This window comes from Burkholderia sp. BCC1977 (genome assembly GCF_905339595.1).
Taxonomy (GTDB): Bacteria; Pseudomonadota; Gammaproteobacteria; order Burkholderiales; family Burkholderiaceae; genus Burkholderia.
Window position 1 is genome coordinate 57,672 of sequence record NZ_CAJPGQ010000015.1, and the last position, 105,429, is coordinate 163,100.

General features: G+C 68.4%; 90 protein-coding genes and 1 other RNA gene (1 of these 91 cut by a window edge). 56 read left to right on the forward strand and 35 right to left on the reverse strand.

From position 1 onward, the window contains the following. Both mutL and miaA read left to right on the forward strand, forming a co-directional pair. Positions 1 to 1,575: the 3' portion of a DNA mismatch repair endonuclease MutL gene (gene mutL / locus U5771_RS14970; protein ID WP_322024698.1), read on the forward strand. Its footprint begins 420 nt before the window's first position; 1,575 of the gene's 1,995 nt are visible here — the last part of the coding sequence; the start codon falls outside the window, past its left edge; it ends in the stop codon at positions 1,573 to 1,575. Beyond that, positions 1,572 to 2,549, forward strand: a complete 978-nt coding sequence (gene miaA, locus U5771_RS14975; RefSeq protein ID WP_322024699.1) for a tRNA (adenosine(37)-N6)-dimethylallyltransferase MiaA — start codon at positions 1,572 to 1,574, stop codon at positions 2,547 to 2,549. Before mutL ends, miaA begins: the two co-directional genes overlap by 4 nt. A gap of 54 nt (positions 2,550 to 2,603) precedes the next feature. Here miaA and U5771_RS14980 read toward each other — a convergent pair whose 3' ends face one another. Together U5771_RS14980 and purM are read right to left on the reverse strand one after the other, a co-directional pair. After that, positions 2,604 to 2,999, reverse strand: a complete 396-nt coding sequence (locus U5771_RS14980; protein ID WP_322024700.1) for an SgcJ/EcaC family oxidoreductase — start codon at positions 2,997 to 2,999, stop codon at positions 2,604 to 2,606. A gap of 107 nt (positions 3,000 to 3,106) precedes the next feature. Further along, positions 3,107 to 4,162 (reverse strand): phosphoribosylformylglycinamidine cyclo-ligase, encoded by a 1,056-nt coding sequence (gene purM / locus U5771_RS14985; RefSeq protein ID WP_322024701.1) that lies wholly within the window; start codon positions 4,160 to 4,162, stop codon positions 3,107 to 3,109. Between the two features lie 247 nt (positions 4,163 to 4,409). Here purM and hda point away from each other — a divergent pair, with 247 nt between their 5' ends. Genes hda through panB form a run of 6 tightly spaced genes read left to right on the forward strand, consistent with a single transcriptional unit; the run spans position 4,410 to position 9,495 of the window. Beyond that, complete coding sequence (gene hda, locus U5771_RS14990) at positions 4,410 to 5,144, forward strand: DnaA regulatory inactivator Hda (RefSeq protein WP_006760485.1); 735 nt, start codon at positions 4,410 to 4,412, stop codon at positions 5,142 to 5,144. Positions 5,145 to 5,155: 11 nt separating this feature from the next. Continuing rightward, positions 5,156 to 5,833, forward strand: coding sequence for an HAD family hydrolase (locus tag U5771_RS14995; RefSeq protein WP_044844056.1), 678 nt, complete (start codon positions 5,156 to 5,158; stop codon positions 5,831 to 5,833). Positions 5,834 to 5,838: 5 nt separating this feature from the next. Further along, positions 5,839 to 7,374 (forward strand): polynucleotide adenylyltransferase PcnB, encoded by a 1,536-nt coding sequence (gene pcnB, locus U5771_RS15000; RefSeq protein ID WP_322024702.1) that lies wholly within the window; start codon positions 5,839 to 5,841, stop codon positions 7,372 to 7,374. Positions 7,375 to 7,409: 35 nt separating this feature from the next. Continuing rightward, complete coding sequence (folK, locus tag U5771_RS15005; RefSeq protein WP_322024703.1) at positions 7,410 to 7,952, forward strand: 2-amino-4-hydroxy-6-hydroxymethyldihydropteridine diphosphokinase; 543 nt, start codon at positions 7,410 to 7,412, stop codon at positions 7,950 to 7,952. Next, complete coding sequence (locus tag U5771_RS15010) at positions 7,949 to 8,635, forward strand: deoxynucleoside kinase (RefSeq protein WP_322024704.1); 687 nt, start codon at positions 7,949 to 7,951, stop codon at positions 8,633 to 8,635. The genes folK and U5771_RS15010 overlap by 4 nt, the downstream gene beginning before the upstream one ends. A 44-nt stretch (positions 8,636 to 8,679) precedes the next feature. Next, entirely contained in the window at positions 8,680 to 9,495 is an 816-nt protein-coding gene (gene panB, locus U5771_RS15015) for a 3-methyl-2-oxobutanoate hydroxymethyltransferase (RefSeq protein WP_322024705.1), read from the forward strand. Between the two features lie 134 nt (positions 9,496 to 9,629). On the opposite strand, the gene U5771_RS15020 is transcribed toward panB, so the two are convergent. From U5771_RS15020 to grpE, 5 genes are all read right to left on the reverse strand, one after another. Further along, positions 9,630 to 11,558, reverse strand: coding sequence for a bifunctional anthranilate synthase component I family protein/class IV aminotransferase (locus U5771_RS15020; protein ID WP_322024706.1), 1,929 nt, complete (start codon positions 11,556 to 11,558; stop codon positions 9,630 to 9,632). A 4-nt stretch (positions 11,559 to 11,562) separates the two neighbouring features. Beyond that, the gene (dnaJ, locus tag U5771_RS15025; protein ID WP_098549687.1) at positions 11,563 to 12,699 is read right to left on the reverse strand and encodes a molecular chaperone DnaJ; all 1,137 of its coding nucleotides are present in this window, start codon (positions 12,697 to 12,699) and stop codon (positions 11,563 to 11,565) included. 260 nt (positions 12,700 to 12,959) lie between these two features. After that, on the reverse strand, positions 12,960 to 14,903 hold the full coding sequence (gene dnaK, locus U5771_RS15030) for a molecular chaperone DnaK (protein ID WP_322024707.1): 1,944 nt from the start codon (positions 14,901 to 14,903) through the stop codon (positions 12,960 to 12,962). Between the two features lie 148 nt (positions 14,904 to 15,051). After that, the gene (locus U5771_RS15035) at positions 15,052 to 15,492 is read right to left on the reverse strand and encodes a thioredoxin family protein (RefSeq protein ID WP_322024708.1); all 441 of its coding nucleotides are present in this window, start codon (positions 15,490 to 15,492) and stop codon (positions 15,052 to 15,054) included. A 10-nt stretch (positions 15,493 to 15,502) separates the two neighbouring features. Beyond that, a complete protein-coding gene (grpE, locus tag U5771_RS15040) occupies positions 15,503 to 16,048 on the reverse strand; it encodes a nucleotide exchange factor GrpE (protein WP_322024709.1) in 546 nt (181 codons plus the stop codon). A gap of 351 nt (positions 16,049 to 16,399) precedes the next feature. On the opposite strand from grpE, the gene U5771_RS15045 reads away from it, so the two are divergent. After that, positions 16,400 to 16,561: a hypothetical protein gene (locus U5771_RS15045; protein WP_006476841.1), complete on the forward strand. Its 162-nt coding sequence runs from the start codon at positions 16,400 to 16,402 to the stop codon at positions 16,559 to 16,561. Here the strand turns inward: U5771_RS15045 and U5771_RS15050 are convergent. The 3 genes from U5771_RS15050 to hrcA all read right to left on the reverse strand — a co-directional run bounded on the left by U5771_RS15050 (position 16,533) and on the right by hrcA (position 19,241). Further along, positions 16,533 to 16,940 carry an RNA-binding S4 domain-containing protein gene (locus tag U5771_RS15050; protein WP_322024710.1) on the reverse strand — a complete coding sequence of 136 codons (408 nt, stop codon included), beginning with the start codon at positions 16,938 to 16,940 and terminating at the stop codon, positions 16,533 to 16,535. The two genes, U5771_RS15045 and U5771_RS15050, sit on opposite strands and share 29 nt — an antisense overlap. Positions 16,941 to 17,018: 78 nt before the next feature. After that, complete coding sequence (hemH, locus tag U5771_RS15055; protein WP_322024711.1) at positions 17,019 to 18,083, reverse strand: ferrochelatase; 1,065 nt, start codon at positions 18,081 to 18,083, stop codon at positions 17,019 to 17,021. Positions 18,084 to 18,218: 135 nt separating this feature from the next. Further along, positions 18,219 to 19,241, reverse strand: coding sequence for a heat-inducible transcriptional repressor HrcA (gene hrcA, locus U5771_RS15060; RefSeq protein ID WP_011544637.1), 1,023 nt, complete (start codon positions 19,239 to 19,241; stop codon positions 18,219 to 18,221). Positions 19,242 to 19,371: 130 nt separating this feature from the next. Here hrcA and U5771_RS15065 point away from each other — a divergent pair, with 130 nt between their 5' ends. Further along, a complete protein-coding gene (locus U5771_RS15065; RefSeq protein ID WP_322024712.1) occupies positions 19,372 to 20,274 on the forward strand; it encodes an NAD kinase in 903 nt (300 codons plus the stop codon). Between the two features lie 19 nt (positions 20,275 to 20,293). Next, positions 20,294 to 21,943: a DNA repair protein RecN gene (gene recN, locus U5771_RS15070; protein ID WP_322024713.1), complete on the forward strand. Its 1,650-nt coding sequence runs from the start codon at positions 20,294 to 20,296 to the stop codon at positions 21,941 to 21,943. 147 nt (positions 21,944 to 22,090) lie between these two features. Here the strand turns inward: recN and glnE are convergent, their stop codons facing one another. Then, complete coding sequence (gene glnE / locus U5771_RS15075) at positions 22,091 to 24,892, reverse strand: bifunctional [glutamate--ammonia ligase]-adenylyl-L-tyrosine phosphorylase/[glutamate--ammonia-ligase] adenylyltransferase (RefSeq protein ID WP_322024714.1); 2,802 nt, start codon at positions 24,890 to 24,892, stop codon at positions 22,091 to 22,093. Between the two features lie 228 nt (positions 24,893 to 25,120). On the opposite strand from glnE, the gene U5771_RS15080 reads away from it, so the two are divergent. From U5771_RS15080 to tldD, 3 genes are all read left to right on the forward strand, one after another. Beyond that, positions 25,121 to 29,317, forward strand: coding sequence for a YhdP family protein (locus U5771_RS15080; protein ID WP_322024715.1), 4,197 nt, complete (start codon positions 25,121 to 25,123; stop codon positions 29,315 to 29,317). Between the two features lie 51 nt (positions 29,318 to 29,368). After that, positions 29,369 to 30,196, forward strand: coding sequence for a carbon-nitrogen hydrolase family protein (locus U5771_RS15085; RefSeq protein WP_322024716.1), 828 nt, complete (start codon positions 29,369 to 29,371; stop codon positions 30,194 to 30,196). A gap of 93 nt (positions 30,197 to 30,289) precedes the next feature. Next, the gene (gene tldD / locus U5771_RS15090; RefSeq protein ID WP_057926717.1) at positions 30,290 to 31,756 is read left to right on the forward strand and encodes a metalloprotease TldD; all 1,467 of its coding nucleotides are present in this window, start codon (positions 30,290 to 30,292) and stop codon (positions 31,754 to 31,756) included. Positions 31,757 to 31,866: 110 nt separating this feature from the next. Here the strand turns inward: tldD and U5771_RS15095 are convergent, their stop codons facing one another. Then, positions 31,867 to 32,154, reverse strand: coding sequence for a hypothetical protein (locus U5771_RS15095; protein WP_322024717.1), 288 nt, complete (start codon positions 32,152 to 32,154; stop codon positions 31,867 to 31,869). On the opposite strand from U5771_RS15095, the gene aroG reads away from it, so the two are divergent. From aroG to U5771_RS15110, 3 genes are all read left to right on the forward strand, one after another. Then, complete coding sequence (gene aroG, locus U5771_RS15100) at positions 32,153 to 33,226, forward strand: 3-deoxy-7-phosphoheptulonate synthase AroG (protein WP_322024718.1); 1,074 nt, start codon at positions 32,153 to 32,155, stop codon at positions 33,224 to 33,226. The genes U5771_RS15095 and aroG overlap by 2 nt on opposite strands. Before the next feature lie 123 nt (positions 33,227 to 33,349). Continuing rightward, complete coding sequence (locus tag U5771_RS15105; RefSeq protein WP_059574295.1) at positions 33,350 to 33,619, forward strand: type II toxin-antitoxin system Phd/YefM family antitoxin; 270 nt, start codon at positions 33,350 to 33,352, stop codon at positions 33,617 to 33,619. Next, on the forward strand, positions 33,616 to 34,005 hold the full coding sequence (locus U5771_RS15110) for a type II toxin-antitoxin system VapC family toxin (protein ID WP_060965601.1): 390 nt from the start codon (positions 33,616 to 33,618) through the stop codon (positions 34,003 to 34,005). The genes U5771_RS15105 and U5771_RS15110 overlap by 4 nt, the downstream gene beginning before the upstream one ends. 93 nt (positions 34,006 to 34,098) lie before the next feature. On the opposite strand, the gene hmpA is transcribed toward U5771_RS15110, so the two are convergent. Together hmpA and U5771_RS15120 are read right to left on the reverse strand one after the other, a co-directional pair. Next, a complete protein-coding gene (gene hmpA, locus U5771_RS15115; protein ID WP_322024719.1) occupies positions 34,099 to 35,307 on the reverse strand; it encodes an NO-inducible flavohemoprotein in 1,209 nt (402 codons plus the stop codon). A gap of 94 nt (positions 35,308 to 35,401) precedes the next feature. After that, entirely contained in the window at positions 35,402 to 35,953 is a 552-nt protein-coding gene (locus tag U5771_RS15120) for a cob(I)yrinic acid a,c-diamide adenosyltransferase (RefSeq protein ID WP_322024720.1), read from the reverse strand. 140 nt (positions 35,954 to 36,093) lie between these two features. Here U5771_RS15120 and U5771_RS15125 point away from each other — a divergent pair, with 140 nt between their 5' ends. The 6 genes from U5771_RS15125 to proC all read left to right on the forward strand — a co-directional run bounded on the left by U5771_RS15125 (position 36,094) and on the right by proC (position 43,310). Further along, positions 36,094 to 37,503, forward strand: a complete 1,410-nt coding sequence (locus U5771_RS15125) for an FAD-binding oxidoreductase (protein ID WP_322024721.1) — start codon at positions 36,094 to 36,096, stop codon at positions 37,501 to 37,503. 37 nt (positions 37,504 to 37,540) lie between these two features. Then, positions 37,541 to 39,034: an FAD-linked oxidase C-terminal domain-containing protein gene (locus U5771_RS15130; RefSeq protein ID WP_322024722.1), complete on the forward strand. Its 1,494-nt coding sequence runs from the start codon at positions 37,541 to 37,543 to the stop codon at positions 39,032 to 39,034. A 253-nt stretch (positions 39,035 to 39,287) separates the two neighbouring features. Continuing rightward, positions 39,288 to 40,376, forward strand: a complete 1,089-nt coding sequence (gene glcE / locus U5771_RS15135) for a glycolate oxidase subunit GlcE (RefSeq protein WP_322024723.1) — start codon at positions 39,288 to 39,290, stop codon at positions 40,374 to 40,376. A 7-nt stretch (positions 40,377 to 40,383) separates the two neighbouring features. Beyond that, on the forward strand, positions 40,384 to 41,610 hold the full coding sequence (glcF, locus tag U5771_RS15140) for a glycolate oxidase subunit GlcF (RefSeq protein WP_322024724.1): 1,227 nt from the start codon (positions 40,384 to 40,386) through the stop codon (positions 41,608 to 41,610). Positions 41,611 to 41,748: 138 nt separating this feature from the next. Next, entirely contained in the window at positions 41,749 to 42,447 is a 699-nt protein-coding gene (locus U5771_RS15145; RefSeq protein WP_322024725.1) for a YggS family pyridoxal phosphate-dependent enzyme, read from the forward strand. 50 nt (positions 42,448 to 42,497) lie between these two features. Beyond that, positions 42,498 to 43,310: a pyrroline-5-carboxylate reductase gene (gene proC, locus U5771_RS15150; RefSeq protein WP_322024726.1), complete on the forward strand. Its 813-nt coding sequence runs from the start codon at positions 42,498 to 42,500 to the stop codon at positions 43,308 to 43,310. A gap of 102 nt (positions 43,311 to 43,412) precedes the next feature. Here the strand turns inward: proC and ubiA are convergent, their stop codons facing one another. The 6 genes from ubiA to recG all read right to left on the reverse strand — a co-directional run bounded on the left by ubiA (position 43,413) and on the right by recG (position 51,031). Continuing rightward, the gene (gene ubiA, locus U5771_RS15155; protein ID WP_322024727.1) at positions 43,413 to 44,285 is read right to left on the reverse strand and encodes a 4-hydroxybenzoate octaprenyltransferase; all 873 of its coding nucleotides are present in this window, start codon (positions 44,283 to 44,285) and stop codon (positions 43,413 to 43,415) included. A 220-nt stretch (positions 44,286 to 44,505) separates the two neighbouring features. Beyond that, positions 44,506 to 44,652 carry a hypothetical protein gene (locus U5771_RS15160; RefSeq protein WP_322024728.1) on the reverse strand — a complete coding sequence of 49 codons (147 nt, stop codon included), beginning with the start codon at positions 44,650 to 44,652 and terminating at the stop codon, positions 44,506 to 44,508. 104 nt (positions 44,653 to 44,756) lie between these two features. Next, the gene (gene katG / locus U5771_RS15165; protein ID WP_322024729.1) at positions 44,757 to 46,943 is read right to left on the reverse strand and encodes a catalase/peroxidase HPI; all 2,187 of its coding nucleotides are present in this window, start codon (positions 46,941 to 46,943) and stop codon (positions 44,757 to 44,759) included. 315 nt (positions 46,944 to 47,258) lie between these two features. After that, positions 47,259 to 47,396 (reverse strand): hypothetical protein, encoded by a 138-nt coding sequence (locus U5771_RS15170; RefSeq protein ID WP_322024730.1) that lies wholly within the window; start codon positions 47,394 to 47,396, stop codon positions 47,259 to 47,261. A gap of 189 nt (positions 47,397 to 47,585) precedes the next feature. Further along, the gene (locus U5771_RS15175; protein WP_059535381.1) at positions 47,586 to 48,545 is read right to left on the reverse strand and encodes a hydrogen peroxide-inducible genes activator; all 960 of its coding nucleotides are present in this window, start codon (positions 48,543 to 48,545) and stop codon (positions 47,586 to 47,588) included. Between the two features lie 137 nt (positions 48,546 to 48,682). Then, positions 48,683 to 51,031, reverse strand: a complete 2,349-nt coding sequence (gene recG, locus U5771_RS15180; RefSeq protein WP_322024731.1) for an ATP-dependent DNA helicase RecG — start codon at positions 51,029 to 51,031, stop codon at positions 48,683 to 48,685. A gap of 167 nt (positions 51,032 to 51,198) precedes the next feature. Here recG and queA point away from each other — a divergent pair, with 167 nt between their 5' ends. From queA to U5771_RS15210, 6 genes are all read left to right on the forward strand, one after another. Next, complete coding sequence (queA, locus tag U5771_RS15185; RefSeq protein WP_322024732.1) at positions 51,199 to 52,266, forward strand: tRNA preQ1(34) S-adenosylmethionine ribosyltransferase-isomerase QueA; 1,068 nt, start codon at positions 51,199 to 51,201, stop codon at positions 52,264 to 52,266. A 262-nt stretch (positions 52,267 to 52,528) separates the two neighbouring features. Continuing rightward, entirely contained in the window at positions 52,529 to 53,716 is a 1,188-nt protein-coding gene (gene tgt / locus U5771_RS15190; RefSeq protein WP_322024733.1) for a tRNA guanosine(34) transglycosylase Tgt, read from the forward strand. Between the two features lie 257 nt (positions 53,717 to 53,973). Beyond that, positions 53,974 to 54,297: a preprotein translocase subunit YajC gene (yajC, locus tag U5771_RS15195; protein WP_006476868.1), complete on the forward strand. Its 324-nt coding sequence runs from the start codon at positions 53,974 to 53,976 to the stop codon at positions 54,295 to 54,297. A gap of 106 nt (positions 54,298 to 54,403) precedes the next feature. Next, complete coding sequence (gene secD / locus U5771_RS15200) at positions 54,404 to 56,425, forward strand: protein translocase subunit SecD (RefSeq protein ID WP_322024734.1); 2,022 nt, start codon at positions 54,404 to 54,406, stop codon at positions 56,423 to 56,425. Positions 56,426 to 56,443: 18 nt separating this feature from the next. After that, positions 56,444 to 57,394, forward strand: a complete 951-nt coding sequence (secF, locus tag U5771_RS15205) for a protein translocase subunit SecF (RefSeq protein WP_322024735.1) — start codon at positions 56,444 to 56,446, stop codon at positions 57,392 to 57,394. Positions 57,395 to 57,555: 161 nt separating this feature from the next. Then, positions 57,556 to 59,121 carry a S41 family peptidase gene (locus U5771_RS15210; RefSeq protein ID WP_322024736.1) on the forward strand — a complete coding sequence of 522 codons (1,566 nt, stop codon included), beginning with the start codon at positions 57,556 to 57,558 and terminating at the stop codon, positions 59,119 to 59,121. Between the two features lie 22 nt (positions 59,122 to 59,143). Here U5771_RS15210 and U5771_RS15215 read toward each other — a convergent pair whose 3' ends face one another. The 4 genes from U5771_RS15215 to U5771_RS15230 all read right to left on the reverse strand — a co-directional run bounded on the left by U5771_RS15215 (position 59,144) and on the right by U5771_RS15230 (position 62,373). Next, positions 59,144 to 60,421, reverse strand: coding sequence for an MFS transporter (locus U5771_RS15215; protein WP_322024737.1), 1,278 nt, complete (start codon positions 60,419 to 60,421; stop codon positions 59,144 to 59,146). A 175-nt stretch (positions 60,422 to 60,596) separates the two neighbouring features. Then, the gene (locus tag U5771_RS15220; RefSeq protein ID WP_322024738.1) at positions 60,597 to 61,178 is read right to left on the reverse strand and encodes a YceI family protein; all 582 of its coding nucleotides are present in this window, start codon (positions 61,176 to 61,178) and stop codon (positions 60,597 to 60,599) included. Between the two features lie 65 nt (positions 61,179 to 61,243). Continuing rightward, positions 61,244 to 61,804, reverse strand: coding sequence for a YceI family protein (locus U5771_RS15225; protein WP_322024739.1), 561 nt, complete (start codon positions 61,802 to 61,804; stop codon positions 61,244 to 61,246). 8 nt (positions 61,805 to 61,812) lie between these two features. After that, entirely contained in the window at positions 61,813 to 62,373 is a 561-nt protein-coding gene (locus tag U5771_RS15230) for a cytochrome b (protein ID WP_322024740.1), read from the reverse strand. A gap of 258 nt (positions 62,374 to 62,631) precedes the next feature. Between U5771_RS15230 and U5771_RS15235 the strand changes: the two genes are divergently transcribed. From U5771_RS15235 to U5771_RS15270, 8 genes are all read left to right on the forward strand, one after another. Next, positions 62,632 to 63,297, forward strand: coding sequence for a paraquat-inducible protein A (locus tag U5771_RS15235; protein WP_322024741.1), 666 nt, complete (start codon positions 62,632 to 62,634; stop codon positions 63,295 to 63,297). Next, positions 63,294 to 63,923 carry a paraquat-inducible protein A gene (locus U5771_RS15240; RefSeq protein ID WP_322024742.1) on the forward strand — a complete coding sequence of 210 codons (630 nt, stop codon included), beginning with the start codon at positions 63,294 to 63,296 and terminating at the stop codon, positions 63,921 to 63,923. The genes U5771_RS15235 and U5771_RS15240 overlap by 4 nt, the downstream gene beginning before the upstream one ends. Next, the gene (locus tag U5771_RS15245) at positions 63,916 to 65,535 is read left to right on the forward strand and encodes an intermembrane transport protein PqiB (RefSeq protein ID WP_322024743.1); all 1,620 of its coding nucleotides are present in this window, start codon (positions 63,916 to 63,918) and stop codon (positions 65,533 to 65,535) included. The genes U5771_RS15240 and U5771_RS15245 overlap by 8 nt, the downstream gene beginning before the upstream one ends. Continuing rightward, complete coding sequence (locus U5771_RS15250) at positions 65,532 to 66,266, forward strand: PqiC family protein (protein ID WP_322024744.1); 735 nt, start codon at positions 65,532 to 65,534, stop codon at positions 66,264 to 66,266. The genes U5771_RS15245 and U5771_RS15250 overlap by 4 nt, the downstream gene beginning before the upstream one ends. Before the next feature lie 539 nt (positions 66,267 to 66,805). After that, positions 66,806 to 68,944 carry a site-specific recombinase gene (locus U5771_RS15255; RefSeq protein WP_322024745.1) on the forward strand — a complete coding sequence of 713 codons (2,139 nt, stop codon included), beginning with the start codon at positions 66,806 to 66,808 and terminating at the stop codon, positions 68,942 to 68,944. Positions 68,945 to 69,110: 166 nt separating this feature from the next. Then, positions 69,111 to 70,409, forward strand: coding sequence for a class I SAM-dependent RNA methyltransferase (locus tag U5771_RS15260; RefSeq protein ID WP_322024746.1), 1,299 nt, complete (start codon positions 69,111 to 69,113; stop codon positions 70,407 to 70,409). A 281-nt stretch (positions 70,410 to 70,690) separates the two neighbouring features. Next, complete coding sequence (locus U5771_RS15265) at positions 70,691 to 71,101, forward strand: VOC family protein (RefSeq protein WP_321849246.1); 411 nt, start codon at positions 70,691 to 70,693, stop codon at positions 71,099 to 71,101. A 73-nt stretch (positions 71,102 to 71,174) separates the two neighbouring features. Beyond that, positions 71,175 to 71,861, forward strand: coding sequence for a YafY family protein (locus U5771_RS15270; RefSeq protein ID WP_322024747.1), 687 nt, complete (start codon positions 71,175 to 71,177; stop codon positions 71,859 to 71,861). 136 nt (positions 71,862 to 71,997) lie between these two features. Here the strand turns inward: U5771_RS15270 and U5771_RS15275 are convergent, their stop codons facing one another. Further along, a complete protein-coding gene (locus U5771_RS15275; RefSeq protein WP_322024748.1) occupies positions 71,998 to 72,921 on the reverse strand; it encodes a carbon-nitrogen hydrolase family protein in 924 nt (307 codons plus the stop codon). 80 nt (positions 72,922 to 73,001) lie between these two features. On the opposite strand from U5771_RS15275, the gene U5771_RS15280 reads away from it, so the two are divergent. From U5771_RS15280 to U5771_RS15295, 4 genes are all read left to right on the forward strand, one after another. Then, positions 73,002 to 73,922: a LysR family transcriptional regulator gene (locus U5771_RS15280; protein WP_322024749.1), complete on the forward strand. Its 921-nt coding sequence runs from the start codon at positions 73,002 to 73,004 to the stop codon at positions 73,920 to 73,922. Positions 73,923 to 74,114: 192 nt separating this feature from the next. Then, on the forward strand, positions 74,115 to 74,624 hold the full coding sequence (locus tag U5771_RS15285; RefSeq protein WP_322024750.1) for an NUDIX hydrolase: 510 nt from the start codon (positions 74,115 to 74,117) through the stop codon (positions 74,622 to 74,624). Next, positions 74,621 to 75,790 carry a tRNA 2-thiouridine(34) synthase MnmA gene (gene mnmA, locus U5771_RS15290; RefSeq protein ID WP_322024751.1) on the forward strand — a complete coding sequence of 390 codons (1,170 nt, stop codon included), beginning with the start codon at positions 74,621 to 74,623 and terminating at the stop codon, positions 75,788 to 75,790. The genes U5771_RS15285 and mnmA overlap by 4 nt, the downstream gene beginning before the upstream one ends. A gap of 118 nt (positions 75,791 to 75,908) precedes the next feature. After that, positions 75,909 to 77,528, forward strand: a complete 1,620-nt coding sequence (locus U5771_RS15295; protein ID WP_322024752.1) for an FMN-binding glutamate synthase family protein — start codon at positions 75,909 to 75,911, stop codon at positions 77,526 to 77,528. A 95-nt stretch (positions 77,529 to 77,623) separates the two neighbouring features. Here U5771_RS15295 and U5771_RS15300 read toward each other — a convergent pair whose 3' ends face one another. After that, entirely contained in the window at positions 77,624 to 78,235 is a 612-nt protein-coding gene (locus U5771_RS15300) for a glutathione S-transferase family protein (RefSeq protein ID WP_322024772.1), read from the reverse strand. Between the two features lie 187 nt (positions 78,236 to 78,422). Here U5771_RS15300 and U5771_RS15305 point away from each other — a divergent pair, with 187 nt between their 5' ends. The 10 genes from U5771_RS15305 (at position 78,423) to U5771_RS15350 (ending at position 89,068) form a co-directional block, all read left to right on the forward strand. After that, positions 78,423 to 79,820, forward strand: a complete 1,398-nt coding sequence (locus tag U5771_RS15305; RefSeq protein WP_322024753.1) for an aminopeptidase P N-terminal domain-containing protein — start codon at positions 78,423 to 78,425, stop codon at positions 79,818 to 79,820. A gap of 101 nt (positions 79,821 to 79,921) precedes the next feature. Next, complete coding sequence (locus U5771_RS15310) at positions 79,922 to 81,109, forward strand: UbiH/UbiF/VisC/COQ6 family ubiquinone biosynthesis hydroxylase (RefSeq protein WP_322024754.1); 1,188 nt, start codon at positions 79,922 to 79,924, stop codon at positions 81,107 to 81,109. Positions 81,110 to 81,252: 143 nt separating this feature from the next. Next, complete coding sequence (gene dusB, locus U5771_RS15315) at positions 81,253 to 82,320, forward strand: tRNA dihydrouridine synthase DusB (RefSeq protein WP_322024755.1); 1,068 nt, start codon at positions 81,253 to 81,255, stop codon at positions 82,318 to 82,320. Beyond that, on the forward strand, positions 82,317 to 82,550 hold the full coding sequence (locus tag U5771_RS15320) for a Fis family transcriptional regulator (protein WP_006476892.1): 234 nt from the start codon (positions 82,317 to 82,319) through the stop codon (positions 82,548 to 82,550). Before dusB ends, U5771_RS15320 begins: the two co-directional genes overlap by 4 nt. Positions 82,551 to 82,594: 44 nt before the next feature. Continuing rightward, positions 82,595 to 84,160 carry a bifunctional phosphoribosylaminoimidazolecarboxamide formyltransferase/IMP cyclohydrolase gene (purH, locus tag U5771_RS15325; RefSeq protein WP_322024756.1) on the forward strand — a complete coding sequence of 522 codons (1,566 nt, stop codon included), beginning with the start codon at positions 82,595 to 82,597 and terminating at the stop codon, positions 84,158 to 84,160. 151 nt (positions 84,161 to 84,311) lie between these two features. Beyond that, positions 84,312 to 84,854, forward strand: a complete 543-nt coding sequence (ruvC, locus tag U5771_RS15330; protein ID WP_124610553.1) for a crossover junction endodeoxyribonuclease RuvC — start codon at positions 84,312 to 84,314, stop codon at positions 84,852 to 84,854. Between the two features lie 198 nt (positions 84,855 to 85,052). Next, complete coding sequence (ruvA, locus tag U5771_RS15335; protein WP_014898064.1) at positions 85,053 to 85,634, forward strand: Holliday junction branch migration protein RuvA; 582 nt, start codon at positions 85,053 to 85,055, stop codon at positions 85,632 to 85,634. Between the two features lie 108 nt (positions 85,635 to 85,742). Next, entirely contained in the window at positions 85,743 to 86,810 is a 1,068-nt protein-coding gene (ruvB, locus tag U5771_RS15340) for a Holliday junction branch migration DNA helicase RuvB (protein ID WP_322024757.1), read from the forward strand. 24 nt (positions 86,811 to 86,834) lie between these two features. Then, entirely contained in the window at positions 86,835 to 87,788 is a 954-nt protein-coding gene (locus U5771_RS15345; protein WP_322024758.1) for an oxygenase MpaB family protein, read from the forward strand. A gap of 152 nt (positions 87,789 to 87,940) precedes the next feature. Beyond that, a complete protein-coding gene (locus tag U5771_RS15350; RefSeq protein ID WP_322024759.1) occupies positions 87,941 to 89,068 on the forward strand; it encodes a ParB/Srx family N-terminal domain-containing protein in 1,128 nt (375 codons plus the stop codon). Between the two features lie 57 nt (positions 89,069 to 89,125). On the opposite strand, the gene U5771_RS15355 is transcribed toward U5771_RS15350, so the two are convergent. Genes U5771_RS15355 through tyrS form a run of 3 tightly spaced genes read right to left on the reverse strand, consistent with a single transcriptional unit; the run spans position 89,126 to position 91,508 of the window. Beyond that, positions 89,126 to 89,788 carry a histidine phosphatase family protein gene (locus U5771_RS15355; protein ID WP_322024760.1) on the reverse strand — a complete coding sequence of 221 codons (663 nt, stop codon included), beginning with the start codon at positions 89,786 to 89,788 and terminating at the stop codon, positions 89,126 to 89,128. A gap of 23 nt (positions 89,789 to 89,811) precedes the next feature. Beyond that, positions 89,812 to 90,270 (reverse strand): D-aminoacyl-tRNA deacylase, encoded by a 459-nt coding sequence (gene dtd / locus U5771_RS15360; protein ID WP_014898069.1) that lies wholly within the window; start codon positions 90,268 to 90,270, stop codon positions 89,812 to 89,814. Next, the gene (gene tyrS, locus U5771_RS15365) at positions 90,267 to 91,508 is read right to left on the reverse strand and encodes a tyrosine--tRNA ligase (protein WP_322024761.1); all 1,242 of its coding nucleotides are present in this window, start codon (positions 91,506 to 91,508) and stop codon (positions 90,267 to 90,269) included. The genes dtd and tyrS overlap by 4 nt, the downstream gene beginning before the upstream one ends. Before the next feature lie 142 nt (positions 91,509 to 91,650). Here tyrS and U5771_RS15370 point away from each other — a divergent pair, with 142 nt between their 5' ends. Next, the gene (locus tag U5771_RS15370) at positions 91,651 to 92,799 is read left to right on the forward strand and encodes an anhydro-N-acetylmuramic acid kinase (RefSeq protein WP_322024762.1); all 1,149 of its coding nucleotides are present in this window, start codon (positions 91,651 to 91,653) and stop codon (positions 92,797 to 92,799) included. A gap of 123 nt (positions 92,800 to 92,922) precedes the next feature. Here the strand turns inward: U5771_RS15370 and erpA are convergent, their stop codons facing one another. The 3 genes from erpA to rplM form a co-directional block, all read right to left on the reverse strand. Beyond that, positions 92,923 to 93,294: an iron-sulfur cluster insertion protein ErpA gene (gene erpA / locus U5771_RS15375; protein WP_006759918.1), complete on the reverse strand. Its 372-nt coding sequence runs from the start codon at positions 93,292 to 93,294 to the stop codon at positions 92,923 to 92,925. Between the two features lie 207 nt (positions 93,295 to 93,501). Continuing rightward, a complete protein-coding gene (gene rpsI / locus U5771_RS15380) occupies positions 93,502 to 93,894 on the reverse strand; it encodes a 30S ribosomal protein S9 (RefSeq protein WP_011883283.1) in 393 nt (130 codons plus the stop codon). Between the two features lie 11 nt (positions 93,895 to 93,905). Further along, positions 93,906 to 94,334, reverse strand: coding sequence for a 50S ribosomal protein L13 (gene rplM / locus U5771_RS15385; RefSeq protein ID WP_009687896.1), 429 nt, complete (start codon positions 94,332 to 94,334; stop codon positions 93,906 to 93,908). 312 nt (positions 94,335 to 94,646) lie between these two features. On the opposite strand from rplM, the gene U5771_RS15390 reads away from it, so the two are divergent. Beyond that, complete coding sequence (locus U5771_RS15390) at positions 94,647 to 94,952, forward strand: DUF1090 family protein (RefSeq protein WP_322024763.1); 306 nt, start codon at positions 94,647 to 94,649, stop codon at positions 94,950 to 94,952. A gap of 449 nt (positions 94,953 to 95,401) precedes the next feature. Further along, positions 95,402 to 95,866, forward strand: coding sequence for an OsmC family protein (locus tag U5771_RS15395; RefSeq protein WP_081293719.1), 465 nt, complete (start codon positions 95,402 to 95,404; stop codon positions 95,864 to 95,866). Positions 95,867 to 95,936: 70 nt separating this feature from the next. On the opposite strand, the gene rnpB is transcribed toward U5771_RS15395, so the two are convergent. The 3 genes from rnpB to pyrC all read right to left on the reverse strand — a co-directional run bounded on the left by rnpB (position 95,937) and on the right by pyrC (position 98,300). Further along, an RNA gene (rnpB, locus tag U5771_RS15400) (RNase P RNA component class A) lies at positions 95,937 to 96,348 on the reverse strand. Positions 96,349 to 96,360: 12 nt separating this feature from the next. After that, a complete protein-coding gene (locus U5771_RS15405) occupies positions 96,361 to 97,239 on the reverse strand; it encodes a DUF3025 domain-containing protein (RefSeq protein WP_322024764.1) in 879 nt (292 codons plus the stop codon). After that, complete coding sequence (pyrC, locus tag U5771_RS15410) at positions 97,236 to 98,300, reverse strand: dihydroorotase (RefSeq protein WP_322024765.1); 1,065 nt, start codon at positions 98,298 to 98,300, stop codon at positions 97,236 to 97,238. Before pyrC ends, U5771_RS15405 begins: the two co-directional genes overlap by 4 nt. 202 nt (positions 98,301 to 98,502) lie before the next feature. Here pyrC and U5771_RS15415 point away from each other — a divergent pair, with 202 nt between their 5' ends. Next, a complete protein-coding gene (locus tag U5771_RS15415) occupies positions 98,503 to 99,417 on the forward strand; it encodes a class II glutamine amidotransferase (RefSeq protein ID WP_322024766.1) in 915 nt (304 codons plus the stop codon). Positions 99,418 to 100,062: 645 nt separating this feature from the next. Continuing rightward, on the forward strand, positions 100,063 to 105,306 hold the full coding sequence (locus tag U5771_RS15420) for an autotransporter outer membrane beta-barrel domain-containing protein (protein WP_322024767.1): 5,244 nt from the start codon (positions 100,063 to 100,065) through the stop codon (positions 105,304 to 105,306). Positions 105,307 to 105,429 lie beyond the last annotated feature (123 nt).

A 105,429-nucleotide genomic window follows, 5' to 3' on the forward strand; every position in this document is an offset into this window, starting at 1 on the left:
ACGAAGATCGACGCAACCACAGGTGCGCTGTCGCCGGCCGCCGGCGCGGTCGGCACGACGATCGAGGTGCGCGAGCTGTACTTCAACACGCCCGCGCGCCGCAAGTTCCTGAAAAGCGAGCAGACCGAGTTCGGCCACTGCCTCGAAATGATCCGCCGCGCGGCGCTCGCGCGGCCGGAGGTCGCGATCTCGGTGCTGCACAACGGCAAGGCCGTCGAGCACTGGAACGCGACCGAACCCGCGCAGCGCGTCGCGAAGATCCTCGGCGACGGCTTCGCCACCGCGCACCTGCCGCTCGACGAGCAGGCCGGGCCGCTCGCCGTCTACGGCTGCGCGGGCCTGCCGACCGCGAGCCGCGGCCGCGCCGACCAGCAATACTTCTTCGTCAACGGCCGCTTCGTGCGCGACAAGCTGCTCACGCACGCGGTGCGCGCGGCGTACGAGGACGTGCTCCACGGCGACCGCTACCCGTCGTACGTGCTGTTCCTCGACCTGCCGCCCGAAGCGGTCGACGTGAACGTGCACCCGTCGAAGATCGAGGTGCGATTCCGCGATTCGCGCTCGATCCACCAGTACGTCTTCCACGCGGTGCAGCGCGCACTCGCGCGCCATGCCGGCGCGTCGCCGGAAACCACCGCGGGCGGCCATGCCGCGCAACTGTCACCGGCGCCGAGCGGCCCCGCGTCGTTCCTGAATACGCCGCTCGGCCAGGGCGCGGCCTCCGGCACGGGCGGCAGCGGCTTCTCGGCGCCGTCCTCCTCCTCGTCGTCGGGCAACACGTGGATGCGCCAGGCACGCATGACGCAGGGCACGCTGCCGGTCGCGCAACCGCTCGCGCTCTACGACGCGCTGTTCGGCCGCAAGGAAACCGGTGCGGGCACGCCGGACGGCACGACGCTCGCCGCGCGCGATGCGGCGGATTCGGCTGACGCGCCGCTGGCCTCACTGCCGGGCTTCGTCGCGTCGCCGCTCGCCGCCACCGCGCACGACGAGCAGCCGCTCGGCTTCGCGCTCGGCCAGATCCACGGGATCTACGTGCTCGCGCAGAACGCGCACGGCCTCGTGATCGTCGACATGCACGCGGCGCACGAACGGATCCTGTACGAACAGTTCAAGAACGCGCTCGCCGACCGCACGGTCGCCGTGCAGTCGCTGCTGCTGCCGATCTCGATGACGGCGACGCCGGTCGAGATCGGCACGGTCGAGGAAGAACGCGACACGCTCGAATCGCTCGGCTTCGATCTCGCGGTGCTGTCGCCGACGACGCTCGCGATCCGCGCGGTGCCCGCGCTACTGAAGGACGCGGACCTGCAGTCGCTCGCGCGCGCGGTGCTGGCCGACCTGCACGCGTTCGGCGGTTCGCGCGTGCTCACCGAGCGCCAGCACGAGCTGCTCGGCACGCTCGCGTGCCACCACGCGGTGCGCGCGAACCGGCGCCTGACGCTCGACGAGATGAACGCGCTGCTGCGCCAGATGGAAGCGACCGAACGCGCGGACCAGTGCAACCACGGCCGGCCGACGTGGTATCAGCTCACGCTGAACGATCTCGACCGTCTCTTCATGCGCGGGCAATGAGCGCTTCACCGCAGTCCGCTCCGACCACGATCGCCTGCCTGCTCGGCCCCACCGCATCGGGCAAGACGGCCGCCGCGCTGGCGCTCGCCGCGCGCCGTCCGATCGAGATCGTCAGCGTCGATTCGGCGCTCGTCTACCGCGACATGGATATCGGCACCGCGAAACCGACGCGCGACGAACGCGCGAGCGTGCCGCACCACCTGATCGACATCATCGACCCGGCCGACGCGTATTCGGCGGCCGAATTCCGCGCGGACGCGCTGCGCCTGATAGGCGAGATCGCCGCGCGCGGCCGCACGCCGCTGCTCGCGGGCGGCACGATGCTGTACTACAAGGCGCTCACGCAGGGCCTCAACGACCTGCCGACCGCCGATCCGGCCGTGCGCGCGGCGCTCGACGCCGACGCCGCGCGCGACGGCTGGCCTGCGCTCCATGCGCGGCTCGCGCAGGTCGATCCCGCGACGGCCGCACGACTCGCACCGAACGATTCGCAGCGGATCCAGCGCGCGCTCGAAGTGTTCCTGCTGAGCGGGCAACCGATGTCGGTGCTGCTCGCCGCGCCGCGGCGCGCGGACGACGCGGCCGCGGCCTACCGCTTCGTGCCGGTCGCGCTCGAACCGTCGGACCGCGCGGTGCTGCACGCGCGCATCGCGCAACGCTTCGATGCGATGCTCGATGCAGGCTTCATCGACGAGGTCGAACGGCTGCGCCGCCGCGAGGAGCTGCATCTCGGCCTGCCGTCGATGCGCTGCGTCGGCTATCGGCAGGCATGGGAATTCCTCGACGGCGACACCGACTACCGGACCATGCGCGACAAGGGCATCTTCGCGACGCGCCAGCTGTGCAAACGGCAGATCACGTGGTTGCGCGCGATGCCCGAGCGGATCGTCGTCGACTGCGTCGCGCCGGATTCGACGGCACAGGCGCTCGACACGCTCGAACGCGTGCTCGACGGCCGCATCGACAATCAATAACGGGGCAGGATCGTCGCGCATCGATCCTGCTTGCGCGCGATGCCCATGCCCCGCTCAGTGCACGAGCGTCACGAGATTCGCGTCCCGCGCGAGTTGCCAGCGGCCATCCGACTTGCGGAAGATCGTCAGCGTATGACCGGAGCGGCGCACGGTGTCGCCGCCCGGCGGCGTCACGTCGATCTCGAGAAAATTGCGCATGTAGGCCCAGTCGCCCATCACGCGCAGTTCGTCGATCCGGTAACGGCCGTCGACTTTCGGCCCGTTGCCCGCCGCCGCGCTCGCGTCGCGCGACGCGGCCGCGAACGCCGCCTTGTCGAACGGCGGCTTGCCGGCCACCATGAAGATCGCGTCGTCGGCGATCAGGTCGAGCACGGTCGCCAGATCGCCGCGCCGGCTCGACACGAACCAGGTTTCCACCAGATCGCGAATCGCGCGTTCGTCTTCGGTCATCGTCGTTCCTCCTTCGGCGGTGCGCCGATACGCCGGGCCTCGCCAGAAAAAAAGCCGCCCGGATCGACTCCGGGCGGCTTTCCTTGCTGCATCCTGCGTGCGGTGCGTCAGACCACGACCGTCTGCGCCTCGCCTTCGCGGCTCGCACGCACGGTGCCGATCTTCCACACCTGTTCGCCGGCGGCCGTCAGGTCGGCGATCGCCGCGTCGGCATCGGCTGCCGAGACGATCACGGCCATGCCGATCCCGCAGTTGAACACGCGGTGCATTTCCGCGTCGGCGACGCCGCCGTGCTCCTGCAGCCACTTGAACAGCGGCGGCAGCGGCCATGCGTTCTGGTCGAGCTCGGCCGTGAGGCCTTCGCGCAGCACGCGCGGAATGTTCTCGACGAGGCCGCCGCCGGTGATGTGGGCCATGCCCTTCACCGACAGCTTCTGCATCAGCGCGAGCAGCGGCTTCACGTAGATGCGCGTGGGCGCCATCAGCGTGTCCGCCAGCGAGCGGCCGTGGAAATCGGCCGACAGGTCGGGGTTCGCGCGCTCGATGATCTTGCGCACGAGCGAGAAGCCATTCGAGTGGATGCCGCTCGAGGCGAGGCCGAGCACCACGTCGCCCTCGGCGATCGTGCTGCCGTCGATGATCTTGCTCTTTTCGACCGCGCCGACCGCGAAACCGGCCAGGTCGTATTCGCCGTCCGGGTACATGCCCGGCATTTCGGCCGTTTCACCGCCGATCAGCGCGCAACCCGACAGTTCGCAGCCGTGCGCGATACCCTTGACGACCGTGGCGGCCGTGTCGACGTCGAGCTTGCCGCACGCGAAGTAATCGAGGAAGAACAGCGGCTCGGCACCCTGGACCAGGATGTCGTTCACGCTCATCGCCACCAGATCCTGGCCGACTGTGTCGTGTTTGTTCAGATGAAAGGCCAGCTTGAGCTTGGTGCCCACGCCGTCGGTGCCCGACACGAGCACGGGCTCGTTGTACTTCTTCGGCACTTCGAACAGCGCGCCGAACCCGCCGATGCCGCCGAGCACGCCGTCGCGCAGGGTTTTCTTCGCAAAAGGCTTGATCTTGTCGATGAGCGCGTCGCCCGCGTCGATGTCGACGCCTGCGTCGCGGTAGGACAGACCCTGAGCGTCAGGAGCGGATTTCGGAGGATTCATGGGGGAATGCGAGAAGGTCGGTAAAATGCGATTTTACCCGAAGCCGGCCCGTTGGCCGGAATTCCCAGCACCGAATCGTCAGGGATTGCATCTTGGTCGACACGTCCCCGTTTTCATCGCCCCGCGAACCGCGCCGGAAACCGCGCGCCGCTGTGCGTGCGGCCGCGTGTGCAGGCACCGGAGCAGTCCCGCGCGCGTGCCCGGCGTTCGGCACGCGTTTCATCAACCGACCCGCATTGTGACTGTTGTGTCCCGTCAACTGACGCTCGATCTCGGCACGCCGCCGCCCGCCACGTTCGACAACTTCATCATGAATGAGGAGAACGACGAGCTCATCTCGCGGCTCCAGAAGCTCGACCTCGCACTCGCGGCGGGGCCCGTGCCGGACCGGTCGTTCTACATCTGGGGCGAGCCCGGCAGCGGCCGCACCCACCTGCTGCAGGCGCTCGTGAGCGACGCGTCGTACGGCTACGCGCGCTACCTGACGCCGCAGAGCCCGCTCGGCGCGTTCACGTTCGACCCGCGCATCGGCATCTACGCGATCGACGACTGCGACCGGATGAGCGACACGCAGCAGGTCGCGCTGTTCAACCTGTTCAACGAGGTCCGCGCGCACCCGTCGAGCGCGTTCGTCGCGGCGGGCCCCGCGGCGCCGCTCGCGCTCGACGTGCGCGAGGATCTGCGCACGCGCCTCGGCTGGGGGCTCGTGTTCCATCTGTCGCCGCCGTCCGACGCCGGCAAGATCGCCGTGCTGAAGCTCGCGGCGAAGGAGCGCGGGATCGCGCTCACCGACGACATCGCCGCTTACCTCCTGACCCATTTCCGCCGCGACATGCCGAGCCTGATGGCGCTGCTCGACGCGCTCGACCGTTTCTCGCTCGAGCAGAAACGCGCCGTCACGCTGCCGCTGCTGCGCCGGATGCTGGCCCGCCCCGGCGACGACATCGCACCGCCGGGCACAGGCCCGAACCGCTTCGAGTAAAATGCCCTTCCATGACTAATCTGGCACTCTTTGACCTCGATCACACGCTGATCCCGACCGATAGCGACCACGAATGGGGCCGCTTCATGGTGAAGCTCGGCATCGTCGACGCGGAAAGCTTCTCGCGTCAGAACGATCAGTTCTTCGCCGACTACAAGGCCGGCAAGCTCGACATCCATGCGTACCTGTGCGCGATGCTCACGCCGCTCGCGAAGTATTCGCGCGCGCAGCTCGCCGAATGGCACGAGCAGTACATGCACGAGGTGATCCGCCCCGCGATGACGCCCGCCGCGCTCGAACTCGTGCGCAAGCACCTCGACGCCGGCGACCTCTGCTGCGTCGTGACCGCGACCAACGAGTTCATCACGCGTCCGATCGCGACCGCGTTCGGCGTCGATACGCTGATCGCGTGCGAGGTCGAAACGACCGACGGGCACCCCGATTCGCCGTACACCGGCCGGCCCACCGGCACGCCGAGCTATCGCGAAGGCAAGATCGTACGCACCGAAGCGTGGCTCGCGTCGCTCGGCAAGCACTGGGACGACTTCGAACACAGTTACTTCTACAGCGACTCGCACAACGACATCCCGTTGCTCGAGAAAGTCACCGACCCGATCGCGACCAACCCCGACGACACGCTGCGTGCGCATGCAAGCGACCGCGGCTGGCGCATCCTAGATCTCTTCTGAACGTCGTGATCAAAAAATTCATTCGCAAGCTGCTCGGCCAGGACGGCGCCGAACAAACGTCGCCCGCCGAGGCGCCCGCCGCCGACACGGCCCCTGCCCCGCGCCCCGCAAAGGGTAGCCGCGGCGGCGCTGCCAGGAAGCCGCGCAGCAATCACGAGCCGACCGTCGTGCCGGCCAGCGTGCACCAGATCGACCCGTCGCTGATCTCGAGGAACGCCGTGCGCGTGACCGACACGCTGCAGCAGGCGGGCTTCCGCGCGTTCATCGTCGGCGGCGCCGTGCGCGACCTGCTGCTCGGCATCGCGCCGAAGGACTTCGATGTCGCGACCGACGCGACGCCGACCGAGGTGCAGCGCCTGTTCCGCCGTGCGCGCCTGATCGGCCGCCGCTTCCAGATCGTCCACGTGCAGTTCGGCCAGGAACTGATCGAGGTGTCGACGTTCCGCGCACTGGTCGACGCCCCGCCCGAAGCCGCCGCGGCCGAGCCGCCGAAGCGCCTGAAGCGCGACGAACTCGATCGCCGCACGCATGCGGTGGACGCCAGCGGCCGCGTGCTGCGCGACAACGTGTGGGGCGAACAGCACGAAGACGCCGCGCGCCGCGACTTCACGATCAACGCGATGTACTACGACCCGTCGACGCAGACGGTGCTCGACTATCACGACGGGATGGCCGACATGCGCGCCCGTCTGCTGCGGATGATCGGCGACCCGGCCACGCGCTTCCGCGAGGATCCGGTGCGGATGCTGCGCGTCGTGCGTTTCGCGGCGAAGCTCGGCTTCGAGATCGAGCCGCACACGCGCGAGCCGATCAACGCGCTCGCCGACCTGATCAACAACGTGCCGGCCGCGCGCCTGTTCGACGAAATGCTGAAGCTGCTGCTGTCGGGCCACGCGCTCGCATGCCTGAAGCAGCTGCGCAAGGAAGGCCTGCACCACGGGCTGCTGCCGCTCCTCGACGTCGTGCTCGAACAGCCGCAGGGCGAGAAGTTCATCACGCTCGCGCTGAACAACACCGACGCGCGCGTGCGCGCCGGCAAGCCGGTGTCGCCGGGCTTCCTGTTCGCGACGCTGCTGTGGCACGACATGCGCCAGCGCTTCGAGCAATACACGGCGGAGGGCGAAATCCCGGTGCCGGCGCTCCATCGCGCGATGGACGACGTGCTCGACATGCAGACCGAGAAACTCGCGATCCACAAGCGCTACTCGGCCGACATGCGCGAGATCTGGGGCCTGCAGCTGCGCCTCGAGAAACGCTCGGGCCGCAGCGCGATGAGGCTGCTGGAACACCAAAGGTTTAGAGCGGGGTATGATTTCCTCCTGTTACGCTGCGAATCCGGCGAGCTCGAAACGGAAGTCGGACAGTGGTGGACGGATTTCATCGAAGGCGACGCGGCCGCCCGTGAGGCACTCCTCACGCAGGGCGGCTCGAAGGAAAAATCGCCCCGCAAGCGGCGCCGCCGCGGCGGTGCGCGCAACCGCAAGCCGGGCGAAGGCGCCGCCGAGCAGGCGCCGGACACCGCGGGCGGTTCCGACGACTGACGCGCTCGCCGGCGAACGACGTAGGAAGTGATGCCATGACGGTTGCATATATCGGACTGGGGGCGAATCTCGGCGATGCGCGCCAGACCCTGAAGGACGCGGTGGTGTGCCTTGCGCAGCAGCGCACCATCTCGATCCTCGGCAAATCGAGCCTGTATCGCACGGCGCCCTTCGAAGCGGGCGGCGACGATTACTACAACTGCGTCGTCAAGCTCGACACGACGCTGTCGGCCCGTGAGCTGCTCGCGCTCTGCCAGAAGATCGAACATCACTTCGGGCGCGAGCGCCCGTATCGCAACGCGCCGCGTACGCTCGACCTCGACATCCTGCTGTTCGGCTCCGATTCGATCGACGAGCCCGACCTGATCGTCCCGCATCCGCGCCTCACCGATCGCGCATTCGCGCTCGTCCCGCTCGTCGAGATCGAGCCGGCGCTCGACATCCCCGCGCGCGGCCGCGCCGACGCGTTCCTCGCCTCCGTCGCGGATCAGCGCGTCGAGAAGGTGCAGACCTGTCAATGCCTGATGCAGAAGGCCCTTGCCGCCGGCGCTGACGCCGACAAGAACCCCTGCCGATGAACACGACTCCGCTGACCGTCACCGCACCCGACCTGCGCGCCCCGCACCGCTATCTCGTGATCGAAGGCCCGATCGGCGTCGGCAAGACGACGCTCGCGCGCCTGCTCGGCGAGCGCTGGTCGATGCAGACGCTGCTCGAACGCCCGCAGGACAACCCGTTCCTCGAACGCTTCTATCGCGACACCGCGCGCTACGCGCTGCCCGCGCAGCTGTCGTTCGCGCTGCAGCGCGCGCAGCAGGCGCGCGAACTGATCGGCGCGCTCGATACGGGCCGGCCCGTCGTCGCCGATTTCATGCCGCAGAAGAACGACATCTTCGCGCGGCTGAACCTGCCGGAAGACGAATGGCAGTTGTACCGGTCGATCGCGACGCACCTCGACGTCCCGCAGGCGCCCGCGCCCGATCTCGTCGTCTACCTGCAGGCGAGCCCCGAGGTGCTGTTCTCGCGCATCCAGAAGCGCGGGCTGCCGATGGAGCTGCAGATCAGCGACGCGTACCTGCGCTCGCTCGTCGATGCGTACAACGAATTCTTCTATCACTACGACCGCACGCCGGTGCTCACGGTCGCAGCCGAACACCTGAACCCGCTGGATTCCCCCGAAGACCTCGCGCTGCTGATCGAGCGCATCGAGACGATGCGCGGCCGCAAGGAATTCTTCGTCAAGGGCGAGACGACGCGCTGACGCGTCCTCGCCTGTCGTTCCTCCCCCATCGAACCGGATTTCCCATGACCTATCTTCAGGAATCGAGCCGGCCTGCCGTCACGGTGCCCAAGCTGCAGGCAATGCGCGAGGCCGACGAGAAGATCGCGATGCTCACCTGCTACGACGCGAGCTTTGCCGCGCTGCTCGATCGTGCCGGCACCGACGTGCTGCTGATCGGCGACTCGCTCGGCAACGTGCTGCAGGGTCACACGACCACGCTGCCCGTGTCGCTCGAGGACATCGCGTACCACACCGCATGCGTCGCGCGTGCGCAGCCGCGCGCGCTCGTCGTCGCCGATCTGCCGTTCGGCACGTACGGCACGCCGGCAGAGGCGTTCGCGAACGCGGTCACGCTGATGCGCGCCGGCGCGCAGATGGTCAAGCTCGAAGGCGGCGAATGGCTCGCCGACACGATCCGCTTCCTCGTCGAACGCTCGGTGCCGGTGTGCGCGCACCTCGGCCTCACGCCGCAGTCGGTGCATGCGTTCGGCGGTTTCAAGGTGCAGGGCCGCACGGAAGCCGGCGCCGCGCAGTTGCTGCGCGATGCGCGTGCGATCGAGGATGCGGGCGCGCAGCTCGTGGTGCTCGAAGCGGTGCCGACGCTCGTCGCATCCGAAGTCACGCACATGCTGAAGATCCCGACGATCGGCATCGGTGCGGGCCTCGATTGCTCGGGCCAGGTGCTGGTGCTGCACGACATGCTCGGCATCTTCCCCGGCAAGCGGCCGCGTTTCGTGAAGGATTTCATGCAGGGCCAGCCGAACATCCAGGCGGCCGTCGAGGCGTACGTCGGCGCGGTGAAGGACCGCACGTTCCCGGGCCCGGAACACTCGTTCTGACGCGCGGCCGGCGGCTCGTTCGCCGGTGCGCTCTCGATACAAAAAACGCGGCACCCTTTGCGGGGCGCCGCGTTTTTTCTTTGGATGCCGTAGCAGTGGCTCGTCGGGCATGCGGCCCGAACGCCGTCATGGCGTCATTTCAACACCGCATCGAGCGCGCCGCGCAATGCATTGGTCAGCAGCAGCGCCTGCGCGCGCGCCAGATCGTCGCGCGTGACGACCCGCTCCACCGCGCCGAATGCGCGGTCGTCGAGCAGCACGCCGCGCATCACGCCCGGCAGCACGCCGCTCGCCAGCGGCGGCGTCACCCACTGGCCGTCGAGCTTCACGAACAGGTTCGAGCGCCCGCCTTCCGTCACCTCGCCGCGCTCGTTCACGAACAGCATGTCGAAGCCGCCGAGCGCCTCGGCCGCCTGCCACGCCCGGTCGTATTCGGCACGGCGCGTCGTCTTGTGCAGCAGCAGCGCGTCGTCCGTGCGAGTCGGCGCGAAGCCGTGCGCGGACGCGAGCATCACGCCGACCGGCCCCGCGGGCAGCGGCTTCAGTGCCGCGGCCGTGATGTCGACCGTGCCGTCCTTCGCGAGCGCGAGCTTCATCCGGTACGGGCCGGCGCCGTCGAGCGCCGCGCAGCGCGCGCCGATCTCGCGGCGCAACGCCTCGGCGTCGAGGCGGAAGCCGAACGCATCCGCGCTGCGCTGCAGCCGCGCGAGATGGCGCTCGAGATGCCGGATGCCGTCCGCACGGGTCGCGGCGGTGGTTTCGAACAACTGGAAGCCGGGGTCGGCATCGGTCAGGAATCGCGCTTTCAATTCGCACTCCGCATATTCGTCGGCGGCGACGCTGTCGAGCACGATGCCCGCGCCGACACCCATCATGCCGCGCCGCCGGCCGCCGGCGGCCGCTGCCGCGTCACGCGTGTCGATCGTTGCGGCAGCATCCGCACCGGGCGCATCGAGCGCATCGAGCGTCAGCGTCCGGATCGCGACCGACAGGCAGAAATCGCCGCATCCGGCTGCGTCGTCAGGCGCTGCATTGCCCGCCGAAGGGCCTTCCTTCCGCGCATCGAGCCAGCCGATCGCGCCCGTATAGAGCCCGCGCGGCGTCGACTCGATCGCGTCGATCAGTTCCATCGTCTTGTGCTTCGGCGCACCGGTGATCGATCCGCACGGAAACAGCGCGCGCAGCATCTGCGCGAACGTGGTGCCGTCGCGCCAGCCGGCCTCGACCGTCGACGTCATCTGCCACACCGACGCATACGGCTCGACCGAGAACAGCGCCGGCACCCTGACCGTGCCCGTGCGCGCGATCCGCGACACGTCGTTGCGCAGCAGGTCGACGATCATCACGTTTTCCGCGCGGTTCTTCGGATCGTTCGCGAGGAACGCGGCGGCCGCCGCGTCGTCGCGCGGATCGGCCGAACGCGGCGCGGTGCCCTTCATCGGCCGCGCGCGCAGCACGTCGCCGTGTTTCTCGACGAACAGCTCCGGCGAGCACGACACGACCCACGCGCCGTCCGGCAGCGCGATCAGCGCGCCATAACGCACGGGCTGACGCGCGCGCAGCCGCCGGTACAGCGCCAGCGGCGTGCCGAACATGTCGAAATTCAGCCGGTACGTGTAGTTGATCTGATACGAATCGCCCGCGCGCAGCGCGTCGTGCACCGCGGCGATCGCCGCGTCGAACGCGTCGCGCGACACGCTCTTCGCGACATGCGCGACGCCCGCGATCGACGGCGGGCCGCCGCCGTCCCGCTGCGCGAGCCACGCGTCGGCTTCGTCGCGCGACAGGCGCTCGCAGCGCGCATACAGCAAAAAGCGCAGCGGGGCATGGCCCGGCTGCGCTCTTTCCAGATTGCGTCCGAATTCGTAATCGCCGACGACGACCGCATGCAGCCCGTCGCGCAGATCCTGCGCCACCGCCGCATCGAGTTCGTCGAGGCGTGCCGGATCCGTGCACACACGTTCGCGCACGAAACCGGAATACAAACGACTCGACCGCGCGGACGCGGTCGAGTCGCAATCGTCCAAGAGCGCGAACGACGCGCTCTCGTTGCCTTCAGTCATGCCGTTACTCGAAGAAGCTCTTCACCCGGTCGAACCAGCTCTTGCTCTGCGGGCTGTGACGCGCACCGCCCTCGGCCAGCGACTTCTCGAACTGCTTGAGCAGATCGCGCTGCTGGTCGGTCAGCTTCACGGGCGTCTCGACCTGCACGTGGACGTACAGATCGCCCGCGATGCTCGAACGCAGACCCTTGATCCCCTTGCCGCGCAGGCGGAACGTCTTGCCCGACTGCGTGCCTTCCGGCACCGGGAACGATGCACGGCCGGCCAGCGTCGGCACCTCGATCTCGCCGCCGAGTGCGGCGGTCGTGAACGGAATCGGCATCTGGCAGTGGAGATCGTCGCCGTCGCGCTCGAACACCGAGTGCGGCTTGATGTGGATCTCGACGTACAGGTCGCCCGGCGGCCCGCCGTTGATGCCCGGCTCGCCGTTGCCGGCCGAGCGGATCCGCATCCCGTCGTCGATGCCGGCCGGAATCTTCACCTCGAGCGTCTTGGTTTCCTTCACCTTGCCCGACCCGTGGCAGTGCGCGCACGGTTCGGGGATGTAGGTGCCGGTGCCGTGACACTTCGGGCAGGTCTGCTGGATGCTGAAGAAGCCCTGCGACATGCGCACCGTGCCCTGGCCGTGACACGTCGGGCAGGTTTCCGGCTTCGTGCCGGGCTTCGCGCCCGACCCGTGACAGACTTCGCACGACACCCAGCTCGGCACGCGGATCTGCGTGTCGTAGCCGTGCGCGGCCTGCTCGAGCGTGATTTCCATGCTGTAGCGCAGGTCGGCGCCGCGATACACCTGCGGGCCGCCGCGGCCGCCGCGCGCGGCACCGCCCGCGGCCTGGCCGAAGATGTCGCCGAAGATGTCGCCGAACGCATCCGCGAAGCCGCCGAAACCCTGTCCGCCCGCACCGCCCATGTTCGGATCGACGCCCGCGTGGCCGTACTGGTCGTACGCCGCGCGCTTCTGGTCGTCCGACAGCATTTCATAGGCTTCCTTCACTTCCTTGAAATGCTCTTCCGCATCCTTGCTGTCCGGATTGCGGTCAGGGTGATACTTCATCGCAAGCTTGCGATACGCCTTCTTGATTTCGTCGTCGCTCGCATTCTTCGCGACGCCCAGAACCTCGTAGTAATCCCGTTTCGCCATATCGATTCACTGTGCCGTCGCGCGTCACACACGCGCCGGCTCCTTTCGCCCGCAGTAAAGTCTCTCGACTCGTCTGGCGCTGCGCCGTCCGCGGACGGCTCGCGCAGCACCCGCCAAAAAACAAATGTGCCCGGAGGGCCGCGAAGCCCGCCAGGCGTGGAGTCGATCCGGCCATCCGGAAGGAAAGACAGACCGCTGTTCAGCCGCGCCGCGCGCCGCGCGCGAATCGCGCGCGGCGTGCGGTGCCATGGCAACCCGGCTTAGTCCTTCTTCACTTCCTTGAACTCGGCGTCGACGACGTCGTCGGCAGCCTGCTGCGCACCGCCCGCGTGGGCCGCGCCTTCCGCTGCACCCGCCGCGCCGGCCTGCTGCGCCTGCATGTCGGCGTACATCTTTTCGCCGAGCTTCTGCGAAGCCTGACCGAGTTCCTCGACCTTCGCGTCGATCGCCGCCTTGTCGGCCGACGACTCCTTCAGCACGTCCTCGAGCGACTTCAGCGCCGCTTCGATCTTTTCCTTCTCGCCCGCATCCAGCTTGTCGCCGTACTCGGTGAGCGCCTTCTTCGTGCTGTGGACCAGCGCGTCGCCCTGGTTGCGCGAATCGGCCAGCTCGCGCAGCTTGTGGTCTTCCGCTGCGTTCGCTTCGGCGTCCTTGATCATCTGATCGATTTCAGCGTCGGACAGGCCCGAGTTCGCCTTGATCGTGATCTTGTTTTCCTTGCCGGTCGCCTTGTCCTTCGCGCCGACGTGCAGGATGCCGTTCGCGTCGATGTCGAAGGTCACTTCGATCTGCGGCACGCCGCGCGGCGACGGCGGGATGCCTTCGAGGTTGAACTCGCCGAGCAGCTTGTTGCCTGCCGCCATCTCGCGTTCGCCCTGGAACACCTTGATCGTCACGGCCGACTGGTTGTCGTCCGCCGTCGAGTACACCTGTGCGTGCTTCGTCGGGATCGTCGTGTTCTTGTTGATCATCTTCGTCATCACGCCGCCGAGCGTCTCGATGCCGAGCGACAGCGGGGTCACGTCGAGCAGCAGCACGTCCTTGCGGTCGCCCGACAGGACCTGGCCCTGGATCGCCGCGCCGACTGCGACGGCTTCGTCCGGGTTCACGTCACGGCGCGGATCCTTGCCGAAGAACTCCTTCACCTTCTCCTGCACCTTCGGCATGCGGGTCTGGCCGCCGACCAGGATCACGTCGTCGATGTCCGACACCTTGACGCCGGCGTCCTTGATCGCGATGCGGCACGGTTCGATCGTGCGCTCGACGAGGTCCTCGACCAGCGCTTCCAGCTTCGCGCGGGTGATCTTCAGGTTCAAGTGCTTCGGACCCGATGCGTCGGCCGTGATGTACGGCAGGTTGATTTCGGTCTGCTGGCTCGACGACAGTTCGATCTTCGCCTTTTCAGCGGCTTCCTTCAGACGCTGCAGCGCGAGCACGTCCTTCGACAGGTCGACGCCCTGCTCCTTCTTGAACTCGCCGATGATGTAATCGATGATGCGCTGGTCGAAGTCCTCGCCGCCGAGGAACGTGTCGCCGTTGGTCGACAGCACTTCGAACTGCATTTCGCCGTCGACGTCCGCGATCTCGATGATCGACACGTCGAACGTGCCGCCGCCGAGGTCATACACGGCGATCTTGCGGTCGCCCTTCTCGGCCTTGTCGAGGCCGAATGCGAGCGCGGCCGCCGTCGGCTCGTTGATGATCCGCTTGACTTCGAGGCCCGCGATGCGGCCGGCGTCCTTGGTTGCCTGGCGCTGGCTGTCGTTGAAGTACGCCGGCACCGTGATCACGGCTTCCGTGACCGGCTCGCCGAGGTAGTCTTCGGCCGTCTTCTTCATCTTGCGCAGCACTTCAGCCGACACCTGCGGCGGCGCGAGCTTCTCGCCGTGCGCTTCGACCCATGCGTCGCCGTTGTCGGCCTTGATGATCGCGTACGGCATCAGGCCGATGTCCTTCTGGACTTCCTTCTCTTCGAAGCGGCGGCCGATCAGGCGCTTCACCGCGAACAGCGTGTTCCTCGGGTTGGTCACGGACTGACGCTTGGCCGGCGCGCCGACGAGCACTTCGTTATCGTCCATGTAGGCGATGATCGACGGCGTCGTGCGCGTGCCTTCCGAGTTCTCGATGACCTTGACCTGGTTGCCTTCCATGATGGCGACGCACGAGTTCGTGGTGCCGAGGTCAATACCGATGATCTTTCCCATTTTTTCCTAATCTCCAGAAATGCTTGTTTGCTGCGCGAAACCCCGCGTTTTGGGGCGGTTTCGCACGCCAGAATTCAACTCTGTTCCCGAAATGCGTCCGGCCGATCCGTTTTCAAGACCCGCCAGGCGATGCGGATATTAAATTTTTTCAATCGCCGCCGGTAGCCGGATCGTGCGGACCGCCGTCGCGGCCAGACGGCAGGCCGGCCGCCGCGGCGATCTTCGCGCGCGCCGCCGACACCGCCGCCTGGAACTGCGCGAGGCCATGCCAGCCGGTCGCGCGGCCGAGCCGCTTGCCGCGGTGAAAGAAGAACCACGTCGGCACGCCGTGGAGGCCGAAGCGGCGCCCCAGTTCAGGGTGTTCGTACACGTTGCAATGGAACCACTTCAGGTCCAGCGCGCGAATCGCGTCCGGCTGGGCGAGCATCGCCTTCTTGGCGATCTCGCAGTTGAAGCAGTCGACGCCCCAGAAGAACACCACGGCGAGCGCATTGCCGGCGCCGGCGATGCCGGCGTCGAACGTGTCGGGCGCCAGCGCCTGCATGCCGAACGCGTCGAACGCGGCCGGATCGACGCCGGCGGGAACCATCGCGGCAGCCTTACTTCGGCTGGGCGACCGTGACGAGCGCCGGGCGCAACACGCGGTCGGCGATCGTGTAGCCCTTTTGCAGGACGGTCACGACGGTGTTCGGTTCCTGCTCGGCCGGCACCATCGAAATGGCCTGGTGCTGGTGCGGATCGAACTTCTCGCCGACCGGGTTGATCGCGACGACGCGGCCCTTCTCGAGCGCGCTCGTCAGCTGGCGCAGCGTCAGTTCGACGCCTTCGCGCACCTTCGTGATGTCGCCGGACGTATCGCCGACGGCGGCCTCGAGGCTGTCCAGCACGGGCAGCAGGTGCTCCGCGAAGCTCTCGATCGCAAACTTGTGCGCCTTCGAGACGTCGTCCTGCGCGCGGCGGCGGACGTTCTCGGTCTCGGCCTTCGCCCGGAGGAAGCTCTCCTGCAGCTCGGCGACCTTGGCTTGAGCCTCCGCGAGCGCCGCGTCGGCTGCTTCGGCGGCAGGAGCAGCGCCTTGCGCCGCCTGCTTCTCGCTGCCGATGTCTTCGGCCGATTGGGTAGCCGGGTTCTCTTGCGTGTTTTCCATGTCGCTGAAAGTCGATTAGAGGTTGAAGCCAAATCGGCAACCGCCGGACCGTATGCCGGCGGTACCGCACATTGTTGGTGCAAATAAGGGCGAAAACTGCAATTTCAAGAGGGTTATTCGCCGGCATTCGCCAATGCCGCGAAACAACCGCGTCGCGCGCCGCCCGATTGCGCGCATTTGTCGCCAGATCGGACGAAACGGCCGGTAACAACGCTTACCAGGCAAGTACTAGCTGGGCACAGGGGGCTGAACTACACTCCACTCAAGCGTCGAAAAAGCGTGTTTACCCTAGCTTACCGCCGCCTGACATCCACCTGGCGCTGCATTCACCGTCCCATCGAGGCGAGTACCGTGAAACTGACCTTTGCCATATCGGTGGTCGCGCTGGTACTGATCGCCGGCACCACCACCATCTGTTTGTCCGGAGCCGTCACCGACCGCACGACCGAATACGGAAGCGCGCGGGCGACGTTCGACCAGATGTTCAGCTCCCACCAGAAAATCTGTCGATGATGCGCCGGTCGCGCTTGGTCGGCCGGCCGTGCAGTTCCGCCGCCGGCTCGCGATAGGTGCGGCGCCGTTCCAGTTCGGCGAGCCGCGCGGCGCGCCCCGCTTCCGTTTCCTCGTAAAGCGTCTGCGCGATGCTCGCGGGCCCACGCACGTCGCAAATACCCAGCACGGCAATGTGCCAGACGACACCGTCGATCGCAATCTCGACCTCGTCGCCGACGCGCACGTCCTTGGCCGGCTTGACCGCCGCGCCGCCGATCTTCACGTGGCCCTTGTCGACCGCGTCGGACGCGAGCGAGCGCGTCTTGAAGAAGCGCGCGGCCCACAGCCATTTGTCGATGCGCAGCTTCGCGCCGGGTTCCGTCGAAATCCTGTAGTTCATGCCAGCCTCCGCCGGGCCGCCCCACCGCGGCCGGCCGCACCGTCACGGCGCAGCGAACGCAGGGGTCGCGTCTTCATTTCAGTTCACCGTTTCGGGCTGCGGGGCCTTCACCGGCCAGCCCTGCAGATTCTCGGCGACGATCTCGCCCACCGCCCCGATCCACGCGGGCGCGCCGTTCAGGCACGGAATCCGGTGGAACGCCTGGCCGCCGCCCGCGATGAACTCGTCGCGTACCTCCATCCCGATCTCCTCGATCGTCTCCAGGCAATCGGCCGTAAAACCGGGACAGAACACGTCGGCCCGCCGCACGCCTGCCTCGCCGAGCTCGCGCAGCGTCGGCGCCGTGTACGGCTGCAGCCACTCGGCCTTGCCGAAGCGTGACTGGAACGTCACGCGGCATTCGAGCGTCGACAGCCCGAGCGCGGCCATCAGCAGCGCGCCCGTCTGCCGACACTGGTCGTGATAGGGGTCGCCCAGGTCGAGCGTGCGTTTCGGCACGCCGTGAAAACTCAGCACGAGCTTGTCGCCGGCCGCGAAGTCGGGCCGGCCGTGCTGCGCCCAGTACTGGCGCACCTGCTCGGCGAGCGCGTGGATGTAGGCCGGATGGTCGGCGTACTGCCGCACCGTGCGCACTTCCGGCTGGTTGCGCATCCGCGCGAGCGCGGCGAACGCGGCATCGAATGCCGTCGCGGTGGTGGACGCCGAGTATTGCGGATACATCGGCATCAGCAGCACGCGCTCGACGCCCGCGCGCTTGAACTGCCCAAGCGCCTGCGCGATGCCCGGGCTGCCGTAGCGCATCGCGTAGTCGACCGTCACCTGATAGCCGTTCGATGCGAGCAGGTGGCGCACGCCGTCGGCCTGGCGCTCGGTATGCACGCGCAGCGGCGAGCCTTCGGGCATCCAGACGGCCGCGTATTTCTTCGCGGACGCGCGGCCGCGCAGCGGCAGGATCAGTGTGCGCAGCAGCACCTGCCAGACGACCTGCGGGATTTCGACGACGCGGGGGTCCGACAGGAATTCGGCCAGATAGCGCCGCACCGCGCGCGGCGTCGGGGCGTCGGGCGTGCCGAGATTGATCAGCAGCACGCCGATGCGATGGGCAGCCGCGACGCTCGAAGGCGGCTCAAGATCGAAACGCATGGGCAGGAACGTGCTCGGGGCACGCAGTCGGACGGCCCTCAATTATAGCGGGCCGCCTCGCTCGGGTCGGCCGGCCGTTCGGCCGACTGGCGACGCGCGCGCCGCCGCGGCACGATGGCGGAACGGTGGCGCCGGTTACTGCTGGCTCAGCGTGAGCGACAGCAGGCGCGCGGTGATGTCGACGATCGGGATCACGCGGTTGTAGGCCATGCGGGTCGGGCCGATCACGCCGAGCGTGCCGACGATCTGGCCGTTCACCTCGTAGGGCGCGGTGACGACGCTCATTTCCTCGATCGGCACGAGCGTCGATTCGCCGCCGATGAAGATCTGCACGCCCTGGGCGTGGCTCGACACGTCGAGCAATTGCAGGAGGCCCGTCTTTTGGTCGAACACGTCGAACAGCTTGCGCAGCCGCGCCATGTCGGACGACAGATCCGCCACCTCGAGCAGGTTGCGCTCGCCGGAAATGAGCACGGTGTCCTCGGTGTCGGGCACCTCGGTGCTGGCCGTCACGGCCGCATGCATCAGCGTGGTCATGTCGCCGCGCAGCTGGTCGATCTCGTCACGCAGGCGGCGGCGCACCTCGTCGAACGACAGCCCGGCGAAATGCGCGTTGATGTAGTTGGATGCCTCGGTGAGCTGCGACGGCGAATAGTCGCGCGGCGTCGCGAGCATCCGGTTCTGCACGTCGCCTTCGGGCGTGACGATGATCAGCAGGATGCGCTTGTCCGACAGCCGCATGAACTCGATCTGCTTGAACACGTGGCTGCGGCGCGGCGTCAGCACGACGCCCGCGAACTGCGACAGGTTCGACAGCACGCTCGCCGCGGCCGCCACGACCCGCTGCTGCGGTTCGCCGGCCTGCAGCGTGTTCTGCACCTGGCGCGCGACGGCCTCGGCGTCGATCGGCGCCTCGACCGTCAGCATCGTGTCGACGAACAGGCGATAGCCGCGCGGCGTCGGCACGCGGCCGGCCGACGTGTGCGGGCTCGACACGAGGCCGAGCTCCTCCAGGTCGGACATCACGTTGCGGATCGTTGCCGGGCTCAGCTCGAGCCCGGAGTAACGGGACAACGTGCGCGAGCCGACCGGCTGACCGTCGGCGATGTACCGTTCGATCAGGGTTTTCAGGAGGGTTCGTGCGCGAGGATCTAGCATGGTGGAAAATTTTAGCGCAACCGCGCGACCGCGGCGAGTGGCCGCGGCCACTGTCGCGCAGGCCGACCGATCCGGCCCCGTCTGCGCACAGCCGGTTCTTTTCGTCAACGAGCTATGGTGTAATGCCGGCATGAAAACCGGTAATCAGTTCAACACCGTCGCGCTCGTCGGCCGAAGCAACACGCCCGGCATCGCCGAGCCGCTCGCCACGCTGGCTGGCTGCATCGCGAAGCTCGGCTTCGAGGTCGTGTTCGAAGCCGAAACCGCGCGCGAAATCGGCATCTCCGGCTATCCGGCGCTCACCCCGGCGGAAATCGGGGCGCGCGCGGACGTGGCGGTCGTGCTCGGCGGCGACGGCACGATGCTCGGCATCGGCCGGCAGCTCGCGCCGTACAAGACGCCGCTGATCGGGATCAACCACGGGCGGCTCGGCTTCATCACGGACATCGCGGCGGCCGACATGCAGGCGCGCGTCCCGGTGATCCTGTCGGGCAAGTTCGAGCGCGAGGAGCGCTCGCTGCTCGAGGCCCGGATCGTGCGCGACGGCGAACCGATCTACCACGCGCTTGCCTTCAACGACGTCGTCGTGAACCGCAGCGGCTTTTCCGGGATGGTCGAGCTGCGCGCGTCGGTTGACGGCCGGTTCATGTACAACCAGCGTTCGGACGGCCTGATCGTCGCCACGCCGACCGGCTCGACCGCGTACGCGCTGTCGTCGGCCGGCCCGATCCTGCATCCGCAGCTCCAGGGCATCGTGCTCGTGCCGATCGCGCCGCATGCGCTGTCGAACCGGCCGATCGTGCTGCCCGACGATTCGAAGATCGCGATCCAGATCGTCGGCGGCCGCGACGTCAACGTGAACTTCGACATGCAGTCGTTCACCGCGCTCGAACTGAACGACACGATCGAGGTGCGCCGCTCGAAGCACACGGTGCCGTTCCTGCACCCGGTCGGCTACAGCTACTACGCGACGCTGCGCAAGAAGCTGCACTGGAACGAACACGCATCGAACGAAGACGACAAGGCGTCCTGACGCACCAACGCCCGACACCATGCTCCGCCACCTCTCGATTCGCGACTTCGTCATCGTCGCCGCGCTCGATCTCGAATTCGACAGCGGCTTTACCGTCTTTTCCGGCGAAACCGGCGCCGGCAAATCGATCCTGATCGACGCGCTGGCCCTCGCGCTCGGCGAACGCGCCGACGCAAGCGTCGTGCGCGCCGGCTGCGGCCGCGCCGACATCACCGCCGAATTCACCCCGCACGACCGCGTCGCGCGCTGGCTCGACGAACACGCGTTCGACGCCGAGGACACCGTGATGCTGCGCCGCGTGATCGACGCGAATGGCCGCTCGCGCGCGTTCATCAACGGCACCAGCGCGACGCTCGCGCAGCTGCGCGAGCTCGGCGAGATGCTGGTCGACATCCACGGCCAGCACGCGCACCAGTTGCTGATGCGGCCCGACGCGCAGCGCGAGCTGTTCGACACGCATGCGGGGCTCGTCGCCGATGCCGCGACCGTCGCACGCGCGTGGCGCGTCTGGCGCGACGCGACGCAGGCGATCGACGCCGCGAAGGCGCACGAGCGCGAGCTGCAGCTCGAACGCGAGAAGCTCGCATGGCAGCTCGCCGAGCTCGACAAACTCGCGCCGCAACCGGGCGAATGGGACGAAGTCGGCGGCGAGCACAAGCGCCTGTCGCATTCGGCGAACCTGATCGCCGGTGTGCAGGGCGCCCTCAACGCGCTGTCCGAGGCCGACGACGCGATGCTCCCGCAGCTCGGCGCGATCGTGTCGAAACTGCGCAGCCTGGCCGACTACGACACAGGGCTCGGCGATGCGCTCGCCTCGCTCGAACCCGCCGAGATCCAGCTGCAGGAAGCCGTCTATTCGCTGTCGCACTACGCGCAGCGCCTCGATCTCGACCCGGCCCGGCTCGCGCAGGTCGAAACGCGCCTCGACGCGCTGCACTCGACCGCCCGCAAGTTCCGGCTGCCGCCCGACACGCTGCACGAGGAACATGCGGCACGCCGCGCGCAGCTCGCCGCGCTCGACGCGGCCGTGGATCTCGGTGCGCTCGAAGCCGCGCAGGCGAAGGCATGGGAAGCCTATCTCGCCGACGCGAAACACCTGTCGAAGGCCCGCGCGCAGGCCGCGAAGGCGCTCGGTACGGCCGTCACGGCCGGCATGCAGGAACTGTCGATGGCGGGCGGCAGCTTCGACGTCACGCTCGTGCCGCTCGCCGACGGCGGCCCGCACGGGCTCGAGCAGGTCGAATTCCGGGTCGCCGGGCACCCCGGCGTGCCGCTGCGGCCGCTCGCGAAAGTCGCGTCGGGCGGAGAACTCGCGCGAATCAGCCTGGCGCTCGCGGTGATCGCGAGCGCCGCCAGCCCGACGCCGACGCTGATTTTCGACGAAGTCGACACGGGGATCGGCGGCGGCGTCGCCGAGGTGGTCGGCCGCCTGCTGCACCAGCTCGGGCGCGATCGCCAGGTGCTGTGCGTGACGCACCTGCCGCAGGTCGCCGCGCGCGGCGACCATCACTTCCAGGTCGCGAAGGGCGCCGACGACCGCGGCGGCACCGTCTCGTCGGTCGTCTCGCTCGACAAGGCGAGCCGGGTCGAGGAAGTCGCGCGGATGCTCGGCGGGCTCGAGATCACCGCGACGACGCGCAAGCACGCGAAGGAAATGCTGGCAGCCTGACGCGGGCATCCGTTGGCCGAATGCAACAAGACCGGCGCATGCGCCGGTCTTGTTGTGACGGACAACCACGGCCGCGCCCTCGCGCCCACCCCGCCCTGCCCCGATGAGTCGAACGTTCGATTCGAACGCCCGACTCAAACGCCAGACTCAAACGTCCGTTTCGACCGCGCCGAACACGCGTGTCCACAGCGCCGCCACGGCCGCCCGCTCGTCGGCCACCAGCGCCGGATCGACCCGCGCCTTCTCCATCCCGTCGAGCCGCAGCTTGTGCTGCAGTTTCCGGTACTTGCGGTACGCGGCGCCGACGCGCTCGGCCTCGTCCTCGCCCATCAGCCCGAACCGCGCGACCTCGCGCAGCAGCGCGATGTTGCCGGTGTTGCGGATCAGCTCGGCGTCGCTCGACGCATGCAGCAGCACCCAGTACTGGACGATGAACTCGATGTCGACCATCCCGCCGCGATCGTGCTTCAGGTCGAACAGCTCGGTCTGGTTCGGGTGGCCGGCGAACACCTTGCCGCGCATGTCGACGATTTCCTTCGCGAGCACCGCCCCGTCGCGCGGCGTCGTCAGCACCTGCTGGCGGATCGCCTCGAAATCCGTGCCGATCTGCGTGTCGCCCGCGCTGTAGCGGGCACGCGTCAGCGCCTGGTGTTCCCACACCCACGCGGTGTTCGCCGCGTCGCCCTCGCGCAGCTGGTAGCGGCGGAACGCGTCGAGATCGGTCACGAGCAGCCCGGCCTCGCCGTTCGGCCGCAGCCGCAGGTCAATGTCGAACAGCGCGCCCGCGCCGGTCGCGGTCGTGAGCCACGTGATCAATCGTCGCGTGAACGTCGTGTAGACGTCCGCCGAGCGCTCGTCGGGGTCGTCGTACAGGAAGATCAGGTCGAGATCCGATGCGTAGCCGAGCTCCTTGCCGCCCAGCTTGCCGTACGCGATCACCGCGAACTTCGGCACGTCGCGATGGCGCTTCGCGAGCTGCGACCAGACCACCTCGATCGTCACGTCGAGCACCGCGTCGGCGAGCTCGGACAGACGATCGCTCACGTGCTCGACCGACAGCTGACCCGCCAGGTCGATCAGCAGGATGCGGAACACCTCCGCGTGCTGCGCATGCCGCAGCAGGTCCATCTGCTGCTCGGGGCCGTCGGCGGCCGCGAGGCGGGCCCGCAATGCGTCCTTGAACGCGGGCCAGTCGAACGGGCTCGCGATCGCTTCGTCGTCGAGCAGTTCGTCGAGCAGCTGAGGATGGCGGATCAGGTAGCCGCCGCCCCAGCGCGTCGCGCCGAGCACCGACAGCACGCGGTCGAGCGCGGCCGGATACTCGGTCAGGAGCGCGAGATAGACGCCGCGCCGGCTGACCGTCTCGAGCAGGTCGAACAGCCGCACGATGGTGTCGTCGCGGCGCGCGGCGTCGATCCGCGGCGCGGCCTCGAGCGCACGCTGCGCGACGCTGTCGAAGCGCTGCCGGCTCTTTTCCGGCAGGCCCGCGTAGCGCGACGACTGCCAGATCGCGCGCAGCCGCGCGAGCACGGCCGCCGGATCGGTGAAGCCCAGGCCGTCGAGGCGCGCAAGCAGCGCGTCGTCCTCGCCGTCGTCGGCGAGCGCCCCGCTCCAGATCCATGTGGCGGCCGTGTCGTCGCGCGCCGCGCAGGGGCCGCCGCTCACCTTGTCGGCAAAGATCTGGTCGAACTGCGCCTCGACGAACGTCCGGTAGCCGTCGAGCACCGTCATCAGCGCCGCGTAGTCGGCAAAGCCGAGCGACGCGGCCAGCGCCGCGCGCTCGTCCGGATCGACCGGCATCGCATGCGTCTGCGCGTCGTCGCGGTACTGCAGCCGGTGCTCGAGCGTACGCAGGAAATTGTAAGCATCGGTCAGACGCTCGCGCACGTCCTCGCCGATCAGCCCGCGCGCCTGCGCATGGCGCAACACCGCGAGCGTCGGCCGCACGCGGAACTCCGCATCCTGGCCGCCGCGGATCAGCTGGAACACCTGCGCGCTGAATTCGATCTCGCGGATCCCGCCGCGCCCGAGCTTGATGTCGTCGGCCTTGTCGGGCCGCATCGACGCGCGGCGCGCCGCTTCCTGGCGAATCTGCTGATGCAGCGAACGGATTGCGCCGATCACGCCGAAGTCGAGATAGCGGCGATACACGAACGGCTTGACGATCGATTCGAGCTGCGCCTCCAGCCGCCGCGCCGCGTCGCTGTCGCCTTCCGACACGAGCCGCCCCTTGATCCACGCGTAGCGCTCCCATTCGCGCCCTTGCACGTAGAAATATTCCTCGAGCATCCCGAGGCTGCAGACGAGCGGCCCCGAATCGCCGTTCGGGCGCAGCCGCATGTCGACGCGAAACACGTAGCCGTCGGCGGTGACCTCGGACAGCACGCCGATCAGGCGCCGGCCGAGCCGCGTGAAGTACTCCTGGGTGGACAGCGGCGAGCGCGTGCCGCCGGCCGTTTCGCCGTCGTCCTCGTAGACGAAGATCAGGTCGATGTCCGACGACACGTTCAACTCGCGGCCGCCGAGCTTGCCCATCCCGACCACGCCCAGCACGACGCGCTGGCCGTCGGCGCCGCGCGGCTCGCCGTACATCGCCTCCAGTTCCGCCGACAGCAGCGCGAGCGAGCGCTGCACGGCCACTTCGGCGAGATCGGTCATCGCGCCCGTCACCTCGGCGACGTCCGCGATGCCGCGCAGGTCGCGCTCCGCGACCGCGCCGAACACCTCGACACGCAACTGCCGCAGCGCGCGCTTCAGTTGCTCGTCGCTCGGCGCGGCCGTGCCGGCCGGCGGTGCGAGCAGTTCGGTCAGGCGCGCATCGAGTTGCGCGCGGGCGAGCGGCGCGGCGGCCCACGCGGCGACCTGGTCGGACAGCGCGGGCCGCGCGGCGGCCGCGCGGGCGATATAGCGGGAGTAGGACGGGCTGATCAGGGCGGAAGCGTCGGTCATCGAAAAGCGGGCCTGGCGGTAAGGCCCGCCGCCGCGGGACAACGCGTGCGCGCCCCGCTGCCGACAGGCCCCTTGGACTCGGCGCGGTGTCGCGACGCGGGTGCGCCGCCGCGAAAACCGCGCGCCGGAAAGCCCGTGCCGCGCTGCCGCAACGGCCGCCGGCACGAACCCGTGTGATACATTTCAACGTCAGTCTGCAAAACTACCATATCGCCGCCCTTCCGCCGCATGTCCGACCGTCAGGAATCCGCCGTAGCTGCGCCCGAAGCGGGACCTCCGAAGCACGATCATCCGGTCCTGCGTCGCGTGTTCAGGGTGACGCTGGCAGTCGGGATCGGCACGTACTTCGTCGCGTCCGGCGTGTTCCTCGGGATGCGCTACGTGCTGCTGCCGCGCATCGACGAATTCCGGCCGCGCATCGAGCGCGCGGTGTCCGACAAGCTCCACGCGCAGCTTTCGATCGGCAAGCTGTCTCCCCACTGGTCCGGCATGCAGCCGGGCGTCGAAGTCGCCAACCTCACCATTCGCGGCCGTGACGGCCGGATCGCGCTGTCGGTCCCGCACGCGACGGCCGCGCTGTCGTGGATGTCGCTGCTGCGGCTGTCGCCCGCGCTGTCGAGCCTGATCGTCGACCATCCCGACCTCGTCGTCGCGCGCGCGGCCGACGGCTCGCTGAGCATCGCGGGCGTCGGCGTCGCAACCACCCATGGCGGCAACGACACGTTCAGCACGTGGCTGCTGAAGCAGGAAGCGATCGTGCTGCGCAACGGCACGCTGCGCTGGCGCGACGCGCAGCACGACGCACCGGAACTCGCGCTGTCCGGCATCCGCCTCGCGGTGCTCAACCACGGCCGCGAGCACAAGGCCGCGCTGCAGGCGCCCGCGAACGGCACGCTGCTGCTCGGCCCGCTCGATTTCCGCGCGCGCTTCCGGCACAAGCCGCTCGCGCCGATCGGCAAGCCCACGAACTGGACCGGCGACGCGTATCTGTCGACCGGCCCGGTCGACCTGCAGACGCTCGGCCGCTATCTCGACATACCGCTCACGATCCACGCGGGCCGGATCGACAACGCGATCTGGGCGACCTTCCAGGACGGCCACCTGCGCTCCGCGGGCGGCGACCTGCAGGGCGCGGACGTCGTGCTGCGGGTGCGGCCGACCCAGCCGCGCCTCGACGTGCCGACGGTCGGGTTCGGCTGGGACATGGCGCTGAACGCCGGCCGCGACTACACGCTGCACCTGACGCGCTTCAACGCGGAGCTCGGCCAGCCGCCGCTGCCGGACGGCACCCCGCTCGCCCGCTCGCTCGCGCTGTCGACGCTGACCGCCCGCTACCGCGTGCCGGCCGCCGATCAAGGGCAACTGCTGAGCGTCGTCGGCGACCGCGTCGATCTCGGCATCCTCAGCGAGTTCATCCGCGGGCTGCCGCTGCCGGCGCGGCTGCGCAACGAGCTGATCAAGCTCGACCCGCGCGGGATGGTGTCGAACTATCACATCGAGGTCGAACGCGCGAAGCCGGCGCGGGCCGAGCTCGCCGACGAAGAGCGGCGCACCGGCGCCGCGCCGATCGTCCGCTACCGCTTCCTCGGCGATCTGCAGGGCATCAGCGTCGCCGCGCAGGAGCCGCCGCCGGGGCTGTCCCCGCGCGGCCACCCGCGCGCCGGCTGGCCGGGCGTCGAGAATTTGTGGGGCCGTATCGACGCGAACGAAACCGGCGGCAGCGCGCACTTCGACACGGTCAACGCGGCGGTCACGGTGCCCGGCGAATTCGACGAGCCGCGCCTGACCTTCGACCGGCTGCGCGGCAACGCGAAATGGGTGATCACGCCGGCGCCGGGCGAGCAGCACGCGCGCGTCGACGTGACGTTGCCCGACCTGTTCGTCGCGAACCCCGATGCGGAAATCGCGGTGTCGGGCTCGTACACGAACCCCGGCCACGGCCGCGGCTCGCTCGACCTGCGCGCGGATTTCGCGCGCGCGTCGGTGGCGCGCATTCCGCGCTACCTGCCGACCGGGATGTCCGAGCACCTGCGCGACTATCTCGGCCATGCGCTGCAGGATGGCCAGGTGACCAAGGGCGCGTCGATCGTCGCCCGCGGGCCGCTCGAGAAATTCCCGTTCGAACACGAGCCGGATGCCGGCGTGTTCCACATCGTCGCGCCGTTCACCGGCGGTCGCTTCGAGCCGACGCCGTACCCGCCGCGCAAGCTCGCGAACGGCACGCCGAGCGTCTGGCCGGCACTCGACGGAATCGACGGTGTGTTCGAGCTCGCGCAGAACAAGCTGCGCTTCGACATCGCGCGCGCGCACTACAAGCGCGTCGCGCTGACGAAGGTCGCCGGCCGGATCGACGATCTCGGCAACCCGTCGAAGTCGCCGCTCGTCATCGACGGCCATGCGCAAGGCCCGCTCGCGGATCTGATCGACTACGCGGACAACAGCTCGCTCGGCACGATGAGCGGGCACATCGGCCAGCGGATCGATGCGCAGGGGCCCGCGGCGCTCGCGCTCAAGATCACGATTCCGCAGCACGTTCCGCATCCGCATACGCACGTCGAAGGCGCACTCGCGTTCGGCGGCAACACGCTGTCGACCGACGGCGTGCCGCCGCTGTCCGCGCTGCGCGGCAGCGTGCGCTTCACCGAGGCCGGCGCGTCGCTGCACGACCTGTCGGGGCGCTTCCTCGGCGGCCCGGTGCACGCGAACGGCAACTTCCAGTCGCACGGCCCCTACGCGGTGGACGTCGACGGCAAGCTCGCGCTCGACGCCGCGCGCGGCCTGAACCTGCGCGGCACGGCCGCGGCGCTGCTCGAGCACGTGGTCGGCGACGCGCCGTACCAGCTCGCCGTGCGCGGCGCGCCGGGCCGCCTGCCGGAGGTCACCGCGCATTCCGACCTGACGGGCGTCGCGCTGAATTTCCCGGCGCCGTTCGCGAAGGCGGCCGGCACGCCGATGCCGTTCCGCTTCACGCTGCAGCCGGCCGCCCAGGCCGGCGGCCAGCGCCTCGAGCATGCCGACCTGACGCTCGGCCCGGTGTCCGCGACCTACCTGCTCGACGCGACGCCCGGCCAGCCGCTGCGCGCGGTGCGCGGCGCGATGGGCATCCACCGGATGCCCGACCTGCCGCAGGACGGCGTGAGCGCCGCCGTCGACGTCGACGAGCTGGACGCCGACGCCTGGCTCGCACTGGCCCGCACGCTGCAGCACGACACGCCGCGCGCACCGGAGCAGGCCACGCCGCGCATCGACGTCGCGAGCTTCACGCCGAAGCGCTTCGCGCTCCACTTCGGCACGCTGAAGCTGCTCAAGCGCAACTGGGAAAACGTGATCGTCGGTGCGTCGCACGTCGACGAGCTGTGGCAGGCCAACATCGCGTCGAACCAGGTATCGGGCTACCTGTCGTGGGCGCCGGGCGGCGGCCACAACGGCGCGGGCGTGCTGAACGCGCGGCTCGCGAAGCTCGTGATTCCGCAGAGCGCGCAGCACGACCTCGTCGGCCGCGCGATGAACCTGCCGACGCCGACCGACCGGCCGATGCCGTCGGTCGACCTGATCGTCGACCAGGTCGTCGCGCACGATCACGACATCGGCCGGCTCGTCGTCAATGCGCGCAACATCGAGGAAGACGGCGCGCCGGTGTGGCAGCTCGACAAGCTCGAGCTGGCGAACCCGGCCGCGAAACTGACGGCGACCGGCAACTGGCGCACGTCGCGCCGCGCGCTGGCCCGCGGCATCGACGAACACGATGCGCCGCGCCGCAGCGTGTTCGACTTCAAGCTCGACGTCGGCAACGCGGGCGCGCTGCTCGACCTCGTCGGCCTGCCGCGCACGCTTTCGGACGGCCACGGCACGGTGACCGGCAAGGTCGGCTGGCGCGGCGGCCCGACCGCGGTCGATCTGCCGTCGCTCGGCGGCCAGGTCGCGCTCGACCTGGAGCACGGCCAGATCCTGAAGGTCGATCCGGGCGCCGCGAAACTGCTCGGCGTGCTGAGCCTGCAGAGTCTCGCGCGCTTCCTGACGCTGAATTTCCGCGACGTGATCGGCAAGGGGCTGCCGTTCGACAAGATCACCGGCACCAGCCGGATCTCGAACGGGATCGCACGCACCGACGACTTCTCGATGACGACGGGCCCGGCGAACGTGACGGTGCGCGGCGCGGTCGACCTCGGCACCGAGACGCAGGACCTGCGCGCGCACGTCGCGCCGAAGATCGGCGCCGGCACGGCGGCGATCGCGGCCGCGATCATCAATCCGCTGCTCGGCGTCGGCGTGCTGGCCGCGAACTACGCGCTGTCGGAGACGCTGTCGCACGCGTTCGCGCTCGACTACGCGATCACGGGTTCGTGGGCGCATCCGCACATCGAGCGGGTGCGGGGCGATCAGGGTAAGATGAATCACGGTCCGGCCGATGCGGCGAGCCATTGACGCGCGCAGGGTGCCGGGCCGCACCCCATTTATGACGCAACCGATCCAGCGATGACCGATCACACCCGTTCCGCCACGCCCTTTCGGGTCGCCGCGCTGCAGATGGTGAGCACGCCGGACGTCGCACGCAATCTCGCCGAAGCCGGCCGCCTGATCGCGGAAGCGGCCGGCGACGGCGCACAGCTCGTGCTGCTGCCCGAGTATTTCTGCTTCATGGGCCATCGCGACACCGACAAGCTCGCGCTCGCCGAACCCTACCGCGACGGTCCGATCCAGCGCTTCCTGTCGGAGGCCGCGCACCGTCACGGCATCTGGGTGATCGGCGGCACCCTGCCGCTGAAGGCGCCGGAACCCGATCGCGTGCTGAACACGACGCTCGTGTTCGACCCGTCCGGCAACGAAGCGGCCCGCTACGACAAGATCCACCTGTTCAACTTCGAGAAAGGCGACGAATCGTTCGACGAGGCGCGCACGATCCGCGCGGGCGACACGGTCGTCGCGTTCGACGCGCCGTTCGGGCGAGTCGGCCTGTCGGTCTGTTACGATCTGCGCTTTCCGGAGCTGTATCGCAGGATGGGCGACTGCGCGCTGATCGTCGTGCCGTCGGCGTTTACGTATACGACGGGCCGCGCGCACTGGGAAATGCTGCTGCGCGCGCGGGCCGTCGAGAACCAGTGCTACGTGCTCGCGGCCGCGCAAGGCGGCAAGCACGAGAACGGCCGGCGCACCTGGGGCCACAGCATGCTGATCGACCCGTGGGGCGAGATCGTCGCGGTCCGCGACGAAGGCGCGAGCGTCGTGACCGGCGCGCTCGATCCGCAGCGCATCGCCGACGTGCGCCAGAGCCTGCCCGCGTGGCGGCATCGCGTGCTGGCCTGACCCGCTGAACCGCCGCGGGGCTTGAAACGCCGCCCGGCCAACCCATCTGCCCAGAACGCACCCGACAACTTTTTGAGAACCCTCGATACCCGCATGAACATCATCGAACCCGGCATCCGCAATCTTGCGCTGGCGAAGGACATCCTCCTCACGCCGTACGGCCTCGACGAGAGCCTGCTCACGCGCACGATCGCCGACATCTTCACGCATCGCGTCGACTACGCGGACCTGTACTTCCAGGCGACCCGCAGCGAAGCGTGGAGCCTCGAGGAAGGCATCGTGAAGTCGGGCAGCTTCAGCATCGACCAGGGCGTCGGCGTGCGCGCGGTCGCCGGCGACCGCACCGCGTTCGCGTATTCGGACGACCTGTCGCCGGAAGCCATCGCCCAGGCGGCCGCGGCCACCAAGGCGATCGCGGCGGCCGGCGGCGGCCGCCAGAAGATCAAGGCGGCGACGTCGCTGAAGGGCATCTCGGGCCGCGACCTGTACCTGCCGTCCGATCCGCTCGCGTCGCTCGACGCGACCGCCAAGGTCAAGTTGCTCGAGCGCATCGAGCAGATGGCGCGCGGCCGCGATCCGCGCGTCACGCAGGTGATGGCGGGCCTCGCCGGCGAATACGACGTCGTGCTGGTCGCGCGCAGCGACGGCGCGCTCGCGGCCGACATCCGCCCGCTGGTGCGCGTGTCGGTCACGGTGATCGCCGAACAGAACGGCCGCCGCGAGATCGGCTCCGGCGGCGGCGGCGGCCGCTTCGACTACGGCTACTTCACCGATGACGTGCTGTCGCGCTACGTCGACGACGCCGTGCACGCGGCGCTCGTGAACCTCGACGCGCGCCCCGCGCCGGCCGGCGCGATGACGGTCGTGCTCGGGCCGGGCTGGCCGGGCGTGCTGCTGCACGAAGCGATCGGCCACGGCCTCGAGGGCGACTTCAACCGCAAGGGTTCGTCGGCGTTCGCCGGCCGGATCGGCGAGCAGGTCGCCGCGAAGGGCGTGACCGTCGTCGACGACGGCACGCTGCCGAATCGCCGCGGCTCGCTGAACATCGACGACGAAGGCAACCCGACGCAGTGCACGACGCTGATCGAGGACGGCATCCTGAAGGGCTACATCCAGGACACGCTGAACGCGCGCCTGATGAAGATGCCCGTCACCGGCAACGCGCGGCGCGAGTCGTACGCGGCGCTGCCGATGCCGCGCATGACCAACACGTACATGCTGAACGGCGACAAGGATCCGCAGGAAATCATCGCGTCGGTGAAGAACGGCCTGTACGCGGTGAACTTCGGCGGCGGCCAGGTCGACATCACGAACGGCAAGTTCGTGTTCTCGGCGTCCGAGGCGTACATGATCGAGAACGGCAAGATCACCTACCCGGTGAAGGGCGCGACGCTGATCGGCAGCGGCCCGGAATCGCTGAAGTACGTGAGCATGATCGGCAACGACATGTCGCTCGACTCGGGCGTCGGCGTATGCGGCAAGGAAGGCCAGAGCGTGCCGGTCGGCGTCGGCCAGCCGACCCTGCGGATCGACAAGATGACGGTCGGCGGTACGGCATAACCGCATCGCGGCGCAGACAATCCGCGCATTTTGACAAAAACGCGCGGATTGTCCGCATTTTCGAGCTTCCCCGGTTGCCAGCGGCCCGGCGACGGGGTATAAATTCCGAATCAACTTTTTTGACGAACCGAATCTCCGTCATGTCCGCCAAGTTTTATTTTTACTTTTTTTGGCATCTCAGACCGCTGGCGGATCGAGAGGGTTGATGGCGCGTAAAGCGCAACCGAAATTCCCGAAAAAACCGCCGGCGAACCCGGCGGTTTTTTTTCGCCCTTCGCCACCCGGTCGCCGCCGCAGCAAGCTCCGCGGCCCCGACCGAAACCAATGAATTGCCCGAATCGATGAATCTGCCGCACGCGCACTGACCGAACGGCGCCCGGAAAAAGGAGAAACAGCATGCCCCCGCACAATACCGACGACGTCCGCATTCGCGAACTCAAGGAACTGACGCCGCCCGCCCACCTGATCCGCGAATTCGCGTGCTCCGAGGCCGCGTCCGAGCTGATCTACAACTCGCGCCAGTCGATGCACCGCATCCTGCACGGGATGGACGACCGGCTGATCGTCGTGATCGGGCCGTGCTCGATCCACGATACGAAGGCGGCGATCGAGTACGCGGGGCGGCTCGTGAAGGAGCGCGAGCGCTTCCAGGGCGAACTGGAAATCGTGATGCGCGTGTACTTCGAGAAGCCGCGCACGACGGTCGGCTGGAAGGGGCTCATCAACGATCCGCATCTGGACAACAGCTTCAAGATCAACGAAGGGCTGCGCACCGCGCGCGAGCTGCTGCTGCAGATCAACGAGATGGGGCTGCCGGCCGCGACCGAATACCTCGACATGATCAGCCCGCAGTACATCGCCGACCTGATCTCGTGGGGCGCGATCGGCGCGCGCACGACCGAATCGCAGGTGCATCGCGAACTGGCGTCGGGGCTGTCGTGCCCGGTCGGCTTCAAGAACGGCACCGACGGCAACGTGAAGATCGCGGTCGACGCGATCAAGGCCGCATCGCAGCCGCACCATTTCCTGTCGGTGACCAAGGGCGGCCACTCGGCGATCGTGTCGACGGCCGGCAACGAGGACTGCCACGTGATCCTGCGCGGCGGCAAGGCGCCGAACTACGACGCGGACAGCGTGAACGCCGCGTGCGCGGACATCGGCAAGGCCGGCCTCGCCGCGCGCCTGATGATCGACGCGAGCCACGCGAACAGCTCGAAGAAGCACGAGAACCAGATCCCCGTGTGCGCGGACATCGGCCGTCAGGTCGCGGCCGGCGACGAGCGCATCGTCGGCGTGATGATCGAGTCGCACCTCGTCGAGGGGCGTCAGGACCTGAAGGAAGGCTGCCCGCTGACCTACGGCCAGAGCATCACCGACGCATGCATCGCGTGGGACGACAGCGTGAAGGTGCTCGAAGGTCTCGCGGAATCGGTGAAGGCACGCCGCGTCGCGCGCGGCAGCGGCAACTGAAGAACGTCAACAGGCTGACCGTATGGCCCCGCCTGGCGGCGAATTGGCCATGCGGCCAGCCTGCGGTCGGCGTGTTGCTCTGTTAGACTAGCTAACATCATCTAGCTAATCAGAGGATCGGCCATGTCGACCGTCAACATGCACGATGCCAAGTCGCGGCTTTCCAGCCTCGTGGAAGCGCTTGAATCGGGGCGCGAAGCCGAAGTCGTGATCGCCCGCAATGGTCATCCGGTCGCCCGGATCGTTCCGTACACCGCGCCGAAGCGGATCGGCGCAGCCCGTCAGTTGCTTGCCGGATTGAACATTCCGACAAGCGTCGAGGCGTTCAATGCCGGCGATGAATCGATCGCCGCCGACTTCGATGCCAGCTCGGACCAAGGGCTTGCACCGTGAAGCTGCTGCTCGATACGCACATCGCGCTCTGGGCGGCTGAAGGCGCGCCGCAACTTTCGGCAACCGCGGCCGCATTGATCGAACATCCCCAAAACACGCTGTACGTCAGCGCCGCGTCGATTTGGGAAATCGCGATCAAATACCGCAAAGGCAATCTGCCCGTCCATCCGAGAGATGCGCGTTCGGCATTTCGGCTTGCAGGTTTTGCGGAGTTGCCGATCAGCAGCGATCACGCCGAGGCAGTCGCCGCGTTGCCGGATTTCCCGGACCATGCCGATCCGTTCGACCGCGTGATGGTCGCGCAGGCACTACATGAAGGCATGCCGCTCGTCAGCGCCGATCCAAAGGTGTGGCGCTACCACGCAACGCTGATGTTGCGCGCCTGAAGTCGCCCCCACGGCGCCGCAAGTAAAAAAGCCCGGCTCGCGCCGGGCTTTGTCATTGCATCGTTGCGTTCGCCGAGACCGGCCGCCGGTACCTCACTCGAGCGCACCCGAACCGAAGATCTCGGTGTTCACGCGTTCCGGCGCGACGCCGAGCGCGACCAGCGCGTCGCGTTGCGCCTTCATGAACGCGATCGGGCCGCAGATGTAGTAGTCGGCGTCCGGCACCAGCGCGTACTGCTGCACGCGCTCCGGCGTGAGGCGCCCTTCGAGATCGTGATCGACACCGACGCGATCGTTCGGGCCGACCAGTTCATACAACACCGTGCGCTTCACGTTCGCGTGTTCGCGCACCGTATCGTTCAGCCAGTCGCGGAACGCATGCACCGCGCCCGACCGGCAGGCGTGGACGAACCGCACCTCACGCTTGCTGCCCTCGCCGACCAGTGTCGATGCCATCGACACCATCGGCGTCAGGCCGACGCCGCCGGAGATCAGCACGACCGGCGTATCGACGCCGCGCTTCAGCGAGAATTCGCCCATCGGCGCGGTCACCTCGACGATCGCGCCCTCTTCCACGCCGTCATGCATCAGCGTCGACACCTTGCCGGCCGGGATCGCTTCCGGCTGGCCGGCCTCGCGCTTCACCGAGATGCGCAGCCACTTGCGGTGCGGCGCGTCGGACAGGCTGTACTGGCGCGGCTGGTCGACGCCGAGGTCGCCGACGAAGCGCTTCACGGTGACGTACTGGCCCGGCTCGAAAGTCGGCGCCTCGCCACCGTCGGCGGGCGTCAGGTAGAACGACGTGATCTCGTCGCTTTCACGCACCTTGCGGGCGACCTTGAACGGACGGAAGCCGCTCCACGCGGCGCCCGCGTACAGGTCGGCCTCGGCGCCGATCAGGATCTGCGCAAGTTGGCCGTATGCGACGCGCCATGCCTCGAGCGTCTGAGCATCGACCGCGTCGCCGAGCACTTCGACGATCGACGCGAGCAGGTTCTCGCCAACGATCGGGTAATGCTCGGGACGGATGTTCAGGCTCGCGTGCTTGTGCGCGATGTGCGACACCGCCCCGCCGAGCGCGCCGAGGTTGTCGATGTTCGCCGCATACGCATAGACCGCCTTCGCGAGCGTTTCCGGCTGGCTGCCGGTCTTCTGGTGCGTCTGGTTGAACAGGTTCTTCAGTTCCGGATGGCGCGCGAACATGCGCTGGTAGAAGTGCTTCGTGATCGTCGCGCCGTGCACGGCGAGGACAGGGGCAGTGGCCTTCACGCGAGCCATCTGGTCAGCGGTGATGTGGGTCATGTTCGTTCTCCGTTAAACATGCACATACGATACATCTTTAAAAATCGACGTCCCTCGGGCAAATTGTCGCAGCGCGGAAAAACGACACCGGGCGTCAGCGGACGCGCCCGCGCTCCCATAACACGTCCGAGCCGCCATCCGCGCGGTTCAGCACGCGCGCCAGCACGAACAGCAGGTCGGACAGCCGGTTCACGTAACGCCGCGGCGCATCATTGAGCGTGTCGGTGCGCCCGAGCGCGACGATCGTGCGCTCCGCGCGCCGGCACACCGTCCGGCATACGTGCGCGAGCGACGCCGCGCGCGAGCCGGCCGGCAAAATGAATTCCTTCAGCGGCGGCAGCGTCGCGTTGTAGTCGGCCAGCCACTTGTCGAGGCGCGCGAGGTGCGTGTCGTCGAGCACCGCATGGCCGGGAATGCACAGCTCGCCGCCGAGATCGAACAGGTCGTGCTGGATCGTCACGAGCGCCGTGCGCACGTCGTCCGGCAGCGGTTCGGCGAGCAGCACGCCGAGGTTCGAGTTCAGTTCGTCGACGTCGCCGATCGCGGCGATCCGCGCGTCGTCCTTGCCGATGCGCCGTCCGTCGCCGAGGCCGGTGGTGCCGTCGTCGCCCGTGCGCGTCGCGATCTTGCTCAAGCGGTTGCCCATACGAATGTCCTCTCGTGCGCGGCCGCGATGCGGCCCGGTTGGGTTGGAATGCGATTATCGCAGCCCGCGGCGGCAGGTGCAGCAGGCGTTCCAGCGTAGAATGGGCCGAAAGTTTGACAAGCAGTCGTCAGGAGACATTCGTGAATCACCCTGCCCCGCCGGCCGCCACGCGCCGCCCGCTGCCCTCCGCCATGCTCGATGCGCTGCGCGCCGCCTTCGGCGAGCGCGTGTCGACCGCCGACGCCGTCCGCGCCCATCACGGCCGCGACGAATCGCCGTTCGATCCGCAACTGCCCGACGCCGTCGTGTTCGCCCACAACGCCGATGAAGTCCGCCAAGTCGTGTCGCTGTGCGCACTCTACAGCGTGCCGCTGATCCCGTACGGCGCCGGCTCGTCGCTCGAAGGCCACCTGCTCGCCGTGCGCGGCGGCGTCTCGCTCGACCTGTCCGAAATGAACCGCGTGCTGTCGATCAACGCCGAAGACCTGACGGTCACGGTCGAACCGGGCATCACGCGCAAGGCGCTCAACGAAGCGCTGCGCGACACCGGCCTGTTCTTCCCGATCGATCCGGGCGCCGACGCCAGCATCGGCGGGATGACCGCGACCCGCGCGTCGGGTACCAACGCCGTGCGCTACGGGACGATGCGCGAGAACGTGCTCGGACTGACCGCCGTGCTCGCCGACGGCCGCGTCGTGAAGACGGGCTCGCGCGCGCGCAAGTCGTCGGCCGGCTACGACCTCACGCGCCTGTTCGTCGGCTCCGAAGGCACGCTCGGCGTGATCACCGAGATCACGCTGCGCCTGCATCCGCTGCCCGAAGCCGTGTCGGCCGCGATCTGCACGTTCCCGTCGATGGGCGACGCGGTGCGCACCGTGATCGAGACGATCCAGATCGGTGTGCCGATCGCGCGCGTCGAATTCGTCGACTCGCTCGCCGTGCGCTCGATCAACCGCCACTCGAACCTGACGCTCGCCGAAGCGCCGACGCTGTTCTTCGAATTCCATGGCACCGAGGCCGGCGTGAAGGAGCAGGCCGAGCTCGTGCAGACGCTGGCGGGCCAGAACAACGGCCAGGGCTTCGAATGGGCGACCCGCCCCGAGGACCGCACGCGGCTCTGGGCGGCGCGCCACAACGCGTACTTCGCGATGCTGCAGCTGAAACCCGGCTGCCGCGCGGTGACGACCGACGTGTGCGTACCGATCTCGCAACTCGCCGCGTGCGTCGAGGAGACCGAAGCCGACCTGCGCGCGTCGTCGCTGCCCTGCCCGATCGTCGGCCACGTCGGCGACGGCAATTTCCACGTCGCGATCCTGATCGACCCGGACAAGCCCGAGGAGCTCGACGAAGCCGAACGCATCAACGACCGGATCGTCGAGCGCGCGCTGCGCCTCGGCGGCACCTGCACCGGCGAACACGGCGTCGGGCTGCACAAGATGCGCTTCCTGCCGAAGGAGCACGGCGACAACGCGATCGACGCGATGCGCGCGATCAAGCTGGCGCTCGATCCCCGCAACCTGATGAATCCCGGCAAGATCTTCACGTGCTGACACGGCGGCGCGCCGCCGCGCCCCGGCTGGAGACCCAATGAACGCATCCGTCGAACTGTCGAGCGCGACCCGCGCGCAGCGCCAGCGCGAAGTCGTGCAGGCGCTGATGGCCGTGCTGCCGACGCACTGCCTGCTGTTCCGCGACGAAGACACCGCGCCGTACGAATGCGACGGCCTGTCGGCATACCGCCGGCTGCCGCTCGCGGTCGCGCTGCCCGAAACCGAATCGCAGGTGCAGCGCATCGTGCAGATCTGCCGCCGCATGGAAGTGCCGATCGTGCCGCGCGGCGCGGGCACGAGCCTGTCCGGCGGCGCGCTGCCGATCACGAACGGCGTCGTGCTGTCGCTCGCGCGCTTCACGCGCATCGTCGAGGTCGATCCGTACGCGCGCACGGCCACCGTGCAGCCCGGCGTGCGCAACCTCGCGATTTCGGAGGCGGCCGCGCCTTACGGGCTGTATTACGCACCCGATCCTTCGTCGCAGATCGCGTGCACGATCGGCGGCAACGTCGCGGAAAATTCCGGCGGCGTCCACTGCCTGAAATACGGGCTGACCGTGCATAACGTGATGCGCGTGCGCGCGGTCACGATCGACGGCGAGATCGTCGAATTCGGCTCGCTCGGCCTCGACGCGCCGGGCCTCGACCTGCTCGCGGTGATGATCGGCAGCGAAGGGATGTTCGCGATCGTCACCGAGGTCACGGTGAAGCTGATCCCGAAACCGCAGACCGCGCAGCTCGTGATGGCGAGCTTCGACGATGTCGTGAAGGGCGGCGCGGCCGTTGCCGCGATCATCGCGTCGGGCATCATCCCGGCCGGGCTCGAGATGATGGACAAGCCGGCCACCCAGGCGGTCGAGGCGTTCACCCACGCCGGCTACGACCTCGACGCGAAGGCGATCCTGCTGTGCGAGTCGGACGGCACGCCGGAAGAAGTCGCGGAGGAAATCGTCCGCATGACGGCCGTGCTGCGCGAGCATGGTGCGACGCGCATCCAGGTGTCGCGCAACGAAAGCGAGCGGCTGCGCTTCTGGTCCGGCCGCAAGAACGCGTTCCCGGCCGCCGGGCGCATTTCCGCCGACTATTACTGCATGGACGGCACCGTGCCGCGCCGCGCGATCGGCCCGCTGCTCGCCCGTATCGAGCAGCTCGAGACGCGCTACGGGCTGCGCTGCATCAACGTGTTCCATGCCGGCGACGGCAACATGCATCCGCTGATCCTCTACAACGCGAACGATCCGGACGAGCTGCACCGCGCCGAACAGTTCGGCGCGGAAATCCTCGAATGCTGCGTGGAATTCGGCGGCAGCGTGACGGGCGAGCACGGCGTCGGCATCGAAAAGCTCAATTCGATGTGCGTACAGTTCTCGCCGCAGGAGCGCGACGCGTTCTTCGCGGTCAAGCGTGCATTCGATCCGGCCGAGCTGCTCAATCCCGACAAGGGCATCCCGACCCGTGCGCGCTGTGCCGAATACGGTCGCCAGCACGTGCGCGGGGGGCTGCTGCCGCACCCCGACCTGCCGCGCTTCTGAGCCCCCCCCAACCTGTCGCTTCGCGCCAGGCCCACCGAGGGGACTGCGTTCGGGGCGGAAAACGTGGGGCGGCCCGGCGTTTTCCCGAGAACGCCGCGCGGTGCGCGGGCCGCGGCGTACCGCCCTGCCCGCGCGGGCCGTGCGCGCGGCGGCGCCTGCATGCCTTCGTGATACGGGGCTTAGGGATAGTCGCGATGTGAATTCGCGCCACCCCGGTACAATCGACCGGACAACAACGAGGCAGCAACAGAACATGGAAGAGGACGACATCGTCGCCGGATGGGCCGAGCGCATCCGTGCCGCCAGTGCCGACGGCCGGCCGCTGCGGATTCGCGGCGGCGGCACCAAGGATTGGTACGGGCAGGCGCTGGACGGCGAAATACTCGACACGCGCGCGTTTCAGGGCATCGTGTCGTACGACCCGGCCGAACTCGTCGTCACGGTCCGCGCGGGCACGCCGCTCGCGCAGCTTGAAACCGTCCTCGCCGAGTGCGGCCAGATGCTGCCGTTCGAGCCGCCCCACTTCGGCCGCGCGGCCACGGTCGGCGGCTGCGTCGCGGCCGGCCTCGCGGGCCCGCGCCGCGCGACCTGCGGCGCGCCGCGCGATTTCGTGCTCGGCGTCACGCTGATGAACGGCCGCGGCGAAGTGCTGCGCTTCGGCGGGCAGGTCGTGAAGAACGTCGCCGGTTACGACGTGTCGCGGCTGATGGCCGGCTCGCTCGGCACGCTCGGGCTGATGCTCGACCTGTCGATCAAGGTGCTGCCGGTGCCGGTCGCCGAAGTCACGCTGAAGTTCGAGATGACCGCGACCGACGCGGTGCGCAAGCTCAACGAATGGGGCGGCCATCCGCTGCCCGTCAGCGCGAGCGCATGGCGCAACGGCACGCTCGTGCTGCGGCTGTCGGGCGCCGAGGCGGCCGTGAAATCGGCAAAGACGCTGCTCGGCGGCGAAGTCGTCGACGCGGTCGAGGCCGAGCGCTTCTGGGCCGGCCTGCGCGAACACACCGACCCGTTCTTCAACGGTATCCCGCCCGGCTATGCGCTGTGGCGGCTCGCGCTGCCGTCGATCACCGAACCGATGCACCTGCCCGGCACCCAGCTGATGGAATGGGGCGGCGCGCAGCGCTGGTGGATCACCGACGCCGACGCGCAAACGGTGCGCATGAGCGCGAAGCAGGCCGGCGGCCATGCGACGCTGTTCCGCGCGGGCGATTCCTACGACCGCAGCGCGGGCGTGTTCACGCCGCTGCCCGCGCCGCTGATGAAAATTCACCGCGGGCTGAAGGCTGCATTCGATCCCGCGCGTATCTTCAACCGCGGCCGGCTCTACCCTGATCTCTGAGGGATCGATGCAAACGAACCTCGCCGATTTCATCCGCAATACGCCCGACGGCGACGAGGCCGACGCGATCCTGCGCAAGTGCGTGCATTGCGGCTTCTGCACCGCGACGTGCCCGACCTACCAGCTGCTCGGCGACGAACTCGACGGCCCGCGCGGCCGCATCTACCTGATCAAGCAGATGGTCGAAGGCGCGCCCGTCACGCGCAGCACGCAGCAGCACCTCGATCGCTGCCTCACCTGCCGCAGCTGCGAGACGACCTGCCCGTCGGGCGTCCAGTACGGCCGGCTCGTCGAAATCGGCCGCAAGCACGTCGAGGCGCAAGTGCGACGCCCCGTGCAGCAGCGGCTCATGCGCCGCGTGCTCGCCACCCTCGTGCCGAACGAGGCGCTGTTCTCGCCGGTGATGCGGCTCGGCCAGCACGTGCGGCCGCTCTTGCCGAAACGGCTGCGCGACAAGGTGCCGCCGCGCACGCGGCTGCTCGAATGGCCGCAGCGCCCGCATTCGCGCAAGATGCTGATGCTCGCCGGCTGCGTGCAGCCGTCGATGCTGCCGAACATCAACATCGCGACCGCGCGCGTGCTCGACGCGCTCGGCGTCGAGACGCTCGTCGCGCCCGACGCGGGCTGCTGCGGCGCGATCCGCCTGCACCTGAACTATCACGACGAAGCGCTCGACGACGCGCGCCGCAACATCGATGCATGGTGGCCGTATGTCGAGCAAGGCGCCGAGGCGATCGTGATGAACGCAACGGGCTGCGGCGCGACGGTACTCGAATACGCGCACCTGCTGCGCGACGATCCGGCCTATGCGGAAAAGGCGCAGCGCATCGTCGCGCTGACGCGCGACATCTCCGACGTGCTGCTCGCGTTCGAGGCCGAGATCGCGACGCTCGCGCGGCGCCGCGCGATCCATACCGTCGCGTACCATCCGCCGTGCACGCTGCAGCACGGCCAGCAGTCGCGCGGCAAGGTCGAGCGCCTGCTCGAGACGCTCGGCATCGACGTGCGGCTGCCGGCCGACAGCCATCTGTGCTGCGGGTCGGCCGGCACCTATTCGCTGACGCAGCCGTCGCTGTCGTACCGGCTGCGCAAGCAGAAGCTGCTGAAGCTGCAGGCGCTCGAGCCGCAGATGATCGTGTCCGGCAACGTCGGCTGCATCGCGCACCTGCAGAGCGGCACGCAGATTCCGGTCGCGCACTGGATCCAGCTCGTCGAGCATCTGCTGTACGGCTGACGCGGATGGCCGGCCCTGCCGGCGCCCCGTCCGTATAATGGGCGAATCGATGCGGCGCGTGCCGTGCCGCATCCGCTGCCGCATTCGCTGCCGTATTCGCAGCCGTATTCGCTTCTCGTGCCTGCTTCCGTGCCCGTCATGTCCGATTTCGCCGCCCGTCTCGACTCCGTTCACCGCCGCATCGCCGACGCCGCCCGCGCAGCCGGCCGCGATCCCGCCACCGTCTCGCTGCTCGCCGTGGCGAAAACCTTTCCCGCCGACGACGTGCGCGCCGCGCATGCGGCCGGGCAACGTGCGTTCGGCGAGAACTACGTGCAGGAATCGATCGACAAGATCGATGCGCTTGCCGACCTGCGCGCCGCGCTCGAGTGGCATTTCATCGGCCCGCTGCAATCGAACAAGACGCGCCCGGTCGCCGAACGGTTCGACTGGGTCCATTCGGTCGACCGGCTGAAGATCGCGCAGCGCCTCGCCGAACAGCGCCCCGCGCACCTGCCGCCGCTCAACGTCTGCGTGCAGGTGAACATCAGCGGCGAGGCGTCGAAGAGCGGCGTCGCGCCGGCCGACGTGGCCGACGTCGCGCGCGCGGTCGCCGCGCTGCCGGCGCTGCGCCTGCGCGGCCTGATGGCGATTCCCGAACCGGCCGACGATACCGATGCGCAACGCGCACCGCATCGCGCGCTGCGTGCGCTGTTCGACGCATTGCGCGCCGAGGGCTTGCCGCTCGACACGTTGTCGATGGGCATGTCCGCCGATCTCGAGGCCGCGGTGCTCGAAGGCGCGACGATCGTGCGCGTCGGCACCGCGATCTTCGGCGCACGCGATTATTCGCACTGAGCGCCGCCCTTTTCCGCCTTCCCGTTCACTCACTCGCTCAATTCGACACCATGAAAATCGCATTCATCGGCGGCGGCAACATGGCCGCGGCCCTGATCGGCGGCCTGATCAAGCGCGGCGTCGCCGCTGACGGCCTGTATGCCATCGACGTCAACGAGGACGTTCGCGCGCGCGCCGCGCAGCAGTTCGGCATCCGCACCGGCGCGGCCGTCGACGCGGCGCTCGCGGACTACGACGCGATCGTGCTCGCGGTGAAGCCGCAGGTGCTGAAGGACGTCGCGCAGGCGCTCGCGCCGCATCTGAAGTCGCAGCTCGTGATCAGCATCGCGGCCGGCATCCGCGCCACCGACCTCGCCCGCTGGCTCGGCGACTACGCGCGCATCGTACGCACGATGCCGAACACGCCCGCGCTGGTCGGCATGGGCGTGGCGGGTCTCGCCGCGCTGCCGGGCGTCGACGCGGCCGGTCGCGAACTCGCATCGAACGTGCTCGGCGCGGTCGGCGAGATCGTCTGGTTCGACGACGAAGCGCAACTCGACGCGGTCACGGCGATCTCGGGCAGCGGCCCGGCCTACGTGTTCTATTTCATCGAAGCGCTGCAGGAAACCGCGCGCCGCCTCGGCATGAACGACGAACAGGGCCGCGCGCTCGCGGTCGCGACGTTCACGGGCGCCGCGCAGCTCGCCGCGCAGTCGGGCGAACCGGCGAGCGTGCTGCGCGAGCGCGTGACGTCGAAGGGCGGCACGACGGCCGCCGCGCTCGCGTCGTTCGACGCGCAGGGCGTGAAGGAAGCGATCGTGCGCGGCGTGCTCGCAGCCGAGGCACGCGCGAAGGAAATGGGCGACGAGCTCGGCCGCGCGTAAGCGCAGCGACGCCGGCCGGGCTTGCCCGGCAGCGCCAGCAAAAAAGCGGCCCTGGGCCGCTTTTTGCTGGCATCGCGCGCCGGGGCGCGCAACCGCTTCGCTTCAATTGCCTGCCGGGCCGGCCAGCAGGTAATGCGCGGCGATCCCCGCGAACAGCACGCCGCCGAGCCAGTTGTTGTGCCGGAACGCCGCGAAGCACGGCATCCGCTCGCGGTCCTTGATCAGCGTGTAGTGATACAGCGCGCAGCCGACCGCCGCCGCCCAGCCGGCCCAGTACGCGAGGCCGAAACCGAGCGACACGCCGATCCACACGTAGATGCCGAGCGTCGCCGCATAGCACGCCATCACGGCCGCGACGTCGAAGCGGCCGAACGTCAGCGCGGACGTGCGAATGCCGATCTTGATGTCGTCGTCGCGGTCGACCATCGCGTATTCGGTGTCGTACGCGACCGACCAGAAGATGTTCGCGATCAGCATCACCCACGCGAGCATCGGCACCGTGTCCTGCACGGCCGCGAACGCCATCGGGATGCCGAAGCCGAACGCGATGCCGAGATACGCCTGCGGAATCGCGAAGAAACGCTTCATGAACGGATATGAGCCGGCGACGAACAACGCGACGACCGACAGCTCCTTCGTCAGCGTGTTGAGCGGCAGGATCAGCAGGAACGCGATGAACGACAGCACCACCGCGATCGCGACGGCTTCCCATGCGCGGATCTTGCCCGACGTCAGCGGCCGGTCGGCCGTGCGCTTCACGTGACGATCGAAATCGCGGTCGGCATAGTCGTTCATCGCGCAGCCGGCCGAGCGCATCAGCAGCGTGCCGAGCGCGAAGATCACGAGCAGCGGCCAGCGCGGATGGCCGTCCGATGCGATCCACAGTGCGTTGAGCGTCGGCCACAGCAGCAGCAGGCTGCCGATCGGCTTGTCCATCCGGACGAGCCGCAGATACAGGGGAAAGCGGGCAAGCATGGCGAAGCACCGGGAAGAGAATCCCGGCATTTTAGAGCCGAGCGGCGGTTCGCGTCATGTCGGGCCGGCCCGCGGCCGGGTGCCGCGGCACGCGCGCCGGCCGCCCGAGCCGGCTGCAAGCGGCCGGGCCGCCCTGCCCGTCAATCGGGGGACAGATGCAAAGCCGGCGTTGCCGCGGCCTGGGGCCGGGATCCGGCGTGTCGCTGGCAAACCACTGCGCTCAGCCGCCCGCAGCGGGCGCGAGCGCGTGCAGCGCCTGCGCGACCAGCTCGGCCGCACCGCCGATGACGATCGCGAATCCGACGATACGCCGCGCCCACTCGGCCGGCGTGAACGCGGCGCGCATGTTCAGCATCATTTGCGTCATGGTCGTCACTCCTTCGACAAGACCTTGAATCGGAAGAAAAAACGGCCGGTCGTGCGACCGGCCGTTTCACGTTACAGCGTGACTGCGTTATCGCATCGCGACATTCATGCGAGGTCGAAGCGGTCGAGGTTCATCACCTTGTTCCAGGCCGCGACGAAATCGCGCACGAACTTCTCGTTCGCGTCCGAGCTGCCGTACACCTCGGCCAGCGCACGCAGCTGCGAGTGCGAACCGAAGATCAGGTCGACGCGCGTGCCGGTCCACTTGACCTGGCCCGTCGCCCGATCGCGCCCTTCGAACACGTCGTTCGCGGCCGACGCCGGCTTCCACTCCGTGCCCATGTCGAGCAGGTTCACGAAGAAGTCGTTGGTCAGCGAGCCCGGACGATCGGTGAACACGCCGTGCTTAGCGTCACCGACATTCGCGCCCAGCACCCGCAGGCCGCCGACCAGCACCGTCAACTCCGGCCCGCTCAGCGTCAGCAGCTGGGCCTTGTCGACCAGCAGCGCTTCGGCCGGCGTCTTGTACGCGCGCTTCAGGTAGTTGCGGAAACCATCCGCAACCGGCTCGAGCACGGCCATCGCCTCGATGTCGGTCTGCTCCGACGATGCGTCCATCCGGCCCGGTGCGAACGGCACCGTCACCGCGACACCCGCGTTCTTCGCGGCCTGTTCGACGCCGGCCGCACCGGCCAGCACGATCAGGTCGGCGAGCGACACCTTCTTGCCGCCCGTCTGCGCATCGTTGAACGCCTTCTGCACGCCTTCGAGCGTCTCGAGCACCTTCGCGAGCGCCGCCGGCTGGTTCACTTCCCAGTCCTTCTGCGGTGCCAGGCGGATACGCGCACCGTTCGCGCCGCCGCGCTTGTCCGACCCGCGGAACGTCGAGGCCGACGCCCATGCGGTCGACACGAGCTGCGCGACCGACAGGCCCGACGCGAGCACCTTCGCCTTCAGCGCCGCGACGTCCGCGTCGTCGATCAGCTTGTGGTCGACGGCCGGGATCGGATCCTGCCACAGCAGTTGCTCGGCCGGCACGTCCGGGCCGAGATAGCGCGCACGCGGCCCCATGTCGCGGTGCGTGAGCTTGAACCAGGCGCGCGCGAACGCGTCGGCGAACTCGGCCGGGTTCTCGTAGAAGCGGCGCGAGATCTTCTCGTAGGCCGGATCGAAACGCAGCGACAGGTCGGTCGTCAGCATCGTGGGACGATGCTTCTTCGCCGGATCGAACGCATCCGGAATCACCTCGTCGGCGCCCTTCGCGACCCACTGGTGCGCGCCGGCCGGGCTCTTCGTCAGTTCCCATTCGTAGCTGAACAGGTGCGTGAAGAAGTCGTTGCTCCACTTCGTCGGCGTCGACGTCCAGGTGACTTCAAGGCCGCTCGTGATCGCGTCGCCGCCCTTGCCCGATGCGTACGTGCTCTTCCAGCCGAGACCCTGCTGCTCGATGCCCGCGGCTTCCGGCTCGGGGCCGACGTCCGATGCGGGGCCCGCGCCGTGCGTCTTGCCGAACGTGTGGCCGCCGGCGATCAGCGCGACCGTCTCTTCGTCGTTCATCGCCATCCGCGCGAACGTCTCGCGGATGTCGCGTGCCGCCGCGACCGGGTCGGGGTTGCCGTCCGGGCCTTCCGGGTTCACGTAGATGAGGCCCATCTGCACGGCCGCGAGCGGATTCTCGAGGTCACGGTCGCCCGAGTAACGGCTGTTCGGGCCGCCGCTCAGTTCCAGCCAGATCTTTTCCGAACCCCAGTAGACGTCGTCCGGTTCCCACGTGTCGACCCGGCCGCCCGCAAAACCGAAGGTCTTGAAGCCCATCGATTCGAGCGCGACGTTGCCGGTCAGGATCAGCAGGTCGGCCCACGAGATGTTGCGGCCGTACTTCTGCTTGATCGGCCACAGCAGCCGGCGTGCCTTGTCCAGGTTCCCGTTGTCCGGCCAGCTGTTCAGCGGGGCGAAGCGCTGTTGCCCGCCGCCCGCGCCGCCGCGGCCGTCGGCGGTCCGGTACGTGCCGGCGCTGTGCCAGGCCATCCGGATGAACAGGCCGCCGTAGTGGCCGAAGTCGGCCGGCCACCAGTCCTGCGACGTCGTCATCAGCGCCTGCAGGTCGCGCTTCACCGCCGCGAGGTCGAGCTTCTTGAACGCTTCCGTGTAGTCGAAATCCTGGTCCATCGGATCGGACAGCGCCGAGTGCCGGTGCAGGATGTTCAGGTTCACCTGGTTCGGCCACCAGTCCTTGTTCGACGTGCCGCTGCCTGCGGTGTGATTGAACGGGCACTTCTTTTCGTTCGACATGCGTTTTCTCCTAGGCTTGCTCATGTGCCCCCACCGACCGGGCCCGGCATCGTGCCGCGCGCGGTTCCTGGGGTGTCATTGCGGGGGTAAGAAACGGAACAGGTTGATCCTCCTGTCGTACTACGGGATGTCGTGCGGGGCCTTCGGTGCGCGTTCCCGTTGCGAAGCGCCGCAGGCGGGGCGCTCCAGGAATCGGCGACCGGCCGGCGCTGCGCCGGCGGTACGTGCGGTTTTCCGGACTACGGACATGCAATGCTCCCTCATGGCTGGACAGCGGGTGAATCGGGGGAACACAGAACCGGTGTGCGGCGGCGCTCAGCCACCATACACGCGGTCCGCCAGGTACGCGAACGCAATCGGGCGCAGGCTGCGGGCCGCGGCCCTCGCGCGATTGACGACCTCGTCGCGCGACGGGATGTTCCGCTGCACGTGCTGCAATACCGACCGCATCATGACATCCTCCTTTGACGCTTGCATTCAGCGTGCGGACCAGGCTGTCGATCCGACGCCGATCCATGTCAACCATTCTAGTTGCACCTATCAAATACTTGAATTTAATTAATTTAATCTATGCGATAGAGAAAAATAAACGGGGTCGCAAGACCCCGTTTATTGGCCAGGCTGAGGCGCGCGGCGCCCCGCTCAGTTCATCGTCGCCGGCATGTCGAGCTTCGCGACGCCCGGCAGCTCGCATGCGGCGATCGCCTCGCTGATCGCGTCGATCGCCGGCATCCGCGTGAAGCTCTTGCGCCACACCAGCACGACGCGGCGATCCGGCACCGGTTCGTTGAACGGCACGTACGACAGCAGTTCGGCGTCGGGGCCGTTCGCGCGCGGGCCGATCTCGGCAACCGACATCCGCGGCAGCACCGTGATGCCGACACCGCTCGCGACCATGTGGCGAATCGTTTCGAGCGACGAGCCCTCGAAGGTCTTCTGGATGCCGTCGGCCGTCTGCGAAAAGCGCATCAGCTCCGGGCACACGCCGAGCACGTGGTCGCGGAAGCAGTGGCCGTTGCCGAGCAGCAGCATGGTTTCCTGCTTCAGGTCCTCGGCGTCGATCTCGTTGCGCTTCTCCCACGGATGGCCGGCCGGCAGCGCGACGACGAACGGCTCGTCGTACAGCGGCCGCACCATCAGGCCGGTCTCGGGGAACGGCAGCGCCATGATCGCGGCGTCGATCTCGCCCTGCTTCAGCAGTTCGAGCAGCTTGAGCGTGTAGTTCTCCTGCAGCATCAGCGGCATCTGCGGCACGCGCTGGATCATCTGCTTGACGAGCGTCGGCAGCAGATACGGCCCGATCGTGTAGATCACGCCGAGCCGGAACGGGCCGACGAGCGGGTCCTTGCCCTGCTTCGCGATCTCCTTGATCGCGAAGGTCTGCTCGAGCACGCGCTGTGCCTGCGTGACGATCTGGTCGCCGATCGGGGTCACGCTCACTTCGCTCGCGCCGCGCTCGAAAATCTGCACGTTGAGCTCGTCTTCCAGCTTCTTGATCGCCACCGATAGCGTCGGCTGGCTCACGAAGCATGCTTCGGCCGCGCGACCGAAATGCCGTTCGCGCGCGACCGCGACGATGTATTTCAATTCAGTCAGGGTCATTGTGGGTCAATCAGGGATATACAGGCGATAGGTTTAATTTATACACCCGTTGGCACCGGTTCGCCAAGTTTCTCTGTATCTCGATGCGCCGAATCAGCGCTGAATGGCGGTTTTAAATCCGACTCCGAGTGCGCGAATCAGGCCTTCAGATACTGCTCGCGCGCGCCGAGCCAGCGTGCGAGATGCTGCGTGACCACGTCGGGATACGCGGCGATCAGTCGCGCCGCCGCGTCGCGGGCCGGGTCGATCAGCCAGCCGTCGGTCTCGAGGTTCGCGAAGCGCAGCATCGCCGCGCCGGACTGGCGCGCGCCGAGGAATTCGCCGGGGCCGCGGATTTCGAGATCGCGCCGCGCGATCTCGAAGCCGTCGGTCGTCTCGCGCATCGTCTTCAGCCGCTCGCGGCCGGTCAGCGACAGCGGGCCCGTGTACAGCAGCACGCACACCGACGCCGCGGTGCCGCGCCCGACGCGGCCGCGCAGCTGGTGCAGCTGCGCCAGGCCGAAGCGCTCCGCGTGCTCGATCACCATCAGCGACGCATTCGGCACGTCGACGCCGACCTCGATCACGGTCGTCGCGACGAGCAGTTGCACGTCGTTGCGCGTGAAAGCCTCCATCACGGCCGCCTTGTCGGCCGGCGACAGCCGTCCGTGCACGAGCCCGACCTTCAGCTCGGGGAGTGTCGCGGCCAGCGTCTCGTAGGTCTCGACGGCCGTCTGCAGTTGCAGCGTCTCGCTCTCCTCGATCAGCGGACACACCCAGTACACCTGGCGGCCGGTCAGCGCGGCCTCGCGCACGCGCGCGATCACCTCCTCGCGCCGCGCGTCGCCGACGAGGCGCGTCAGCACCGGCGTGCGGCCCGGCGGCAGCTCGTCGATCGTCGACACCTCGAGATCGGCGTAATACGTCATCGCGAGCGTGCGCGGAATCGGCGTGGCCGACATCATCAGCTGGTGCGGCTGGAAATCGCGTGCGCCGTTGGCCGCGTTCGCGGCCTTCGCGCGCAGCGCGAGACGCTGCTCGACGCCGAAGCGGTGCTGCTCGTCGACGATCACGAGGCCTAGCCGCGCGAATTCGACCGTGTCCTGGATGATCGCGTGCGTGCCGATCACGAGCTGCGCGGTGCCGAGCGCCGCGGCCTCGATCGCCGCGCGCTTCTCCTTCGCCTTCAGGCTGCCCGCGAGCCACGCGACCGATACGCCGAGCGGCTCGAGCCACGCGCGCAGCTTGCGCGCGTGCTGTTCCGCGAGGATTTCGGTAGGCGCCATCAGCGCGGCCTGGTAGCCGGCATCGATCGCCTGCGTCGCGGCCAGCGCCGCGACGACCGTCTTGCCGCTGCCGACGTCGCCCTGCAGCAGCCGCTGCATCGGGTGCGCGAGCGTGAGGTCGTGCGCGATCTCGCCGACGACGCGCGACTGCGCGCCCGTCAGCGTGAACGGCAGCGCCGCGTAGAGACGCGTCGTCAGCGCGTCGGCATCGGTCGCGGTGCGGCGCGGCATCGCCGGCGCCGCGCGCGTGCGGCGCTCCTCGTGCGCACGCTTGAGCGACAGCTGCTGCGCGAGCAGTTCCTCGAACTTGATGCGCGTCCACGCAGGATGCGAGCCGTCCATCAGCGCGGCTTCGTCGGAATCGACGCCCGGGTGGTGCAGGATGCGCACGGCCTGCGCGAGCGTCGGCACGCCGAGCGGCTTCAGGTAGTCGCGCTCGATCTCGGGCGGCAGCAGCTCGGGCAGCGGCGTGCGCTCGACCGCGTTCTCGATCGCCTTGCGCAGATATGCCTGCGACACGCCGGCCGTGCTCGGATAGACGGGCGTGAGCACCTGCGGCAGCGGCGCATCCGCCTCGACGACGCGCACCGCCGGATGCACCATCTCCATCCCGAAGAAGCCGCCGCGCACGTCGCCGCGCACGCGCAACCGCTGGCCGACGGCCATCTGCTTGACCTGCGAGCCGTAGAAATTGAGGAAGCGCAGCACCAGCAGCTCGCCGTCGTCGTCCTGGATCTTCACGACGAGCTGCCGACGCGGCCGGTACGCGACCTCGTTGTCGAACACGACGCCTTCGGCCTGCGCGATGCCGCCCGGCAGCAGTTCGCCGATCGGCGTGAGCGTGGTTTCGTCCTCGTAGCGCATCGGCAGGTGCAGCACGAGATCGATCGAGCGCGTGAGGCCGAGCTTCGCGAGCTTGTCGACGGTCTTCACGGGTTTGTCGGCGGCCGGCTTCTTCTTGCCTTTCGCGCCGGATGGCCCCGCTGCACTCGCCGCGCCCGCTGCGTCGCCGCCCGCGCCCGGCTCGACGTCGGGCGCGGCGGCGGCCGGCTGCGCGAGCCGGCCGTCGGCGCCGCGCTTCGGGCCCGCGCGGCGCGGCGCGGCACTGCGCGGCGGCTCGCGCTCCCCGGCGCTGCGCGCGGGTAACGCGGCATCGTCCGCGTCGAACGGATCGGCGGAATCGGCAACGGCGGCGGTGGAACGGCGTGGTGACACAGGCATCGGATCGTCTGGGTGCTTCGCAAGGCAAGTACAATAGCGGCTTTCACGTCGTCCGAACGAACGACGCCGGCCAGGCCGCGCATCCCGCCATCATAGCGGCTCGCGCGCCCCATTTATGCGTTTCCGCCCTGTCGGCGGCGCCCGCCGGCCGTTTCGAACCAGCCCGCATGTTCACGCTTTCCGATTTCGATTTCAATCTGCCGCCCGAGCTGATTGCGCAAACCGCGCTGCCCGACCGCACCGCGAGCCGCCTGCTCGAGGTCGACCGCACCGTCGAGCCCGCGCGCCTCGTCGACCGCCGCTTCGCCGAGCTGCCGTCGTGCATCGCGCCCGGCGACCTGCTCGTGTTCAACGATACCAAAGTGCTGAAGGCGCGTTTCTTCGGCCAGAAGGCCAGCGGCGGCAAGATCGAGGTGCTGATCGAGCGCGTGACCGGCACGCACACCGCGCTCGCGCAGATCCGCGCGAGCAAGTCGCCGGGCGCCGGCACGACACTGCGCCTCGCCGACGCGTTCGACGTGACGGTCGGCGAGCGCGTCGAGCCGTTCTTCACGCTGCATTTCCCGGCGCCGTGCCTCACGCTGATCGAGCAGCACGGCCGCCTGCCGCTGCCGCCGTACATCGAGCACGACGCCGACGCGAACGACGAGACGCGCTACCAGACCGTCTACGCGAGCAACCCGGGCGCGGTCGCGGCGCCGACGGCCGGGCTCCATTTCGACCAGCCGCTGCTCGAGCAACTCGACGCGATGGGCGTCGAGCGCGCGACGCTGACGCTGCACGTGGGCGCCGGCACGTTCCAGCCGGTGCGCGTCGAGAACCTCGCCGAGCACCGGATGCACAGCGAGTGGTACGACCTGCCGCAATCGCTCGTCGACAAGATCGCCGCGACCCGCGCGCGCGGCGGCAACGTGATCGCGGTCGGCACGACGTCGATGCGCGCGCTCGAAGCCGCGGCGCGCAGCGCCGACGCAGCGGGCCGCCCGCTCGCGGCGACGCAGGCCGAGACCGACATCTTCATCACGCCCGGCTACGCTTTCCGGGTCGTCGACCGGCTCGTCACGAACTTCCACCTGCCGAAGTCGACGCTGCTGATGCTGGTGTCCGCGTTCGCGGGCGTCGAGACGATCCGCGCCGCGTACCGGCACGCGATCGACGAACGCTATCGCTTCTTCAGCTACGGCGACGCGATGCTGCTCACGCGGCGCGACACGCCGGAGGCGCCGCGCGCGTAAGCGCGGCAGGTGCGAAGACGCGCCGGCCTGCGATTGCGCAGCGGCCGTTGCGCTTCGCGCTATCGCACGCCGCGCTGTTGTCCCCGCGCTGTTGTCCCCGTTTTCCTGCGGTACGCGCTACGATGACGCGCCCCGCTTTTCCCCGCCGGCGGTTGCCCGGCGGCGTTTCCAACATGCGCCGGACTTGCGATCCGGAGTCAGCGCTTCAGCGCATACTCCGGTCCCATGCAAAGCTTTCTCCGGTGGCAAGGAGCACGACACGATGACCGAAGGTTCATCCCACGACACGCACGCGCCCGTGCAGGACCGCCCGGCGAACGGGCTCGAATTCGAACTGCTGACGACCGACGGCCATGCGCGCCGCGGCCGCGTGAAGCTCAACCATGGCGTGGTCGAGACGCCGATCTTCATGCCGGTCGGCACGTACGGCACCGTGAAGGCGATCCAGCCGCGCGAGCTGCACGAGATCAAGGCCCAGATCATCCTCGGCAACACGTTCCACCTGTGGCTGCGCCCCGGCCTCGACACGATCGACGCGCACGGCGGCCTGCACGGCTTCATGGGCTGGAACAAGCCGATCCTGACCGACTCGGGCGGCTTCCAGGTGTTCTCGCTCGGCGACCTGCGCAAGATCACCGAGGACGGCGTGACGTTCGCGTCGCCGATCAACGGCGACAAGCTGTTCCTGTCGCCGGAAGTGTCGATGCAGATCCAGAAGGTGCTGAACTCCGACATCGTGATGCAGTTCGACGAATGCACGCCGTACGCGACCGACGGCGTGCCGACCACGCACAAGGAAGCGGCCGAGTCGATGCGCATGTCGCTGCGCTGGGCGAAGCGCTCGCTCGACGAGTTCGACCGGCTCGGCAACCCGAACGCGCTGTTCGGGATCGTCCAGGGCGGGATGTTCGAGGACCTGCGCGACGAATCGCTCGCGGGCCTGTCGGAGCTGGGCTTCCACGGCCTCGCGATCGGCGGGCTGTCGGTCGGCGAGCCAAAGGAAGACATGATGCGGGTGCTGCAGCACGTCGGCCCGAAGCTGCCGGCCAACAAGCCGCACTACCTGATGGGCGTCGGCACGCCGGAGGACCTGGTCGAGGGCGTCGCGAACGGCATCGACATGTTCGACTGCGTGATGCCGACCCGCAACGCGCGCAACGGCTGGCTGTTCACGCGCTTCGGCGACGTGAAGATCCGCAACGCCACGCACAAGAACGCGCTGAAGCCGCTCGATGCGAGCTGCACGTGCTACACGTGCCAGAACTTCTCGCGCGGCTACCTGCACCACCTGCACCGCGTCGGCGAGATTCTCGGCGCGCAGCTCAACACGATCCACAACCTGCACTACTACCTGCAGTTGATGAGCGAGATCCGCGACGCGATCGAGACCCATACGTTCGACGCGTTCCGCCAGCGCTTCGCGGAGGATCGCGCGAGAGGGGTCGACTGACCGGCCGGCGGGCCGCGCGGCTGCCCGCAGCGCCGCCCGCACCGCAACAAGTCACATAGGACGTGTACTAAATAACGCGTCCCGACTGCCAGTCACGACCGCCAAATATTACAATTGCCTTTCCAGACGAGCCGCAACGGTGCCGTTTCATGCTTTAACAGCTTGATCCGAAAGCGCATTTGCCGAGCCGTTTGCGCATGGGGCCGGTGGTAGAATAACCGGCTTATTTTTCGATCTTCCCCTACGGAGAGACCAACGTGCCGTTCATTTCCAATGCCTTCGCGCAAGGTGCCGGTGGCGCCGAATCGAGCCTGATGAGCTTCCTGCCGCTCATCCTGATGTTCGCGGTGCTGTACTTCATCATGATCCGTCCGCAGATGAAGCGCCAGAAGGAACACCGCAACATGCTCGCGGCCATGGCGAAGGGCGACGAAGTCGTCACGAGCGGCGGCCTCGTCGGCAAGGTGACGAAGGTTACCGAAGGCTACATCGGCGTCGAAATCGCCGAAGGCACCGAAATCACCGTGCAGAAGGCTGCCGTCACGACCATTCTGCCGAAGGGCACGATCAAGTCGCTGTAAGGCTTTCACCGAGCGTCCGGCTCCCCGCGCCGTGCCCGCCTGAGAGAGCGGGCCGCCGCGGCGCCGGACGCGACGCTTTCACGCCAACCACCCGTTCGGCCCCCTCATGAATCGTTATCCACTCTGGAAATATGTCGTGATGGTCGTGGCGCTCGCCATCGGCCTTCTGTACACATTGCCCAACTTCTTCGGCGAAGCGCCGGCGGTGCAGGTGTCGAGCGGCAAGGCCACGGTCAAGCTCGACTCGACCACGCTGACCCAGGTCGAATCCGCGCTCGCCTCCGCGCAGATCACGCCGGACGACGTCACCTTCGAGAACACGGCGTCCAACGCGAACATCCGCGTGCGCCTGAAGGACACCGATACGCAGCTGCGCGTCAAGGACCTGCTGCAGAAGTCGCTGAACGCCGATCCGAACGATCCGCAGTACGTCGTCGCACTGAACCTGCAGAGCGCGTCGCCGCGCTGGCTGACCGCGCTGCACGCACTGCCGATGTATCTCGGCCTCGACCTGCGCGGCGGTGTCCACTTCCTGCTCCAGGTCGACATGACGGGCGCGCTCACGAAGAAGCTCGACTCCGACGCGTCCGACGCCCGCACGCTGCTGCGTGACAAGAACATCCGCGACGGCGGCGTGAGCCGCGTCGACCAATCCGTCGTCGTCAACTTCAGCGATGCGCAAGCGGCGGAAGACGCCCGCAAGGTGCTCGCCGCGTCCGTCACCGAACTGCAATGGGCGACCCAGCCCGGCGGCGGCGGCACGCAAGTCGTCGGCACGTTCACGCCGGCCGTGCAGAAGGCCGTCGAGGACGCCGCGCTCAAGCAGAACCTGACCACGCTCCACAACCGCGTGAACGAACTCGGCGTGTCCGAGCCGATCCTGCAACAGCAAGGCAGCGACCGCATCGTCGTCGAACTGCCGGGCGTGCAGGACACCGCGAAGGCGAAGGACATCATCGGCCGCACCGCGACGCTCGAGGCGCGCCTCGCCGATCCGATCAACACCCACCCGAACCCGAACGACCCCGTGCCGCCGGGCGAGGAGCTGTTCACGCAGGGCATCCAGGCGCCCGTGCTGCTGAAGAAGGACGTGATCTTCACCGGCGACCGCATCATCGATGCGTCGGCGGGCTTCGACGAACACCAGCGTCCGTCGGTCAACATCCGCCTCGACTCGGCGGGCGGCCGCTCGGTGCGCACGGTGTCGCGCGACAACATCGGCAAGCCGATGGCGATGGTGCTGTTCGAGAAGGGCAAGGGCGAGGTGCTGACGGTCGCGACGATCCAGTCCGAACTCGGCGACCGCTTCCAGATCACGGGCCAGCCGACGCCGCAGGCCGCGGCCGACCTCGCGCTGCTGCTGCGCGCCGGTTCGCTCGCCGCTCCGATGGACATCATCGAGGAACGCACGATCGGCCCGAGCCTCGGCGCGGACAACATCAAGATGGGCGTCCACTCGGTGATCTGGGGCTTCTGCGCGATCGCCGTGTTCATGATCGCGTACTACATGCTGTTCGGCGTGATCTCGGTGATCGGCCTGTCGGTGAACCTGCTGCTGCTCGTCGCGGTGCTGTCGCTGATGCAGGCGACGCTGACCCTGCCGGGTATCGCGGCAATCGCGCTCGCGCTCGGTATGGCGATCGACTCGAACGTGCTGATCAACGAGCGCGTGCGTGAAGAACTGCGCGCCGGCCAGCCGCCGCAGCTCGCGATCCAGTCCGGCTACGCGCACGCCTGGGCGACGATTCTCGACTCGAACGTCACGACGCTGATCGCCGGCCTCGCGCTGCTCGCGTTCGGCTCGGGCCCGGTTCGCGCGTTCGCGATCGTGCACTGCCTCGGCATCCTGACGTCGATGTTCTCCGCGGTGTTCTTCTCGCGCGGGATCGTCAACCTCTGGTACGGCGGCCGCAAGAAGCTGAAGTCGCTCGCGATCGGCCAGGTGTGGAAGCCGGAAGGCGCCACGGCCGGCGCATCGTTCACTGCGGCCGACGAGTCGACCGACACCGCGCGCGCCGCGACGCTCGCCGCGCCCGCGAAGAGCAACGCACCGCGCACCGGCAAGCCGCAGCTGCGCAACCGTGCGCAGCAAGGCGTGTCGCCGAAGAAACCGGGCTCGACCCAATAAGGCCCCGGAGACGAAGCCATGGAATTTTTCCGCATCCGTAAAGACATTCCGTTCATGCGGCACGCGCTGGTGTTCAACGTGATCTCGCTGGTCACGTTCCTCGCCGCCGTGTTCTTCCTGTTCCACCGCGGGCTGCACCTGTCCGTCGAATTCACCGGCGGTACGGTGATCGAGGTCCAGTACCAGCAGGCCGCGCAGCTCGAACCCGTGCGCGACACGCTCGGCAAGCTCGGCTACGCCGATGCGCAGGTGCAGAACTTCGGCACGTCGCGCAACGTGCTGATCCGCCTGCAGCTGAAGGAAGGCCTCACGTCCGCGCAACAGAGCGACCAGGTGATGACCGCGCTGAAGGCGCAGAGCCCCGACGTGTCGCTGCAGCGCGTCGAGTTCGTCGGCCCGCAGGTCGGCCGCGAGCTCGCGACCGACGGTCTCCTCGCGCTCGCGTGCGTGGTGATCGGCATCGTGATCTACCTGTCGTTCCGCTTCGAATGGAAGTACGCGGTCGCCGGCGTGATCGCCAACCTGCACGACGTCGTGATCATTCTCGGCTTCTTCGCGTTCTTCCAGTGGGAGTTCTCGCTGGCGGTGCTCGCGGCGATCCTCGCGGTGCTCGGCTACTCGGTCAACGAGTCGGTCGTCATCTTCGACCGGATCCGCGAAACGTTCCGCCGCGAACGCAAGATGAGCGTGCAGGAAGTGATCAACCACGCGATCACGACCACGATGTCGCGGACGATCATCACGCACACGTCGACGGAAATGATGGTGCTGTCGATGTTCTTCTTCGGCGGCCCGACGCTGCACTACTTCGCGCTCGCGCTGACGGTCGGCATCATGTTCGGCATCTACTCGTCGGTGTTCGTCGCGGGCTCGCTCGCGATGTGGCTCGGCATCAAGCGCGAAGACCTGATCAAGGACAAGAAGACCGCGCACGATCCGGACGATCCGAACGCGGGCGCGCAGGTTTAAGCGCCGCGTCGCTTCGGCTGATACCGGAAGGCCGGTCCCTCGTGGACCGGCCTTTTTTCATGCGCGCGCCGCTGCCCGCTTCCGCCCGCGCGACGGCGCAGGCCGTCGGCTACAATCGCTTCACCGTCCCGCCCCGCCAACCCGTCGAAGCCGCGGTCCTCATGATGCCTGCCACGCGTATCGTTCGTCGCATCGTCGCCCGGAGCACCGGTGCAGCCGCCGCGGCTGCGTTCGTTGCATGCGCATCGTCGGGCGCGCTCGCACAATCCGGGTCCGCGCCGCCCGCGGCTGCGTCCGCCGTCCCGCCCGCGGCCGCTGCTGCCGCCGCATCGCAACCGTCACCCTGCCCGCCCGACTGGGAACCGCAGCTCTGCCAACTGAAGGCCGCGGTCGAGGTGCTGAAGAAGCAGCACCTGACCGACATCGATATCGGCGCGCTGCTCGACGCCGCGACTCACGACGGAATCAAGACGCTGCCGCACGCAGGCTTCCTCAACGCCAAGGAAGAGCAGGAACGGCGCGACGACGAGCGCCGCGCGCGCGACGGCACGCCGGGCATCGGCATCGTGTTCGAGACGCGGCCCGACGGACTGCACATCATCGACGTGATCCCCGACGCGCCCGCGGAAAAAGCCGGCGTGCGTCCGGACGATCTCGTCGTCGCGATGAACGACCAGAGCGTCGTCGGCCTCGACAGCGGCGAGGTCGTGAAACTCGCGAAGGGCGACACGGGCGTGCCGCTGAAGCTCACGGTCCGGCGCGGTCCGAACCATGCGACGCTGACCCTCGCGCCGGTCCGCGCGATCGTCCGGCCGCACCCGGCGACCACGAAGCGGCTCGACGGCGACATCCTGTACACGCGGCTGGCGAACTTCCCGGAACCCGTAATCGGCAACTATGTCGACGCGGTGCAGGCCGCGCGCCGCGCGGGGCCGCCGGTGAAAGGCGTGATCCTCGACCTGCGCATCAACGGCGGCGGCGCGCTCAATGGGGCGATCGGCATCACCGCGCTGTTCGCCGGGCGCGACCGCACCGCAATGGTGACGCTCGAGCGCGACGGCACGAAGCGCCGCCGCTTCACGACCAACTGGCCCGACTACGAACTGCCGGTCATGCACGGCCAGGATCCGCTCGCACCGTTGCAAGCCGACGACTGGTGGCGCACCGTGCCGCTCGTCGTGCTCGTGGACGGACAGAGCGCGTCCGCCGCCGAAGCGACCGCGGCGGCCCTGAAGGATCTCGGCCGCGCGCGGCTGCTCGGGATGCCGACTTATGGGAAGGGTCTCGCGCAGACCGGCGTCGACCTGATCGACGGCACGCGGCTCAATTTCACGTTCGCGCGCAACCTGCGGCCGAACGGCTGCCCGATGGACGGCTACGGCGTCGTGCCGGACTGGCTCGTGCCGCCGCGCCGCGACTCGGACGTCGACGGCGTGCTGCTGTGGTATCGCGAAGTCGATCTGGCCCGCGCGCCGTATGCGGACCGGCTGGCGCCCGATCCGTTCGCGCAGGTGCGCAAGGCGCGGCAGAAACTACGCGAAGCACGCGTGCGCGCGAAGATCGATACGGCGAAGAGCGCGGCGCTGCCGCAGCGCGAATTCGGCACGGCCACCGACTGGCAGCTCAGGCAAGCGCTCAATGCGCTCGCCGGTCGCCCCGTGCAGACGATCGACGCACCTGCGCAACTGATGCCGGCGCAGCCGGTATGCGAACGCGGCAGCGACTGACGCGCCGCCACCACGCGTCCCGTCACCGGAACCCGAACCGCCTGCGCAACACGACCAGCGCCGCGAGGCTCACCACGGCCGCGAACATCAGGTAGAAGCTCGGCGCGGTCTTCATGCCGGTCGCGCGGATCAGCCACGCGATGATGAACGGCCCGAAGCCGCCGAAGATCGTCACCGCGACGTTATACGCGAGCGACATCCCGGTCGTGCGCGTCTGCACCGGAAACACTTCGGACAGCAGCCCCGGCAGGGCCGCGAAATAGCCGGTCATCAGGAACGCGAGCAGCACCTGCAGCGCGATCAGCGTGCCGAAGCCCGGATGCGCGACGAGATACGCGAACGCCGGATAGATCAGCACGAGAATGCCGACCGCCGGCGCGACCATCACGCGCACCCGGCCGTAACGATCCGACCAGTGGCCGACGAGCGGCGCGAACGCCATCTGGATCACGCCGACGACGAGGATCGCCGCGAACGCGGCCGACGGCGCGAGACCGAGCTGCTTCACGCCGTAGGTCGGCATGAACAGCACGAGATAGGTCGAGACGGTGCCGAGCACCACCACGCCCATCGCGGCGACGAGCCGCGCCTTGTGCGACGCGAACGTGTCGCGCAACGGGCTCGCGGTGCTGCCGGCCGCGAGGAATTCGGGCGTCTCGTCGACCTTCGAGCGGATGTAGTACGCGACGGGCCCGAGCAGCAGCCCGAAGAAGAACGGGATGCGCCAGCCCCACGCGGCCATCTGGTCGGCGGTGAGCTGCGCGTTCAGCACGGTGCCGAAGCCGGCCGCGAGCAGCGTCGTGAGCCCCTGGCTCGCGACCTGCCAGCTGGCGAAGAAACCGCGCCGGCCGGGCACGTGCTCGGCGAGGAACGCGGTCGCGCTGCCGAATTCGCCGCCGGCGGAGAAGCCCTGCATCAGCCGCGCGGCGACGAGGATCAGCGGCGCCGCGACGCCGATCGTCCGGTAGGTCGGCAGCACCGCGATGACCAGCGTGCCGGCCATCATCAGCAGGATCGACAGGGTGAGAGCGGCCTTGCGGCCCGCGCGGTCGGCGTACGCGCCGAGCACGATCGCGCCGAGCGGGCGCATGAAGAACGACACGCCGAACGTGCCGAGCGTGAGCAGCAGCGACACGGTGTCGTTGCCGGCCGGAAAGAACAGCTTCGAGATCGTCACCGCGAAGAAGCCGTAGACAACCAGGTCGAACCACTCGAGCGCGTTGCCGATCGACGCGGCGACCACCGCGCGCCACACGCGCGGCGACGAGGCAATGGAGCTGGACTGCGTGACGGCGTGCATCGGCGATCTCCTTGTCGTTGTACGTTCTGTCCGACGCGTCCGTTCTCGCGTCGCGAGCTGTGGCGACGATTATAGGCGCGCAAAAAAAACCGCCGCGCCCCCGGAGAACGGGAGCGCGGCGGCTGGCACGCGACGGGCCGGCGGCGTGACGCGGCGGCCGGCCCGGCCGGGTGCGTTACTGCTGCTTGACGGCTTCGGCCGTGATCAGCAGCTTCGTCTTCATCTTGAAGCCGTACTGCTTGCCGTAGTCGAGGCCGAAATCGTCGCGGCTGAATTCGCCGACCGCGTCGACGCCGCACACTTCACGCTTGAGCATCGGATGCGGCATGCACTTCAGCGAGTCGATCTTCAGCGTCAGCGGCTTCGTGACGCCATGCATCGTCAGGTTGCCGACCACCGACACCGGCTTGTCGCCGTCGAACTTGATGGTGCCCTTGTAGTTCGCCTGCGGGAACTTGGTCGCGTCGAAGAACTCGGCCGTCTGCAGGTGCTCGTCGAGCTTCGCGCTGCCCGTGTGGATCGACGCGACGTCGGTCGTCACTTCGACCGTACCGGTCTTCGCCGCGCGGTCGAGCGTCACGGTGCCGCTCGACTTGTCGAACTTGCCGCGCCAGACCGACAGGCCGCCGAAGTGGTCGGCCTCGAAGCTCGGGTACGTGTGGCTCGGGTCGAACTGGTACGTCGCGCTGTCGGCGAATGCCGAGAACGACAGCGAGGCGGCCAGCGCGCCCGCGGCGATGATCAGATGCTTTTTCAAACTCTTTCTCCTTGGAACAGCGCCGCGCCCTCGCGCGGCATTCGGGTGATGCGACAGCCCGCCGCTTACTTCGTGGCGACGAGATGGAACTTGATCTGCACTTCGTCGGCGACGATCGACGTGTCCTTCCACTCGCCGGTGCCGACGTTGAACGCCGAACGCTTGATCGGCAGCACGCCGTCGAAGGTCTGCGTCGCGCCGCTCTGCGTGACCGTGACGGGCACCGTGACGGTCTCGGACTTGCCCTTGATCGTCAGCTTGCCGGTCACGTTGTACTTGTTGCCGCCGGCCGGCGCGATCGTCGAAGACGCGAAGGTCGCCTGCGGATACGCCTTCGCGTCGAACCAGTCCTTGCCCGTGACCTGCTCGTTGTACATCTTGTCGCCGAGGTCGAAGCTCGCGATGTCGATCGACATCTGCGCGCTGCCCTGCGCGGCCTTCGCCGGGTCGAACTTCACCTGCGCGGAGAACTTCTTGAATGCGCCTTCGGTCGGCACGTTCATCTGCTTCGACACGGCGGACACCTTGCTCTTCGCGAGATCGACGTCGGCGTGCGCCGCGGCCGACGCGACAAGCGACACCGCGGCGAACGCGGTCAGCATGGAGCGGGAGAAAGACACTTTCATGGGATCCTTCATTTGGCAGAGGGGAGCATCCGCGACAGCAGGCCGTCGCGGTCCAACAACTGATGCTTGAGCGCCGCGAGCACGTGCATGGCGACGAGTGCAAGCAGAATGTAATTCAAAGTCACGTGCAGCGTCTTGAAGGTTTCCTTCAGCACCGGATCGGGGTCGATCAGGCGCGGCAGCGGCACGATGCCGAGGTAGACGACCGGGATGTTCGACGCCGAGCTGTACAGGTAGCCCGTCACCGGAATCACGATCATCAGCACGTACAGCAGCATGTGCACGCCGTGCGACACCGCACGCTGCCACGCCGGCGTGTCGCCCGGCAGCGGCGGCGGCACGTGCGTCGCACGCCACAGCACGCGCACCACGGCCAGCGCGAACACCGTCACGCCGATCCACTTGTGCCACGAGAAGTACTTCAGCTTCGTCGGCGTGAAGCCGGGGATGTCGGTCATCACCCAGCCGAGTGCGAAGCCGCAGACGATCAGCAGCGCGATCAGCCAGTGCAGCGCGATCGCGGTGTGCGCATAGCGTTCCGGCGCGGCCGGCGGCGATTTCGATACCATCTTGGATTCCTCAGTTGAGCGAACGGCTGCGCCGGCAAACTCGTCCGACGCTTGTCAAGGGCGCCATGCTACCGCAACCTTTTGTCACGCGCGGACTCTGAGGACAGGCGCGCCAGCCGGCTGCCATGTTTACGCCATGTTACCGACCGGTCACCCGGCAACCGAACGTTGACACGTCGAAAAAGCCGTTTTGGTAAGATTGGCGCGGGTTCCGGCCCCGCCGACGCGTCCCCCGCCCGTCGCACAACCGCTTTTCCCATGCAACGACACGACCTGATTGCCTGCCACGAATGCGACGCACTGTTGCATAAACCGCACCTCGCGCGCCGCGAAATCGCGCGCTGCCCGCGGTGCGATGCGCTGCTCTATCGCGACAGCACCACGCAGATCGAGCGGATCAGCGCGCTTGCGGTCGCGGCGCTCGTCACGTTCATCATCGCGCAGGCGTTCCCGATCCTCGAAATGGACCTGAACGGCACCCGCGTGCAGACGACGCTGATCGGCGCGATCGATGCGCTGTGGCGGCAGGACATGGCGATCGTCGGCGTGATGGTGTTCTGTTCGACCGTGCTGTTCCCGCTCGTCGAGATGGCCGCGCTGCTTTACGTGCTGCTGCCGATCCGGCGTGGCGTCGTGCCGCCGGGCCTCAACTTCGTGCTGCGCACGATCCAGCTCGTGCGGCCGTGGGGGATGATCGAGGTGTTCATGCTCGGGATCCTCGTGACGATCGTGAAGATGGTGAGCCTCGCGCGCGTCGTGCCCGACGCGGCGCTGTTCGCGTTCGGCGCACTCACGCTGATGACCGCCGTCGTGCTGATGTTCGATCCGCGCACGCTGTGGGACATGGCCGACGAACTGCGCGCCGGGCGCTCGCCCGCGCGGCCCGGCGACACCGCGCCGCTGCCGGAAGCCCCCCGCCGATGACGATGCCGACCGCCGCCCGCGAGGGCTACGCCAGCTGTCACGCATGCGGGCTGGTGCAGACGATCGACCATCCGCACGCGCATTGCGCGCGCTGCGGCAGCACGCTTCACGTCCGCAAGCCGAACAGCATCATGCGGACGTGGGCGCTGCTGATCGCGGCCGCGATCCTCTATATTCCGGCGAACCTGCTGCCGATCATGCGCACGTCGTCGATCGTCGGCTCGCAGGAAGACACGATCATGAGCGGCGTCATCTATTTCTGGACGTCCGGCGACTGGCCGCTCGCGGTCGTCGTGTTCGTCGCCAGCATCCTCGTGCCGATGCTCAAGCTCGGCGTGCTGACGATCCTCGTCAGCAGCGCGCAGCGGCGCGCCGCGTGGCGGCCGCTGCAGCGCACGCGCCTGTTCCGGATCGTCGAGCGGATCGGCCGCTGGTCGATGCTCGACATCTTCGTCGTGACGCTCACCGTCGCGCTCGTCCATTTCCGTTCGCTCGCCGTCATCACGGCCGGCCCCGGCGCGCTCGCGTTCGGCTCGGTCGTGATCCTGACGATGCTCGCGTCGATGCAGTTCGATCCCCGCCTGATCTGGGATCCAGTCGAAACCTCAGGGAAACACCATGAATAGTCCGCAAGGCCCGCAGCACGACGCGTCCCGGCCTCCCGATCCGGCGATCTCGACGAAAAGCGGCTGGCTGCCGTCGCTCGTCTGGCTCGTGCCGCTGATCGCCGCGCTGATCGGCATCGGCCTCGTGATCAAGTCCGTGCGCGAGCGCGGCCCGGAAATCTCGATCAGCTTCCACAGCGCGGAAGGGCTCGAGCCGGGCAAGACGCAGGTCAAGTACAAGGACGTCGAAATCGGCATGGTCAAGACGATCAAGCTGTCGAAGGACCTGTCGCGGGTGCTCGTCGAGGTGCAGCTGAAGAAGGAAGCCGAGGACTTCGCGATCAAGGGCTCGCGCTTCTGGATCGTGCGTCCGCGCATCGGCGCGACCGGCGTATCGGGCCTCGGCACGCTGCTGTCGGGCGCGTATATCGGCGTCGATGCCGGCCACGGCCAGGACACGCAGACCGACTTCACCGGCCTCGAGACGCCGCCGGCCGTGACCGGCGACCAGAAGGGCACGCAGTACGTGCTGCGCGGCGATTCGCTCGGCTCGGTCGACATCGGCTCGCCCGTCTACTACCGCCGCGTGCAGGTCGGCCAGGTGGTCGGCTTCTCGCTCGACAAGGACGGCACGGGCGTCACGTTCAACGTGTTCGTCAATGCGCCGTACAACCAGTACGTCGGCATGAACTCGCGCTGGTGGCAGGCGAGCGGCGTCGATCTGCGGCTCGATTCGAGCGGCCTGAAGCTGAACACGCAGTCGCTCGCGACGGTGATCCTCGGCGGCATTGCATTCCAGACGCCGCCGAACCAGGGCAGCGGCGCGACGGCGCCGAACAACACGACCTTCCGCCTCGGTTCCGACGAGACCGACGCGATGCGCGATCCGGACGGCCAGCCGCTGCAGGTCGTGATGAACTTCAACCAGTCGCTGCGCGGGCTCGCGGTGGGCGCGCCGGTCGACTTCCGCGGCATCGTGCTCGGCGAAGTGACGAACATCGGCATCGACTTCGATCCGAAGACCAAGAACTTCCTGATGCCGGTGACGATGAACGTGTATCCGGAGCGGCTCGGCCCGCGCTTCCGCGAAACCATCGAGAGCAAGGGCGAACCGGCCCGCCGCGAGATCGTCGAGCGCCTGGTCCAGCACGGGCTGCGCGGCCAGCTGCGCACCGGCAACCTGCTGACGAGCCAGCTGTACGTCGCGCTCGACTTCTTCCCGAAGGCGCCGGCCGCGAAGATCGACACCGCGCGCCAGCCGCTCGAGCTGCCGACCGTGCCGAACACGCTCGACGAACTGCAGCTGCAGGTCGCCGACATCGCGAAGAAGCTCGACAAGGTGCCGTTCGACCAGATCGGCGCGAACCTGAACAGCGCGCTGTCGAATGCCGACAAGCTGTTCAAGCAGCTCGACACGCAGGTCGCGCCGGAAGCGCGCGACACGCTGTCGGCCGCGAAGCAGACCTTCTCGACCGCCGAGGCGACACTGCAGCAGGATTCGCCGCTGCAGTCCGACGTGCGCGGCGCGCTGAAGGAACTCACGCGCACGCTGCAATCGCTGAACGCGCTCGCCGACTATCTCGAGCGCCACCCCGAATCGCTGCTCAAGGGCAAGCCAGGAGATCAACCATGACGACGACACGCGTGAACGTCCTCGCGAGCGGCGCGGCAGCAGTCTTCGCCGCGCTCGCGCTCGCCGCGTGCAGCTCGCCGCCCGCGCGGTTCTATACGCTGAGCCCGGCCGACGCCGCGGCGCCCGTGCGCACCGCGCCCGCCAACCCGCCGTTCCTGATCGAGGTGCCGTCCGTCGGCGTGCCCGAACAGGTCGCGAAGAACCAGCTCGTCGTGCAGAAGAACGCCGCGCAGGTCGACGTGCTCGAGCAGGAGCGCTGGGCCGCGCCGCCCGCCGACGAGATTCGCCGCGCGCTGTCCGACGACCTCGCCGCTCAGCTCGGCACCATCGACGTCGCGAATTCCGCGTATCCGGCCGGCGTGCCCGTCTATCGGATCAGCGTGAACGTGCAGCGCTTCGAGTCGTGGCCGGCCAAGCGTGCGGCAATCGATGCGGTGTGGAGCGTGCGCGCACTCGGCACGCAGGCGGTGATGACGTGCCGCACGAGCGTCGCGGAACCGGTCGCCGACGGCTACGACGCACTCGTCGCCGGCCACCGGCGCGCGCTCGGCGTGATTGCATCGCAGGCCGCGTCCGGCGTGCGCGCGATGGCCGCACGGCGCGGTGCGACGCCCGCGTCGACGGCCTCCGGCAACAAGACGGGCGCCGCGGCCGCCGCACCCGTCGTGCCCTGCCCGGCCAATCCGGCGCCCGGCGGCGACGCGGGCGCGACCGGCAAGTCCGGCGCGTAAGCACGGCGCGCGGGCCGGCGTCCGATGCCTGCGCGCCTGCGACTGCATGCGGCACGCGCCGCCCGATAGTCATCGTCGGGATCGATCCGCCGGCGCGCTCAACCGCGCACGCGGATCCGCCGCCCTCGCCGCCCTGCCGCCCTCGCCGCCCTGTCGCCCCCGCCGCGACGGCCGACGCTGCACGGCATCCATCGGCCGGATGGCCGCTTTGCATTGTTTGTCAAAATCCGCCGGAACCCGCGCTACGCCCTACGGTCGGCTTGCGTTTTCGCGCCCGATTGACGATCCTACGCACTTTCCGGCTCGCGCCGCCTGTCGTGCGCGCCAGCCGGCGGCGGTCCGCCCGTTGTGTCCGGTCCGATCGCCGCGTCTCCCGGGGCTCGCACGCGTGTCCGCGTGCACCGCATCGGGGCAGCCGCATCGCGGGTCGCCGTGCATCGTCCGCGCACCCGGCCAGCCTCACCGTTCTCTCCGGCGCCGCGCCGTGTCCCCGGCCGGCATCCCGAACCCGCCCGTCCAGGGCTTTCGCTATCCCGTTTATGTTTCGTTCCCTGACGACCCTGATCAAGAAGTGGCGCGCGTCGCGCAATGCGGGCCACCAGCTCGATGCGCTGCTCGCGCATGCCGACGCGGATGCGCCATACGCCGAGCGCAGCGAATGGCTGATCGAGCTCGCGCACTGGCTGCGCCGCAACGGCGCGATGCAGGCCGCGCACGACACGCCGGCCGAACACGACGCCGACACGCGCGCGTATCCGGCGCACGCTCGGCTGCGCTACCTGTTCCACGTGCTCGACCGCAATCCCGCCTGGAAATCGCACGCCGCGCGCATCCTGCGCGGGATCCTGCGCGAATGCGACGGCATCTCGCTGCTGTGCGACGCGGGGATGCCCGTGCATTCCGGCTTCTTCGGCGCGCTGTTCGAGCGCATCGACTCGTCGCTGATCCCGCCCGCGCCGAACCGCCGCGAGCTGACGGCGCTGTTCACGCTGATGTTCCCGACGCCGGAAGACGCGCAATGGATCGACGCGCTGCCCGAGGACCTGCTCGCGCGCCTCGCCGAACTGATCTCGTTCGACGTCACCGACGAAGAACGCCACGAGCCCGGCTCGTTCTCGCGCGACCTGCTGGCCGCGCTGCACAACCTGACCTGCCAGATCAGCTCGACCGGCCTGTCGCAGACGGTGCGCAGCCGCCTGTCCGACGACGACGCGCGCAAGCCGCTGGAACGCCAGCCGCTCGAAACGCAGCCGTTCTACCGCCTCACGCGCGCGATGCTCGCGGTCGAGACCGCGCACGCGGCCGTGGAGGACGGCGGCGACCCGAGCAAGCTGCTGCACGAGGTGAACTACCTGCGCGTGCTGCTCGACGAATGCCGGATCGCGGTCGACGACGTGTTCGCGCACCTGTACCGCAACGGCGTATCGGTCGACATCGTGTTCCAGGTCGAACGGATGCGCATGCGCATCCTGCGCGCGGAAATGCTGCTCAATGCGTGGATGGCACGCGACGACCTGCGCGGGATGGCGCGCCTGACGGCCGAGCTGGTCGACGCGAACCAGAACAGCCAGAGCGTGTCGCACCTCGTGCGCAGCAACTTCTCGCTGTTCGCGCGCAAGCTCGTCGAAACCAACGCGGACACCGGCGAGCACTACATCTCGCGCGGCCGCGCCGAGTACCTGAAGATGCTGCGGATGGCCGCGGGCGGCGGCCTCGTCACCGTCGTGACCGTGTGCGTGAAGTTCGCGATCACGGGCGCGCACCTGCAGTCGATGCTCGAAGGGCTGCTCGCGGGCGTCAACTACGCGGCGAGCTTCATGCTGATGCACTTCCTGCACTTCACGCTCGCGACCAAGCAGCCCGCGATGACCGCGCCGACGCTCGCACGCGAGCTCGACGACACCGGTCACGAGGAAGGCGTGAAGACGTTCGTCGCGTCGGTGATCGCGCTGATCCGCACGCAGGCCGCGGCGATCTCCGGCAACGTGCTCGTCGTGCTGCCCGTGTGCCTGCTCGTGCAGCTGTTCGCGGGCAACCTGCTGCACGCGAACCTGATCTCGCCGGAAAAGGCGCACGCGACGCTGCATTCGTTCTCACTGCTGGGCCCGACGCCGTTCTATGCGGCGCTCACGGGCGTGCTGCTGTGGGCGTCGAGCCTGCTCGCGGGCTGGGCCGACAACTGGTTCGTGCTGCACCGGGTCGGCGACGCGCTCGCGTACAACCGCCGGCTGCGGCTCACGCTCGGCGCATCCGGCGCCGCGAAGCTCGCGCACTTCTGCCGCTCGAACGTCGCGGGCGTGGTCGCCAACGTCGGCCTCGGCCTGATGCTCGGCCTGATCCCGGCGATCGTCACCGTGTTCCTGTTCCCGTTCGAGGTGCGGCACGTGACGCTGTCGGCCGGCTCGATCGGGATCGCGCTCGGCGTGCTCGGCAAGAACGCGCTGGGCACGCCCGAGCTGTGGTGGGCCTGCGCCGGCGTGCTGAGCATGGCGATCCTCAACGTGCTCGTGAGCTTCGCGCTCGCGTTCACGATGGCCGTACGCTCGCGCAGCCTGCGCCGCACCAAGGTGCGCGCGCTGGTCGGCGCGATCGTCCGCACGGTGCTGTCGAAGCCGTCCGCGCTGTTCTGGCCGGCCAACACCCCGGCCGCGCGCGCCGGCCAGCCGGGCTCGCACTGACCGTTCGACGGCGGCGCGCCGCCGGGGCGGGCGCCTTCCGCATGGCCCCACAGGCAGGCCGTCGCGGCCGCCGCACCGGCGCCGGCGCACCGAATCGGATGCAACGCCGGCCCCGGGCGCCCGCGCCGCGTACAATAGTGGACTTTTGCACGTCCTCACCCGCCTTATGTCCTCGCCCACCCTGTACGAATTCTTCGCTCCCTGCCCGCGCGGCCTCGAAGCGGCGCTTGCCGCCGAGCTGGCCGAAATCGCCGGCCGCCATCTGGACGGCGCGCCGTTCACCGCGGGCGCGCAGGTGCCGGGCGGCGTTCATTTCCGCGGCGGCTGGGCCGCCGGCATGGCCGCGAACCTCCATTCGCGGATCGCCAGCCGGATCCTGCTGAAGATCGCGCACCGCCCGTACCGCAACGAACAGGACGTCTACGCGCTCGCGCTCGAGCAGCCGTGGGAACGCTGGTTCGCGTCGACGCAGACCCTGCGCGTCGACATCACCGCGATCAAGTCGCCGCTGAAGAGCCTCGAGTTCGCGACGCTGCGCGTGAAGGACGCGATCTGCGACCGGATGCGCGACAAGACCGGCGCGCGCCCGAGCATCGACACCGGCGCGCCCGACGTGCGCGTGTTCGCGTTCCTGACGGCCACCGAGTGCACGCTGTACCTCGATACGTCGGGCGAGCCGCTGTTCAAGCGCGGCTGGCGCCTCGACAAGGGCGCGGCGCCGCTGCGCGAGAACCTCGCGGCCGGCATCCTGCGCCTGACGGGCTGGACGCCCGGCACGGCGCTGTACGACCCGATGTGCGGCAGCGGCACGTTCCTCGCGGAAGCCGCGCAGATCGCGCTCGGCGTCGCACCGGGCGTCGAGCGCCGGTTCGGCTTCGAAAAGCTCAAGCAGTACGACATCACCGCATGGCAGGGCCTGAAGGTCCCGGCGCTCGACGCGAAGCGCGCGGCGCGCGGCAAGCGCGATTCGCTCGGCGTGTACGGCAGCGACATCTCGGGCGACATGCTCGAGAAGGCGCGCGCGAACCTCGAGCGCGCGGGCGTGCCGTCGGTGTGGCTCAAGCAGGTCGACGCGCGCGGGATGACGCCGCCGTGCGACGGCCCGGGCATCATCCTCGCGAACCCGCCTTACGGCGAGCGGATCGAGGTGCGCGGCCGCAGTGCGCGCGGCGAGGTGCGCGAGACGGGCCGCAACCGCGGCAACGACGACGCATTCCGCCGCACGCACACCGACGCGCCGGACAGCGAGTTCTTCAACGCGCTCGGCGATGCGCTCAAGCAGCGCTTCACGGGCTGGCAGGCGTTCCTGCTGACGTCGGACCGGTCGCTGCCGGGCCAGCTGCGGCTGCGCGAATCGGCGAAGACGCCGCTGTTCAACGGCGCGCTCGAATGCCGGCTGTTCCGTTTCGACCTGATCGCCGGCAGCGTGAAGGCACGCCCGGCCGCGCCGGAAGGCGACGCCTGACGCGCGCGGCGGCCGCCGCGGCCGCCTGCCGACACCCCGACGACGCCCGGCCCGAGCCGGGCGTTTTTCGTTGTGCGGCACCGCTGCATGCGGTGCCGCGCCTGCCGCCCGCCCCCCACCCTCCCATGCGCCGCCGCGCGGCCGGACGTCACCGAAGCCGCCTTTTGTCAGCACCGCCACGACTACTGACAGCACGCTGTCAGCAGCCCCCGATCACACTGCAATCCCGGCGCAATGCAAGGCTGGTTTCCATCCAGAACCCGAACAACAAGGAGCGCGTCATGACGTCCGCAACTGCAACTGAAACCGCAACCCTGGAACGCGCGATCGCGTGGTTCGACATCCCGTCCCTCGATTTCGACCGGGCGATCCGTTTCTACGAAACCGTGCTGCAAACGACGCTGCAGCGCGAAGTCATCGGCGGCGTGCCGATGGCGGTGTTCGATCACGAAGCGTCGAGCACGGGCGGCAGCATCGTGTTCGATCCGCAGCAGATGAAGCCGAGCGCGAACGGCGTGCTCGTGTACCTGAACGCCGGCGAGTCGGTCGTCGCGGCGCTCGAACGCGCGAAGCGCGCGGGCGGCGTCGTGCAGGGCTCGGTCGTCGAGCTGCCGAACAACTACGGCTACATCGGCTACCTGATCGACACCGAAGGCAACCGCGTCGGCCTGCACGCACCGAAATGCCACTGAACGCGTCCACGCTTCGGCCGGGGCGGCGCTATCATCGCGAAGTCCCCGTCGCCGTTGGAGTCGAGGTGCAGCCATGACGCGCCGTGCCGACCGCCTGTTCCAGATCGCCGAGCTGCTGCGCGGGCGGCGTCTCACGACCGCGCAGCAGCTCGCCGACTGGCTGTCGGTGTCGCCGCGCACGGTCTATCGCGACGTGCGCGACCTGCAGCTGTCGGGGGTGCCGATCGAGGGCGAAGCCGGCATCGGCTACCGGCTGAACCGCAACGCGAGCCTGCCGCCGCTCACCTTCACGGCCGAGGAGCTCTCGGCGCTCGCGGCCGGCGCGCGGATGCTCGAGACTTGGGGCGGCGCGCGCTTCGCGGGCGGCGCGCGTTCGGCGCTCGCGAAGATCGCGTCGGCGATGCCGGCCGACAAGCGCACGGCGCTCGATCGCCTGCCGGTGTTCGCGCCGTCGTTCCACATCGACGAGACCTTCTGCGCGAAGGTCGACGCGATCCACCAGGCGGTCGACACGCATCACATCGTCAGCTTCGACTACCGCGACCGGCTCGGCGCGCACACGAAGCGCCGCGTGTGGCCGCTCGGGCTCGTCTACTGGGGCGGACGCTGGACGATCGGCGCGTGGTGCGAGCTGCGCGACGACTTCCGCACCTTCGACATCGCGCGCATGGGCGACATCACCGTGCACGAGCAGTTTCCGGACATGGAAGGCCGGCGGATCGCCGACTACATGCGGATCGCGGAAGCGCCGATGCGCTGACGCGCGCGGTGGCGGCCCGGCGCATGCCGCGGCCCGGCGGCCCGAATGCCCGAATGCCCTGCCGCCCCGCCAACCCGCCAACCCGCCATCCCGCCGCCATTCGCACGCTGGGGCGTCCGCACCCCGGCCACCCCCGTCACTCGCCGAACACCACCGACCGCTTCGGCCGCTCGTCGACGTGCAGCGAAAACACGTCGGCGCGCGCATAGTGCCCGACCACGTCGAAGTCGTAACGCGCCCGCACGAGTTCGTCGGTATCGATGCGCGCGGTCACGAGCCCGGCCTCGCCGATCAGCGGCTCCGTCAGCAGGTCGCCGAGCGGCCCGACGATCACGCTGCCGCCGCGGATCAGCGGCCGCTCCGGATCCCAACCCGGCACGTCGATGCCGAGCGCGCGCGGCGACGGCTGCACCTGGCAGGCGCTCACGACGAAGCAGCGCCCCTCGTGCGCGATGTGCCGCATCGAGCTTTGCCACAGGTCGCGCTCGTCGACGGTCGGCGCGCACCAGATCTGCACGCCTTTCGCATACATCGCGCAGCGCAGCAGCGGCATGTGGTTCTCCCAGCAGATCGCGGCACCCGCGCGGCCCGCGGCCGTGTCGACCACCGGCAGCGTCGAGCCGTCGCCCTGCCCCCAGATCAGCCGCTCGGTGCCGGTCGGCATCAGCTTGCGGTGCTTCGCGACGAGCCCGTCGCGCGGATCGAAGAACAGCGCCGTGCAATACAGCGTGCTGCCGCCGCGCTCGATCACGCCCACCACCAGGCTCGCGCCCGTGCGCTGCGACAGCGCGGCCAATTCGTCGGTTTCGGGCCCCGGCACGTCGATCGCCTGCGCGGCGTAGCGCGCATACGCGTCGCGCCCCTCGGGCAGCCGGTAGCCGAGCCGCGTGCCGAAGATCTCGCCTTTCGGATAGCCGCCGAGCACGGCCTCGGGCAGCACGACGAGCGACGCGCCGCTGTCGCGGATCGCGGCTTCGTAGCCGAGGATCATATCGAGCGTGGCGCGCGTGCCGGCGGGCGATGCGCCGATCTGCAGCGCGGCGATGACTGAGGTGGACATGAAGGCGTCTCCGGTGAGTGGGGTAACGCCATCTTTATCGATATCATTTCATCGATCAAATCGATACAACGATAACTGACATGAATGTGGATGATATCGCCGACCTCGACCTGAACCTGCTGAAGGTGTTCGAGGCGCTGCACGAGGAAGGCGGCGCGAGCCGCGCCGCGCTGCGGCTCGGCCTTACGCAGTCGGCCGTGAGCGCGGCGCTCGCGCGGCTGCGCGTGATCTACGCCGATCCGCTGTTCGTGCGCACCGGCCGCGGGCTCGCGCCGACGCCGCGCGCGGACGAACTGAAGCCGATCCTGTCCGACGCGCTCGACCGCTGCCGCGAAAGCCTCGCGATCGCGGCCGACGGCGGCGAGCGGGTCGGCCGCACGATCTCGATCGGGCTGTCGGACGACTTCGAGATCGCGCTCGGCCGCGCACTGATCGACGCGGTCGCACGGGAAGCCGCGGGCATCCGGCTGATCTTCCGGCAGACGCACAGCGGCATCGCGGGCGACGCGCTGCTGCGGCACGGTGTCGATCTCGCGATCGCGTCGGGCGGGTTCTCGGCGAACGGGCTCAGCCGGCGCGCGGTCGCGACGGGCGGCTACGCGTGCCTGATCGATCCGGCCGGCCGCGCGCGCTCGCGCCGCACGCTCGCGCTCGCCGATTTCCTGCAGCGCGATCACCTGCTCGTGTCGTCGGGCGGCGTGATCGGGATCGTCGACGAGGCGCTGGCCGCGCTGGGCCACAAGCGTCGCGTCGCGGCGTCGACCACGCATTTCGCGGCGCTGCCGTACCTGCTCGCCGGCTCCGACGCGGTGGCGACGATTCCGGCGCACGCGGCCCGCGCGATCGCGCAGTCGACGTCGCTGCGCGCGCTCGCATGCCCGGTCGAGCTGCCGCGCTACCCGGTGGAGATCGGCTGGCGCACGAGCACGCAGCGCGACCCGGCGATCGTGCGCGTGCGCGACACGATCGCCGCCTGCGTCGCGACGATCGTCGCGCCGTGAAAAACGGGGCGCGATTCAATCGGTGACGGCCAGACCTTCCACGCCGGCCTGCCGCCGGTCGGGGCAGGCAGCGCCGTCGATGCGCGCCGCGTCGATCGGGAAACCCCGCCGCCGCCACAGGAACGGCCGGGGTCGGATTCGTCCAGCTAGACGGCCGGCAGCGTCCGGGCGCAACCGGTAAAATGCCGAACCATGAAACCCGAAATCTGGACCCCGCATGTGACCGTCGCGGCGCTCGTCGAGCGCGCCGGTCGCTTTCTCGTGATCGAGGAAGAAACCTCGACGGGCCTGCGCATCAACCAGCCGGCCGGCCATCTCGAAGCCGGCGAGACGCTCGCCGACGCCGTGATCCGCGAGACGCTCGAGGAAACCGCGCATCCGTTCGTCCCCAACGCACTGGTCGGCGTCTATCTCGCGCACTACGACCGCCCCGGCAGCGCCGGCGCGACCTACCTGCGCTTCACGTTCTGCGGCACGGCCGGCGAGCCGCTGCCGGGCCACACGCTCGACGACGGCATCGTCCGCGCGCTGTGGATGAGCGCCGACGAACTGCGCGCATGCAGCGAGCGTCACCGCTCGCCCGCGGTGATGCGCTGCGTCGACGACTATCTCGCCGGGCGGCGCATTCCGCTCGATTTCGTGCACACGCATTCGGTCGCGCCGCGTCCGGACGCATTCGACCGTCAGGCGGTAAACAAATGAGCAAGCGCCGTGTAGTAGTGGGCATGTCGGGCGGCGTCGATTCGTCGGTGACCGCCTGGCTGTTGAAGGAACAGGGGTACGACGTGGTCGGCCTGTTCATGAAGAACTGGGAAGACGACGACGACGGCGAATACTGCTCGACGCGCCAGGACTGGATCGACGTGGTGTCGGTGGCCGACCTGATCGGCATCGACGTGGAAGCCGTGAACTTCGCGGCCGAATACAAGGACCGCGTATTCGCCGAATTCCTGCGCGAATATTCGGCCGGCCGCACGCCGAACCCGGACGTGCTGTGCAACGCCGAGATCAAGTTCAAGGCGTTCCTCGACCACGCGATGTCGCTCGACGCGGAAATGATCGCGACCGGCCACTATGCACGCGTGCGCGAGCGCGACGGGCGCTTCGAACTGCTCAAGGCATTCGATCATACGAAAGACCAGTCGTACTTCCTGCACCGGCTGAACCAGGCGCAACTGTCGAAGACGATGTTCCCGCTCGGCGAGATGCCGAAGACGAAGGTGCGCGAGATCGCCGCGCAGATCGGCCTGCCGAACGCGAAGAAGAAGGATTCGACCGGCATCTGCTTCATCGGCGAGCGGCCGTTCCGCGACTTCCTGAACCGCTATCTTCCGACGAAACCCGGCCCGATGAAGACGCCGGACGGCAAGGTGGTCGGCGAGCACATCGGCCTCGCGTTCTACACGTTCGGCCAGCGCAAGGGCATCGGCCTCGGCGGCAGCAAGGACGGCAGCGGCGAACCGTGGTTCGTCGCCGCGAAGGACATCGCGTCGAACACACTGTACGTCGTGCAGGGCCACGACCATCCGTGGCTGCTGTCGCGCGAGCTCGTCGCCGGCAACGTGAGCTGGGTCGCGGGCGAGCCGCCAGCCGACGGCTTCTCGTGCGGCGCGAAGACGCGCTACCGGCAGGCCGATGCCGCGTGCTCGTTCGGTCGGGCCGCGCTCGGTCGGGCCGACGAAGGACGCTTCTCGCTCGCGTTCGACGACGCGCAATGGGCCGTCACGCCCGGCCAGTCGGCCGTGCTGTACGACGGCGAGATCTGCCTCGGCGGCGGCATCATCGAGTTCGCGGCCACCGGCCAGCCCGGCCAGACGGCGCCGGCACCGGCGGCAGCCCATGCGGGCGCGCTCGCCGAAGCACGCTGACATCCATTCGGTTTAGACTTGCGGCACGCCGCGCCCGGCGGAACACGATTCCGCCGCGGCCGGTGCGCCGCCGCGCAGCGTACGCATGGCGGCATTTCAAGATTCTTATGGAGTCCCCATGCTTTCCAGACGCTACCTCGCGATGTGGTGCGCCGTGCTGCTGCTCGTCGCGGCGGCCGCACTCGCGTCGATCCACGTGCTTTCCTGGCTGTGGATCCTCATCCCTGTCGCCCTCGTCGCCGTCGGCCTGTACGACCTGAACCAGGACCGTCACGCGATCCTGCGCAACTACCCGCTTTGGGGTCATTTCCGCTTCCTGTTCGAGTTCATCCGGCCTGAAATCCGCCAGTATTTCGTCGAGGACGACACCGACGAGAAACCGTTCTCGCGCGCGCAGCGCAGCCTCGTCTACCAGCGCGCGAAGAACGTCGCCGACAACCGCCCGTACGGCACCGAACTGAACGTGAAGGCCGTCGCGCACGAATGGATCAGCCACTCGCTCGCGCCGACGAAGCTGCCGAACCACGACTTCCGCATCCGGGTCGGCGCGAGTCGCGCGCAACCGTACGACATCTCGATCTTCAACATCTCGGCGATGAGCTTCGGCTCGCTGTCCGCGAACGCGATCCGCTCGCTGAACCTCGGCGCGAAGAAGGGCGGATTCGCGCACGACACCGGCGAAGGCTCGCTGTCGAAGTATCACCGCGAGAACGGCGGCGACATCATCTGGGAAATCGCGTCCGGCTACTTCGGCTGCCGCAACGACGACGGCACGTTCAACCCGGACAAGTTCGCGAAGCAGGCCGCCGATCCGCAGGTCAAGATGATCGAGATCAAGCTGTCGCAAGGCGCGAAGCCGGGCCACGGCGGCGTGCTGCCGGCCGCGAAGATCACGCCGGAAATCGCCGAGACGCGCGGCGTGCCGATGGGCAAGGACTGCATCTCGCCCGCGACGCACTCGCAATTCTCGACGCCGCGCGGGCTGCTCGAATTCGTCGAGCGGCTGCGCACGCTGTCGGGCGGCAAGCCGACCGGCTTCAAGCTGTGCATCGGCCATCCGTGGGAATTCTTCGGGATCGCGAAGGCGATGATCGAGACGGGCATCGTGCCCGACTTCATCGTCGTCGACGGCGCGGAAGGCGGCACCGGCGCGGCACCGCTCGAGTTCACCGACCATGTCGGCGTGCCGCTGCAGGAAGGGTTGCTGCTGGTGCACAACACGCTCGTCGGGATCGGCGTGCGCGACCGCGTGAAGATCGGCGCGAGCGGCAAGATCATCACCGCGTTCGACATCGCGCGCACGCTCGCGATCGGCGCGGACTGGGTGAACTCGGCGCGCGGCTTCATGTTCGCGGTCGGCTGCATCCAGGCGCAGCACTGCCACACCGACCGCTGCCCGACCGGCGTCGCCACGCAGGACCCGGTGCGCCAGCGCGCCCTCGTCGTGCCGGACAAGGCCGAGCGCGTATACAACTTCCACCGCAATACGCTGCATGCGCTGCAGGAACTCGTGCAGGCGGCCGGCCTCGGCCATCCGTCCGAGCTGCGCGCGCATCACATCGTGCAGCGCGTCGCGCCGCACGAGGTGCGGCTGATGTCGCAACTGCTGAAGTACCTGAAGCCCGGCGCGCTGCTTGACGGCCAGACCTGCGGCTATACGCTGTACGACAAGTGGTGGCCGATCGCGCGCAGCGACTCGTTCGTGCTCGGCGAAACCGTTTACGCGTCGATCGATTAACGCGCGAACGCCCGCCGCCGAGGCGGCTCGCCAAAAAGAAAAGCGCCCCGCGGGGCGCTTTTCTCTTGTCTGCCCGATCGGCAGCCGGCGGCCGGTCAGCCTTGCGGCAGCGTGTCGGTGAACGTCTGCCGCTGCGACAGCTTCACGAAATGCTTGTCGAGGTTCGGATGGCGGTCGCGCCAGTTGAGTTCGGGCATCCGGAAGTCGAGGTAGCCGAGCGCGCAGCCGAGTGCGATGTCGGCGAGCGTGTAATGATTACCGACGCACCACGTCTTGCCGCCGAGGCCCTGCGACATCGCGACGAGCGCGTCGTCGATCTTGCGCTGCTGGCGCGCGATCCAGCTCGCGCTGCGCTGCGCTTCGTCACGCAGCGTGTGTTCGAGACGGATCGCCACGGCCGCGTCGAGCACGCCGTCGCCCAGCGCTTCCCAGCAACGCACTTCGACACGTTCGCGCCCCGACGGCGGAATCAGCTTGCCGACCGGCGACAGCGTATCGACGTATTCGCAAATCACGCGGGAATCGAACACCGCGGCACCATCCTCCATCACCAGACACGGGACCTTGCCGAGCGGATTCGCTGCATGAATGTCCGTCTCCGGCGCCCACACGTTCTCGAGCTCCAGCTTGTAGTCGATCTTCTTTTCAGCAAGCACGATCCGCGTCTTTCGGACGTACGGGCTGCTGAGCGAACCGATTAATTTCATCATCTGCCTTTTTAAGGGAACCGCCGAGAGTATACGTTGTCGCCGATCATAACCGGCCGGCGCGGCCCGGTAGAAAATCGCCCGTCCGGCCTGTGGATGGTTTGCAACAGCCGCCGCCGAGCCCCGTCCGGCGCGGCTTGCAGCCGCCCCTCTCACGCGCGGCGTCCGGCGGCGCTACAATCGCACGATGAATGCACCCCTCGATACCGCCATCGCCGTCGACGTCTACCGCCAGCGCCGCGAACGCGTGCTTGCCGCACTGCGCGCCGCGGGCGGCGGCGTCGCCATCGTCCCCACCGCGCCGGAAATGCTGCGCAACCGCGATACGGCCTTTCCGTACCGGCATGACAGCTACTTCCACTACCTGACGGGTTTCACCGAGCCGGACGCCGTGCTCGTGCTGAACGCGGCCGGGTCGCACGGCGCGCCGGAATCGATCCTGTTCTGCCGCGCGAAGAATGCCGACCGCGAGATCTGGGAAGGTTTCCATTACGGGCCCGAGGCCGCGCGCGATGCGTTCGGCTTCGACGCGGCCTACGCGGCCGACGTGATCGACACCGAAATACCGCGCCTGCTCGCCGATGCGGGCACCGTGCACTACCGGTTCGGCGCGTCGGCCGAGTTCGACCGCCAGCTCGCCGGCTGGATCGATGCGGTGCGCGCGCAGGCGCGCACGGGTGTCGCCGCGCCGGACGCGCTGCTCGACCTCACGCCGCTGCTCGACGACATGCGGCTCGTGAAGGACGAACACGAACTCGCGATCATGATGCGTGCCGCGCACATCTCCGCGCTCGCGCACCGCCGCGCGATGCAGGTGTGCCGCCCGGGAATCCGCGAATACGAACTCGAGGCCGAGCTGCTGTACGCGTTCCGCAAGCACGGCGCGCAGGCGCCCGCGTACGGCTCGATCGTCGCGGCCGGCGCGAACGCGTGCGTGCTGCACTACCCGGCCGGCAACGCGGCCGCGCGGGACGGCGACCTGATCCTGATCGATGCCGCGTGCGAACTCGACGGCTACGCGTCGGACATCACGCGCACGTTCCCGGCCAACGGGCGCTTCTCGCCCGCGCAGCGCACGCTGTACGACATCGTGCTCGCCGCGCAGCAGGCCGCGATCGACGCAACGCGCGCGGGCGTGCCGTTCGAAGCGCCGCACGACGCGGCCGTGCGGGTGCTGGCGCAAGGGCTGCTCGATACCGGCATCATCCCGAAGACGCGCTTCTCGAGCGTCGACGACGTGATCGCCGAGCGCGCGTACGCACGCTTCTACATGCACCGCACCGGCCACTGGATCGGCATGGACGTGCACGATTGCGGCGACTATCGCGAGCGGCTCGCCGCGCGCGACGCCAACGGCGCGCTGCCGTGGCGCACGCTGAAACCCGGCATGACGCTCACCGTCGAGCCGGGCCTGTACGTGCGGGCAGCCGACGACGTGCCGTCCGAATACTGGAACATCGGCATCCGCATCGAGGACGACGCGATCGTGCGCGAGCACGGTTGCGAGCTGATCACGCGCGACGTGCCGGTGGCGGCCGCCGAGATCGAGGCATTGATGCGCGCGGGCGCGGCGCACGGCGCATGAGCGTGCCGCAGGCTGCCATCGACCCTGGCGGCCTGGCCATTGACTTGCTGTTGACCCGCCGTTGACCCGCCGTTGACCGTTACCCCGTTTCACGAACACTGATGACGACCGCTTCCTCCCCCGCCACGCCGGACTACGACCTCGCCATCGTCGGCGCGGGCCCCGTCGGGCTCGCGCTCGCCGGCTGGCTCGCACGACGCAGCGCGACGCAGCACGCGTCGATCGCGCTGATCGACGCGCGTGAGCCGGCCGCGAGCGCGAACGACCCGCGCGCGATTGCCGTGTCGCACGGCAGCCGCGTGCTGCTCGACACGCTCGGCTGGCCGGCCGACGCGACGCCGATCGAACACATCCACGTATCGCAGCGCGGCCATTTCGGGCGCACGCTGATCGACCGCGACGAGCACGACCTCGCCGCGCTCGGCTATGTGGTGCGCTACGGCTCGATCGTGCAGGCGCTCGCGCAGGCAGTGCGCGGCACGCGCGTCGACTGGTTCACGTCGACCACCGCACGCACGCCGCAACAGGACGCCGACGGCGTCACGCTGACGCTCGACGGCCCGCAAGGCGAGCGCACGCTGCGCGCGCGCATCGTCATCAACGCCGAAGGCGGGCTGTTCCACGAACAGCAGGCCGATACCGGCAAGCATCGCCGCGACTACGGCCAGACCGCGATCGTCGGCACCGTCACGGTCTCGGCGCCGCGCCCGAACGTCGCGTGGGAACGCTTCACGCACGAAGGCCCGCTCGCGCTGCTGCCGCTCGGCGGCCCGCGCCAGGCCGAGTATTCGCTCGTGTGGTGCTGCACGCCCGACGAGGCGGCCCGCCGCGCCGCCCTTCCCGACGACGCGTTCCTGCGCGAACTCGGTGACGCGTTCGGCGAGCGGATGGGCCGGTTCGTCGCGATCGCGGGGCGCGCCTCGTTCCCGCTCGGGCTGAACGCGGCGCAAACGCTCGTCAACGGGCGCATCGCGATCGTCGGCAACGCCGCACAAACGCTGCATCCGGTCGCCGGCCAGGGGCTCAACCTCGGGCTGCGCGATGCGCACACGCTCGTCGACGCGCTGTCCGCGCAGGGCTTCGAAGCGACCGCACTCGCAACCTTCAACGCGCGGCGCGCGCTCGACCGGCGCTTCACGATCGGCGCGACAGACACGCTCGCGCGCCTGTTCACGGTCGACGCCGGCCCCCTTCCGCTGCTGCGCGGCGCGGCGCTGACCGCGCTCGAATTCGTGCCGCCGCTCAAGAAGGCGATCGCGCGACAGATGATGTTCGGCCAGCGCAACTGACGCGCGGCGCACCGCGCGTTGCGCGCCGTCAGGCCGTGCAAACCGGGTCAAATCGGCGGGGCATGGGAATACGGTAAAATGCGCGTTTTCCCTCCGCCCTTTTTTGCCCGCGACGCCCGGCGCTCGCGGGCGGTGCCATTGCGATGCCCGTTATCGGCTCTCACGTATTGCGTAACAACCTGTTCGTCGCCCCGATGGCCGGGGTGACGGATCGTCCGTTCCGCCAGCTGTGCAAGCGGCTGGGGGCCGGGTACGCCGTGTCCGAGATGGTCGCGTCCAATGCGCAGCTGTGGAAAAGCGCGAAGACGATGCGGCGGGCAAACCACGAAGGCGAAGTCGAGCCGATCGCGGTGCAGATCGCCGGCGCCGATCCGGCGATGATGGCCGAAGCGGCCCGCTACAACGTCGACAACGGCGCGCAGATCATCGACATCAACATGGGCTGCCCGGCGAAGAAGGTCTGCAACGTCGCGGCCGGCTCCGCGCTGCTGCAGAACGAGCCGCTCGTGCAGCGGATCGTCGAGGCCGTCGTCGCGGCGGTCGGCACGGGGCCGGATGCGGTGCCCGTCACGCTGAAGATCCGCACCGGCTGGGATCGCGATCACAAGAACGCGATCACGGTCGCGCGCCTCGCCGAAGCGGCCGGCATCTCGATGCTGACCGTGCACGGCCGCACGCGCGCCGACCTCTACCGCGGCGACGCGGAATACGACACGATCGCGGCCGTGAAGGCGGCCGTGCGCATCCCGGTCGTCGCGAACGGCGACATCACGTCGCCGGCGAAAGCGAAGGCCGTGCTCGACGCGACCGGCGCCGACGCACTGATGATCGGTCGCGCCGCGCAAGGCCGGCCGTGGCTGTTCCGTGAAATCGATCATTTCCTGCAAACCGGCGAACTGCTGCCCCCGCCGCTGATCGACGAGATCCAGCACGTGATGAACGAACACCTGGAAGACCACTACGCTTTCTATGGTGAATTCACGGGCGTCCGTACTGCGCGCAAGCACATCGGCTGGTACACTCGCGGCCTTTCCGGTGCCAACGGGTTCCGGCACAGGATGAACACGCTCGATTCCACCCGCGAGCAGCTCGCCGCCGTCAATGCCTTCTTCGAGGCGCAAAAGGCGCTGTCGGACCACCTCGTCTACGTCGATGACGAAGAGGAAAACGGCCAGGGCGAGTCGGACGACCATAACCAGTTAGCAGCATGAGCAAGCACAACATCGAACAATGTGTCCGCGAGAGCCTGGACGTGTATTTCCGGGATCTAGACGGCTCCAATCCGCACGACGTCTATGAAATGGTGATGTCCTGCGTCGAAAAGCCGATGCTCGAGGTCGTGCTCGTACAGGCCGGCGGCAACCAGTCGCTCGCCGCGGAGTACCTCGGCATCAATCGCAATACGCTGCGCAAGAAGCTGCAGCAGCACGGCCTGCTGTAGGCAGCCGTCCCGTCCCCGTTTCCCTGGCTATTGGTGGTTCCATCATGATCAAGCAAGCGCTCATTTCCGTTTCCGACAAGACCGGCATCGTCGACTTCGCGAAGTCGCTGTCCGACCTCGGCGTCAAGCTGCTGTCGACCGGCGGCACCGCGAAACTCCTCGCCGACGCGGGCCTGCCCGTGACCGAAGTGGCCGACTACACGGGCTTTCCGGAGATGCTCGATGGGCGCGTGAAGACGCTCCACCCGAAGGTGCACGGCGGCATCCTCGCCCGCCGCGACCTGCCCGAGCACATGCAGGCGCTGGAGCAGCACGGCATCCCGACGATCGACCTGCTGGTCGTGAACCTGTATCCGTTCGTCGCGACGATCGCGAAGGACGACTGCACGCTCGCCGACGCGATCGAAAACATCGACATCGGCGGCCCGACGATGCTGCGCTCGGCCGCGAAGAACCACCGCGACGTGACGGTCGTCGTCGACCCGGCCGACTACGCGGTCGTGCTCGACGAAATGAAGGCGAACGGCAACGCGATCGGCTACGCGACCAACTTCCGCCTCGCGACCAAGGTGTTCGCGCACACCGCGCAATACGACGGCGCGATCACGAACTACCTGACGAGCCTGACCGACGAGCTGCAGCACGCTTCGCGCAGCGCGTACCCGGCCACGCTGAACCTGGCGTTCGACAAGGTGCAGGACCTGCGCTACGGCGAGAACCCGCACCAGAGCGCCGCGTTCTACCGCGACCTCGCGGCGCCGGCCGGCGCGCTGGCGAACTACCGCCAGCTGCAGGGCAAGGAACTGTCGTACAACAACATCGCGGATTCGGACGCGGCGTGGGAATGCGTGAAGACATTCGACGCACCGGCCTGCGTGATCATCAAGCATGCGAACCCGTGCGGCGTCGCGGTCGGCAACGACTCGGCGGACGCGTATGCGAAGGCATTCCAGACCGACCCGACGTCGGCGTTCGGCGGCATCATCGCGTTCAACCGCGAAGTCGACGAGACGGCCGCGCAGGCGGTGGCGAAGCAGTTCGTCGAAGTGCTGATCGCGCCGTCGTTCTCGGACGCCGCGAAGCAGGTGTTCGCCGCGAAGCAGAACGTGCGCCTGCTCGAAATCGCGCTGGGCGACGGCCATAACGCGTTCGACCTGAAGCGCGTGGGCGGCGGCCTGCTCGTGCAGTCGCTCGATTCGAAGAACGTGCAGCCGAGCGAGCTGCGCGTCGTCACGAAGCGCCAGCCGACCGCGAAGGAAATGGACGACCTGCTGTTCGCATGGCGCGTCGCGAAGTACGTGAAGTCGAACGCGATCGTGTTCTGCGGCAACGGCATGACGCTCGGCGTCGGCGCAGGCCAGATGAGCCGCGTCGATTCGGCACGCATCGCGAGCATCAAGGCACAGAACGCGGGCCTCACGCTGGCCGGCTCGGCCGTCGCATCGGACGCGTTCTTCCCGTTCCGCGACGGTCTCGACGTCGTCGTGGCGGCAGGCGCGACCTGCGTGATCCAGCCGGGCGGCTCGATGCGCGACGACGAAGTGATCGCGGCGGCCGACGAGCACGGTATCGCGATGATCCTGACGGGCGTGCGTCACTTCCGTCACTGATCGCACGCGGCCCGCGCGGCCGCTGCACGCAAACCCGGCGGCATCGCACCCGCCGGGTTTTTTATTGCGCGGCGCCGGCGCACGCGACCGTGGGGCCGGCGCCGCGCACCATTCGTTGTAGTATCGCTGCATCAGGTTTTTCTCCTCACTCATGCGAATTCTCGGCATCGACCCCGGCCTGCGCGTCACCGGCTTCGGCGTCATCGACGTCAGCGGCCACCGGCTCGCCTATGTCGCAAGCGGCGTGATCCGCACGCCCACGGCCGACCTGGCCACCCGGCTCGGCACGATCTTCCAGGGCGTATCGACGCTCGTGCGCGAACACGCGCCCGACCAGGCCGCGATCGAACAGGTGTTCGTCAACGTGAACCCGCAGTCGACGCTGCTGCTCGGCCAGGCGCGCGGCGCCGCGATCTGCGGGCTCGTCTCCGGCGGCCTGCCGGTCGCCGAATACACCGCGCTGCAACTGAAGCAGGCCGTCGTCGGTTACGGCCGCGCGACCAAATCGCAGATGCAGGAGATGGTCACGCGGCTGCTCAACCTGACCGGCCAGCCCGGCAGCGACGCGGCCGACGCGCTCGGGATGGCGATCTGCCATGCGCACAGCGGCAATACGCTCGGCACGATCGGCGGCCTCGCGCCGGCGCTCGCGAAAAAGGGGCTGCGCGTGCGACGCGGACGGCTCGTCGGCTGACGCGACGCCACGCATTCCTCCGGCGCGGCGCGCGGCCACTCTCGGCACGCGTGTTGCGCCAGCCACCGGCGTTCCCGCCTGATCGCCACGCGTCGCGCACGCGCCGCGCCCCGCGTCGCCCTGACCTGACGGCCAACCCATCGGCATCGCGCCGCACCTGCGCTACACTCGCGCTTTCTTCCTCGCATCCCGCCATCCATGATCGGTCGCATCGCCGGCATCCTGCTCGAAAAGAACCCGCCTCACCTGCTCGTCGACTGCAACGGCGTCGGCTACGAAATCGACGTGCCGATGAGCACCTTCTACAACCTGCCGCAAACGGGCGAGCGCGTCGTGCTGCTCACGCAGCAGATCGTGCGCGAGGACGCGCACCTGCTGTACGGCTTCCTGACGCCGCAGGAGCGCACGACCTTCCGCGAACTGCTGAAGATCACCGGCATCGGCGCGCGCATGGCGCTGGCCGTGCTGTCCGGCATGAGCGTGCAGGAGCTCGCGCAGGCGGTGACGATGCAGGACGCCGCGCGCCTCACGCGCCTGCCCGGCATCGGCAAGAAGACCGCCGAACGCCTGCTGCTCGAGCTGAAGGGCAAGCTCGGCGCGGACCTCGGTGCGCTCGCCGGCGCCGCGTCGCCGTCCGACCACGCGACCGACATCCTCAACGCGCTGCTCGCGCTCGGCTATTCCGAAAAGGAAGGCCTCGCCGCGATCAAGAACGTGCCGGCCGGCACCGGCGTGTCCGAGGGCATCAAGCTCGCGCTCAAGGCACTGTCGAAGGTGTAACGCCCGCCCGAAGCGGCTATCGGAGCCAGTGTCGCGCCGCCGTACGGCGCGCGCCAGTCGGCCGTTCGGCCAGTTCGGCCGCGTGACCGCGCGCGGTACAATGGCCGCATGATTGAAACCGACAAACTCGCCGCCGAGCGGATCATCGCCGCCACGCCTGCCTCGTCGCACGAGGAGGTGTTCGAACGCGCGCTGCGGCCGCGCCAGCTCGACGACTACGTCGGCCAGGAAAAGGTGCGCGGCCAGCTCGAGATCTTCATCGAGGCCGCGAAGCGCCGCGCCGAGCCGCTCGACCACGTGCTGCTGTTCGGGCCGCCGGGTCTCGGCAAGACCACCCTCGCCCACATCATCGCGCGCGAGATGGGCGTGAACCTGCGCCAGACGTCGGGCCCCGTGCTCGAGCGCGCGGGCGACCTCGCCGCGCTGCTGACCAACCTCGAAGCGAACGACGTGCTGTTCATCGACGAGATCCACCGGCTGTCGCCGGTCGTCGAGGAAATCCTGTATCCGGCGCTCGAGGATTACCAGATCGACATCATGATCGGCGAAGGGCCGGCCGCGCGCAGCGTGAAGCTCGACCTGCAGCCGTTCACGCTGGTCGGCGCGACCACGCGTGCGGGGATGCTGACCAACCCGCTGCGCGATCGTTTCGGGATCGTCGCGCGCCTCGAGTTCTACGATGCCGACCAGCTGTCGCGCATCGTGCGGCGCTCGGCATCGCTGCTGAACGCGCAGATCGATCCGAACGGCGCGCTGGAAATCGCGAAGCGCTCGCGCGGCACGCCGCGGATCGCGAACCGGCTGCTGCGCCGCGTGCGCGACTATGCGGAAGTGAAGGCCGACGGCCAGATCACCGCGGCCGTCGCCGACGCCGCGCTCGCCATGCTCGACGTCGATCCGGTCGGCTTCGACCTGATGGACCGCAAGCTGCTCGAGGCGATCCTGCACAAGTTCGACGGCGGCCCGGTCGGCATCGACAACCTCGCGGCGGCGATCGGCGAGGAGCGCGACACGATCGAGGACGTGCTCGAACCGTACCTGATCCAGCAGGGCTTCCTGCAGCGCACGCCGCGCGGGCGCGTCGCGACACTGCTCACGTACCGCCACTTCGGGCTCTCCGCGCCCGATGCCGGCAACGCCGAACGCGGGATGTGGGATACCCCCGCCGGGAAGTAGCCCGCTGCCCGCGCCAAGCCAGCCATGACCACGCCGCCCAGCCCGCACCCTGTCACGCCCGCACCGGGCCCGCGCTGGATCGAACCGATCCGCAAGCGGCTCGTGGCCGGCGTCACGCACCTGACGACGGGCGGCGGCGGTCCGTCGATCGATCTCTCGTCGCCGCCCGGCGACCCGGGGCTGTTCGGCCCCGACGCCATCTGCTGGCGCGTGCATGCCGATTTCACGTCGATGATGACGGGCGGCATTGCCGCGCTGCTGCTGCAGGCGCTCCATCCGCTCGCGCTCGCGGGCGTCTGGGATCACTCGTCGTTTCGCACCGACATCCTCGGCCGCTTGCGGCGCACCGCCACGTTCATCACGGGCACGACGTTCGGCAGCCGCGCGGACGCACTCGCACTGATCGAGCGCGTGAAAACGATCCACGCGCGCATCTCGGGTACCGCGCCCGACGGCCGGCCCTACCGAGCCGACGATCCGGCGTTGCTGACCTGGGTGCATGTCGCGGAAGTATCGAGCTTCCTCGCCGCGCATTTGCGCTATGTGAATCCGTCACTGTCGGGCGAACTGCAGGACGGCTACTACGCTGAAACGGCATTGATCGCCGAGTTGCTCGGCGCCCGGGAGGTGCCTCGTTCACGCGCCGAGGTCGCGGCCTATTTCGCGCGCATGCAGCCCGAACTCGAAGCCGGGCCGCACACCTTCGACGTCATGGACATCCTGCTGAATGTGCCGGTCGCAACGCCCGCGCTGCGGCCGGCCGCGTCGCTGATCATGCATGCAGGCATCGACCTGCTGCCGCCCTGGGCGCAGCGCAGGCTCGGCGTGTCGACGTTCGCGCCGCTGCGCCGCGCGGTGGTCCGGCCCGGTGTCCGGGCGGTCGCCCCCGTGTTGCGCTGGGCGCTCGTCAACGGCGCGTCGAAACGGGCACGCCGCCGCGCAGCCGCGACACCGCCCGACGGCACCCCGCCCGCCTGACGATTCGTTTCTTCCGAACATTTCAATTTGCCGTCAAATGCCTGTGACAAGCTGACAGGCCTGCAACCGCGCACGGTCGCACGTCCTGCTCGTCCCGCCTGTCCGTGACCCGCGCGGTGTCCCGCCCACCCGACCGACACCCGATGCCCGCGATGCCACGCCTGCCGATCCGTTTCGTCCTTGCCGCCAGTCTGTCCACCGTCTTCGCCCTGACCGCATGCGGAGGCGACGATGTTGCCGCCGTCGCGCGCACGGATGCGCAAACGCCTTCAGGCGACATCACGACCACGCCGACACCCGCGCCGCCCGCAACCGTCACACCGCAACCGGGCAAATGGAAGGCCGACCGCGCCGGCGACCTGATCGACGTGACGCTCGGCGATCTCCATCCGACACAAGGCGCGATCGGCTACGACCAGATCTACTACAAGCTCGGCCGCTACGAACGGCAGCCCGACAAGAAGTTCGACGACTTCTGCGCGGACGAAGGCCTCGGCGGCGTCGCGTCGAGCGGCTACACCGCGCAGTCGACGCTGCGCGAACCGGCCAGCTACATGTGCACGACGACCGACGGGAACGCCCGCGACCGCACGGTGCTGAACCCGGTCGTGATCGGCCCGAACGGCGACAGGCTGTACCTGACCGACGGCCACCACGGCCTGTCGACCTACTACGAAACGCCTGACGGCGGCCCGGCGCTGCACGTGCACGTCGTCGTGACGGACAACCTGAGCGACTACTCGGGCGACGTGTTCTGGCAGCAGATGCAAAGCCGCGGCTACGTGCGCCTGAAGGATGGCAACGGCAACGCGATCACGACCGCGCAGTTGCCGGGCGGTCTCGGCCTGACGCTCGGGATGACGAACGACCGCTACCGGTCGCTCGTCTATTTCACGCGCGACATCGGCTACAGCAAGCCCGCGCAATCCACCGACTACCTCGAGTTCTACTGGGCCGACTGGCTGCGCGCGCAGCCGGGCAAGTTCTCGCTCGCGCGCTACGACCTGACGCGCGCAGGCGCGGCCGATCCCGATCCGGCCAAGGCCGACACCGGCTACCTGAACGCGGTGTGGAACGCGTCGATGCGCATGGTCGCGGCCACGGACCCGGTGATCGACGGCAAGACGGGCGCCGATCTCGGGCGCGCGGATGCGCTCAACGGCGGGAAGAAGTACGGCAAGGGGGAATTCGACAAGCTGCGCCAGCCGATCACGGCCGACAAGCCCGGCAAGATCGCCTACGCACTCGACTACAAGACGCGCCACGCGCTGCCGCGGTAAGCGTGACGCAGAATGCAGCCGCGCCCGGTCATGCCTAGCGGGGCCGGCACGAACGGATCAGAGTACCTTGCGATACCCGTCGTCGTCGCTCGCGGCGTCCAGATGCGACACGTCGGCCCATTGCACGACTTGGGCGCGGCCATCGACGTAATCGACGACGTTGATGCTCGTATTGAGCAGCTGATAGCTGCGCGGCGCCGACAGATCGAGACCGTTTGCAAAGCGGTACACGCAGTCGAGCACGCCGCCGTGCGCGACACACGCGATCCGGCCGCCGGGATGCGCGGCGACGATCGGCTCGAGCGCATGCAGCACGCGATGATAGAACTCGCGCTGCGACTCGCCGCCGTCGGGTGCGAAACCCGGGTCGCGCGTCTGCCAAGCGGCGTAAGCGTCCGGGAACAGCGCCTCGATCTCGGTGCTGTCATGCCCCTGGAACACGCCGTATGCGCGTTCGCGCAGCCCGTCGCGCAACTGCGGCGGCAGCCCGAGCGCATCGGCAAAGGGCTGCGCGGTCTGTTGCGCGCGCATCAGGTCGCTCGAATAGATCGCGTCGATCCGCTGCCCGTCGCGCGCTTCCCGCGCGAGCCGGACAGCCAGCCGCTGCGCCTGCGCGAGCCCCGTGTCGGCCAGCGGAATGTCGATATGGCCCTGGATGCGCTTGATGCGGTTCCAGGCCGTCTCGCCATGGCGAATGAAGAGAATCTGCGTGGTGGCCATCGCGGCGCGTCTCCGGGAAAGAATCAGGGCCGCACTTGCAGCCAGAACGTCACGGGGCCGTCGTTCACGAGCGACACCTGCATGTCGGCGCCGAACTCGCCCGTCTCGACGACCGGATGGCGTTCGCGTGCGGCCGCGACGAAATAGTCGAACAGGCGCGCGCCTTCGTCGGGCGGCGCGGCCGGCGTGAAGCTCGGCCGCAGCCCGCTGTTGGTATCGGCCGCGAGCGTGAACTGCGACACGAGCAACAGGCCGCCGGCGCCGCCCGCGCCGTCGATGTTCGACACCGGCAGGTTCATCTTGCCGGCCGCGTCGCTGAACACGCGATAGCCGAGCAGCTTCGCGAGCAGCTTGTCGGCCGCGGCCTCGGTGTCGCCGCGCTCCGCGCAGACGAGCGCGAGCAGCCCTGCGCCGATCTCGCCCGTCGTGCGGTCGCCGACGCGCACGTCGGCACGCCTCACGCGCTGGATCAGCGCGATCATGCGGTCAGCGTGACGCGCGCGAAGCGGCGCTTGCCGACCTGGACGACGAACTCGCCGGCCTCGACCTTCAGGCCCTTGTCGGACACCGTCGCGCCGTCGATCTTCACGCCGCCCTGCTCGATGTTGCGCAGCGCTTCGCTCGTCGACGGCACGAGGCCCGCCTGCTTCAGCAACTGGCCGATCGCGAGCGGCGCGCCCGCGAGCGTGACCGACGGGATGTCGTCCGGCACGCCGCCCTTCGCGCGGTGGTTGAAGTCTTCGAGCGCACGCTCGGCGTCGGCCTGCGAGTGGAAGCGCGCGACGATTTCCTGCGCGAGCAGCACCTTGAAGTCGCGCGGATTGCGGCCGCCTTCGGCGTCGCGCTTGAAACCGGCGATCTCGTCGAGGCCGCGGAACGACAGCAGTTCGAAGTAACGCCACATCAGCGTGTCCGAGATGCTCATCAGCTTGCCGAACATGTCGGTCGGCTTCTCGCTGATGCCGACGTAGTTGCCCTTCGACTTCGACATCTTCTCGACGCCGTCGAGACCTTCGAGCAGCGGCATCGTGAGAATGCACTGCTGTTCCTGGCCGTACTGCTTCTGCAGTTCGCGGCCGACGAGCAGGTTGAACTTCTGGTCGGTACCGCCGAGTTCGAGATCGGCGTTCAGCGCGACCGAGTCGTAGCCCTGCATCAGCGGGTACAGGAATTCGTGGATCGAGATCGGCACGCCGCCCTGGAAGCGCTTCGTGAAGTCCTCGCGCTCGAGGATCCGCGCGACCGTGTAGCGCGACGCGAGCTTGATCATCCCGTCCGCGCCGAGCGGCATCGACCATTCGCTGTTGTAGCGGATTTCGGTCTTGTCGCGGTCGAGCACGAGCGCGGCCTGTTCGAAGTAGGTCTTCGCGTTCGACTCGATCTGTTCGCGCGTGAGCGGCGGACGCGTCGCGTTGCGGCCCGACGGATCGCCGATCAGCGACGTGAAATCGCCGATCAGGAAGATCACGGTGTGACCGAGATCCTGCAGCTGACGCATCTTGTTCAGCACGACCGTATGGCCGATGTGGATGTCGGGCGCGGTCGGATCGAGGCCGAGCTTGATGCGCAACGGCGCGCCGGTGGCCGCGCTGCGCGCGAGCTTCTGCGCGAACTCTTCCTCGATCAGCAGTTCGTCGACGCCGCGCTTCGTGACGGCGAGCGCATGGCGGACTTCGTCGGTGATGGGGAAAACAGGCTTGGAACTGGGTTCGGTGCTCATCGGTGCCGGGAAGAATGTCGCAAAGACAGGGATTTTCCCATAACTTGCGCGTGCATCGCTTAACGACGCGTCAGGTTGCGCGGATAATCGGGCGCAAGGCGCGTGGCACCGGCCCGCGCCGCTCGATCCAGGAGGACCCAACGTGCCGCAACGACATCCGCAACCCGCCCATCCGGCCGACGGCATCTACTTCGGGCTGATGTCGGGTACCAGCATGGACGGCGTCGACGGCGTCGCCGTGCGTTTCGAGACCGGCAAGGCACCGGTCGTGCTCGCGGAAGCGTTCGTCGGCTTCGCGCAATCGCTGCGCGACGCGCTGTTCGCGCTGCAGCAGCCCGGCGACAACGAGATCGACCGCGAATCGGTCGCGGCGAACGCGCTCGTCGCGCGCTACGCGGTGTGCTGCCACGAGCTGCAGCGCACGGCCGGCCTGTCGCGCGACGAGATCCGCGCGATCGGCGTGCACGGCCAGACGGTCCGGCACCGTCCCGAGCGCGGCTACACGCGCCAGCTCAACAATCCGGCGCTGCTCGCCGAGCTTGCGCATATCGACGTGATCGCCGATTTCCGCAGCCGCGACGTCGCGGCCGGCGGCCACGGCGCACCGCTCGCGCCGGCGTTCCACGCGACGGTGTTCGGCGCGCCGGGCGAGACGCGGGTCGTCTGCAATCTCGGCGGCATCAGCAACATCACGATCCTGCCGGGCGAAGGCGGCGACGTGCGCGGCTTCGACTGCGGGCCGGCGAACGCGCTGCTCGACGAATGGGCGACGCGCCACCTCGGCAAGCCGTACGACGACGGCGGCAAGTTCGCCGCGCGCGGCACCGTGCACGCGCCGCTGCTCGACGCGCTGCTCGACGAGCCCTACTTCGCCGCGCCGCCGCCGAAAAGCACCGGCCGCGACCTGTTCAATCCCGCGTGGCTCGACGCGAAGCTCGCCGCGTTCGCGCAAGTCGCGCCGGAACACGTGCAGGCGACGCTGACGGCGCTCACCGCCGTCTCGGTCGCCCGCGAGGTCGCGCAGCACGCGGCCGGCTGCAAGGCCGTGTTCGTCTGCGGCGGCGGCGCCCGCAACCCGGTGCTGCTCGATGCGCTCAGGAACGCACTACATGAGGCCCGCGTGCCGGCGACGGTGGATACGACGGCCGCGCTTGGCGTGCCGCCGCAACAGGTCGAGGCACTCGCGTTCGCGTGGCTCGCGTATCGCTTCACCGCGCGCCAGCCCGGCAACCTCGCGAGCGTGACGGGCGCCGAGGGCGCGCGCGTGCTCGGCGCGCTTTATCCGCGCTGATGAGCGGCCCCAAGGATGCGATGACACGCAGGCCGCACGGTTCGCACCTCGCACGGGTATAAAAAAACGGGGCATGAAGCCCCGTTTTTCATTCCGGCCAACCGGACAGGATCCGTCGTGCGCTCAGACCGAGAACGACGAGCCGCACCCGCAGGTGGTCGTGGCGTTCGGGTTCTTGATCACGAACTGGGCGCCGTTGAGGTCGTCCTTGTAGTCGATCTCGGCGCCGACCAGGTACTGGTAGCTCATCGAGTCGATCAGGAGCTGGACGCCGTTCTTGTTCATCACGGTGTCGTCCTCGTTGACTTCCTCGTCGAACGTGAAGCCATACTGGAAGCCCGAGCAGCCGCCGCCCTGCACGAACACGCGCAGCTTCAGGTCGGGATTGCCCTCTTCGTCGATCAGTTGCTTGACCTTGTCGGCCGCGGCGTCGGTGAAGACGAACGGCAGCGGCATATCGGTGGTCGTTGCTGCGGATTCGGTAACAGCGTTCATGCGAACTCTCCAAAAAGCTTTAGCCGCTATTGTAGGGCCGATCAGAAGATCGTGCTGATGTCCATGAAATCAATAGGTTCTTGTTGATTTCAATGCGGGGGCCGGCACGCGGGTGGCCGCCGCGCGGGCATAAAAAAACCGCCAGCGCGAAAGCTGGCGGTTTTTCCGGCGGACGCCGCCCGGAAGCGGCGCGGCCATGAAGCGGAATTAACGCTTCGAGAACTGCTTTGCGCGACGTGCCTTGCGCAGACCAACCTTCTTACGCTCGACTTCACGTGCATCGCGCGTGACGAAGCCTGCGTTCGACAGCGACGGCTTCAGCGTCGCGTCGTAGTCGATCAGTGCACGGGTGATGCCGTGGCGCACTGCACCTGCCTGACCCGTTTCGCCGCCGCCGTTGACGTTGACCTTGATGTCGAACGTCTGGCCGTGGTTCGTGAGTTCCAGCGGTTGACGCACGATCATCAGCGACGTTTCACGCGAGAAGTAGTCAGCGATGGGCTTGCCGTTGACGATGATGTCGCCCTTGCCAGCCTTGATGAAGACACGTGCGACTGCGCTCTTGCGGCGGCCCGTACCGTAGTTCCAGTTACCGATCATGTGGGCTCCCCTTAGATCTCGAGCGCCTTCGGCTGTTGAGCCGAATGCGGATGCGTAGCTTCAGCGTAGACCTTCAGCTTCTTGATCATCGCGTAGCCGAGCGGGCCCTTCGGCAGCATGCCCTTGACCGCCTTCTCGAGCGCACGGCCCGGGAAGCGTTCTTGCATCTTGCCGAACGTCGTTTCATAGATACCGCCCGGGTAACCCGAGTGACGGTAGTACTTCTTGTCCAGAGTCTTGTTGCCCGTGACCTTCAACTTGCTTGCGTTGATGATGATGATGAAATCACCAGTGTCGACGTGCGGGGTGAACTCAGGCTTGTGCTTGCCGCGCAGACGGCGTGCCACTTCGCTGGCAACACGGCCGAGAACCTTATCCGTCGCGTCAATCACGTACCATTCGCGCGTCACCTCATGGGCTTTTGCGGAAAACGTCTTCATGATCGATCCAAAAAAAATGCTTTGCCCGATGTGTTCTTCCTGCTTGTCTGTGTGCGCTTCGAGGCGCGGTGCAGGCTCTCCCTGTTCTTTTTCCGTGGGCATGAATGCGGAAAAGCCCTGAATTATAAAGGAAATACCGCAGCGCGGTCAAAGAGAATCCACGCCCCGTGCCGGCGGCGCCCGAAATGGGCCAAAATCCGGTCGTGCCCCGATTCACCAGGCGAACCGAGCGCCCGGAGCGGCACCCATCGACGCGCGGCACCTGACCTTGCCGCGCCAGACCGGCCGACCACGACAAAACAACAAGCAGGCATGATGAAACAACGACTTACGCCCTTTCTCGCGGCCGCGTTGCTGGCCGCAGCGGCGCCCGCCGTCGCCGCCCGGGCCGGCTGCGAGGCCAAGCTCGACGCCCTCGACGCCCGCATCGCCGATGCCCGCGGCACCCACGCCGAAGATCGCATCGCCCGCCTGCGCGCGGTACGCGAACGTGTGCGCCACTTCTGCGCGCGCGGTCACGGCCATGCATCGGCCGCACACGCCCCGGCCCCGGCCGCCCGTTCGACGGACGCGCCGCCGGGCGCGGCATTGCAGCCCGCCTCACGGCAGCCCGCGTAAACGGAGTCAAGGACGGGAAGCCAAGGACGGGTATCGAGACGCGCAAATTGCGCGCCAATGTTTGCATGGGACGAAAAAAAGCCCGAACGGCTGGTTCGGGCTTAATCCACCTTAGGAGGAGGGTGGAGGAGACATGCGGAGGTTGCCGCAGCGCGACAACCAATGGGGCTCATTATACGAACGCGTCGCCGGCTTCACAAGAAAATTTGCATTACGAAATCGCACACCATAATGCGGAATATCACAAACTTCACCGGCCAAACCCATTTTCCCTTTTAAAATCAATTGACTGGGAAGCAAGAACACGACCGCATACCCGTCACACCTAGAGTAAAACCCCTAAAGTCAGCAGGGAAATCAGCGTTCGGCGCCCCGCCGGGCGCCGCACACGGCGGCGTGGCGTTGCGCGTCGTGCAGCGCATCAGCCGGCCGAAGCGCTGCGGGCTACAATGCCGGATCGAATCCGAATCAGGCAACGCTGGAGCGCAAGCATGGAATGCAAAGTAAGCTGGATGGGTCAGGACGGCATGGCGTTTTCCGCCCAGACCGGAAGCGGGCACCTCGTCGCGATGGACGGCGCGCCGGAAGGCGGCGGTCATAACCTCGCGCCGCGCCCGATGGAAATGGTGCTGGTCGGCACCGGCGGCTGCACCGCGTACGACGTCGTGCTGATCCTGAAGAAGAGCCGCCAGGAAGTCACGGGCTGCTCGGTCACGCTGAAGGCCGAACGCGCGAGCGAAGATCCGAAGGTGTTCACGAAGGTCCACTTCCACTTCACCGTCACGGGCCGCAACCTGAACCCGGCCACGGTCGAGCGCGCGATCAACCTGTCGCACGACAAGTACTGCTCCGCGTCGATCATGATCGCGAAGACGGCCGAACTCACGCATTCGTTCGACATCGTCGCGGCCTGAACGCCCGGCCGCCACGCATGAAAAAAAGGGCCGGCGCTCCTGACGGAGCGCCGGCCCTTTCGCATTCGAACGGCAAAGCAGGCCGATAAGCCGGATTCTGTGCACGCTGTACGCCGAAGCGCGCGGCGCGTGGCAGCCATTCCTCTAGGCGCGCCATTGCTGACGCGCTCAAGCTTCCTACCCGCAGACGAGACGGGGGCCCCGTCCTGCATCCGAAAATGCGCGCCTGCCTACTTGGAATTGCTCCGGGTGGAGGTTACCGTGCCGGCGAACGTCGCCGTCGCCGCGGTGCGCTCTTACCGCACCGTTTCACCCTTACCTGATCCCGGCTTGCGCCGGGCCATCGGCGGTTTGCTTTCTGTTGCCCTGTTCCGCGTGTCGCCACGGATGGCCGTTAGCCATCACCCTGCCCTGTGGAGTCCGGACTTTCCTCGCCCCCGCCTGCCCGAAGGCGGCGAGGCCGCGACTGCCTGGCCTGCTTTGCGACGCGCATTCTAGCACTGCGCGCCGCCGCTGGCAGCACGCGAGCGGCGGCCGCTGCGGAACACCACCGGATCGTCGTAGAACGCGGGCGCGGCATTCGCGTCGCACCAGCCCGGCACGCCGAGCACCGGGAGCGGCGCGAAATCGCGGCTCGTCAGGTCGCGGGTCGCGAGTTCGCCGGCGATCCGCGCATCGACATGCGCGGCACGCCGCGCGTCGGGCCACGAAAAATAGTCGTCGCTCACTTCGACGATCCACGTGTGCGCGGTGCAGGACTTGTAGGGTGTAACGAGCTTCTCGAGCAGCGCATGGCCGACGAGCCGCGCCTCGCAGCGCGTGCCCCACGCGTCGCGCGAGGCCACCAGCAGTGGCTGCCAGCTGAAGCCGCGCAGCGCGTCGGCGAGCGTGCGGTCGGCCGTCACGAACAGCGCGGCGTTCTCGTCGAACAGCGTCAGCGCATCGCGCAGCGTGCCGCGCACGGGCCCGACGCCGCCCGCGGCGTCGATCGCCGCGGCCTGGCGTGCGTTCAGCGCGGCCTTGATGCGCGGATACGCGAACCAGACGAGCGCATTGAAGAAGTCGTGAAGATTGTGACGGGTCGGGACGCCGCCCGTGTCGGCAATATGGGTTTCGTATGCGATGCCGGGCGGCAGCTCGGCCTGCGGCACGAAGCGCAGCGGCCTGCCGCGGCCGCTGACGCGGGCACCGTCGTGCAGCGCACCGTTCAACGCATCGAGCAGCGCGGCCTCGCCCGCGAGCGCGGCCGCCTGCAGCGTGCGGCCCGGCTCCGCGTAACGCGCGAGCCACGGCGCGGACCAGTCGATCCGCGCGAACACCGCCGCCCCGCCACCGGCCGTCTGGCCGGCGCCGGGCGGCGGCGTGCCGGTCATGCGAACTTCCACCCGATCGTCTCGCCGGCGCGCAGCGGCACGACCGGCGTATCGCCCGCGAAGACCTCGCGCGGCAGTTCCCAGGTTTCGCGACGCAGCGTAATCGTCTCGGTGCTGTGCGGCAGTCCGTAGAAATCGGCGCCGAAGCGGCTCGCGAAGTTTTCCAGCTTGTCGAGCGCGCCGGCCTGGTCGAACGCTTCCGCATACAGCTCGAGCGCGTGCAGCGCCGTATAGCAGCCCGCGCAGCCGCACGCGGTTTCCTTCGCGTCGCGCGCGTGCGGCGCGCTGTCGGTACCGAGGAAGAAGCGCGGGTTGCCCGACGTCGCGGCTTCGACGAGCGCGACGCGGTGCGTTTCGCGCTTCAGCACCGGCAGGCAGTAGTAATGCGGGCGAATCCCGCCGACGAACAGCGCGTTGCGGCTGTACAGCAGGTGCTGCGGCGTGATCGTCGCGCCGAGCAGGCCCGGCGCCGCGTCGGCGTCGCGCACGTAGTCGGCCGCGTCCTTCGTCGTGATGTGCTCGAACACCACCTTCAGGCCGGGGAAATCGCGGCGCAGCGGCGTCATCACGCGATCGATGAACACCTTCTCGCGATCGAACATGTCGATCGCCGGATCGGTCACCTCGCCGTGCACGAGCAGCGGCATGCCGGTTTCCTGCATGACCTCGAGCGCCTTCGCGCACTTCGCGAGATCGCTGACGCCGTGGTCGGAATTCGTCGTCGCGCCGGCCGGATACAGCTTCACGCCATGCACGAAGCCGCTGTCGCGCGCGCGGCGGATTTCGTCGGGCGACGTGTTGTCGGTCAGGTACAGCGTCATCAGCGGCTCGAACGTCATGCCCGCCGGCAGCGCGGCCAGGATTCGCTCGCGATAGGCCTGCGCTTGCGCGGTGGTCGTGACGGGCGGCTTCAGGTTCGGCATGACGATCGCGCGGGCGAACTGGCGCGCCGTGTGCGGCAGCACCGCGGCCAGCATGTCGCCGTCGCGCAGGTGCAGGTGCAGGTCGTCGGGACGGGCGAGCGTGAGCGTCGCCGGAGAGGAAGCGTTCGAGGCAGTCATAGGAGGCGTCGTGAGGAACGGGCTGGCCATCTGCGGGGCCGGAACGCGCGTGCGCGGGCCGACTGACGGCAAACCGCAACACGAGGCCTTCGGCCGGCGGAATCCGCTTTTTACCGCTCAAGGCTCGGTGATATGCTAGAAGCCACATTGTACCGGGGTTCACCCGGTTGGTTACCCTGCTTCCGCCCCCGCCCCAAGTAAAATGTGCCAACTCCTAGGAATGAACTGCGCCGCGCCGACGGACGTCACATTCTCCTTCACAGGTTTCGCGGCACGGGGCGGCCTCACCGATCACCATGCCGACGGCTGGGGGATCGCGTTCTTCGAGGACAAGGCCTGTCGCCTCTTCATCGACCAGCAGGCGTCGGCCACGTCGCCGATCGCCGAAATGGTGAAGCGCTACCCGATCAAGTCCAAGAACACGATCGCGCACATCCGCAAGGCCACGCAGGGTCACATCCTGCTCGAGAACAGCCACCCGTTCATGCGCGAGCTGTGGGGGCGGCACTGGATCTTCGCGCATAACGGCGATCTGCAGGACTACGAACCCGACCTCGACGGCAGCGTCTACCATCCGGTCGGCACCACCGACAGCGAGAAGGCGTTCTGCGTGCTGATGCAGGGGCTGCGCGAAGCGTTCCCCGGCGCGCAGCCGCCGTTGCCGGAATTGTTCGAGCGCGTGGGCGAGCTGACGCGCGGCATCACCGATCACGGCGTGTTCAACTTCCTGATGTCGAACGGCCAGGCCCTCTTCGCGCACTGCTCGACGCGGCTGCACTACCTCGTGCGGCGCTGGCCGTTCTCGACCGCGCATCTGGTCGACGAAGACCTGTCGATCGACTTCGCGAAATACACGACGCCCGAGGATCGCGTCGCGGTGATCGCCACGCAGCCGCTGACCGACAACGAAATCTGGACCTCGTTCGAACCGGGCGAGCTGATCATGTTCCAGTGCGGCGACGTCGCCGCGCGGATGCAGATTCCGGTGCCCGAACGCGTGCTCGAGAAGCTGCGCAACCCGGCCCTCGACGCGTCGGCGTCCGCGCCGTGCGGCACGCCGCACGCCGCACTCGCGGCCGGCGCCGACGGCGATTCCGACGACTCGATCGATTTCTAGGCGCGCCGCGCCGCCTGGCGCGCCCTTCACGCCTTCCGCCTTTCCGCCGTCGTCGCGGCCCGACGATCCCGCGTCATGCACGGATCGTCGCACCACGCATTCGGCGCCCGGCATCCGCCGGCGATCGCCCGCACTGAAACTCCACCCGACAACGTTTCATTCAGGTCGCCATTCCACGCATGCGATCTTTGCCACACAACATTCACTTTTATTTTATTTATTTTCAAGCGAAAATAATTCACTGGCGCAACAAATAAAATATAAACCTTCAAACCCGGATAATCCGGAAGCCATAGCCTAAAGCAAAATCCCCGCACGGATCGTGCGCCAGCCCACCGAACCGGCGATTCCGCCTGTTTTACAAAAAATCCACCAAACCCGCCCCCACAAAGGCTTTCAGTTCGATTAACCACACAATTCAGAAATACCACTCAATACCGTTACCATCCCCACATTTCCTGCTTTTTTTGAAAATCGACACCCCCGTCGATTAGTAGACTCGCTCCATCTTCGGTGTAACGAAACCCGACCGGCGCGTCATGCAGCCACGGCTGCCGCACGTCCATTCGAGTCACGCGTCACCGTGGAATGCGCATTCGCCGCACGCGGCGAATACCACTTCAAAACAAGAAAGAGGGGCATGTCGTGAATCACTCATTTCGATCGGTCTGGAGCGAAACCACCGGCTGCTGGGTCGCGGTCGCGGAAACGACACGGGCGCGCGGCAAGCGTTCGGGCCGCGCATCCGGCACGGGCCGGGGCGCCGCGCACGAGGCCGTGCGCCGGCCGCCGTTGCGGGTCGCCGCACTCGGCGTCGCGCTGGTCGCGCTGTCGGCCGGCGCCGCGCATGCGTCGACCTGCGGCAACGGCGCGACGGTCGCAAGCGGCGGCACCTGCGCGATCGGCAACTTCGGCCCGACGGCCAACGACAACCAGGCCGGGTCCGCGACCGTCTCGGGCGGCGACACGGTCGGCCTGGCCGGCGCATGGGCCGGCACGGGCGGCGACGCCGGCTACACGCTCACGCCGATCGGCAGCACGACCATCGTGTCGGGCAATCCGAACCAGCCGCTGCTGTCGCTCGGCGGCAAGACGTACAGCGTCAGCACGCCCGACTCGATCACCGGCACCCACACGTCGGTCGCGACCTACGACTCGTCCGCGTTCACCGCATCGAAGGCCGGCGCGACCAACGTGCCCGTCTACAACGACGTGAACGGCAATCAGTATGTGAACGCGCGCATCGGCACCGTGGGCCGCACCGGCGGCACGCTCAACGTGTCGATCGGCAACCCCGCGAACGCGCCCGACTCGGCCGGCAACGCAATCACGATGGCCGCGAAGCAGACGGACCTCACCCTCGCGGACGGGACGGGCGCCGCCCCAAGCGTCGTCAACTGGAATTCACGCAACCAGGTCTGGCTCAACACCGGCGACTACCTCGCGAGCGGCGGCCCCGTCGGCAACCTCCAGCTCGACGTGCCGTCCTATGCGGGCACCTTCACCGCGTTCGACGGCAGCACGCGGAAGGTCACCGACGCCGCCTCGCTCGCCGCCTACAACGACTTTCTCGTGCGCTCGGTGCAAAGCGGCGCGCTCGGCTCGCAGGCCGCCTACGACAGCGCGTTCAGCCAGGCCGTCACGTTCTCGCAGGAAACCTTCCAGTACCGGAACAACGTGTCCGCCGGCGACAAGAACACGCTGCCGATCGATTACCTGTCGGCAATGCACGGCACCGGCGCGAACGCGACGCTGCATATCGGCAAGGACGGCCAGATCGACTTCCGCGGCACCAACACGATCGTATCGAGCTCGGCCGTCCTCGCGGAGAACGGCGCGCACTTCATCAACGACGGGCGCCTGTCGGGCGACTTCACGCTGGTGCGCCTGCTGAGCGGCGCAAGCGGCGTCAACAATGGCGTGATCTCGTCCGGCTACGCGTCCGGCGACAACGTCGACACGAGCAGCAGCACGCCGCCCGACAACTTCGGGTTCCATGCGTACACCGAGGGCAACGGCGTGTACGCGAACGGCACGGGCACGACGTTCGTCAACAACGGCGTGATGAACGTCGGCGCATGGACGCTCGACGGCAACCGTCCCGACCTGCAGAACTACGCGGTGGCAGCGACGGGTGGCGCGAACGCGTCGAACGCCGGCACGATCAACGTCGGCGTCAACGCGACGACGCTCGACAGCCAGGTGATCGGTGGCTTCGCTGCGGGCGGCACCTTCACGAACACGGCCGGCGGCACGATCTATCTCGGCCGCTCGGCCCAGTACGGGCCGGGGGCGACGGCGAATGACGTCGCGCTGTTCGCGCACGCGTACGGGATCCTGCTCGGCGCCTCGGGCACCGCCAGCAACCTCGGCTCGATCGTGATCGGCTCGCAGACGCAGAACGGCGCCGGGATGGCGAGCATCGGCTCATCGTCCGGCACGCTGCGCAACGCGGGCACGATCGTCGTCAACGGCGCGGCGCCCGGCACGCCGCTCGCGAACGTCGGCATGCTCGCGGCCAACACGGCCGCGACCGTGACCAACACGGGCACGATCACGCTGAACGGCGTGAACGGCATCGGCATCATGGTGGTCGGCACCGGCTCGACCGCGACGGCCGCGACGTCGACCGGCACGATCAACGTGGCCGGCGGACTCGATCCGGCCTCGGACACCCGCAACTACGGCGTGTGGGCCGAAGGGCCGCGCGCAACGGCCACGCTCGACGGCGCGCTCAACCTGACGGGCAACGGCGCGATCGGCGTGCATGCACGCTCGGGCGCAACGATCAACGTCTGGGCCAACGCGGTGCCGCATTTCGTGTCCGGTACCAATCAGATCGGCTTCTACGCATACGGCGCCGGCTCCAAGATCAACGTCGCCGCGCAGCACCTCAGCGTCGACACCTACGATTCGACGCTGTTCCGCATCGCGGGCGGCGCGGCCTACACGGGCGCGTCGGCGGCCGGCACGCTGACGACGGACGTGAACGGCCGGGGCGCGCGCGGCGTGCTCGCGACCGGCGCCGGCTCCACGCTGTCCACCGGCGCCGCGACCTACAACGTCAACGGCACGAACGGCGTCGCGGTCGCGGTCGAAGGTGGCGCGCAAGGCACCGTCGACACGAACGCGACGATCAACCTGAACGCGGCCGGCGCGATCGCGGGCGTCGTCGACGGCCAGGCGCACGACCTCGCCGGCGCGAATGCCGGCGCGCCGGTCGCGACGATGCTGACCAACGATGCCGCGGTCACCTCGTCGACCGCGGGCGTGACGGGTTTCGTCGCGCAGAACCTCGGCACGCTCGAGAACCGCGACACGGTGCTGCTGACCGGCGCCGGCTCGACGGGCGTCGTGGTCGGCACGCTCGGCACGGTGAACAACGCGTCGGCGATCCGTGTGTCGAACGGCACCGGCGCGCTCGTGCAGGGCGCGTCGGCGACGCTCGCCAACGCGGGCGCGATCGAGGCCGACGACGGCGTCGCGGGCGTGCACCTGACCGGCGCGGGCGCGTCGGTCGCGCTGTCGGGCGCGGGCACCGTCGTCGCGAACGGCAGCGCCGACGGCGTGCTGATCGACTCGACCGTCTCGGACGGCGGGATCGCGGCCGGCGCGACGTCGATCGCGGTGGGCGGCGCCGGCAAGGGCATCGACAACCTCGGCACGAACACGACGATCGCGCTGTCGGGCACGCAGATCGGCACGACCGGCAACGGCGCCGACGGGCTGTCGTCGACGGGCGCCGGCGCGCGCATCGCGACCGATGCGGCAACCGTCGTGCGCACCGCCGGCGACAACGCACGCGGCCTGTTCGTGACGGGCGCGGATGCGACGCTCGCGGCCAACGGCACGACCGTCGCGACGACGGGCGCCGGCGCGCACGCGATCGTCGCGGGCAGCGGTGCGACCGCGTGGCTGGCGGGCACGAAGCTCTCCACGGCGGGCGCGGCAGCCGACGGCCTGGTCGCGCAGAACGGCGGCCGCATCGGCGACACGGGTTCGTCGATCGCGAGCGCGGCCGGTAACGGCGCGACCGTCGACAGCGGCGGCGTGCTCGCGCTGACGGGCACGACGCTCAAGGGCGCGACGGCCGGCGTGACGAGCACGGACACGCTCGCGACCGGCGCGACCAGTTCGGTGCTGGTCGACGGCGGCAGCGTCGCGTCCGTCGCCGGGCCGGCGTTCGCCGCACGCGGCGGCACGGTCGACATCGCGGTGCGCAACGGCACCGTCGTGACGGCCGGCAACGGTCGGCTGCTGGACCTCACGAACGGCAGCAACGTCACCTTCAACGCATCGGCCGTGAATCTGGCCGGCGACATCATGTCCGACGCGTCGAGCACCGGCAACGTGTTCCTGACGAACGGCACGACCCTGACCGGCACGATCGACCCGGTCGCGCTGACCCTCGACGGCTCGAGCACGTGGCACATGACCGGCAGCTCCGTGCTGAGCAGCCTGAACAACGCAGGCCTGGTCGCGTTCGCCGCGCCGTCCGGCACGCCGACGGCGGCAGGCAGCTACCGGACGCTGACGACCGGCAGTTACGTCGGCAACGGCGGCACGATCGCGCTGAACACCTACCTCGGCGCCGACGCATCGCCGACCGACCGGCTGATCGTGAACGGCGGCACCGCAAGCGGCACGACGGGGCTGAAGATCGCGAACACGGCCGGCGCCGGCGCGCAGACGACGGGCGACGGGATTCCGGTGGTCGTCACGGCCAATGGCGGCACGACCGCCGCGTCGGCATTCCATCTCGCGGGCCCGGTGCAGGCAGGCGCGTACGAATACCGGCTCTACCGCGGCGGACAGGGCGATGCGAACGGCTGGTACCTGCGCTCGCAGCTCGACCCGACGGACCCCGGCGATCCGGTCGGCCCGACCGTCATCGACGGCGGCGGCAACGGCGGCAATCTCGCGTACCGTCCGGGCGTTGCAGGCTATGCGATGACGCCGCTGCTGAACGCCGACTACGGCTTCTCGACGCTCGGCAAGCTGCACGAGCGCGTCGGCGACATCTATAACCTCCAGAAGCAGGCGCCGGGCAATCGCGACGGCGTGTGGGGCCGTATCGGCGGACAGAGCCTCGACGCGAACGCGGGCCGCTTCGCAGCGGACGAGCGGACGTTCTTCGCGCAGTTCGGCAAGGACTGGACGCTCGACCAGGCACCCGCCGGCGGCAGCACGCATGCGGGCGTGACGGCCAGCATCGGCGTCGCGAACGCGAGCTTCAGCGACATGGCGCGCGCGGACGCGCCGGGCCTGTCGACGTCGACGGGCTCGGTCGAGATGCACGCGCAGAGCGTCGGCGGCTACTGGACGCGCTACCTGTCCGACGGCACCTACTTCGACAGCGTCGGCCAGGTCACGCACTACGGCAACCGCTATCGCGACAGCTACGGCAACGAGGCCTCGCAGAACGGCTTCGGCATCGCGCTGTCGCAGGAGGTCGGCAAGCCGTTCGGGATCGGCGGCACGCCGATCGCGGTCGAGCCGCAGGCGCAGCTGATGTACCAGTACCTGAAGCTGAACGGGTTCAACGACAACGTGTCGGCCGTGTCGGGCACGACGACCCACGCGTTGCGCGGACGCGTCGGCATGCGCATCTTCCGGCCGAACCTCGACGCGAACGCGGGCGGCGGCGCCGCGACGCCGTACTTCACGGCCGACGTGCTGCACGACTTCCTGTCGCCGGGCCAGACCGTCGTCGGCGGCACGCCGTTCGCGACGCACCTGGGCCGCACCTGGTACGAGCTCGGCCTGGGCGTGACCGCGGGCTTCGGCAAGTCGGGCGAGTTGTACGCGAACGTGAAATATGCACGCAACATCGGCGGCGATTACCGGCGCGGCGTCACCGGGCAGGTCGGCTACCGCTACAGCTGGTAACGCCCGACGCCACCGGTGGGCAGCCGGCAGCCGATGAAAAAAAACCGCCCGGTGTTCAACCGGGCGGTTTTTTCATCGGCGTGCCTGCCGCGCACGCGAGGCACGAACGCTCAGTGCAGGATC

Coding starts and splice junctions, on each gene's coding strand:
- miaA (WP_322024699.1), top strand. CDS start 1,572: ATGAGCGCTTCACCGCAGTCCGCTCCGACCACGATCGCCTGCCTGCTC.
- U5771_RS14980 (WP_322024700.1), bottom strand. CDS start 2,999: ATGACCGAAGACGAACGCGCGATTCGCGATCTGGTGGAAACCTGGTTC.
- purM (WP_322024701.1), bottom strand. CDS start 4,162: ATGAATCCTCCGAAATCCGCTCCTGACGCTCAGGGTCTGTCCTACCGC.
- U5771_RS14995 (WP_044844056.1), top strand. CDS start 5,156: ATGACTAATCTGGCACTCTTTGACCTCGATCACACGCTGATCCCGACC.
- folK (WP_322024703.1), top strand. CDS start 7,410: ATGACGGTTGCATATATCGGACTGGGGGCGAATCTCGGCGATGCGCGC.
- U5771_RS15010 (WP_322024704.1), top strand. CDS start 7,949: ATGAACACGACTCCGCTGACCGTCACCGCACCCGACCTGCGCGCCCCG.
- panB (WP_322024705.1), top strand. CDS start 8,680: ATGACCTATCTTCAGGAATCGAGCCGGCCTGCCGTCACGGTGCCCAAG.
- U5771_RS15020 (WP_322024706.1), bottom strand. CDS start 11,558: ATGACTGAAGGCAACGAGAGCGCGTCGTTCGCGCTCTTGGACGATTGC.
- dnaJ (WP_098549687.1), bottom strand. CDS start 12,699: ATGGCGAAACGGGATTACTACGAGGTTCTGGGCGTCGCGAAGAATGCG.
- dnaK (WP_322024707.1), bottom strand. CDS start 14,903: ATGGGAAAGATCATCGGTATTGACCTCGGCACCACGAACTCGTGCGTC.
- U5771_RS15035 (WP_322024708.1), bottom strand. CDS start 15,492: ATGGTTCCCGCCGGCGTCGATCCGGCCGCGTTCGACGCGTTCGGCATG.
- grpE (WP_322024709.1), bottom strand. CDS start 16,048: ATGGAAAACACGCAAGAGAACCCGGCTACCCAATCGGCCGAAGACATC.
- U5771_RS15050 (WP_322024710.1), bottom strand. CDS start 16,940: ATGAACTACAGGATTTCGACGGAACCCGGCGCGAAGCTGCGCATCGAC.
- hemH (WP_322024711.1), bottom strand. CDS start 18,083: ATGCGTTTCGATCTTGAGCCGCCTTCGAGCGTCGCGGCTGCCCATCGC.
- hrcA (WP_011544637.1), bottom strand. CDS start 19,241: ATGCTAGATCCTCGCGCACGAACCCTCCTGAAAACCCTGATCGAACGG.
- U5771_RS15065 (WP_322024712.1), top strand. CDS start 19,372: ATGAAAACCGGTAATCAGTTCAACACCGTCGCGCTCGTCGGCCGAAGC.
- recN (WP_322024713.1), top strand. CDS start 20,294: ATGCTCCGCCACCTCTCGATTCGCGACTTCGTCATCGTCGCCGCGCTC.
- glnE (WP_322024714.1), bottom strand. CDS start 24,892: ATGACCGACGCTTCCGCCCTGATCAGCCCGTCCTACTCCCGCTATATC.
- U5771_RS15080 (WP_322024715.1), top strand. CDS start 25,121: ATGTCCGACCGTCAGGAATCCGCCGTAGCTGCGCCCGAAGCGGGACCT.
- U5771_RS15085 (WP_322024716.1), top strand. CDS start 29,369: ATGACCGATCACACCCGTTCCGCCACGCCCTTTCGGGTCGCCGCGCTG.
- tldD (WP_057926717.1), top strand. CDS start 30,290: ATGAACATCATCGAACCCGGCATCCGCAATCTTGCGCTGGCGAAGGAC.
- aroG (WP_322024718.1), top strand. CDS start 32,153: ATGCCCCCGCACAATACCGACGACGTCCGCATTCGCGAACTCAAGGAA.
- U5771_RS15095 (WP_322024717.1), bottom strand. CDS start 32,154: ATGCTGTTTCTCCTTTTTCCGGGCGCCGTTCGGTCAGTGCGCGTGCGG.
- U5771_RS15105 (WP_059574295.1), top strand. CDS start 33,350: ATGTCGACCGTCAACATGCACGATGCCAAGTCGCGGCTTTCCAGCCTC.
- hmpA (WP_322024719.1), bottom strand. CDS start 35,307: ATGACCCACATCACCGCTGACCAGATGGCTCGCGTGAAGGCCACTGCC.
- U5771_RS15120 (WP_322024720.1), bottom strand. CDS start 35,953: ATGGGCAACCGCTTGAGCAAGATCGCGACGCGCACGGGCGACGACGGC.
- U5771_RS15130 (WP_322024722.1), top strand. CDS start 37,541: ATGAACGCATCCGTCGAACTGTCGAGCGCGACCCGCGCGCAGCGCCAG.
- glcE (WP_322024723.1), top strand. CDS start 39,288: ATGGAAGAGGACGACATCGTCGCCGGATGGGCCGAGCGCATCCGTGCC.
- glcF (WP_322024724.1), top strand. CDS start 40,384: ATGCAAACGAACCTCGCCGATTTCATCCGCAATACGCCCGACGGCGAC.
- U5771_RS15145 (WP_322024725.1), top strand. CDS start 41,749: ATGTCCGATTTCGCCGCCCGTCTCGACTCCGTTCACCGCCGCATCGCC.
- proC (WP_322024726.1), top strand. CDS start 42,498: ATGAAAATCGCATTCATCGGCGGCGGCAACATGGCCGCGGCCCTGATC.
- ubiA (WP_322024727.1), bottom strand. CDS start 44,285: ATGCTTGCCCGCTTTCCCCTGTATCTGCGGCTCGTCCGGATGGACAAG.
- U5771_RS15160 (WP_322024728.1), bottom strand. CDS start 44,652: ATGACGCAAATGATGCTGAACATGCGCGCCGCGTTCACGCCGGCCGAG.
- katG (WP_322024729.1), bottom strand. CDS start 46,943: ATGTCGAACGAAAAGAAGTGCCCGTTCAATCACACCGCAGGCAGCGGC.
- U5771_RS15170 (WP_322024730.1), bottom strand. CDS start 47,396: ATGATGCGGTCGGTATTGCAGCACGTGCAGCGGAACATCCCGTCGCGC.
- U5771_RS15175 (WP_059535381.1), bottom strand. CDS start 48,545: ATGACCCTGACTGAATTGAAATACATCGTCGCGGTCGCGCGCGAACGG.
- recG (WP_322024731.1), bottom strand. CDS start 51,031: ATGCCTGTGTCACCACGCCGTTCCACCGCCGCCGTTGCCGATTCCGCC.
- queA (WP_322024732.1), top strand. CDS start 51,199: ATGTTCACGCTTTCCGATTTCGATTTCAATCTGCCGCCCGAGCTGATT.
- tgt (WP_322024733.1), top strand. CDS start 52,529: ATGACCGAAGGTTCATCCCACGACACGCACGCGCCCGTGCAGGACCGC.
- secD (WP_322024734.1), top strand. CDS start 54,404: ATGAATCGTTATCCACTCTGGAAATATGTCGTGATGGTCGTGGCGCTC.
- secF (WP_322024735.1), top strand. CDS start 56,444: ATGGAATTTTTCCGCATCCGTAAAGACATTCCGTTCATGCGGCACGCG.
- U5771_RS15210 (WP_322024736.1), top strand. CDS start 57,556: ATGATGCCTGCCACGCGTATCGTTCGTCGCATCGTCGCCCGGAGCACC.
- U5771_RS15215 (WP_322024737.1), bottom strand. CDS start 60,421: ATGCACGCCGTCACGCAGTCCAGCTCCATTGCCTCGTCGCCGCGCGTG.
- U5771_RS15225 (WP_322024739.1), bottom strand. CDS start 61,804: ATGAAAGTGTCTTTCTCCCGCTCCATGCTGACCGCGTTCGCCGCGGTG.
- U5771_RS15230 (WP_322024740.1), bottom strand. CDS start 62,373: ATGGTATCGAAATCGCCGCCGGCCGCGCCGGAACGCTATGCGCACACC.
- U5771_RS15235 (WP_322024741.1), top strand. CDS start 62,632: ATGCAACGACACGACCTGATTGCCTGCCACGAATGCGACGCACTGTTG.
- U5771_RS15240 (WP_322024742.1), top strand. CDS start 63,294: ATGACGATGCCGACCGCCGCCCGCGAGGGCTACGCCAGCTGTCACGCA.
- U5771_RS15245 (WP_322024743.1), top strand. CDS start 63,916: ATGAATAGTCCGCAAGGCCCGCAGCACGACGCGTCCCGGCCTCCCGAT.
- U5771_RS15250 (WP_322024744.1), top strand. CDS start 65,532: ATGACGACGACACGCGTGAACGTCCTCGCGAGCGGCGCGGCAGCAGTC.
- U5771_RS15255 (WP_322024745.1), top strand. CDS start 66,806: ATGTTTCGTTCCCTGACGACCCTGATCAAGAAGTGGCGCGCGTCGCGC.
- U5771_RS15260 (WP_322024746.1), top strand. CDS start 69,111: ATGTCCTCGCCCACCCTGTACGAATTCTTCGCTCCCTGCCCGCGCGGC.
- U5771_RS15265 (WP_321849246.1), top strand. CDS start 70,691: ATGACGTCCGCAACTGCAACTGAAACCGCAACCCTGGAACGCGCGATC.
- U5771_RS15270 (WP_322024747.1), top strand. CDS start 71,175: ATGACGCGCCGTGCCGACCGCCTGTTCCAGATCGCCGAGCTGCTGCGC.
- U5771_RS15275 (WP_322024748.1), bottom strand. CDS start 72,921: ATGTCCACCTCAGTCATCGCCGCGCTGCAGATCGGCGCATCGCCCGCC.
- U5771_RS15280 (WP_322024749.1), top strand. CDS start 73,002: ATGAATGTGGATGATATCGCCGACCTCGACCTGAACCTGCTGAAGGTG.
- U5771_RS15285 (WP_322024750.1), top strand. CDS start 74,115: ATGAAACCCGAAATCTGGACCCCGCATGTGACCGTCGCGGCGCTCGTC.
- mnmA (WP_322024751.1), top strand. CDS start 74,621: ATGAGCAAGCGCCGTGTAGTAGTGGGCATGTCGGGCGGCGTCGATTCG.
- U5771_RS15295 (WP_322024752.1), top strand. CDS start 75,909: ATGCTTTCCAGACGCTACCTCGCGATGTGGTGCGCCGTGCTGCTGCTC.
- U5771_RS15300 (WP_322024772.1), bottom strand. CDS start 78,235: ATGAAATTAATCGGTTCGCTCAGCAGCCCGTACGTCCGAAAGACGCGG.
- U5771_RS15305 (WP_322024753.1), top strand. CDS start 78,423: ATGAATGCACCCCTCGATACCGCCATCGCCGTCGACGTCTACCGCCAG.
- U5771_RS15310 (WP_322024754.1), top strand. CDS start 79,922: ATGACGACCGCTTCCTCCCCCGCCACGCCGGACTACGACCTCGCCATC.
- dusB (WP_322024755.1), top strand. CDS start 81,253: ATGCCCGTTATCGGCTCTCACGTATTGCGTAACAACCTGTTCGTCGCC.
- U5771_RS15320 (WP_006476892.1), top strand. CDS start 82,317: ATGAGCAAGCACAACATCGAACAATGTGTCCGCGAGAGCCTGGACGTG.
- purH (WP_322024756.1), top strand. CDS start 82,595: ATGATCAAGCAAGCGCTCATTTCCGTTTCCGACAAGACCGGCATCGTC.
- ruvC (WP_124610553.1), top strand. CDS start 84,312: ATGCGAATTCTCGGCATCGACCCCGGCCTGCGCGTCACCGGCTTCGGC.
- ruvA (WP_014898064.1), top strand. CDS start 85,053: ATGATCGGTCGCATCGCCGGCATCCTGCTCGAAAAGAACCCGCCTCAC.
- ruvB (WP_322024757.1), top strand. CDS start 85,743: ATGATTGAAACCGACAAACTCGCCGCCGAGCGGATCATCGCCGCCACG.
- U5771_RS15345 (WP_322024758.1), top strand. CDS start 86,835: ATGACCACGCCGCCCAGCCCGCACCCTGTCACGCCCGCACCGGGCCCG.
- U5771_RS15350 (WP_322024759.1), top strand. CDS start 87,941: ATGCCACGCCTGCCGATCCGTTTCGTCCTTGCCGCCAGTCTGTCCACC.
- U5771_RS15355 (WP_322024760.1), bottom strand. CDS start 89,788: ATGGCCACCACGCAGATTCTCTTCATTCGCCATGGCGAGACGGCCTGG.
- dtd (WP_014898069.1), bottom strand. CDS start 90,270: ATGATCGCGCTGATCCAGCGCGTGAGGCGTGCCGACGTGCGCGTCGGC.
- tyrS (WP_322024761.1), bottom strand. CDS start 91,508: ATGAGCACCGAACCCAGTTCCAAGCCTGTTTTCCCCATCACCGACGAA.
- erpA (WP_006759918.1), bottom strand. CDS start 93,294: ATGAACGCTGTTACCGAATCCGCAGCAACGACCACCGATATGCCGCTG.
- rpsI (WP_011883283.1), bottom strand. CDS start 93,894: ATGATCGGTAACTGGAACTACGGTACGGGCCGCCGCAAGAGCGCAGTC.
- rplM (WP_009687896.1), bottom strand. CDS start 94,334: ATGAAGACGTTTTCCGCAAAAGCCCATGAGGTGACGCGCGAATGGTAC.
- U5771_RS15390 (WP_322024763.1), top strand. CDS start 94,647: ATGATGAAACAACGACTTACGCCCTTTCTCGCGGCCGCGTTGCTGGCC.
- U5771_RS15395 (WP_081293719.1), top strand. CDS start 95,402: ATGCCGGATCGAATCCGAATCAGGCAACGCTGGAGCGCAAGCATGGAA.
- U5771_RS15405 (WP_322024764.1), bottom strand. CDS start 97,239: ATGACCGGCACGCCGCCGCCCGGCGCCGGCCAGACGGCCGGTGGCGGG.
- pyrC (WP_322024765.1), bottom strand. CDS start 98,300: ATGACTGCCTCGAACGCTTCCTCTCCGGCGACGCTCACGCTCGCCCGT.
- U5771_RS15415 (WP_322024766.1), top strand. CDS start 98,503: ATGTGCCAACTCCTAGGAATGAACTGCGCCGCGCCGACGGACGTCACA.